The organism is Bacillus sp. UNC41MFS5 (assembly GCF_000686805.1).
In genome coordinates, this window is sequence record NZ_JMLP01000015.1 from 57,672 (window position 1) to 173,014 (window position 115,343).

The following is a 115,343-nucleotide window of genomic DNA, read 5'->3' on the forward strand; positions in this document are numbered from 1 at the left end:
AGTCCTTTTTCTGCTAAATAGCGCTTGAATGTCACCTCTCTTGGGTCTTCAATCATAGAGGATTTATCCTTAAACACTTCTCTGCCTCCGATATACCCAATCCTCTCATGACCCTTTTGAATAAAATGATCAAGCACTTTTTTAGCGGCTCGTTCAAAATCAATAACAATGGAATCAAACCGATCTTCATCTGGTGAGGTATCCACAAAGACAATATTTTTGGTAATCTTAAGCAACTCACTCACTTGCTTCCTGCTAAATTTCCCAATCGCAATCAGCCCTTGAATATTGTCTTCCTTCAAATCCCCATAGTTATCTTGAAAATACTTATCCACCTGAATCCCATGCTGCCGGCACTGGTTTTCCACACCCAGCCGGATGGACATGTAATATAAATCTTCGAGTTCTTCCTTTTCGGTATACCATTGCAAAAGGGCAATTTTACCCGACTCCTGCTTGCGCGCAGGCTTCTTCTTATAGGATAGCTCCTCTGCCACTTCGAAAATTCTTTTCTTCGTTTCATCACTGACAGAAAGAGTGGTGTCATAATTTAAAACACGGGATACCGTAGCAATCGATACCCCTGCAATTTGTGCAATATCTTTGATGGTAGCCATAAATCAGTCTCCTAATGTATTAGCAAAAAAACGATACACTGTTCTAGAATGGTATACTTCCTCTGGATTTAAAATGACAGAAGGAAACTCTGGATGGTGGATTGCATCAGGAAATCCTTGCGTTTCTAGGCAAACTCCCAAATAATTCTCCGCTCTGACACCTGCAATAGAATAAGGACCTTCTAGAAAATTCCCTGTATAAAGGACGACGCATGGCTGATCGGTCGTAACAAGGAGCGAACGGCCGCTTTCTTCATCGCTTAGGATAATCGTATTTTCTCCCTCTTGTCTAAAAACAAGTGGGTGGTCGTAACCCTTACCGACAAGCACGTTTTGAGGATAAGATGAATTAAGCCCAGAACTCAACCTTCTGCCATGCTTGAAATCAAAGGGAGTATTTTTAGAATCAATCAACTTACCAGTAGGGATAAGGTCGTCTCTCAACTCTAAAAATCGATCACTATCTAATTTAAGAATGTGCTCCGAACAATCTCTTTTTATATTCCCACTTAAGTTAAAATACGAGTGATTTGTTAAGTTGACTAACGTTTTTTGATCCGTTTCGCTTTTATAACTAATATCGATTTCATTTTTATTGTTTAGAATGTACGTAACAGTGGTGTCTAGATTACCTGGATAGCCTTCTTCTCCGTCTGGACTATGGTAAAAAAACTTCAACCCGACAGCATTTTCTTCCTCTATGATTTCAGTTTTCCAAATCACAGAGTTAAAGCCCTTCTTGCCTCCGTGCAGATGATTGGGGTAGTTATTGTCAGCAAGCTGATATTCTTTTCCGTCCAACTCAAAACCTGCACCGCCAATCCTACCGGCTACCCTCCCGCAAACTGCTCCAAAATACGGTGACCATTCTGTGTAATCTTCGAAGTTATCAAAACCAAGTACGACATTTTCAAAGTTTCCATGGCGGTCAGGGACGATGATTTTCGTAATAACACAACCAAAATTCAGACAAGAGACCTCCATGCCATAATCGTTGACTAAGGTATATTCTAAAACGGACTCTCCCTCATAACTGCCGAATATTCTATTTAATATTTTCATCGATATCACTCCATACTTTTACAAAGAATTGATAAAACGCTGGAACCCAGCTTGCCCAGCCTCGTCCCGCTTGAACACTCCTGCATCTTCCAAGACCCTTGAAAATTTCCTGCCTACTTCTTCTCTTACTAGATCTTCCACATTCACTTCGGTAGCGATATCTTGATAGCGTGCTTTTAACGATTCCGCCCAGTCTAAATGGTACTCGGCAATATCAGCCGTTTTTCCAAGGATGTACTGCTCCACTTCTCCAAGTTCAGCCTTTAATCGTGCAGGTAAAACAGCCAGTCCCATAACTTCAATTAGGCCGATATTTTCCTTCTTGATATGATGAACATCAGCGTGCGGGTGGAAAATACCCAGCGGATGTTTCTCGCTTGTTCGGTTGTTCCGGAGAACTAAGTCCAGTTCAAATAGATCCTTATTTTTCCGCGCAATTGGTGTAACGGTATTATGCGGCGTCTCTCCAGTTTTCGCTAAAATTTCAAGCGTCTCATCACTGTAATTTTTCCATTGGTCAAAAATATGAGAACCTGCTTCAACAAGCTCACTGATTTGAGAAGAGCGAAGTCGAATGACGGACATTGGCCATTTTACAACCGAACACTCAACATTTGGATGACCAGCCATTTTAAATGTCCAATCATCACCAGCCCTCGCCATCGCAAATTGATAATTCCCGCCTTGATAATGATCATGGGTTAAAATTGAACCGCCGACAATTGGCAGATCCGCATTAGAGCCCACAAAGTAATGAGGAAATTGTTTAACAAAGCTCAATATCCGTAAGAAAGACGTGGCACTAACGACCATATCGGTATGTTTTTCTGATAGGACAATACAATGTTCATTGTAATACACATACGGTGAATACTGAAGATACCATGACTGATCTAATAGATTGACGCGAATCATTCGGTGATTGGAGCGGGCAGGGTGTCCGACTCTGCCTTCGTAACCTTCATTTTCAACACAAAGCAGGCATTTTGGATAATCCGTTTTTTGTACCGACCGCTCGAGCGCGATACTTCTAGGATCCTTTTCGGGTTTAGATAGATTAATGGTAATGTCCAGTTCACCATATTCTGTGGCGGTTTTATACTCGATATTGTTACGAATCCGCTTCATTTGAATGTAATTGCTATTTTTACTTAACTCATAAAAATACTCAGTTGCTGCCTTTGGATCCTGTTTATATTTTTCATAAAAAAGCTGATTGATCGTCGATGGACGTGCGATAAAACAGTTCATTATTTTACTAGAAAAAATCTCTTTTTCATCGAATAATTCTTCAATGATTCCTTGATTGCAGGCATAGTCCACGATTAAGTCGAGTAAATCGGGGATTTCAAAGTGACTGCTCTCCGCTAAATCCACTTCCTTAAACTCGGCTAGCTTGAGCAATGCCAGAATTTGATTGCGCGCATAGATTTCATCTTCCCGCTCAATAAGTTGAGTGGCAATCGCTTGATTAATTAAATGTTGTATTAGTTGATAAATCATTATGATCCCCTCTATTTCTGATATCCATTAGGGTGATGCTGGTGCCAGTTCCAGGCATTGCTGATAATTTGATGAATCGATGTTCTCGTAGGATTCCATCCCAATACCTTTTTTGCTTTTTCCGAAGAAGCAATTAAGGTACTGGGGTCACCCGACCTGCGTTCACCGATTTTCACAGGGATATCAATACCTGTCACTTCTTTAGCCGTCTCAACAATTTCTTTTACCGAGAACCCTTGACTTGATCCTAAATTAAAAATATTACTTTCGCCGCCATTTTGCAGATAGCGGAGGGCTAATATGTGAGCATCAATTAAGTCCTCTACATGAATATAATCTCGGACACAAGTGCCATCAGCCGTATCATAATCCTCCCCAAATATCGTTACTGCCGGTCTTTTCCCTAATGCCGCTTCCAGGATAACTGGGATCAGGTGCGTTTCAGGGTTATGGTCCTCTCCAATTTGTCCGTCACTTCTTGCCGAAGCTACATTAAAATAGCGAAGTGATACAAAGTTGAGATCAAAAGCCTTTTCACACCAAGCCATCATTTTCTCCATCGCCAGTTTCGTTTCACCATACGTATTCGTTGGGATGGTTGCTGCATCTTCTGTAATTGGTATCACTTTTTGCTCTCCATAAACGGCTGCTGTTGAAGAAAAAACGATGTGCTTAACGGCAAATTCTTTCATCATTTCAAGGACAATTTGTGTTCCGTATACGTTGTTATCAAAGTATTTTAATGGTTCTACCATCGATTCTCCAACAAGGGAATTGGCGGCAAAATGCAAAATCGCTTCAATACTTTCTTTTTCAAAAACAGAACGCATAAACTCGCGGCTGCGGATATCACCTTGATAAAAGGCAGCCTTTGGATGAACTGCATCCGCGTGTCCTGTTTGTAAATTATCAATCACAACCACTGAAAACCCTTGATCAATCAACTGATAAACCGCGTGCGAACCGACATACCCCGCACCACCTAAGACAAGGATACTCATTTAGATCGCTTCCTCCATCCTAATTTCTTTTGCTCCGTCGCCGATACTTGCCACATAAAATTCTGCCTCATAGCCGATTTTCTCTAAGTAAGCTGCTCCAACATTGGCAATGAAGTTCTTAACCTCTTCATTTGCCACAATCGCAATCGCACAGCCGCCGAAACCTGCACCAGTCATTCGCGCCCCAAGAACGCCCGGCTGTTTCCATGCGGCCTCTACTAAACTGTCCAGCTCAATTCCGGTCACTTCATAATCATCTCGTAAGGAAACGTGTGATTGGTTAATTAATTGTCCAAATGCTTCTAGATTTCCTAATTTAAGTTCTTCGAGAGCCTTAATTGTTCTCATGTTTTCATAGACCGCATGCTTTGCCCGCTTGCGAACAGTTTCATTGGTAATGAGATATTGATTTTCATCGAACTCCGCTTCAGATAACTGGCCAAGTGCTTCAATTGGCAGCTTTTTCTGCAGTTGTGCCAATGCCTCTTCGCACTCTCCTCGTCTTTCATTGTATTTCGAGTCAGCTAATTCCCTGCGTTTGTTCGTATTCATGATTAATATTTTGTGATCTTCAAGGTGAATCGGTGCGTACTCATATTTCAACGTTTGGCAATCTAGTAAGATACCTACATCTTTCTTTCCCATGCCAATCGCAAACTGGTCCATGATGCCGCTGTTCACACCAATAAATTCATTCTCTACCCTCTTGCCTATCTTGATGAGATCAAGGCGCGGAATTTCTAAATTAAATAGGCCATTTACGAGCACTCCGGTTAAGAGTTCAATGGAAGCCGACGAAGAAAGCCCTGCACCATTGGGGATATTACCTTCAATTACACAATCAAATCCGGATGAAATTTCATATCCCGCCTCGAGAATATAACGGACCATGCCTTTTGGATAATTAGCCCAATTATGTTCCTTCTCATAGTCTAGTTCGTTTAAGTTAAATTCAATGATTCCTTTTTCAGGAAAGTTGGTGGAGTACAAGCGAATCACTTTGTCTTCCCGCGTCCTTGCTACAGCGTAGGTACCATAGGTGATTGCACATGGAAACACATGACCGCCATTGTAATCTGTATGTTCGCCAATTAAATTAATCCTTCCAGGCGCAAAAAAAGCTTGCTTAGGTAATACTTGAAACATATCTAAAAATACTTTATGAAGTGTGATTACGTTCATTTCAAATTCCTCCAGAAGATATATTGTCTTGTAGGTAATTTCAACTTTATTTTACCCTCTTTAGTAAAATTATTCAATTATTTTACTAAAAATTTAACTAAACAAAAAAAGAACGGATGCTTTTTACATCCGTCCATATTTCTAATCAATTTTCCTCAATACTTTTTAAATAAAAGACATATGATTGAAAGTCTCCACCACGTTCAAAACTGCCGCCATTAACACCATTAAACTCTGTTGGAAGCTGCAGCCCCACAGTCATTAGTTCATCACCATAAAAGTAGCGCTCACAGCCAGCCACCTTGTAGTTTTTTGACTCATCTAATCCACTGAGTCGCAGCATTTGCTGTTTTTTAGGATTCGGAGTTGCTAATACTTTATACCAGCCAACTAATGCCTCCGACTGATCTTGGCTTACCACCATCCAAGCCGTTTCGTTATTTGAAAATGGATTCAACAAGCGATAGAATTGACCATCACGAATCAACTCTCGATGCGCTTTATAAAAAGCAACCTGCTGTTTAATTTCCTTACGTTCTTCTTCGGTCATTTTGAGTGGGTCCAATTCATATCCAAATGTTCCAAAGTAAGCAGTGTTTGCCCTTGTTTGTAAGGGTGCCTGGCGTAATGTCTGGTGATTCGGAACAGCCGAAACATGAGACCCCATACTATAAACTGGATAAGCAAAGGATGTGCCATACTGGATTTTAAGTCTTTCAATCGCATCTGTATCATCACTCGTCCAAGCCTGCGGTGCATAATACAACATCCCGGGGTCAAACCGTCCGCCCCCGCCCGCACACGATTCAAACAACACATGTGGGAATTCACTTGTTAATCGTTCATAGAGATTATAAACTCCTAAAATATAGCGGTGGAAAAACTCGCCTTGCTGATGAACAGCTAGTTTATTCGAAAATGCTTCGGTGATGTTTCGATTCATGTCCCATTTAATATAGGCTAGGTTTGTTTGTTTAATAATAGTGGCCATTTTATCATACAAATAATCCACGATTTCCTGTCTTGAAAAATCTAAGACCAGCTGATTACGCCCCAAAGTATAGTGCTGACCTGGGATACCTACTGCCCAATCCGGATGCTCGTTAAATAATTCACTATTCGGACTGATCATTTCCGGCTCAAACCAAAGCCCAAATTTCATTCCAGTCTCGGTAATTTTCTTGGCCAAACTCTCCAAACCATTAGGAAGCTTATTTAAGTCAACATGCCAATCACCAAGTGAGGAGGTATCATCATTTCGTTTTCCAAACCAGCCATCATCAAGGACAAACAACTCAATTCCGAGTTCGCTTGCTGATTTTGCAATCTTTACAAGTTTTTCTTCATCGAAATCAAAATATGTTGCTTCCCAGTTATTAATTAGAATCGGACGCACGGCCTTCCTCCATTGACTTTGAATCAGATGCTCACGGTATAATGCATGAAAAGCATGACTCATCCCATTTACACCTTGTTCGGAATACACCATTACCACTTCCGGGGTTTGAAATGATGCTTGCGGCTCTAAATTCCACTTAAATCCGAATGGATGAATTCCAACCGTAAGTCTTGCCGTATCGTAATGGTCTACTTCTACTTGCATCAAGAAATTACTACTATAGATAAAATTAAAGCCATATACTTCGCCTGTATGCTCCGTCGCTTCTGGCCGCCTTAGTGCCAAGAACGGATTATGGTGATGAGAACTGGCCCCGCGCAGACTGAAAATAGACTGAATGCCTGTTTCGAGTCTTCTTTCCTTTACATGGCGCTCCCGTGACCATGTCCCCGCTAAATGAGTAAATACAAAATCTTTATCCGGAAGGTCGAGCGATGCTCCCATGAATCGATCAATAACCAGCTCGTCTGAACCCGCATTTCTTAACGAAGCACTTCTCGTGATGACAGGTTTGTCACGGAAAATTGTATAATTTAACTGCAATTCCGCTTGCAGGAACTCATCTTTTAAGAGGATTTGAAGTGTACTTGCATCATGATTGTCCTCTGTATAAGTTGCTGGGAGACCTTCAAGACGAGGTTTTCCTTCAAGGATCTGATACGATTCATATGTGAAATTTGGAATATGATTAGCTATGGTTTTACTAACGCCGATTGCTGGTTCGCGAAAATCTGAATTTCCGTAGGCAGGGAATTCCTGACGCAACGTCTCTAATCCAAATGCTGGGTCGTCAGCATATACATGCGTGGTTGCCCCTGTTGGGACATCATACACTTGCAAATGGGAAAAATCTTCTCTGTGGCGTAAGGCTTTTCCGTAATAAAGATGGCCGAGTTGCCCATTTTTCATGACGTGAAAAATATAACTTACTTGGCCATTTGTTAAATGAAACTGCTTGTCCTCTTGATTCACATGAATAAGCATAACCTTCTCCTTCTGTTAAACATAGTAGTTGATTTCCGCTCCAGGCACTTCGCTTTCCGCGGGCGGTCCGGGGAGCCTCCTCGGCCCCGTCCTCCCGCAGGAGTCTACGTGCCTTCCGCTACAATCAACTTGGCTATAGAATTTTCAATGCTTACTTATAAGGAAAGAGCCTGGCAATATCAGGCTCTTTTCTTTATTTGATTCAATTCATAATTAGATTCTATTGATGACAAACTCGAATTCCATGTCTTTGTCAGCATGGATCAGGTGTTCATCATGCACTGGTGCACCCCAGCTGTCGTCTCCGCCAACGCCCATCTGTTTGCCTGCGACCGTCACAACGGTGTAATGAACATTTGGCAACTCATAATGATGTTGTGCATTCTCGAGTTCAAAGGCTGTATATGGGGAAAAATTGCACTCCAATGGTTCAGCAGCCGCCGATATTTTTATTCCCTGTCCTTGTTTATTTGTTACGCTAACGCGACGTACTCCAGTCCGATTGCCAGACTCTTGCGGCATCACGTATCCTGACAAATTATCTGACACTTGGTTCTTAAAAATACCCAGTCTTGCACCCATTGCACGATCCGAATAATTTTCTTCTGGTCCCATCGCATACCATTCTAACTGATCATAATCGGCAGGAACCTTAAAGGAAACCGCAAAAATCGGCAGTTGCGGAAGATTTTCTGCTCCATGATAAACCGACTTCACTCTGACACTGCCATCGGCAAGAACGGTATAACTTACTTTCACATCCACTTCTGTACTAATCGCTAGTTTATAAGTAAACGCGATTGATACCTGACCTTTGCCTTCTTCAACCTCTATCCCGACGCATTTGCGTGTTAGGCTAGCCGCATACCAAACACCCGAATAAAAACCTTGTGAATAACCACGATCATTATCTGTGGTCGCTCGCCAGAATAACGGTGCTGGTGGAAGAGCAATCATTTCTTTCCCCGCATAGTTAAGTGAGACGAGACTGCCCACTTGCTTAGAGAATATGATGGTAAAGTCACGTCCATGGACGCCGATATTTACGTCGCCATTGACAACCCGTAATTCACCGTTTATCTGAACCGGTTCCTCCGATAACTCTACCTGAAACACAAATTGTCCAAACGTGATCTCATAGCCTGCCTCTGCCCAGAGCTTACTTTCCTTCAGCTTAATAGAGGTATGAATACAATACTCGCCAGCAGCGCTTACGATTTCAGCAGGTAAGTTAAATTCGACACGCCCTTCACTCTGCGGTGCCACAGCTACTTCTAGCTGATTCCGATACAATTCCTTACCTTCAAGGTAGAGAACATATTCCAAATTATAATCAGACGTATCTGCGAAAAGGCCTTCATTGTGTATAGTTACACCAGATTGATCCGGTACCAATTTGATGTCCTGATATAAATACTTTACTTCCTGCATCTTCGGTGAAAGTTCCCGATTGGCGTACACAATCCCATTGGTACAGAAACCGTAGTCAGTAGGCCGGTCATCAAAATCGCCGCCGTAAGCCAAAAATTCTTTTCCATAACGGTCCTTTTTGATAATGGATTGATCAATATAATCCCAAATAAAACCGCCTTGATACATCGGATACTTCTTCTCTAAATCTGTATATTTGTACATTCCGCCAAGTGAATTTCCCATGGCATGCATATACTCACAGCTAATGTATGGCTTCTCTGGATTTGCATTCAAATACTCCTCTATATCAGCCGGCTTTGCATACATGCGGCTTTCCATATCACTGGTATCATTATATTCGCGGGCATGAAATACACCTTCGTAATGAACCAAGCGGCTTGGGTCCACTCTCTTGAAATATTTAGACACGTTACGAATGACCTCACCTGCATAGGATTCATTCCCACAAGACCATATTAGTATGGACGGGTGATTTTTATCCCGTTCAACCATAGAAACAGCCCGATCCATTACAATATTCTCCCATTCCGGCTTATTCCCGGGAATGTTCCAGGACGGCTCGACTGCCCCCATCTTCTGCCATGATCCGTGCGTCTCCAGGTTCATTTCATCGATAACATAGACACCGTATTCATCACATAACTCGTACCAATAACTCTGATTCGGATAATGAGACGTCCTGACTGCGTTAATGTTATTTTGTTTCAGTGTTTTAATGTCCCAGAGCATGTCTTCCTTCGTAATCACACGACCTGTCCGGCAATTAAATTCATGGCGATTCACACCCTTGAATACAATCCGTTCACCGTTAAGGTGCATAATTTTATCGATAAGTTCAAATCTACGGAAGCCCACTCTCTGTGGAATAACTTCTACCAAATTGCCTTTTTCGTTATAAACTTGTATATAAAGCTTGTATAAATTCGGTCTTTCTGCGCTCCATAATTTTGGACCCTCAACGTCCATTGTTGCTGACCATTTTTCGTTCCCAGTGTCAATCGTACGGGTAGATACTAAACCGCCTTCTCTATCGTATAACTCCGTTACAATTTTTGAAGGTGAAGAGCTGCCAGACAATAGCTTGAGGTCTACTTTAAGCGTACCTTGCGTAAAAGCATCATTCAATTCTGCACGAACATCTGCATCATAGACATGAATCTCTGGTACGGTATAGAGATAAACATCACGGAATATTCCTGAAAAACGCCAGAAATCTTGATCTTCCAGCCAACTTCCTGTGCTTCGCTGGTAAACCTCGACCGCTAACTTGTTTTCACCTTCAGTTAAGAATGGGGTAAGCTCAAACTCAGCTGGCGTGAAGGAGTCCTCACTATAGCCGACAAACTTCCCGTTTAGCCAAACATAAAACGCTGATTCTACTCCTTGAAAAGAAATGTACACCGGCTTATTGTTCATGTTTTCCGGTACAGTAAACATCTTCACATAGCTGCCCACCGGATTATGGTCTTGTGGAATTTCTGGCGGACGAATCTCGTTTAGGCCGTCCCATGGATACATGGTATTCACATATTGTGGTTTTCCGTAACACTGAAGCTGGATATGCCCTGGAACGGTGATGTCCCCCCAGCCAGAACAATTAAAATCCAGCTCATAAAAACGCTCCGGACGATTGTCCGGATTAACGCTATAGTTAAATTTCCAGTTTCCATTTATGTCATACCGCATGGCCATTGGACCTGCCATTTTTGCTTGATCCAGCGTTTCGTAATACATGTGATCCGAATGTGCAGGCAGTCGATTAACGGCAAACACATTCACATCGGTAAGCCAATCTAGTTTTGGAATTGTTGTCATCATGATCACTCTTTCTATTACATTTTTCCAAAAATCTACTATTTAACAGACCCCATCATACCGGCAACGAAATGCTTTTGCATGATGAAGAAAATAAGAGCTGCTGGCAAGGTAGCAATTACAATTGCCGTCATAATCATTCCAAAATCAGGTGAATAGCTTGAACCTAAGTTTGAAATTAATAGTGGAATCGTCTGGTTCTCAGGTGACTGCAATACAACTAGCGGCCATAAATAACTGTTCCAGCTAGCCATAAAGGTAATGATGGCAGCAGCAGCGTAAGTTGTCTTCATGGTAGGAAGATAGATTCTAAAGAAACATCCTAATTCAGATAGACCATCAATTCTTCCGGCTTCAAGAATTTCCTTCGGAAACATCTTTGTGCTTTGTCTAAAGAAAAAGATCAGATAGGCGGTTGTAACCGTCGGTAATATGACGGCTGCAAATGTATCAATACCGATGAGCGGTAAGGATTGTGAAATGGTGGCAAACATTCTAAATAACGGTACCATCAAAGCCGCAAAGGGAATCATCATTGAAACCAACAAAATATTAAACACAAAATCCTTCGATTTACTTTTATAAATTTCAAATCCATACCCTGCCAAAGAGGCAACCAGCATGGCAAGGACGGTTGTAATAATCGAGATTTTTACTGAATTCATTAATGCAGGTACAAGATCAACCGTGTCTAGCAAATTGTGAAGGTTTTGCATAAAATGACTGCCAGGAAGCATCCTTCCTTGCGTTACGTCAACAGACTTGTTTGTCGAGCTTACAATCATCCATAAAAATGGAAAGATAGAGACAATTGCTGCGATGACTAGAACTGTATAACTGAATGTGTTTTTTAGCTTACTCATTATTATCACCTGCCGCTTTAAACTGAATAATCGAGAAGATAACAATCATAATTACGATTGCATAAGAGACAGTAGCTGCATACCCAAAGTCCGGGGTATATTTAAACGATAAATTATAGATATACTGAGAAATGGTCATTGTCGCATTCCCCGGTCCACCCTTGGTAATATTCATGACCTCATCAAATAACTGCAGTGTACCAATCGTTGAAGTGATTGATGTAAATAGAATAATCGGCTTCAACATTGGGATCGTTATTTTGAAAAATTGTTGAACTGGCGAAGCCCCATCGATTCTAGCTGCTTCATAGATTGACTCATCGACGTTTTGAAGAGCAGATAAATAGAAGATCATGTTGTAACCTGTCCAACGCCAAGTGATCGCCACAATGATGGCGATTTTCGCCCAAAAAGGATCAGTAAGCCATTGGATTGGTTCCGAAATGAGTGCAACTTTCATTAACATCATATTAATTATTCCATCTTGACCAAACAAATATTTGAAGATGACCGAATAAGCAACAAGAGAGGTTACGCACGGTAAGAAGATGGCTGTTCGGAAAAAGCCCTTAAACTTTAACGTTTTATTATTAAGTAGAACAGAAAGAAATAAAGCCAGTAAGATCATAACTGGTACTTGAATGATTAGATAGATGACTGTATTTTTTACCGTGGTTAGGAATGTTGGATCTTTAAATAAACGCGCATAATTATCGATACCTGTAAAGGTTAGATTTGCACCAACACCTGTTTGAAAAGATAAAATAAGAGCCTGAATCATTGGATAGAAGTAAAATAAAAAGATCATTACGGCAGCGATAATAACAAAGGACCAACCAATGATATTATTTTTCAGCCGAGTTTTGCGACCGGAATTTGATTTTGGAAGGGCTTGAGTGTGGTTTTCTTTCGCTGATATCAATTTTAGTCAACTCCTTACGTTATAAGTTCAAGAAAAGAAAACGCCTCAGAAAGTCGCCTGATACATCAGTTAGCTTCAATACATGAATGGTAGAAGCCGGCGAATTTCTAAGGCATAATCTCTTTAAAAAGAAGATTTGTTACTTTTTAGCTTGTTTTGTTATTTAATTTGTTCTTCTGCTTGCTTTTGAGCATCTTCTAATACTTTATCTAAATCTTTACCTTTAAGGTAATCCTGCATGCCAACAGCTAAAATGTCTTCAATAGCATATGTGTGCATACCATAGTTTACTTGAGGAATTTTCTCTGTCCAAGCAGCAAAGTCAGAAACGACTTTTTGTCCTCCGAAGAAATCATCAGCAGCTGTATAAGCTTCGCCTTTAGCAGCAGGCTTATAAGTTCCAATAGCTCCCATTTCTTTATTCAGAGTCTGATAAAAATCAGCATTAGAACCAAATGTTTTTCCTAAGAAGTCTGCAGCCTTTTCTTTACCATCGATGTTTAATACGTACCAAGAGCTTCCGCCTAAGTTAGAAGCGTTTACAGATTTTGCAATGCCAGATTGTTTTGGCATCGGAAGAACGGCCCATTTGCCGGCTTGTGATGCTTCTGCCTTAATTGATGGAGTAATCCAGTTACCCGTTGGAACAGTTGCAACGTCGCCGCTGTTAAATCCTGCTACGAATTGACCCCAGTCAGAGACAGGTTTTACTAAATCTGCATCTAAAATCGCTTTATATGTTTGGAACGCTTCTTTTAAAGCAGCGTTGCCTGCTAAGTCAGGTGTAACGCCGTCGTTCTTTAAGTACCAAGAACCGCTCGTTTGAATCATCATACGAATAAGACCTAGGTCTTTTGGATCCTGTGTAAGCATTGCTTTACCAGTTGCTTCTTTAACCTTTTTACCTACTTCAATGTACTTATTCCAGTCCATGTTTTGTAAGTCTGCAACTTTGTATCCTGCTTTTTCTAAGTAGTCAGTTCTAACGTATAGGCCCGTTACACCTGTGTCGAATGGAAGACCGTAGTTTTTACCATCTAAGCTGGTAGGGGCAATTTTATACTGTGCGAAATCGTCCGCTTTAAATGAACTTGTTAACTCATGGAACATATCTGGATACGCCTTTAGGAAGCTTTGCGCACGATAGTCTTCAATCAAGACAATATTCGGCAGCCCTTTTGTTGTCCCAGAACTTAAGCTGGTATTAAGCTTTTGAATAATGTCATCTTGTGCGTGTTCTACTACTTTAATGTTTACATCTGGGTTTTCAGATTTATAAGCATCTTTTGCTATATTCATCGCTTTGATGTTGAAATTTGGATCCCATGCCCAAACAGTTACTTCATTTGTTTCTTTGCCTTTGTCGGAAGTCTCATTTTTTGATCCCGAGGAACAGGCAGTTAGCATCAATATACTAACTAAAAAGAGTGCTAGTACTTTTTTCATTGATATTCCCCCAACATTCTATTTTGTAAGCGTTATCTAACCTACACATATTATGTTATCACCTATTTGAACCTATTCGTTAGGACGATATTTTCATTGGATGGTAATATCTTTGTAACATGAACACGCTTCCAATTGATTCATTTGGATTATTTTTAGATTTTATGACTATTTTTACTTTATTGAAATTGGAAGTTCCAGTCGAACCTTTGTCCCTTCGCCTAATTCACTGGTAATCGTTACCCCAAACTGTTCCCCGTAAATCAGTTGGATACGTTCATGAACATTCCGGACGCCAATTCCGGAAAACATTTGTTGTTTCCGCTTGGTATTTGGGAGTTTATTTTCAGAAGAAACCTCCATACCATCTCCATTATCAACAACTTCACAGATTAATGTATTTTCCTCCTGCCAGACAAGAACATTGATGTACCCGCCAGGCTTATGATTGAAGCCATGGAAGAATGAATTTTCCATAAAGGGCTGCAAAATCAGCTTTGGTACATGGTACTCTAAACAATCTGGCGCGATAAAATAGTTCACTTTAATCCGATTACCGTACCGTTTTTGATTTATGAGGACGTAGTTTTTTAGATTATCCACTTCTTGACCAATGGTATTCGTCTCACTGACATTGCCAATTGTATTTTGAAGCAAGGAGATCAACGCATTAATGGTTGCTTCAGTTTCTTCTTTACTACCTTGCTGCACCATGAATTTTATAGAAGTCAGCGTATTGTACAAAAAATGTGGGTTGATTTGCTGCTGTAGTGCTGCCAATTCCGCATTACGCTTCTGCTTTTGGGATTCCACCAGCTGGTCGACATACAAATGAAGTTCATCAAGCATGGAATTAAAGGCATTGCCAATTTTCATGGTTTCATAGGTTCCGGATGCAGAAACATATTGGTGGAATTCATGTTTTGAGGCATCTTCGATCTGCTTCACCAGACTCGATAATGAATTGGTCATCCTCCTTGTTGCGAGTAAGACAATGATAAGAGCCACAAAGACGATCCCCATGGAGATGAGCACGATATCTTTTTTATCAATTAGGTCTCCCACTGCTTTTTGCTTGTCAATGATATTAAACAAGTACATATCAAAAGATGGAAGGTACTCCATCGAGATAATTTGATCCTTTCCCATAAAGGTATCAATGATATAACGGTCTGAACTCTTTTCAATTTTAGCTGCATAGTTAAGAAAGCCCTTTGGTGCTTGTCCAATGAGCTTAGACTGGTTGCTAGATACGATAACCCCCTGCTTGTCTACGACAAACACATTATTGCCAGGACCAGTATAGCTTGTGAAGAACTTTCTAAATTCACGTTCATCAAACGCAAAAAACATTGAACCATAAACCGTACCGTTGATCCGTTCCATTAGTACCTTTGATGCGACAATAAACTGGCGATTCGTTCCATTATTTCGTTTGTCCAATTGGTAGATTAGTTTCTTCGGTTGCTTATACGTATTACTAGTAAGGGCACTAGTCCTTAACTCTTCATCCGTAATTGGCCAGTACGTACGATCCGTTGCAAAGCTGAACCCATTTCTGCCCATGACGAAAATGCTTTCTTCATAGGCATCTAAATTGGTTTCGATTCGCTTTAACTGCTGGCCCGTATTAAAATAGGCACTTAGTTTCTCTATATTGCTGAATTGCTCCGACATAAGAATCCTTTTAATCGTAGTGCTTTGAAGGAGATTGTTCGATGCAAGAACGACTGAATAGTTAAAGGATTCGAAGCTCTCCTTTACCTGACTCATTACTTTTGAGTTCGTCACGCTAAACTTTTTAATAAAAAATTGCTCCGACATCCGTATCGTTGTCCATGTAATCGTGATTGACACCGTAATAATCATTAAAACCGTAATGAAAAACATAACGATAAATAATCCGTTATGTTTAAAACGTTCGGGAATAAATCTCATAGTTCACCATCTCTTATCTTAGTTTTTGCTTTCTTTTGTATTGGCTTGGAGACAATCCCTTGATTTTCTTAAAAACTTTACAGAAGTAACTGTGATCCGAATACCCCACCATTCCACTAATTCCGGAGATCGATTCCGTCCCCTGCATAAGCAGTTTCGTCGCTTCCTCAATTCGAATTCTATTTAGATATTCGATGAATCCTTCCTTACTATGGGTTGAAAAATAGTTGGAAAGGTATGATGGATTAAAATGAAAATGCTTCGCCACGCCAGTTAGGGTAAGCGGCTCAGCATAATGTTCTCCAATATACTCCATTAATTTTTTCATATTTAAATCTTCTGGCTCGCTTTGCACCGAAAAGATGCATTTTTTCGCTTCTTCGATAAAACGGTTCATTAATTCAATTGTAGCCTTTGCTGAAGGCGCTTCATCAATCGATCTAAAATAGGAATACTTCGCATTTTCCAAATCTGTTACATCATATTTCATATTACTTAGGAGAATGGTGATGTTAAAAATAATGTTGCCAAAGAAAGCTTTATATTCAAAGACATCCATCGAATAATACGAAGACATGGCCTGAATATGCTCTTGTAAATATTGGAAGGAAGAGTCAAAATGTTTTCGCTTTAATTCTTCGGTAAACCAATCCAAATTAAATTCTTCAGGTTTGGAAGGCAACTTAGGGAGGTCCTGTTCCATTACCAATGTTTGATTGGAAAAATAAAATCGATAATCTAACAATTTTATAAGACTCTCCTTGAACATGTTCCCTACTATTGAGAGATCTGTAAACGTATCCGTCAAAGCAAGACTAATCCCCGGAATGGTCTGTGTCTGTGCAAGCAGGCGGGCAAATTTAATGACCTCCGGGAAATTCTCCATATTCATATTCATTAAGTATCCAATGATATTTTCTTCCACACGTAAGGGCTCGAGAACAGCTTGGCTTACGTTATTCTGACATGCCTCTTCGATTTCCCCCTGGATACTTGTTTGAAATTCTGCAGTTTTCCTAGATTGGTTTTGGTTTCTCAGATCTACGCCGATTAAACAAAAGTGGCTATACGGAAAAGCCTGAGATACTAAATCTGGATCATAATTTACCTCATATCCTGAAATGAGTTTATCGATAATCTGCCCAATTGGGAGATTCCCTGTTAATCCATGGTCCATTTTCTGAAAGGCAGGAATTCGGCTTGCGGCCGTTTTCAATGCCTTTAAAAGACCTTCTGCATTAAGCTTCGGCTTTAATATATAGTCAACAACACCGCTTTGAAAGGTGGAACGAACATAATCAAATTCTCCGAAACTGCTTAAGATAATGATTTCTTTATGAGGATATCTTTCCTTCACAATTCTTGTTAATTCCTCCCCATCCATGATGGGCATCACGATATCTGTAATGATAATATGCGGGTCGGTGGCTTCGATTAATTCCAGGGCTTCTTGACCGTTCGAAGCCTCTCCAACAATCATAAAACCCTCTTGTTCCCAATTGATATAGTGCTTAATCCCTTGTCTGATTAACATTTCATCGTCTACAATAAGTGTTCGGCATAGTTCCCCGACTGTCAACGTGATCCCCCCAGAAGATGACCTGTGCAATTAGAAATTTTATATATTAATTATACTATAATCCTATCAAATACTTTTTCAAAAATTGTTCCAACTAGGGCTTTCGGCCAAAATACCATGCATCGCAAATGAATTGAATAAACTTACATTGGGCTTTGGATACTATTTTTAAGAAGGGGTATGTATAAGTGAATATTAATTCATTATGCTATCTCGGATTAGGATTTTTAAGCATCATTCTGTTGATGTATGTATGTTATAAAAAAGGGGTAAGAAGGAGTCTGCTGCTATTTTTAGCAATGATCGGTTTGGGGTATATAATTGAGGCAGTTATTTATAATCTTTTAAGTAGTTATCAATATTATCCAAAAATCCTCCATCATGATCGAATATATGATAGCAATATGGGGGCCATTGCATCCAATGCCCTGGCCTTACCTGTGTCTGCGATTTTTATTGCCCTCTTCCGTAAAAGCTGGCTTTGGATTGTATTTTTTATCGGGCTATTTGCGGGGATTGAGTGGTTATTTCTCGAACTTCATATCTATTCGCATCATTGGTGGAAGATAATCTACACGTCACTTGGACTACCCTTTTATTTTCTTTCAGCTAAATTTCTACTCAAAAAAATGGATCTCCCCATAAAAGGAAATCTCCATTCCTTAATTTTATATTTGATTGTTGGCCCCTTTTCAGGTACTTTCCACATTCTCCCGATTATGCTTTTTTCGAGCAGATATTATCATGTTGGCTGGTGGGCTAATCAGTCCAAAGATACGACTGCTTTTGGGGCTGTTTTTTATTTATGTGCCAGCTTCTTCTATGTATGGATGGCGAAATTCCCCTTATTTCCAAGGTGGTTAAAATACGTAGTCACTCCCCTCTGCATGTTTGCCGTCACAATCATTCTTAGCAAAACAGGAATATTGCATATCCTAAAGTGGTGGGACCCTTGGTATTATGTCATCTTTTCGATTATCGCCTTATGGTTTACCGAATCAATGAGCAAACGTATTGCGAAAGGAATATAGGGTGTCAGGCACCGCTCGTGGACAAATGTCCACGAGTGGTGCCTGACACCTCTTCATTGTTCATTAAAAATTCAATTGGATTTTTTGTGCCTCTTCCAGTTTTTCTTGTTGCATATTATACACATCACTTGTTAAGATTTTTATCCATTTAACCTCTTTATCCTTTGTTTGGTCGACGATGAAACCGAGACTTCCCCGCTTTATTTGGCTTCCTTCGATTTCCCCATTTAAGTGTTCAAGATACATATCCTGTTTCCAATCCATTTTCACTCCTGTATTTGTTTCAAACAGGGCAACTGGGGCAAAGCTTCGTTTTTCTTTGGAGTGATTTTTAATATCGACACTTATTTTGACAAAATCAAATTCCTCGTCCTCTGTTAACGGGTGGAAATAGTCAATTAAGCTATAATCTGGCCGGTAGTGCAGCAGTTTCATTTCTTTGATTGTGTACTCGATATCTCCAAAATGATAGACCTTATTAATTTGTTTCATTGTTTTTAAAGTAGCCTCGCCTTTTTCATCCGTAACAGACTGGCCTGGTTTTTGTAACGATGAATCATCGGTAACCTGTGGGCTATTATAATAAGCGTCATGATCATCTGCAGAAATCTTTTGGGGTGCTGTGGAAGTGTTCTCTGATTTGGTATCAGCATTCTCATGAGTCGTCTGAGTTGAAACAAATGAACAGCCAGTTAGTAGGAAAACAAATAAAATAATTATCATTGCCTGTTTCACATCGATTCCTCCTATCAAATTAAAACTTCTTTTTAGCAAGCTATCCCGTTGCTAATAACGCAACGGGATAGCTTATTGTCAATTCCTAATCCTCTTTACCTTGAGAAACTTGCCTTACTTGTCTTCAATGACTGTTTTTCTACTGCCTTTTTCAAGCAGATCAAAGATGATTTTCGCATTGTCTGTATTATCGATTTGCCCGGCAAAACGCTCGCTGGCTGGGCCGAATGCATATACATTTACATCTTCACCCGTGTGTCCTCCAGTCGTCCATCCCGTGAATGAGCGAGTATCAATAATTTGCTCAATCGCGTTATCGATATCCACTACTTTCTTCGCAGCAGCGGCAACTTCAACGGACTGAATCTCTTTATCTGTTAAAGTAAGATTGATATATTTTTTCAAAGTTTCTTTCACACCTGCACCTTTTGCAATCTGCTCCGCCATATAATCAGGCGTACGTTGTGCAGCATTGATAGGGGCACTAAACCAGTTATACTCCCCGCGGGCACCAATTGAGTAGCCGCCAGTTGAATGGTCAGCTGTTGCTACAACCAGTGTATGTTTATCTTTTTTAGCAAAGTCAATTGCTGCTTTGAACGCTTTTTCGAAATCTTCCATTTCACTCATTGCACCAACAATATCATTATCATGGCCAGCCCAGTCGATTTGACTTCCTTCCACCATTAGAAAGAATCCCTTTTTATTTTGATTTAAGCGCTCAATCGCAGAAGTCGTCATGTCTGCAAGGGAGGGCATCTCTGAATCCCGGTCAATCATTTTTGGCATGCCGCGTTTTGCAAATAGACCGAGCACCTGATCATTTTTGTCCTTCTTCAATTCTTGGAGGTTTGAAACATAACTGTATCCGTCCTTTTTGAATTCATTCGTAAGGTTACGATCTTGACGGATAAATAAATCAGAGCCGCCTCCCAAAAGGACATCGATTTTGTGTTTTCCGTTGACCATCTCATTGTAATAATCATCAGCGATGGCATTCATATTATTTCGGTTTACATCGTGAGAACCAAACGATGCAGGGGTAGCATGTGTAATTTCTGACGTAGCAACCAGACCAGTTGATTTCCCCTGCTCTTTCGCAGATTCAAGGACGGTTTTGACTTCAGATTGGTCATTGTCTACGGCGATGGCAGCATTATAGGTTTTAACACCAGCAGCCATTGCCGTTGCTGCAGACGCTGAGTCTGTAACATTCTGTTTCGCATCCTCAGGATATGTAGTTTGTTGTCCAACTAGAAATTTATCAAACTCGGTTGGTTCTACTTTTTTGGTAGAAGGATCGTCCTTTAAATAACGATAGGCCGATGTATAGGAAACGCCCATACCATCGCCAATTAGAAAAATCACATTTTTAATTTCTGCATTGTTTTTAGTTGTTTTTTCGGTTTTCGCGCTTGCAGTACCAGCTCCAGGTCCGACAAGACTGCTAAATGCCAAAGTAGAAAGAACAGCGACTGGAAGAACTTTATTCATTAGTTTTTTCTTAAACAATTGGATTTCCCCCTCAATAAAAGTGATTATACGACTCTCATTATAGAAGGGGTTTGTTAAGCGAATGTAAACCATTGTAAAGACGAATAACTTTTTGAATTGTTAATACATAGGAATTTTGTACGAGATCCTATGGCACTGGCATAAAAAAACCTTATTCACCATCATCTTTTTGGACCAACCAATCCTGAAAAAGACCTATTTTTCTTTATATTTTCTTTACAAAACTTGAACAATAAGCTGCCATTAGTTCACTATTGGTGCCTGACACCTTTTTCTGTTACTATTTTTGATAGTATTATATTTTCAGATTGTACGATTTGAATAGAGGATTGAGGGAAACTGTGTATGTTGAGGAATAAGAATGTTTGGATTTTGTTAACAGGGGAATTTATCGCGGGTCTTGGATTGTGGCTCGGTGTTATTGGTAATTTGGAATTTATGCAAGAGAAGCTCCCATCAGACTTCTTAAAATCGCTTCTTCTTGCTGCAGGCTTGCTTGCTGGGATTGCGTTTGGCCCTTATTCTGGCAGACTTACCGACCAAGTAAGCAAGAAAACAGTTATGCTTCTAGCAGGATTTGTAAGGGCTGTCAGTGTTGTCTTCATGTTAATTGCGATTGCAACAGGCTCAATCTGGTGGATGGTTGTGTTTCTCGTCTTGCTGCAGATTTCTGCAGCGTTTTATTTTCCAGCACTACAAGCAGCCCTGCCACTCATCGTGTCTGAAAAGGATTTGCTTCAATTAAACGGTATGCATATGAATGTCTCAACCCTTTCTCGTATTATTGGGACAGCGGCGGCCGGGATTTTGTTGGTTGTCCTGCCTTTATCGATGCTTTATGTGGGTTCTCTGGCGGCTTATATTGTATTATTTATCCTCACCTTTTTCATAGATATCGATGAATCCAAAACTCTTCAGATTGCAAAAAATAGTCCAACTGAAAAAACAAGTTTTAAAGACGTTTTTCCAATTATTAAAGGTTTGCCGATTGTCTTGATGACGCTTATCATGACACTCGTCCCGGTCCTTTTTCTTGGTGGATTTAACCTTGTGGTTATTAACATTAGTGAACTCCAAGACAGTTCAGCCATAAAAGGCTGGATTTACACAACTGAGGGAATCTCTTTTATGCTTGGCGCTTTTCTCATTAAGTTGATCAGTGACCGGACATCCCCCTACATCATCTTATTTGCCTGTTCGTTTTTGATTGGGGGTTCCCAGCTGCTTCTTTATTTAGCTGATGTACCGGTATTAACTATCGTGGCTTTTGCCTTTTTTGGATTTTCTGTCGGCTGTTTTTTCCCGACAGCTGCGACCATTTTTCAAACAAAGATACCAAAAGAGTTCCATGGCCGCTTTTTTTCGTTTAGAAACATGCTAGACCGTGTTACCTATCAGATTGTCCTGCTCATTAGCGGCTTTCTCCTAGACCTAATCGGCCTACAGCTTATGTGCGTACTGTTCGGCGGCATATCTGTTATCATGACGACTCTCTTTTATACCAGACATAAATACCTCCAAACCCATCCAGTTAAACAAAACACATAACAACAAACAGGCACCATCCGTCATATAATTGGATGGTGCCTGCTTTATAGCGAGGTGTCCTCCCTTAGAGGACATATGTACACAAGTGGTGCCTGACACCACTTTAAAGAACTATTTATATCACCACCACTTTATATCACCCGTTTAAAAATGGGTGGTGGAATAGATGGGCTTTAGTTCTTTTTGGGGTTCTATGTAGGCTTTCGCGCTATTGACGGCGGTGGGTCCTTCGGAGAATCCGCCCGCTATCAGGTGTAGTTTATTCTGATAGTTTGCAACGTCCCCGGCTGCAAAGATTCCTTCGATATTGGTTTGCATCCTACTGTCCACCTTGATGTTTCCGTATTCGAACTCTAATCCCCATCCCTTGATGGGTCCAAGGTCAATACAGAAGCCATGATTGACGAGAACTTCGTCCACGTCAATAATCTGAGTGTCGTTTGTTTCAATATCCTTAACGGTAACACTCTCAATCCGTCCCTCATCCCCATGTAACGCATCCAAAACATGCGGAGTCAAAATGGTCGCATTTGATTTCCGCAAATTACTGATGTTTCGCTCGAGTCCTGAAAATTCATGCCTGCGATGCACCACGGTAATATGACGCGCAATCGGGAGCAGCTCGTTCGCCCAATCAAGGGCGGAATTACCTCCACCAGAAATAAGCACATGTTTATCTTTAAAGTCATTTAGCTTTTCCACCGCATACCGCAGGTTTCGTCCTTCATATTGATCTGCATATTCAACGTCAAGTTTGGCACTTTTTAATGTTCCGAATCCAGTCGCTAAGATAATAGACCTGGAATGGTGCTTTTCTCCATTGTGACTTGTTAATAGGAACGTCCCATCAGGTAACCTTTCTAGTCCGACAACCTGTTGATTCAAAACAATTGTTGGATGAAAGGTTTGCGCCTGTTCCATCAACTGTTTAATTAATTTTTCCCCTGAAATGGCCGGAATCCCGCCAATATCGCGAATCACCTTTTCTGGATAGAAGTAGGAAACTTTCCCTCCTAAGTATGGGAGAAATTCTATTATTTTCGTTTCCATCTCTCTCATTCCACAATAAAAAGCGGTAAATAAGCCAACTGGACCACCACCGATGATGGTAACATCGTATAATTTCATTTCATTCCCCATCCCATCTAATCCCATTTCACTAGAAATTTATGACTTTTCGATTGTCTAACGCCTGCTCTTTCTGAATTAAATCATAGCAAAGACAGACTGGCTTTTTCGTCCGGGGATCTTTGACAATCTCCGCATCGATTTGAAAGACCGTTTTTAATACGTCTGGGGTCATCACTTCGTCTGCACTTCCCTCTTTGACAATCGTCCCCTTACGTAGGGCAACCATATGGTGAGAAAACCGCGACGCATGGTTCAAATCGTGAATCACCATCACAATTGTCCGGCTTTGTTCCTTATTTAATTTTTCAAGCAGCTGCAAAATTTCTAGCTGGTGCGCCATATCAAGGTATGTGGTTGGCTCATCAAGCAGCAAGAGATCCGTTTCTTGAGCAATAGCCATTGCGATCCAAGCGCGTTGCCGCTGTCCGCCAGAAAGGGCATCAACCGGATGGTCAGCAAATTGACCAAGTCCAGTCACCTCTAGCGCCCATTCAATCACCTGACGATCATTATCCGTTAGTCTGCCAAATCCGCTTTGATGCGGAGAACGTCCAAATGAAATTAATTCATAGACAGTCAATCCATTGGGTGCCTCGGGGCTTTGTGGAAGAACAGCCATCTTCCTAGCGATTTCTTTTGTTGGGACCTTGTGAATCATCTTTCCATCTAAATAGACGATCCCAGACTTGGCTGTATGGACACGTGCTAATGTTTTTAATATAGTGGATTTCCCGCAGCCATTTGCGCCGATAATGGTGGTAATTTCCCCTTTATTGATGTGTAAATTCAAGTTTTCAACAATTGTCTTGTCTCCATAACCAATCTGAAGATTCTCGGTAGAAAGTGAAACCACAATCCGTTCCCCCTTATTTTTATTTGGCTTTCATTAGTAAAACTATAAAATATGGTGCACTAAATATTGCAACGACAATTCCAACCGGTATTTGGGTAGGGGCGAGCAGGTTTTTGCCAATCGTGTCTGCCAATAAAAGCACAAACGACCCTAAAATGGCTGTCAGTGGCAAAAATAACTGATGCTTTGGCCCAATTAATCGTTTCGCAATATGCGGAGCAACTAAACCTAGAAAAGCAATTCCTCCCCCAGCTGCGACACTGAATCCCGCTAGCGCCACTGCTGCTAGAAGCAAGATTCTTCTTTCTTTTTCTACATGAATGCCTAAGCCAGTCGCGACCTGGTCACCTAAATTCATAATATTTAGGATGTGTGCTTTGTATAAAGCAAAAGGAATAAGCAGCAAGATTAACGGAGCGAGAATGGCGACAAATTTCCAATTCGTCCCCCAAATATCACCAGAAAGCCAGACAGCTGCCTGCATGAAGTCTTGTGGATTCATTTTGAGCTGAAAAATAACAATCGCAGCACCAAACCCTGAATTCACACCAATCCCGACTAAAATTAACCGGACAGGATCAATTCCTTTTTTCCACGCTAATACGTAAATTAGAAAAGCTGCAAGTACCGCTCCTACTAAGGCGAACAATGGCATTAAGAAAATGCCGAGTGTGCTGACACTGTTCATGGAGCCTTGAAAAAAGTAGATAAATAAGATGACCATGAATCCGGCACCTGAATTTATCCCTAATATTCCAGGATCAGCTAGTTCATTTTTGGTCACACCTTGTAAAATAACGCCGGAGACTGCAAGTCCCGCACCAATTAGTAAGGCCAATACCATTCTTGGTAATCTAAAATCAACTAAAACGAGTTGGTCACGGGCCGTTCCCTGCCCCATTATTGTCTTGAAAACATCGATGGGTGCAATCCGTACGACACCAAGGTTTAAACTTATGATAAAAGTGATAATTGTTAAGATAAATAAAAGGCTAATTAGGACGATAAATTTTTTCTGTTTAGCTCTCGATTGATTCATTACAGCCCCCTCCTTTCCCCACGAGCCAGGTATAAGAAGAAGGGAACACCGATGATAGCCGTTATGGCTCCAACTGGCGTCTCAAACGGGGCATTCACCATTCTTGCGGCAATATCAGCAAGTACGAGTAACAGTCCTCCAAGGACAGCGGAAATCGGAATAATCCAACGGTAATCGGAACCAATAATAAATCGGGTAATGTGCGGAATGACCAATCCGATAAAACCAATGGCACCTGCTATCGATACAGCAGCGCCGGTTAGTATTAATACGACAATCACGCCAAGTGATTTTACTAAAAGTGTATTTTGTCCAAGCCCTTTTGAAACGTCTTCGCCTAGGCTTAGGATGGTGATAGACCTTGAGATGTAAAGGGCGAGTAATAACCCAAATCCACCAGTGATCAATAGAATCTTAATCGATTCCCAAGTTACGGTTGTTAATCCTCCTGCATACCAAAAGCTCATGTCCTTTGCCACTTGTGTATAAAGAGCAATGGCGCTTGAGAATGCACTTAGCATCGAACCCACTGCCACCCCGGCCAGGGCGAGTTTTACGGGAGTCAATCCTCCTTTTGAAAAAGCTCCAATCGTAAAAACGAGGATTACGCCAAGACCTGCCCCTACAAAGGATGAAAAGGTCAGCCCCATCATCGTCGCGGATGGAATAAAGGCAAGAGTGAGGACTAATGCAAAAGCTGCCCCATCCGTCACACCCATGATGGATGGAGAGGCGAGAGGATTCCGTGTTAAGCCTTGCATTACCGCACCCGAAACAGCAAGGAATGCACCAACTAATACAGCCCCAATCGCCCTTGGCATTCGAATTTCTTGAATAATTTGATGTGTGGTAATTTCAGGATTAAAATGGGAGACAGCCTCCCAAACAGTAGCCATTTTTATATCCGCTGCTCCGTAAGCAATAGATAATCCCATCGAGATTAGGATTAGTATCATTCCTGCGATTAATACGAACGTTCCTTTAATGGATGTTCTTATTCTTTTATGATGAAGAGCTAATGAATCTCCCTCATGATGCTTAGCATTTTCAGTCAAAAACTAACACCTCTTCTATAAGAAAGGCGCAAGCGCCCGTTTAGCGGCGTATGGACTGGAGCACTTTGACTGAGATAAAGGAAACACGGAGAGCGATAGCGTTCCGATGTTGACTTATCGTAGGGAAAAGGGCGAAGTACAGTAGCCGCTGGGTGCTGGAGCCAGACAGTAATCTTAGTTCAATGTCTTAAACTTTCTTATTTTAAAAAACAAAAAATTGGGTATATTATTAAATCGATAATGAAAATAGTAAAAGGATTGATAATCATTATCATTAAGTATAGATAGTAACCACTTATTTTTCAATACGTTTACAGTATAAAAGCGAATCCCAGAAATATCCTTCAATCTTTTTTCACAAAATAACCTGAATTGAAGGGTTTTGTTGATTGACACTATAAATGAAAATGATTATCATTACCATTATAACAGGTATTCATTATCTTAGGAGGTTTAATATGCTTAAAAAGCGCTTTTATTTATCTTTTACTCTATTACTGATGTTATTTTTGGTAAGTGCTTGCAGTAATTCTGATAATACAAAAACAGATAAGACAACAGAAAAGAAAAATGCCGAGGTGACATTAACGGATGCGAAGGGTGAAGTGACAATCCCTGCTAATCCAAAACGAATCATCGCTCCTTATTTAGAGGATTCACTAGTGGCATTAGGGGTAAAACCGGCTGCACAATGGTCGATCGGTGATACAGTTTTGGATTATTTGCAACCAGAGTTAAAGGGTGTTCCTAAAATTGGTTGGGACCTTCCACTTGAACAAGTAATCAACAACAACCCAGATTTAATTATCTTCAGCTCTCCTTCTGCCATCCAAAAAGGACAGTATGAAGAGTATAAAAAAATTGCTCCGACCTATGTCTATAAGGACGAGGTCAGTGCTGATTGGCGTAAACAACTGACGCAAATGGGTGAAATCTTAAATAAACAAAAAGAAGCAAAAGAGGCATTAGCAAATTACGATACGAAAGTGGCAGATGCGAAAACGAAAGTTCATGATGCCATTGGCGATGAAACAGCCGCTATTCTTTGGGTTATGGCCGATAAGTTTTATTTAATGGAAAACAATCGTTTCAGTGCCAATGTCCTGTATGGAGATTTAGGCATTAAACAGCCTGCTTTCGTTGAAGGTCTTGGCGGAGCTGCTATCCAGTGGGATCCGATTGCACTTGAAAAATTACCAGAAATAAAAGCAGATCACATCTTCCTTGTCAGCAAAAAAGGCGAAGCTGGTTTAGACATTTTGGCGAAGAGTTCCATCTGGAATGGTCTTGACGCAGTTAAAAATGGACATGTTTATGAAATGAACGACCCTACCAACTGGACTATCAACGGTCTAAAAGCAAGTGAAAAAACGATTGATGAAGTAGTAAATGCCCTTAAAAAATAATGGTCAAATTGCCAAAAAGGCGTCATCCACTGCTAGATGACGCCTTTTACTTTTATGACCTATCAAAGTAGCTTATTTTTCTTAGAAATAAAAACTTCTGGTCTTGGAACCATTAATGCTATTAGATATTAGTTCTTCTCTCATTTAAACGAATCTATTTTGATTTGGTTAGATCTTTCAAGTCGAACTATCTCAAATGAATGACCATCTCCTGCCCACTGAACCATTTTTTCCGCTAATTCGTTCGCATAGACCCGATCACTTACTGTTGGATATCCTCCAATACATTGAGCTTCATCAATTACAACGGAACGAAAATCCAAATCTAAAGCAGCCGAAATTTGCTCCTTGATTTCAACTTCAGTAATCGTTTCATTAAATAATAGAAGGGCATAGCTGCTTCCATCTTGATATCTTTGTGTAAGCCTATTAATTACCTGTTGCATTTCTTCGTTTGAGGCCTCTTCTACTATTTCACATTGTAGTGCTGCCCCAGACGTTTTCAGGAAAACTCCTGCCTTTTTTCCAGGGATATTAATCAGGAATAACCTTTTATTTGAGAATAGCAGGGAACCAGCTGTATCTTTGACTTTTAGAATATTATTAACTACCTCATTTACTGCACTGTCAAACCCGAGGTGATAGATGTCCGGGTTCTGTTCACTAAATATGTTAATGGGAATGAATAAGATTTGGCATCCATCATCCTTTTTACGATCAGTAAGGTTTATTCCTTCCTCCTCATTATAAAAGATATAAAGGATATCAAAATTCTTTACCAAATTGTCATATTGTTGTAACCAACTGGCAGTAGAAAAGGAGCATAGCCTTTTACCGCTTTCCGGCTCTTTAAAGAAAAGATATTCTAACTGGTTTTCCACTAATATATTGGTTTGAATCCCCGTAACATGATAATTGCTTTGCTTTTGCAGTCTATAGACCAATCGATTGATTACCGTACTAACAACTTGAGGAATGGTCCCTACTTTTACTATTCCAACCTTCTTTTCATTCATGCGGCTGTCAAGCCTCCTCTACACTATCTTCTAACTTTATAGGTAAAAGCAGACAATCAAATAATTATTATTTACCCAGAATACCCCTTTAAACATAATTTTCTTAATTTGATTATTAATTAATAAATGTGTTAAAGCGGTAGGTAATGTGGAGATATTATTAAATATGCTGTTGTGCAACCAAAAACGAGTGGCTAAGCATTCGAGGCATTCGGGAAACGAGCTGAACTTTTATGCTAAAAGCTAGACTATACGATATTTCAATATTTCTTGCTGCCCTGGTCATAGCTTTAAGTTCAGACCGTATTTTAATTAATCACATTGATTTTTTTAAAGCAATTGCTCTATTTTGGTTATTCTCCAGTCTGTATTATCACCTTCGAGTCCAATCTAAAAGTGGCAGTACGAGTTGGGAACATGGAATTAGTTACGATTTTTCCTTTGCACTGTTTGCAGGACCTTTGGGCTTATTCGTATTTGAATTTATTTATCGTTTTACTGTGTATTTTTATAAGAAGTGGACCAAGAACGCTGACCCAAATGAATTTTCAGATACCTTATACAATATTGGCTCTTTCGTAATTACTAACTCTATCGCTTATTTTTTGTTTCTCCGACTACACTCGAGTTTTGATGATTTCCCTTTTGGATTCTGGATTTTAATGTTGATATTAGTGAGTTTTTCTTTGATTCTTTCGAGCATCTTACTGGTCATTGCCTTTTATATCCTTGGAGATTTTAAAACTATAAAAGAGGGTATCAAATTTGTATTAAAAAGCAGAAGTTGGCTTGATTTTGGTACAGTTGCCTTTACAAATGGACTTTTATTTCTCTTTTTAAAAGAGGATAAATGGGAAATGTTGATCAGCCTTTTTATTCTGAATTACATTGTTAGCCGTTCCTACCATTCCAAATCACAAAGTATTCAACACAAATTGGAACGGGACAAGTTCGAACAAATGGCCTATACAGATTTTTTAACTGGTGTTTTCAATCGGACCTTTATGGATAAAAAAATGGCAGAGTTAAATCAAACCGGTGAAAGGATTGGGATAGTCGTTGCTGACATCGATAAATTTAAAAGTATTAATGATAATTACAATCACGCGGTTGGTGATAAAGTGATTCAGCACTTCGCCGGGACATTAAAGAATTATCTCAGCGAAAATGATTATTTGTTCCGAAGTGGCGGCGAGGAATTCACTCTTTGTCTTAGAGGAAGAAATTTCGAGGGGACTTTGGAACTTGTTCATAGGATGCTAAACGGGGTCAAAAACAATCATGTGGATGTAGAGTTTAATGGAGAGAATCTATCGATTTCTTACACCGCATCATTTGGACTCTATTTCTATACAGCCAAGGAACAAATCTCCATGGAAAAGGCATACATACAAGCGGATCAACTCCTTCTACAATCCAAACAACTTGGACGAAACAGAGTATCCTTCGAAAATGCCCTCACATCAGTTGAATAAATTGAATTAATGGTGTCATCAATAATGCCTTTAATGGTGTCAGGCACCACCAAAAGACAAATGCCCGCTCATGGCGGACATCGTCGATTAGGCAATGCATTTTAGGAAACACGCTTTAAATGTTTAAATTGCCCTTTGGATAGGACTGATTTTTCGAGCCTGTGAGCCATGATTCCTGCTAAGACTGCTAAGATCACGTCCTTTGGCAAAGGCACTACCATCCACAACCAGGCCATTTTGTAAGTAAATCCTTCAGGTGCAGCTGCCCACAGCTTGTAGGCAAAGTACATCCAATTTGTACCGAAGAAATAGTTAACAGCCATTCCGATTAGGGACGCAATGATAAAGGCTGGCACAGTTTTCTTCTTTTCAACGATTTTTCCAATAATAAACGCTGTGAAAATAAACGATAGAATAAAGCCAAAGGTGGGGCTGAAAATTGTGGAAGGTCCTGCTCCAAATCTAGAAAAAACAGGAACGCCCACAAGTCCTACTAGCATATAAACAATCATGGCTATTGAACCTAAACGACTTCCCAAAATAGCCCCAGCTAAAATAGCAAAGAAAGTTTGCAGCGTAATTGGAACTCCGCCCACCACCATAAAGGGTACAAATGAGGTGATGTTAGCCCCTATTGCCATAAGAGCCACAAACATTCCCACTAATGTTAAATCCAACGCTCTTAATTTACGATTCATTCTCCCACCCCGATTAATTGTGATAACTTTAAAATAAAGGGTTACACACTACATTGTCAACTGTTTTTTAATTTAAGTTAACAATAAAAAGTGTCAGGCACCAAAGAGGCTCACTGTCCTCTCCACGCGAACAAAACGGTAGATTTGTCCACGCACGGTGCCTGACACCCACTTTTAACACTCATTTACTTCGTTGTAATATCGGTTAGGATGGCGTAGCCGTTGTTTACTTTTAGTTTTGCTAGTATTTCTCCTTTTGCTGAGGCTTTTTCCCATTTTGTGCCTGTGTTGTCCTCAAGGTAGTAGTTATCCAGATTGTATCGAATAAAGGTGATTTCTTGGCCCTGGTTGTCTTTATCGATATAGCTGATCGTCCCATTGAGGAATTCTCCCTTATTCGGTTTAGTAAGGGTGACTTTAATAGGTGTGTGGACCCCATTCTTTTTCTTCATTAGAACGTATACCTCAAACTCTCCACCACGGTCCTGCAATCTTGTGACCACTGATTGTTCCACCAATTTTATCGGGACCTCCTCCGCTTCATACCTCAGGGTCACATAATCGCCTCTAAATACATCAGATGGATCCAACGGTTTCGTTTGAAGAATCATTTCTTCTCCCGTTAACAGGGTATAAAGGGGCTTGATGCACATGCCTAATAGAATGAGCACAGGCACGCAACAAGCTAATACTAACTGTTTTGCCCGCTTATTCATGCACATTCACCCCTTTTTTCCTTTGTTTTTCAAAATAAAAGCCGAAACCTAGCAACAGGATTCCTCCAATGATAAAGACGAACGATTTTGGTAAAAACTCAAAGGATAAATCAAGGTAAAATCGGAAAATCATTACGCAAAGTATAATGATACTGAGCAGGCTTCCTCTATTGATTAAATACAATACATAAATCAGGTAGAGGATAGAAAAAGGAATATACAGCCAATCGAGCGGCCAGCTATCTTCAAAAGATAACAACAGTGCGGCCGCACCATGGACGAGGTATCCTAATACAACGTAAATATCTTTGATTTTCCCTTTCGAAAGAACAAGTGCGACTCCGATAATCAAATAGATTAGACCGTACACGTAGGAAAAATCATCATAATGATCATACGGATTGATAAAGTAACTAATAATCGTCCCGATAAATGCTAGCGACAGTAAGCCATTGACAAAACCAGTCAACTTTGAAAAACCTAATTTTTCATTAAGAATATATATCGCTGCAATCCACAGCAATGCCCAATAAGGAATATTTATGCCTTGAAGATATTGCCCATCAAGCATGTATTTAAGGACAAAGAGGGAGGATGCTAGTAAAATCCATTTATCACGTAGTATCCATGCTAGCGGCAATATACCAAGCGACCACCATAAAAAGGCATTTTGAGAATTGGTTCCGAGATGAAACATTTGCTCGACAAGAAAAATTCCCGCTCCAAATACCAGACAGCCTAAATAATAAAGGCTTCTTGACGTCTTTGGAAAGTTCTTCTCCATCCTATAACCCGCAAGATTACAGGCAGCAAACAAAATGATGATTAAAAGGAATTTCACTGTCCTTCCAATTTCATCCCAATTGCTTGCGATAAAACTGAGCACACCAGCACCAATTAAAACCGTTCCAACATACAGAAGAGTTTTCGTAAACGAAAGTTTCTGCACTTCGTAAAGTGCCTCTATCTCATGGGACTTACCTGCTGGCAGAACCTCTGAATCTTCTAAGTACTTAAGCTCCCTCTTTAAAAAATTTAACTCAGTCTGTTTTAAGATACGCTTTGTCAACCATCCCACCCCTTTTCGCACCTATAGAAAATCCCACTCACATCCACTTCAAACCAGATGCTGTTCAGTTAAGTTTATTCGACAAATAGAGTGAATATCCTTTTAATTAAATAGTTCATAACACCCACATTCCTTCTAGGATTTGAAGGTAAAAAGTGATGCTGCCTTTAACGTTAGAAAAAGGTGTCAGGCACCCGAAAAAGACAAATGTCCACGAGCGGTGCCTGACACCTTTAGTTTGTTAATATTTTTTATCCCGGCAATATTTGCAAACTTTAATGGTTTGGTTTGTTTCTGTTTGATGTGGATATAGTAGCTTGATTCTTGTTCTTTCACATATCGGGCAGGTTCCACGCCCATTTGAAGGTAGGTAGCTGATTGTTTTCCCTCGGTTTCTCTTTGCCATCTCCATCCATCCCTATTCTTAATAGATTCTTTTCTTTATCTAATGATGGACTGGCACAAATATTGTTAGGCATATAATTGTTTTTAGAAAAAAGATTGTTCGAATTTTCGTTTTGGTATAAGTGAGGCTTTAGTCCACGAACGGTGCCTGACACCCTGACATCACTAAATGGAACCACCAAATTGAACCACTCTCTAACATTGCTCACTGACACCTTTGACAACCATTAGGCATTTTTGCTCGCCTTTCTACATACATTTCTAAGAAGATCATTTATTTCAATGGCTGCACGACTATATAACACTTTCCATAAGATAGAAATAAGAGGCGGGACTAAACTTTTTCAAATGGAAAGGAAAGATGTGGTGCTTCAATATGAAAAAAAACGGAGCTTATCACGATTCGTTTCAAAATCTCCAAGAAAATGGGATGTCATTCGAGCAGGTTTTTGAACGAATTGTATCATTCATGAAGGTAGATCCTAGTGGAAACTATAAACTAATGGTCGGCACAGATTCTCAAGTCCATAGATCTACGACTGTTTTTATTACCGGGCTTGTCATTCAGAATAAGGGAAAAGGCGTATGGGCGTGCATAAGGAAGGTGGTCATTCCAAGGAAAATGACACACTTGCATGAGCGGATATCTCTTGAACTATCGTTAACTGAGGAAATTGTTACGATGTTTACCGATGAAAGGAAAAATGAGTTAATCAATCTTGTCCTTCCCTATATCTATCAAGGAGCAACCTTCACCATGGAGGGGCATATTGATATTGGTGCAGGAAAACGGAACAAGACGAGTGAGTTTGTGAAAGAAATGGTCACCAGAATCGAATCTATGGGCGTTGAACCAAAAATCAAACCAAACGCCTTTGTTGCTTCCAGCTACGCAAATCGATACACCAAATAAGGGTATCAGACATCACAAACACCGTGGTGCCTGACACCCTTTTTTATCTTCAAAATTAAACACATTCCAGTTCAACTTTAACTGTGGTGCCTCTGCCAATTTTACTTTCAATGTTCATGGTGCCGTTGTGTTCCTGAATAATTTTATTGCTGACGGTTAGACCAAGTCCAATTCCTTTGTCCTTCGTCGTATAGAATGGTGTTCCCAAAAAGCGCATCAATTCGTTGTCAATTCCCATCCCTTCATCTGAAAAACGTATCTGCACATAATTACCTTCCATCCTTTGGACATGAATATTGACACTCCCGCCAAATGGCATCGATTCAATTGCATTTTTCAAAAAATTAACAAAAACCTGTTTCAATTGATTAGGATTGCAATTTAAAAAGATATCATTTTTTCGATAAAGATTTTTAATTTGAACATTATGCAACAATGCCTGTGGATGTAATATATTAACCGTACTTTCTAAGATTGTATGTAAACTTTCTTGTTCAAATTGAATCGCCTGTGGCTTTGCCAACGACATAAATTCATTGACTATGATATCAATACGATCTAGTTCGTTCATGATGATTGATAAATATTCATCTTGCTTTTTATTGTTCATCGTGTCTTTCAAAAGCTTTGAAAACCCTTTTAATGATGTCAAAGGGTTTCGTATCTCATGAGCAACCCCGGCAGCTAATTGACCGATAATTGAAAGCCGGTCTAAATTTCGGAGTGCATCATCATTTTTAATCCGGTCCGTGATATTTCTGCCTACTGTAACATAGGAATCAATCTCACCTTGTTCATTAAAGATGGGAGAAATAGTGGTCTCAGAATAGATTACTTCATTCCCACCCGTTTTGATCTGCGTTTGGAGCAGTTGAGGTTCCTTTGTTTCTATTAACCTTTGATAAACCTTTTTAAAATGGTCAATTTCCTCTGGTAAGATCAGATCATAGACAGTTTTACCTATTAATTGGTCAGGGGTATACCCAATCCCAGCTTCATGAGAGGGAGAAGCATAGATAATCTTTCCATCTTTTGAATACACCTTGATCATATCGTTGGCATTTTCAGTAATAAGCTTGTATTGCTCGCGGGTTCTTTTCAATTCCCTTTCAATATTTATATGGTAAGTAATATCACGAAAGATCGCAATGACAGCAATAATTTCCCCGCATGAATTACGAAACGGAGAATACGAAACCGCTATATCCAGTGTGCTTCCATCTTTATGGTATCTTTGGGTAACGAGATCTGGGAAGGCTTTACCACTTTTGACTGATTCAATAATATCGTTCACGACGTCAGGCTGAGAAAATTCTTCTACCCTTTTTCCAATTATATCGTCCTCTGTATAACCAAAGATTTTCGTATATGCATGGTTCACTCGAATAAACCGATTCTCCATATCAACCATACAAATCCCGTCCGCTGTACAGTCTAAAAATAAGTCAATTAAATCATCTGGATTATAAACCACTGAATCCTTCTCATTCGTAAAAATCGGGAAAAACTTTGACATAGAGATCTCTCCAAACCCATCAATTATACTCTTAATCTTCATTTTACAGAGTTTTTCAATAAAGAAAAGAAGAATTTTACAAATGCAGTATCAGTACAATGTCAGTGCAATATCAGTACGGTGTCACAGTACGGTGTCAGGCACCATAGAAAGACACTTTATTCATTTTGTCCTCCAGACACGGACAACTACAGGTAGGTGTTGATACAAAAAAGAACGCTTGGACCACTGGGTGGCCAAGTGTGTCTCTTTCTTTTTATGAAGGACTGTGTTGGAATTTGATTACTCGACTGGGCGGTCCTCAAAATTGTAGTCGATGGTTCCTGCTGCAGCTTTTTCATTTAGTAAACTAGAATCGTACTACAAAACCCTTGCCATTCGCCTATTTCCGGGGAAACTATACATATTTTGCATTACCCTTTCCCAAGAACGGATAAATCCTCTTTTTTTTACGTAAAGTGACAAAATCCTCACAAAGAAAAAGCACGTGTTTAGACAGATATATTTCTATCAAACGCGTGCTATATTCTATTTACCTTTTTTCAAAACTATTATAAGGAACTCTCAATTTCTTTAGCCATAGATTTGACAGATTTTAAGCCTCCACCGCTTAGGTACCAGGTGTCTGCATCAAGGTAGACAATCTTATCGTTCTTAAAGGCCGTTGTTTTTTTAACTAATTCATTTTCAATAATTTCCTTTGCACCGATTTCACCGCCAACTGCTGTCGCACGGTCGATTACAAACAATACGTCAGGATTTTTCTCCATAATGTACTCAAACGTAATGCTCTGTCCATGTGTGGATACCTCAATGTCTTGATCAGCTGCACCAAATCCAAATACATCATGGATTACGCCGAAACGGGAACTTGGTCCGTAGGCACTGACTTTGCCTTCATTTGCTAGCAGAATAAGACCTTTCTTATTAAGGGATGACGCCCTTGTATTTAGCTTTTCAATACTATCATCAATTTCTTTTAAATCACTTGCCACTTTGTCTTCCTTGCCAAAGATTTCCCCAATTAGGTTCATATTTTTTTCGAAGGATTCCATATAGTTTTTATAATCAAGGCCAATATAGACCGTTGGTGCAATCTCAGCAAATTGATCGTATAATTCCGCCTGACGCCCTGAAATAAAAATAACATCTGGCTGCAGCTCATGAATGGCTTCAAAGTCCGGTTCTTTTAAACTGCCAACATTCGTATATTTCTTATCCTCATATTTTTTCAAATAGGATGGGACCGCTGTTTGTGGTACCCCTGTGACATCAATACCTAACTCGTCTAGGGTATCAAGGACACCAAAATCAAATACAACTACCTTTTCAGGGTTCTTCTTCACTTTAACCTCCCCATATTGATGTTTAATCGTCATTTTCTCTGCTGATTCCTTACTAGCAGATGCCGTTTCAGTTTGCCCCTTTTCATTTGAACCACACGCGGCTAACACAAGAATCATCGCAAACACCAGCGTCAATAAACTCCATTTCTTCATCTTTAAAACTCCCCTTTATTATGAATTAAAATAAACACAGATTCTGCAGTTATTCATTTCCTGAATCGGAATTTCCATATCGTAAATCTCACTCAACGCCTTTGACTGAATAATCTCCTCGGTCGGCCCATCTTTCACGACCTTACCATCCTTCATGGCAACAATCCGGTCAGAATAGACCGATGCAAAGTTAATATCATGGAGAACGATGACGACAGTTTTGCCAAGCTCATCAACCAATCTCCGTAAGATTTTCATAATCTGAACAGAGTGCTTCATATCCAAATTATTTAACGGCTCATCAAGGAGAATATACTCTGTATCTTGCGCGATAACCATCGCAATAAAGGCACGCTGGCGCTGACCACCGGATAACTCATCTAAAAAGCTATCCTGCATGTCAGTTAAATGCATATACTCGAGCGATTGGTCGACAATCCGTTCATCGTCCTCCGTTAACCTCCCCTTTGAATATGGGAACCTCCCAAAGGAAACAAGTTCTCGGATTGTGAGGCGGACATTCATGTAATTCGACTGTTTTAAAATTGAAACCCGCTTGGCAAAATCATTAGATCTCATCCTTCGAACATCTGATTGATCAATCAGCACTTCACCTGTATCAGCATCGAGCAAACGGCTGACCATCGACAAGAGTGTGGATTTCCCCGCTCCGTTTGGGCCTATAAAGGATGTTATTTTTCCTGGTTGAATATTGATCGTAACATCTTTTACCACCGTTTTTTTTCCGTAAAACTTTGACAATGATCTCACTGTTATCATGCAGTTTTCCTCTCCTTTAGCAGTAAATAGATGAAATAGACACCGCCGATAAAGTTGATAATGACACTTAACGTCGTCGAAAAAGTAAAGACCCGTTCAACAAACCACTGCCCCCCGACAAGTGCGATGACACTCATAAGAACCGCACCGCTTATCAAAGTCTTGTGTTTGTATGTATGAAAAAATTGATAGGACAGGTTGGCAACAATTAATCCAAAAAATGTTATCGGTCCAACTAGTGCTGTTGAGATTGAAATAAAGATGGCAACAATCACAAGCATTTGCTTCACAATCGAATCATATGGAACCCCTAGATTAATCGCCATCTCCCGTCCTAGTGATAAAACATCGAGATACTTTATATACCGCCATGCATAAATCAGCACAAGCATTACGATAACAATCGCCACCCACACTAAGTCTGAGTTGATATTATTGAAACTAGCAAACATCCGATCTTGGACAATCAGAAACTCATTCGGATCAATCAGCACTTGTAAAAACGTCGAGATACTCGAAAAGAATGTTCCAACAATAATTCCAATCAATAATAAAAAGTAGATGGATTGACCGCTCTTTTTAAACAAGAATCGATATAAGAAAAGGGCAAACACAATCATCACCGCAACGGAAAGTAAAAAGTTTATTTGTTTATTGCTGACAATCAGATGGGAAGAACCTAAGAAGAAAATAATCACTGTCTGTAATAAAAGATAAAGGGCATCTAATCCCATGATACTTGGTGTTAAAATTCGATTATGCGTAATTGTCTGAAACACCACAGTGGCATAAGCGATGGTAAAGCCCGTCAGCACCATGGCAAGTACTTTTGTTACCCGCCTTGGCAACGCATAATCAAAGCTTCCATTTAAATCATGAATCAGGTATACGGCACAGCATCCCGCAGCAATCAAAACGAGACAGGCCATTCTCAACGGATTACGCATAGGCCTTCCTCCGAAATAGCAGATATAAGAACGTGCCACTGCCAATCACACCAACCATGAGACTGATTGAAATCTCATATGGATAAATGAGCATTCGGCCTAAAATATCACAAACCAACAGGAAAATAGCCCCCAGAATGGCTGTATGCGGCAACGTTTTTTGTAAATGGTCTCCTTTGTAAATAGAGATAATATTCGGAATAATTAAGCCGAGAAATGGGATAATTCCGACGGTCAGGACAACGGATGCCGTAATTAGAGCAACGAGTATCAACCCGATGTTAACCACACTGCGATAGGCAAGACCTAAATTTTTTGAAAAATCTTCACCCATCCCGGCCACAGTAAAGCGGTTGGCATAAAAATAGGCAATAACTAAAATTGGGATACTTATGTAGAGAAGTTCATAACGACCTTTCATAATCATTGAAAAATCCCCTTGGAGCCAGGCTGACATATTTTGAATGACGTCTTCTCGGTAAGCAAAAAATGTGGTAACCGAGGACAAAATATTACCGAACATTAAGCCAATCAGCGGAATGTAAATGGCATCCTTAAACTTGATTCGGTCGAGTATTTGCATAAATAAAAAGGTTCCCCCAAGAGCAAAGACAAAGGCTACCGCCATTTTTTCAAGCATGGTTGCATTTGCAAATAGCAACATGGAGACGAGAATTCCAAGCCGAGTTGCATCCAAGGTTCCAGCGGTTGTCGGTGAAACAAATTTGTTCCGACTCAACTGCTGCATAATCAATCCAGCTATACTCATCCCTGCCCCCGCGAGTAGGATCGCAACGAGTCTAGGTACTCTGCTCACCAAGAAAATTTGCGTCTTCTCTTTTTGGAAGTCCAGCAAGTCTAATGGCGATAGACTGCTTACACCAACAAATAGCGAGGTTGCAGATAATATTATTAACGCTAATAGTAAATATCGTTTCTTCATAACCGTCCCCATCATTTCTAGCATTCTATTAGTGATAATGAAAATCATTATCACTTATTCATGAATTTGATTATAACATTCAGAAATTTGGAGTCAACATCTAATTGAGAACTTTTTTCAATTAAACTTTCAAAATGAAACATTTTTCCCCAGATTTTAATTCCAAAACTGTATACCAACTGAGTAATAAAATAATCCGTTCCATACTCATATTGGACTTCCTAACCCTCATAAATTGGGCATTAGGAGGTGAATGTAGTGAAAAAATGGCTATTGACTATATTCTTACCCATATTGATTTTATTGGCCGGATGTTCCAATGATCCAGTTCAAGATGATTTACTTAATTATGTAAATAAAGAAATGAAGGAAGCTGCGAAATTAGAAAGGACTGCTGTTTCGGCCTATGAAGGGGTCTCGGGTACAAACTATCAGGATGATCAGACCATGTACGAGGTCTTAAATCGTGATGTCATTCCCAATTACAACGAATTTATTAAAGAATTAGATTCTGTAAAGATTGAAACCGATGAGGTAAGAGAAATTCACGAAATATATGTTGAAGGGGCAGAAATACAATTTAACGCCTTTGCTATCATTAAACAGGCGATAGAAAAACAGGATGCAGACTTGATTCAAAAAGCTAATGACATGTTGGCGGATGCACGAAAACATCTTCGAGAATATCAAACTAAATTGAATAAACTAGCTAAGGAACATGATGTAGAAATTGAAAAATAACCATCTTCTCCGACATAATCCATAAACAAAAATAAGGTCAGTCCTTTAGCATTTATTCAACACTAGAGGACTGACCTAATCTTTTCGAGTCACCTATCATGAGGATGGCGTTTTTCGCATTGGGGGGAATTCCAAATAAGTTAACAGTCGCCACACCCATTCCAGTGGCCCGAATCTAAAAAACCGAAGCCAGACTGTACTAAAAATAAGCTGGATGACATAAATCGCCACACACAGGTAAAGAGTTTGGATATACGTCAATTGATTGAATAAATCAAAAACATTACCTGCGAGCAACATTAATGCTGTTTGTGAAACATAGTTAGTCAGTGCCAACCGTCCGTAGCTTTTTAAAGGTGCGAGAATCCGCCGGATGACGGGAAAATTCAGAAGTACAAGCAGCATCCCCACATAAAAAGCAGAGACAATCGGGCCAATCATGATTCCAATCCTTAAGAATTGCTGCGTTTTCTGAGACACATCACTTAATCCAAATACAAACGGGGCATATTGATACTGATAAATAAGACCTGCTGAACTTAAAACAAACATAACACCTGTAAAAATGGTTGTCACTTTCCAGTGATTTGTCATCCGTTCAACTAATCGAAACTGTCCAGCAGCGATTCCTAGCATCATCAACGGGACTACCATAAATATTTTTTCAGCATACAAACTTATGACGAGCAACATGCCCATTCCAAAAACAAGATTCACAACCTTGTCAACTCTATAAAAAGGTAAGATGATCAGACCGCAAACGGCGTAAATCGATAATGCTTCCCCTGGTTGGAATTGTACATGGACGGACCCAAGTAAAAACAAAACGACAATCCTCCGCAAAAACAACACGTACCCATTTTTCCCTTTCGCCATTGACCTCGAGATAAATAGATAAAACCCTACACCAAACAAAAAAGTAAAAATTGTATAAAAGCGCCCTTCGACAAATAGGTATAGAAATCTCCAATACGTTGCATCGCTGGTACCGGAAAGTGGTGATTTTACTGAAAGTGATGGGATGACATTTACCAAAAGAATTCCCATGAGGGCAAGGCCTCGTAAATAATCAAGTGCATCAATCCGTTTACTGATTTCGTTCGATTCCATCTATATCAACTCCACCATCATTATAACCGTTTAGGGATTTTTCACCTATATTTCGTTACCCTTTAACCTTCAGGCAAAAAACAAGCACTGACCATATGCCAGTGCTTGTCGATTACTTATAGATTTTACTTGGTATTTTTACAGTAGGGTTTCCCGAAGAATAAGGTCCTACTTCATATTCTTGAAAAACTAAGATAATACCGGAATCTGTGTAATAGAATTGGGTTTTGTTATTAATGGCCACATCGCTAAGTTGCGATACGTAAAATGTCTCGTTGTGCCTTGTCATATAGTTATACGCATACCGCTGGACTTTACTGACTTTAGTCTTTGAATTTAGTACATCACTTAATTTTACTTTTTGACCATTACTAATTCTAAAATTAAACGAAGTAACTGTTCCTGTTCCATGTGCCCCACCATAGTAGCCATAGTCATTGATGAGGATGCTTAAAATCTTTCCATTGTTATATTTTACTTTGTATGTTGTTGTATAATCATAGTCGCATGCAAAGGAATATTCACCACAAAATTCCACATCTTTACGAATCTCTTTTTCATCTTTTAACATTTGTAAATATTCTTTATAAGCGGCTGAAGCATAAGTTAATAATGCTTGGTTGATTTTCTTTTCTGCTGCTTTACTTTTTAGTCCTTTTACTTGAGGATAAGACAGCTTACTTATATTCTTATACTTATATTTTACTACTGTAACACCTTTTGGGGCGAACTTCAGGTATTTTGTCATCACATACGCTTTCTTGCTCTTAAAACGAATTTCGGAATAACCACTCGCTTTTTTGGAATAGACGGTTACCTTTGTCCCCTTTTTTAACGTACCAACCTTCTTATACTTTGTTCCCGCACCACTTCTCACATTTAATTTATCAACTGTTACTGTGGCTGATTGTGTTGTCGCAGCTTCTACTTGTTTGTTAGGGCTTACTATTGTGCTGAATAAAAACAAGGCCACAGTTAGAAAAAGAGTAAGCCGTAAAGTTTTAGATAATTTCATAGTATCCTCCTTAAATATAATTCATCTGGTTTTGATAGTTATAGACCATTATGAATGGTGCCTGACACCCTTAATATCTTACTAATAGCATTCCCTATTCTGTTACTCTTCAGCGGTATTGTCAGTTTAATTCCCTTCTCAATTCTAAAGCTTAATTCTTAAATTTCGTCTATTGCTTCTCTCTCAGCATCTCCATGGGTCCAGGCCCCATGTTCAATAATCGGAATAATTACCTGCGTTTTCCTTAAAGCCCTTTGTAATATTTCAAACCTAACCTAACCCTGCCATAGCCTATCTATAGTAACTTCACCGTTCACAGACTTTAACAGAAACACATCCGGATTGCTAAGGTTTCTCCATTGCTCAAAACCAAAGTCCGGAAGATAATTTTTTAATAGTAAAGACATTAAATTCCCATGGGTAACGAGGAGCGTGTTTTCCGAATCACTCTTTAATATCTTCTCTACCACACTTACAATGCGGTGCATCGCTTCACGGCTGGACTCACCGTGGTCGAACGTTAAATCTAGGTCATCAAATGTTGCTTTTAGTTTATCAAGCCAATCAGGTAAATTTTCCGTACTTAAAATTCGCTCAGTTAACCTATTTTCGACCACAAAGTCAATTTCTTCTCGCTCAGCAACCCGCTCAATTGACTGGACTGCGCGTAAATAGGGACTTGAAATGATACGGTTAATTTTCATGTCTGCAAAGAACTCGGCTAAATCGGCCGCTTGCCTAACTCCTCTTTCAGTAAGTTGGGCCTCACTCGATTGACCTTTTGCTTCACAGTGCCTTATCACATAAATCTTTTTATCCAAGTAATCATCCCCAATAAATAAGTCAGCAACTGTAATTAAATTCGTTGTATTTATTAAATCTCCTTCCTTATTCTTCTAAAATTAATAAAAGAACAACAACACATAGAGTTGGAGTCCAATAATATCCACTATGTCGGTCATATCTTTCTTATTTTAGGAAAAAATAACAATATCTGAAATAAACTGGAGGTAATTAAATGGCTAATCAAAGCTTTTTTAATGGTATTAATAGTAGTGGTGTCTTTCCATTCGTTAATATTGACAATGATGCCAATACAAAATTAAATGAAGACCAATATGAAGTATATGTGAATGATAATTTAGTGGGACATAAAACGCTTAAGAATCCTGGCGAGAAATTATCCGATATTGACGGCTTTTTACACAATCAGGGACTTAGTGACTTTTCCACGTCTTTAGATGGTGACCACTATCAGATTCAAACAAATGAGCAAGATGATATTACGAATGCATTATCGGTTTATTTTAATAACCGTTAAGGCATTTACCGTTCTCCACAAATTTGTCTTTCATTTTTATCCAAAGGCTCAGTCAAAGTCTGAGCCTTATATTTATGAAACTTCCAAACCAATAAAATTAACAAATTCCCTCACCACCGATAATTCCAGCGAGGAGTTTCGGTAATTCATCCAACTCTCCAAGACAATTTCTTCTCCGTTATCTGCAGGTAAATTCAAAATATGTACCGGGTCATCTGGTTGCAAACAAAAGGATGGGACAAAGCCCACACCTAGTCCACTAATGACCATTTTCTTACAGGTTTCTACATAATCCGTTTCCATCATTATCATAGGAGGATGGGCAAACTGTTTTTGCCACCAAGTACCAAATACTCTTTTAATAGACGGAGTGGCAATATAAATAAAATTTTGGGTAGGCAAGTCTTCTAAACTTAGTTTTTCCTTAGAAATCAAACAAATGTTATTCCGATCAATTAACACTTTTTGGTCATCCCATTTATGCCCTGCACTTTCAATTCCTATATGGATTTCTCCGTCCTCCAAAAGTTTCATAATTTCTTTCCCTAACCCGGTCTTCAGTTGAATTTTGACCTTCGGAAACGCTTTGTTAAAGCTCGCCAATATAGGAGGTAATTTATAAATCGCAAAATTATTGGAAACACCGAGCCGAAGCGTACCTTGTACTTCACTTCCCATATTTTGAACTTTTTCAATAACTTTGCTTCTTTGAAGTAGGAGACTTTTGGCACTTTCAACCAGGTATTCTCCTTGCAGTGTAAATTGAACTCCTTTATTCCCTCTGATCAGAATCACGATATCCAGTTCTTTTTCTAATTGCTGTATTCGATAAGTGATTGCCGGTTGTGAAAGGTATAAGCGGTCAGCTGCTTTCTTAATATTCTTTTCTTCAAAGAGTACTTCTAAAATAGTAAAATCACGAAAGTCCACAATTTCCCCTCACTTACCTTGATATAAATTTCTTTTTGCATTTGCTATAAAAAACCAATATTTTCTTTGAAAACGAATTCATACTACAATCATACTATAACAAACCGCTTGTTTACCTAAGAGAAAAGTAGTCTTTTATGCATTGAATTATGACAATTTTTCAAACTATTAGAAGGGAAGAACTCGCATGATGAAAATATCAATAACATCCTATACAACAGACATGACTGATGGAGATTTACGGCAATTAAGCCAATTAGGGGTAGACTGCATTGATTTTGGGAAAGGTTCCGCCTTTGCCGGAGTAAAAGAACAAGGGTATCCAGATTTAGATCAATTGATAAAATTAAAGCGCCGCATTCGGTCATTTGGTATGGATATTAATCGAGTGACATTGCCAGATATCTCATCTAAATTTATGAACAACGAACCTGGCAGTGAAAGAGAACTAGAAAACTCTATTAACGCGATCAAAGTATTTGGGGAAGCTGGCGTACCGCTTGTTAGACAACGATTTGAAGGTGATACCTTCCCACATTTGACTACTCAATATCGCTCTATTCAAAGAGGCGGCGCGATTGCCCGCGGGGAAAGTCTTGGTTTTACAAAGGAAAACTTCCCTCATCCATCATTGGAAGAATATGAAAACCAATGGCTGCGATTCTGTGATGCCTATAAGGAAATGGTTCCAGTCGCTGAAGATTACAACGTCCTATTAGGTATGCATCCTTCAGATGCCCCGCATCCTGAAACCCTGTTTGGCGGACTTGGCTATCATCGCCTTACCGACGCTTTCCCTAGCAAAAATGTCGGTTATATATACTGCATTGGAACACGCGCAGAAGAAGGCGGAAGCCCTCTTGTCATCAATGAAATTAATAACTATGGACGAAAAGATAAAATTTTCCTTGTACATTTCCGTAATGTGAGAGGAAGTCTGCCTACAACAAAAGCGTTTGAAGAAGCTCTGTTAGATGACGGTGACATGAATATGTTTAAGATTTTACTAGAGTTAGATAAAGTTGGTTACAATGGCTGCTTGAATCCTGACCATGTTCCAATCCTTGAGGGAGTACAAATTGAACATAACCCTAGTTGGCCAAATACTTGCATCCAATGGAATTATAACAATATTGGCTATGTCTATTCGATTGGATACATTAAAGCGCTCCTCGCAGCCCTGGTTGAATTCAAACATTAACCTAACTTGGTTTTTTTCACTTTAATTATGCTCCACCTCTATTCACCTATACCAAACACCTTCCTTATTCATACATTAATAAAAAATCAGAAAATGTTAGAAAGGAAACTGGAGGTATACAGAGTTATGTTGGAGCTAAAGCAATCTCAACATGGGCGAGGGATTTTTGCTACACGTAATATCAAGAAGGATGAGCTATTAGAGGTGTCACCAGTTATCATCTTCCCTAAAGAAGAGTTTAAGTACTTGGAGAAAACGACTTTGATTGACTATGTCTTCTGGTGGGGAAAAGACTTCGATGAATGTGCATTAGCACTAGGTATTGGTTCGCTATTTAACCATTCCAGCAAACCGAACGCTATCTTTAAAAGGAAACTAAAAAAGAGCACTATTAACTTTTATGCCTATACCGACATAGAAGCTGGTGAGGAAATTCGCATTAATTACAATGGTGACCCTGAAGACAAAACACGATTATGGTTTGAGAAATAATAAAACACATAGTAAGCGTCCAAATCCCATTAGAAATAGGATTTGGACGCTTTTTTTAGGCTTTATTAAACCTTTTAAATTGACATTTATTTTAATGTATATTATTCTAGTAAAGTTATTTTATATAAAACCTATAAAAATACTAGGAGATGTAAGAAACATGAAGAAATTTGCACTAATTTTTTTAGCCCTCCTTCTTACCGTAGCTTTAGGCGCTTGTAGCAGTAAAGAAGAAAAGGTAAGTTCTGCTGCTAAGAGTAAAAGCCTTTATGACCAGATTAAGGCAAAAGGTGAAATTACAATTGGGACAGAAGGTACCTATGCTCCTTTTACTTATCATGATGACTCTCAAAAGCTAACAGGCTTTGATATAGAAATTGCTGAAGAAGTATTTAAAAGATTAGATATTAAACCCGTTTTCGTTGAAACAAAATGGGATGGCATGATCGCCGGTCTTGATGCTAAGCGTTATGACATGGTTGCAAATGAAGTTGCTGTTCGTCCTGACCGTTTAGAGAAATACGATATGTCAGAACCGTATATTGTCTCAAAAGCTGTTCTTGTTGTTCATGAGAACAATAACGATATTAAAACACTTGATGACTTAAAGGGTAAAAAAGTTGGACAATCATTAGACAGTAACTATCGCAAAATTGCTGAAGCACATGGGGCAACCAATACAGTTGTTGAAGGATTTAATCAATCCATCGACCTCATTACTTCAAAACGTATTGATGCAACAATTAACGATAGCCTTTCATACCTAGACTTAAAGAAACAGCGTCCTGATCTTCCGATTAAAAAGGTTTATGAAGAAGCAGACGCAACAAGCAATGCTTTTCTTTTCCGTAAAGGTAATAAAGAGCTAGTTGATGCGATAAATGGCGCTCTTGCAGATATGAAAAAAGATGGTACGTACCTAGCAATCTCTAAAAAATGGTTTAATGAGGACGTATCTAAGTAAAGGAATGGAACAATATGTTTGCAGACCAAGAACGAATAGATCGAATTATAGGAATCCTTAGTGATTCCTTTTTTCCTATTTTAAAAGCAGGAATTCAGTTTACGATACCATTAACAATTATCACCTTTATTCTAGGGCTAATTTTAGCCTTCTTTATTGCACTTGCACGGCTATCCAATCTAAAAGGCTTAAACGTTGTCGCCAAATTTTATGTTTGGATCTTTCGTGGTACTCCTTTACTCGTTCAAATCTTTATTCTATTTTACGGATTACCTAGTATGGGAATAACACTTGATCCATTTCCGGCTGCGGTCATTGCCTTTACGTTAAATAAAGGTGCTTACAGTTCGGAAATTATTCGAGCAGCAATTCTTTCCATTCCAAAGGGTCAATGGGAAGCAGCTTATTCAATAGGAATGACCAAATCTCAGGCAATGAGACGAATTATTATTCCTCAAGCCATCCGTGTATCATTGCCACCGCTCGGGAATTCTTTTATTAGTTTAGTAAAAGACACTTCCTTAGCAGCAACCATTACGGTTACGGAATTATTTCAAAAAGGTCAACAAATCGCAGCTGCTACCTATGAGCCTCTGTGGATTTACATTGAAGTCGCCTTTATCTATTTAATCTTCAGTACAGTTCTTTCATATATCCAGACAAAAATGGAGATTCGATTTGAGCGAAGTGTAGCTAAATAATGGAGGTGATACAATGATTCACATAGACAATTTGCATAAAAGTTTTGGTCAGCTTGAAGTATTAAAAGGGATTGACCTGACCATCCCAACAGGAAAGACAGCCGTGATTATCGGCCCTTCCGGCTCTGGAAAAACAACTTTACTACGTTGTCTCAACCTTTTAGAAATACCTAATCAAGGTTCCATTGAACTTGGGGGTCAATCCATCAATTTTGACCAAAATAATAAAATGAAGTCAAAAGAACTTGTTTCTTTTCGTAAAAATACGGGCATGGTCTTTCAAAATTACAACCTATTTCCACATTTGACTGCAATTGAAAATGTAATGGAAGGCCAGACCACTGTTCTTAAAAGGTCAAAGTCAGAAGCAGAAAATAAAGCACGAGCTCTTCTCGATAAAGTTGGTTTGAGAGAACGTGCCGAGATGTATCCTCATCAATTATCAGGGGGACAACAACAACGTGTTGGAATCGCCCGGGCTATGGCCATGGAACCTAAAGTTCTGCTGTTTGATGAACCTACTTCTGCATTAGACCCTGAGTTAGTTGGCGAAGTTTTAAAAGTCATGAAGGATTTATCAAAAGAGAATATGACGATGGTCATTGTAACCCATGAAATGAACTTTGCTAAAGATGTGGCCGACCAAGTCATTTTCATGGACCAAGGAGTTATCATAGAAAAAGGTACTCCAGAAGAGGTATTTGAGAACACCCAAAATCAACGGACTTTACAGTTCTTGAATAAGGTCGCTTCACGATCATAGCAGAAATACTGTTGCACACCCTTTACCCAAAAAGCTCTTCCTAATGAAAATTAGGAAGAGCTTTTTTATTTACATGTCCTTAGGATCCAAGCATAAAGGCCATCAATGATTTATCTTCTTTAAAATTCCAATCAATAAAGATATCTCGTATTGATTTTTTAAAAATATCCTCAAATCTACCTTCCCGGTGGAAATATACTTTTTCCAACTCATCCTTTGTAAATCTAAGTTCTTTTTCAAACCCTTTTTCAATTAATGCCTTTTCAATAGGGACAAGTATACCGCTTCTTTCAACTAAATAAATGGTTGGTGAAATGGGATAGATATGGATATGATCAGGTACTTTTTCAACCAAGTAACTGAGCCGCCCAACCTCCGATTCTAACCTTTGGGTATCAATATCCACTTGACTAACCTGACCTATTATCTCCTCTAATACAAAAATAAGAATGCCCGAATTATTTGGGAAGTTCCAATCATGATAGTATTCTTCTACATCGACTCCCAGAGTCACTTTTACTACCCCTGTTATTTCACTCAAGACGTGGTTAATAATAACGGCTCTTATATCGTCAACATACCTATTCTGTCCTTGCTGTAACAAGATTTCTTCCATTGGGGTTAAAAACCCGCGAATATACGTGACGAGATGATTTTTAGACAGGGTGGTCCTACATGTCTGCGGGCCTTTTCCAAAATTTTTTCTTAACAACTTACTAATATAACTACTAATAAATTCTTCCTTATTTTGATTAATCATCCATTTCTACTCCTTAAGCAGGTACAATAAATCCATCATTTTATTATGTACCAAAGACCAACTTGTTAAAAAAAAACATGTGGTAAGCAGGAAAATCCTTTTGCCACATGTTTTCGATTCATTGATATTCCTTATAAAAAACAAAAATTAGATAGTTTCGGTTCTTTTCATAATCCCAAACAATGAATATATCTTCGATGATGCGATTAAATAAATCCTCAAATAAACTCTTATTTTTCAAATAACCGCTTTTGATTTCCCTAGCTTGATGAAGCAGCAGGTCGAGATTTCCTTGTTCATACGCTAAACTTTCTAATTGTAAGAGGACATCTCTCGCTTCAATCGCACAAATATTTTGTGTAAACTTTACTACCTTTAAACCAACCGGTCGTTTATGATAACGGGTCCCTACAAAATCAATTAAGTTAAAAAGAGTTTTTTCAAAATCTTCTTCCATTTTTACTTCATCACTAGATGGAACATTTTCTAACAGAATAATTCCTTTATTCGAAACATAATTCCAATCATGGAAAAAATGATCAATTCCCCCCCCGAATACCTTCGAAACTTCCGGTTTAAACTCATTGATGACTGCATTGATTACGGCTGAACGAAAATTATGGACTAAAATCAACTGATTATTTTCCAACAAAACTTCCTCTGCTGGCGTAATAAAGTTTCGCATATATACATATAATCGGTTTCCTTTTGACATCATCGTACAAGTTTCTGGTCCCTTACCAAATCTGCGCTTGAGGAGCTTACTAAATGTACTGCTAAGATATAGCAAATTCTCTTGTGTAGATTTACTCATTAACTTCTCCTTTCAGGAAAATAAAAAGACCTAACTTCTAGGAAAAGAAGTTAGGTCACGGCTAAGACGACTATTATTATAGTTTCTTCCATTTACCATACAAGTTATTATTATAAGTTTTTGCTAAATATATGTTGACTGCCATAACTAATGACTGCAAGACATTAGACTTTAATAGTTTACCACGATATTTACCTTACTAGCAATCACTTAGTTTAAGTGAAGGATGGTAAACTTACTTCGATACAGGTTCCATTCGTACTGCTGGTAATATTAACTTTCCCCTTATGCTCTTCAATGATTTGAAAACTAACGGGCATCCCAAGTCCGGTCCCATATTCTTTTGTAGTATAAAACGGTTCATTTATTCGGTTAATCATTTCGGGAGGAATACCGCATCCTTGGTCGATGATTCGAATCTGAACACGTTTTCCCGCAGTAATGGACCCTTCAATTAAGATCCTGCCGCCATCTGGCATGGCCTCAATTGCATTTTTTATATAATTGATAAAAACTTGTTTTAATTGATTTTCATCCCCTAAAATTGCTTCTTTCAAGTAACTAAACTTTTTTTCAACCTGAATATTATTTAATAACATTTGTGACTCCATTAATGCTAGAACTTGATCTAATAAGGAAGTAATCGTCAATTTTTCATACTTTTTTTTGATTGGTGTTGCCAATACCATTAGTTCCTTGAGAATTACTTCAATACGTGCAACCTCTGACTCTACGATATCATAATACATAGGCTCCCCATGATAATCCCTAGCCATTAATTGTAAAAATCCTTTTATCGCTGTTATCGGATTTCGAATCTCGTGGGCAATTCCCGCCGCTAATTGACCTGCCACCGCTTGTTTTTCCGATAGTAATTGTCTTTCTTTTTTTATTAGAGTGATATCTTTTAAAACCACATAAGACCCCACCACTTCCTTATTAAAAAGGATTGGGAATGCAGTAACATTAACATCCATTAATGTTTCGGGTGCGGGTCTCATACTGATCTTTGCATCAAAATTTGTTAGTTTTTCCCGGCCTTTTTCGAAGAAGAACGTTTGTGATTCATTCAAACATGTGGAGAGGAATATATGACTCAACCTCATCTGTAATAATTCAGGTATGGAACAACCTAAGAGAGTTTCGCAAACATCATTCACATACACCAATTGCCCATCCAAATTCAGTATAAAGAATGGGTCTGCATTTTTTGATAAAACAGAGAAATCCTTATCCACATTGACATCGATATATATTTGAAGCAGAAAGTTTAGACGTTTTATCTCGTCCCTCTCCATTTTCCCCCACCTCTCTTTATTTGCGAAAATAGCCCTTATATAAAAAAGCCAAAATAAGCGTAGAGATCCTACGTCTTATTTTGGCTTAAATTCTAGCATCAATAGGTCTAGAGATTCATTGCCTTTAAAAATACGCACTAACTTTTTTCTAAATTCACAAGTAGACTAGAGCATATATCCCTATATCCACTTTTAATACTATACCTATTTGTAAAAATATTCAATTAATTTTTTTAATTTAGATAATTTGCTTTTTTATAGTCAACCATCTAGCGAAGAATATGGAAAGTTTAAGTATGACCACTGGATATTAATATAGGAAAATTTAGAGCCAGCCGTTGTTTCATTCTAATTAACCTAAGTATCTATGGTATAGCGCCTTCGCTTCGGATATATCCTTCGTTCCATGTACTAAAACCCTTCCGTCTCTAAAAACTACTAATCGGTGAGAATTCACAGTATACGATAGAAGGTAAGGATTTCGCTCCACGGCTCCTCCTTGATTCGCAAATATTTTTTCTAAAGCCTCCAAATCACGAACCATTGGAATCGAAGGACGTATCTGAACTGAATCTCTTCCACATAGGACAGCTGTTTTTGTTTGATTTTCGAATGATAAATAAGGGTAAGTACGTTCTTCCCCGCAAGAAGGACAATCCCTCTTTTTCAATTTATCTACTTGTATGGAACTATATTGGTTTTTCCATAGATCAAAAGAAACAAGTTTATTTCGCAATGAATCCAAGTCACCAACCAAAATTTTCAGTGCTTCACTTATTTGAAAAGAAACGACCATGTTAACAGCTGGACTAATAATTCCAGCTGTATCACAGGTTAATCCTCCAAGAGGAACGGTTTCTACTAAACAAGAAAGGCAAGGTGTTTGTTCAGGAATGATTGTGAAGGAGATTCCGTAGCTTCCAACGCAAGCACCGTAAATCCATGGGACACCATACATTTGGGATACATCGTTAATAATCATTCTTGTTTCGAAATTATCCGTTGCATCCATAATAAGATCAACTTTTTTGGCCCAGTCTTCCAGCTCTGACACAGAGGCATCCGCAATGATTGCCTCCATTTTCACAGAAGAGTTAATGGCTGTTAAGCGGTTTTTGGCCGCTATTACTTTAGGAACTCTATTTTTGGCATCTTCTTCTGTATATAACTGCTGCCGCTGTAAATTGGACCATTCTACATAATCACGATCAACAATGGTAAGTTTACCAATTCCAGCGCGGACAAGTGCTTCGGCACATGCTGATCCGAGTGCCCCCACTCCAATTATGAGGACATGTTTATCGGAAATTCGCCGCTGCCCGTCTTTTCCAATGGACGAAAAAAGTTCTTGTCGTGAGTACCGATTAATCACCCGATACTCATTCCTTCCTTTGGACTGCTTGCTGTAGCATATCTCTTTTTCTCGATTCGGCCGGCCTCATAGCCTAAACGTCCAGCTTCAATCGCTAATCTCATTGCTTTTGCCATTTTTACCGGATCCTTGGCCGCTGATACAGCCGTATTCAATAAGACGCCATCAGCTCCTAATTCCATTGCTAAAGCCGCATCGGCCGGTGAGCCAATTCCAGCATCAACAATAACAGGAACGACGGCTTGTTCGATAATAAAGCTAAGGTTTACGGGATTGATGATACCTTGACCAGATCCAATTGGCGAGGCCCCTGGCATCACAGCATGACAGCCAGCTTCTTGAAGTTTCCTAGCTAATACAACATCATCTGAGGTATAAGGGAGGACAATAAATCCTTCCTTCACTAATTCTTCTGTCGCCTTTAAGGTTTCAATCGGGTCAGGAAGTAATGTTTTATCACATCCAATCACTTCCACTTTAATCATATCGCATAGGCCAGAAGCTTTTGCTAATTTGGCAATACGGACGGCCTCAGCCGCTGTTTTCGCACCTGCTGTATTTGGCAGTAGCGTATATTTATTGGTGTCTAGCTGTTCTAAAAAATTCGGCTGACTTGATTCAAAAATATTCATTCGTCTTACCGCGAACGTGAGGATTTCTGCTTCGGAAACTTCCACTGCTTCCTTTTGAATTTCATAGCTTGGATACTTTCCCGTTCCTAGAAACAAACGAGATTGAAAGGATAATGAACCTATTTTTAACATGTCAACCGCCTCCTACAAAATGAACTATTTCAATTCGATCTTTATCTGATAATCTAGTACTTTGGTGATCTATTTTGGTTAATATTTCACCGTTTACTTCCACAACTACAACCTTATCGTGGATTTCATAGTGTTTGAGAACATCTGAAACAAATACGACATGCTCTGGTAATTGGATATACTCGCCATTTAATATTACTTCCATCTTTAACCTCCTAACCAACTGTCTCTTTGTGCCTTTCAAGGTGAAAAGCTGCGAGAAGAGCGTCATCTTGCTGTCTACCTGCTAATAGGTCAGCCACTATTTTCCCTGTAATTGGACTTAATAAAATCCCATTTCGAAAATGCCCTGCTGCAACGAACAATCTCTTCCATCTTGGATGCTCGCCAATATAAGGGATTCCATCGCCTGTCTGCGGTCTGAATCCTGACCACACTCGCTCCCATGCTGCTTCCTTAATCTGAGGAACTAATTGAGTCGCTCTTTCTATTAATGAAGCAATTCCTTCAGGGGTAACCTTGTTATCAAAGGTATTTTCAATCATGGTAGCACCAATATAAATTTCCCCATTCCGTTTTGGTACCAAATAACAGCGTTTGTCGGAAAAAATAGTCGTGTTAATAATCGGCTCCTCCGTTCGAACGGAAAAGCATTCTCCTTTAACAGGATACACGCTAATGTCCAGTCCCGATTCACGCATTAATTTCGCTGCCCAAGCTCCGGTGGCCACGACAACTTGTTCACTATTTATGACACCATTGGTCGTTTTAACCCCTTTAACCTGACCGTTTTCAAAAATAAAAGAAAGAACCTCCGTATTTTCAAGAATTTTCGCTCCAAAAATAACAGCCGCTTTTGCAAACGCTTGTGTTAACTTTGCTGGCTGCACATGTCCATCGTTGGGGAGATACATCCCTCCAACAACACTTGGTGCTAAAGACGGTTCCATTTCTCGTAATACCTTTCCATCCAGCCATTGTATAGTTGGATCCCAATTCCTTTGATAGTTGACCTGTTTTTTTACTTCTACTGCTATTTCTTCCGTTTCTGCAATTTTCAGCATTCCTTTATTCACGAACTCGATATCAATTCCAGTATATTCATTTAACTCGCTTGATAGAGTAGAAAACATTGCTTGACTCTTTAATGCCAACTGGAATAAAGGACCATCTTGTTCAATCTCAGCTTGTGCTGCCAGCATACCGGCAGCCGCACTGGAAGCTTGGCAAGCCAATCTATCCTTCTCAATTATGATTACTTTTCTACCCATTTTTGATAGTTGATAGGCAATAGAGGATCCGTTAATCCCTCCTCCGATAATGGCAACATCAAATGAATTTTCCACTTGTTCCATCTCCATCTCTTAATACATTTAAATAAGCCTTTACTGCTACTAATGGATCGCGAGCTTCTAATACTCCTGACATGACCGCGATTCCTTTTGCCCCAGCAGCTAGTACCCGCCCCGTATTCTCGGGGGTTATGCCTCCAATGGCAATTACCGGAACCTCTAATTGTGCGATCCTTGATAATTCCTCAAGACCTTTAGGGGTCATTCCTGGTTTTGATTGCGAAGGGAAGACATGGCCGAAAAGCACGTAATTAACACCATTTTCTTTTGCTTTTTGTCCTTCTTCGTAGGAGTGGATGGAACTTCCTACCCTAAGCTGAGGAAAATTCCCTTTGACAATGGCAGCATCTAAACTATGAAAGGCTAATTGAACCCCACCAGACTTTGTAACTAAGGCAACATCCACTCGATCATTGATTATAATCTTTGATAGTGGCACGTTTGTCGTTGTTAGAAGTTCAACTGCTTGAAAAAGTTCCCTCGCTGTTTTTTGTTTTTCTCGTAAGTGAATCGCGGTTACATATGGATGAATATCCATGACAATTTCACATAGCTGCTCGATTGGCATTTTACCATTGGATATAATATGTAACTCTTTAACACTAGTTAAAATACAAGTCACCCCCTATAATCAAGATTCCGAATCTCAATGAAATAAAGTGAAAAACAAAAAACCACTTCCTTTTGATAAGAAAGTGGTTGATAATTTGAAATATAAACATGATTCTTCAAATATCCATGTTTCCACTTCCCTACGCTGGTATAACCCAGATCAGGTTCATAGAGTCCCGAAGTATCACTTCAATCTCAGCCCTTTAAAAAGGCACCTCTAGCGGATTGTTATCTATTCATTTATAAAAATTCCCTTGCATGGTTAATGTTAACACTTCGATTAGAAATGTCAAATAAATTCTTATACATCCCTTTCAAATATACTCTGCCTTTACATGAAAAAAGATTATTTCACTATGGTCAGTTTTTGGCCAATATAGATTGGTTGATTGGGATCAAGATTGTTGGCTTTGACGATGGAGTCAATCGTTACACCATTCTTCTGGGCAATCTTCCAGAGAGAGTCGCCCGCAACAACGGTGTAAACAACAGTTGATACCGTTGGAAGGGTGACAGTAAATTTTGCTACATACCCAGAATCCGCAGTACTGCTGTCTTTCTGGTATTCTATTGAATACCAGTCTCCGATTGCGGAATAAATTTTTATATCTGTATTCATCGGGAGCACAATCTTTGTATCATACTGAGTTCCTGGATTGGTTCTAACATTGACGTTTGTCCTTGTCTTAGCATTCTCGATTGCTTGAATCTCCTGATTGGATGGAACTTTAATTAATGGCTTGGAGACATATCCTTTCAGAACCGCACTGACAATTCTGTACTCAATCTGATACCAATCACCTGTTTCTCCTGTTATGACCACTTCTGAACCAGCAGGGATTGTTCTTAGTATGGTACTTTGTGTGGTAGCTGCCGAGCGCAAGTTGGAATTTTTCAAGGTTAAACCGAAGCCTTCTGTAATCAGAATGGATTTGTCACGTGCTGTATATTCATTCTTATTCCCAGCAAGATCTGTGAGTTTTACAATTGGATAGTAATTTCCGCGGATTACGTTAAAGCCACGGCTGTTTTTTCCATCCCAATAAAAATTGGATGTACCCTTCAAGTGTCTTCCCCACCCAATGGTTTGAACTACCTGGCCGCTTTCATCAACAATGGTTACATCCATATCTGCCGTTTCACTTATGGTAATGGGAATTTTAATTTGGTTCTTCCCATCCTGCATAGAAAGCTGGCTGACTGCTGGCAAATCGATCGTTGCCGTTGGTTTTTCTGTATCTAACTGGGATGTTTTTGGCACGGCGTACGTATATAGAAATTGATTCGTCTCTGTTACAAAAATCGTGTCTTTGATGACGCCGATTGGCCGCAAGCCAGATGCGCCTGTAGTAGGTGTCAGCTGAAGAGTTGAATAAATAAGCTGACCATTAGCGATATTAAAGAATTTTATTTTGTTGTAATTTCCCAAAATAATTTTATCAGAGGCTACGACCATTCCACTTGACCCTTTAATGGTCTGAAGTCCACCAGCAACAAACTGTTCTGCATACAAGGTCTTCCATTTCTGAACTCCGGTATTTTTGTCTACCGCGATGATATTGGTCTCATCTAGGACAATTAAAGAATCACTCGTTACAGAAAGAGGTTGTGTAAACATTCCCGAAGGGCTAAACTTCCATAATGTTCTTCCGCTCGCTGCATCCAATGCCCAAATGTTCCTTGTTGTCGCCGGTTTCGTTTCGAAGTAAAGCTTCCCATCTTTATAGACAGGAGCCCCATAAATAGGCAAACTTGAATCCAGATCAAATGTCCAAAGCACCGTGCCTGTAGACGTGTCGAATGCATACATTTTGGATGTCATTTGAACTGGATTCCGTATATTTGCAAACAGTCGATTATCACCGGCAGCGAAAACTCCTTCCAACCGCTCTTGGAATTTAAGGGGATAATTCCATCTCTTTTGACCCGTATTTACATCTACCGTACCAATTGCATCCAAACCTTCGGTGGTTCTCGTTAAATAATATAAGGTATTCTGGTCAATTAAAAGGCGATTCGCAAAGCTATCAACGGTCCAAAGTGTCTGTGAAGAGGTACCGTTATCCTGAATCGCATAAATTTTAGTCATCGTTGAAGCGTAAATCACTCCGTCTCTTGCTATTAAGTCAAGAAACCCATTCTGTTCTTCTATTGAAAAATTCCATCTCTCTTTGTAAGTATCTAAGTCGGTGGCAGAGAGTATTTTTTTAGAAATCCGTTCAGCCGAATACAGTTGATTGCGATTTACACTAAACAACGCAGAAGCATTATTAAATGGATCTTTCTTTAAAGTCAATAACGTCAAATCCGCAGGCATGGTGGCACTTGAATAATTAGTATTTGCCTGATCGGCTAAATGCATTTCCCAGTTTTGGTCATCTGCCCTTAGGTTCTGATTCGCTGCCAGTCTCTCGAATTCCGTTATTCTTTGTCTTAAGTGTTCGTTCTGAGCCTTTAATTGATGATAATCACTTGTTACTCTGTAAGCCATTTGTTTTTGATCAAAAGAAACCCTTGTAACCAACCTGACCAACTCCGTAATCGGTACATATATGAATGGGTGCTGGGGGTGTTTAGGTTGGAAATTTAAGAAAGGGTTATTTCTATTAAAATGATTGAAACCTGCCATATTTGAACATCACACCTCCATTTTTGTGCTTGCATCATTTTATGCACATTAGCCTAGGAGGTGATGTTCATTTAACTTTCATAACAAAAGCAACCTCAATCCTTTACCTGTTTAGGAATAAGGATGAGGCTGTTTTTTTAGCAGGCTATTCAGTTTTACACTGGTAGCCAATGCAATTAGATAGAATCTAATTAATACTTATCAATTGTAGCCCCAAGGACGGATGCTCTGATGAAATCAAGATTTTGGAAACGTTTAAGTTCCGCTGGCGTACCAGTTACAACGGCACCGTTTAATCTGATATTTCCATTTGTTGTTTGGATATTTTCTTTAATCCCCTTCAGAGCCTCATTAATAGCACTTTTATGAATGCCTTTATTCCTCAACTGTTCCAGCATCGTGATGAACCCTTTTCCATTTTCTTCAGAATAAGGAATTTCAGATCTAACCTCAAACCCAAAGGCACCTCCACCTCCCTTAGTCTTTACACTATCCTGATCAAGAGTCGTTTCCATATATTCCATTTGAGCAGTTGACGTTGTATCGACCCATAGCCAATTAACATTTTCCTGCCCTAACTTCTCAGCCAATTCTATTATTGTCATTGGTTTCTTAAAGGACAAAGCAACTTCTATTAACATATTCTCATCTAATTTTACAGCAGTATCAAGTTCATGTGGCAAATAGTCGTAAGATAAACCAGGATAATAAAAATCTATTTTTCTTTCATTGTTGAAATCATTATAACGAACATATCTTTTGGCTTCTTCATTTAAAGTATTGACTTCCATCATTCCGCTTCCCCTTTCAATCGTTTCTATCCTTCCGAATAGAGGGATATTTTCTGTCTTTTTATCCCAAAGTATTGAGCGGTCACCGATGGTTTTACGGTATGTTGTCTCTGCTGTAATGCTAAAAAGATTGTAGTTATAGGAAGTACCGCCAACTGAAATATTTGCTCCGTGAATGCTATTGTAAAAATAATCTTGATCCTGTATTCGATTAGTTAGGATATATTGACTGCCCATAAAAACAATGGTCAACAAGATGGTAGTGGTAAGAACCGTAATGATGATGTATTTAATTGTTTGCTTCATTTTCGATTTTTTGACGGCCTTCTGCAAAGAAGGACTACTCAAAAAATCGATGTTCTCCCCTTTTTTTGGTTCGTGATTATCACTCATGATTTACCTCCTTATAAATCTTCTCTAACTTTTTCCTGGCCCTAAATAAATTCGTCTTGACAGAACTTACATTCATTTCCAATAGATTTGAAATTTCTTCGTATTTTAAACTTGAATGATACTTTAATAACAATAGCTCTTGATAATGCGGTTTTAACTGAGAGAGCGCATATCCAAGTTCACTATTTCTTTCCTTTTTGAGAAATATTTCTTCAGGATGCTCACTTATATCTATTTCTAGAAGCCCCTCGTTTAAATTCAACTCATACCGCCCATATTTTCGGCATTTATCATAATAGAAATTTAACGCTACTCGTATCAACCAACTCCGTATTTTTGATGTCTGGATTGAATCGTAATATAGTAGAAATCTATAAGCAGATTCCTGAACTGCATCCTCTGCATCCGACTGAGGAATGCCCAGTTTACGTAAGTACCTATACACAATATTAAGTTCTATATTGAGCTCGTTTTTATTATTTATGGCATTCATCATCGTCCTCCTGCCTACTAGACGTATTGCCTAAAGAAAAGTTTACATTATATTTTAAAAAATAATTGAATTTATAAAAGAAGTGGCAAAAAGAAATACAATACGATAGCTTGATAGATCAACTCAACGCCTTGAAATAACATACCTAAACAAACAAAAGAGCCCTTCCAAAAATAGAAAGGGCTCTGAGTATTTTGTTAAGATTAGATTTAAACCGTTTGATGCTGCTGTTGGCGGAGTTTCTGGGCAGCAGTCACCATATTTTTAAGCGATGCAATGGTTTCTTCTTCATGACGTGTTTTTAAACCACAATCTGGATTCACCCAGAACTGTTCTTTTGGAATAACCTCTACACTATCTTTTAATATCGCACTGATTTCTTCTACATTGGGCACTCGTGGACTATGAATATCGTACACTCCTAAACCAATCCCAAGTTCGTATGGATCTTGTTTAAGAGATTGAATCAACTCTCCATGACTCCTAGACGTTTCAATGGAAATAACATCTGCATCAAGAGCACGAATAGGCTCAATAAAGTCATTAAACTCGCAATAGCACATATGGGTATGAATTTGTGTTTCATTTTTCACACTGGAAGTGGCTAATTTAAAGGCATTGACCGCCCATGCCAAATATTCCGCCCATTTTTCTTTACGTAATGGCAATCCTTCGCGTAATGCCGGTTCATCTACTTGAATAATGGCAATACCTGCATCTTCTAACGCTTGTATCTCTTCTCTCAGCGCTAAGGCGAGTTGGTTGGCTACTTGTTCACGTGAAATATCATCACGGACAAAAGACCAATTTAAGATGGTGACAGGACCCGTTAACATCCCTTTCACATACTTAGACGTTAATTGCTGGGCCACCTCTACCTCCTTCACAGTCATGGGAGCGACCCACTCGACATCACCATAAATAATTGGTGGTTTAACACAGCGTGAACCATAGGATACCACCCATGCTTTTTCTGTAAAGGCAAAACCTTCTAGTTTTTCTCCAAAATACTCAACCATATCCGTTCGCTCAAATTCACCATGAACGAAAACATCCAGTCCAATCTCTTCTTGAATTTGAATCCAACGAGCTGTTTCACCCTTCAAGAACGCTGCATATTCAGCGTCGGTGAGTTCCTTTTTCCGCCAGGCCGTACGAGTACGTTTTACTTGATCCGACTGAGGGAAACTGCCAATCGTTGTGGTTGGAAAATCTGGTAAATTCAGTGCCTCTTTCTGCAAAGGCTGGCGTTCGTTAAATGTCAATGGACGGGCAAAATGTTCAGGTTTTATTTGTAATTCAAGCCCCTCCACCCGTGCATTTTTCCTCGCCTCATCCTGTGCTAATGCTTGGGTTGCTTTCATACTTTGTGACACACTCTTATTTCCTGCCCATGCCTCGTCACCCACATAGGCTGTTAACTGTGTTAGCTCCACAATTTTCTCATCAGCAAATGATAGAGCATTTTTTAATGTGGCATCTAGACGTGTTTCTGCCTTCGTTGTCACAGGTACATGCTGTAAACTACATGAAGACTGAACCCAAGCTTCTTTTACACCGCTTAATAATAAAACAGCTTTTATATTGAATGCTTTTTCAGCCAAATTTGCCCGCCAAATATCCCGTCCATTTACAATGCCAATTCCTAATACTTTGTCTTGTGGGAAGCCGTGTTTTCGAAGTGAGGCCATATTCTCTTCGGAACCATGGATGAAATCAAGCCCAATCCCTGCAACCGGTAATTGGGATAGCTCTTCATACGCTGATAATCCTTCAAAATAGGTTTGTAACATGATACGGGCCGCTGGTACTTGTTCTGCTAACTGTTTGTAAATCTCTTGGATTAGTTTTACATCCTCCGCTGTTAGTGATAGGGCTAGTGCCGGTTCTTCCACTTGAATCCACTGTGCCCCTGCATTTACAAGTTGCTGCAATACTTGTGCATAGAGAGGTAGAAGTTTTAATATAAACAATGCTTTGGATTTTGCATCGTATCCTTTCGCTAATTTCACAAAAGTAAAGGGACCGATTAAGGTAGGCTTGGTAATTAGACCTAATTCCTGTTTGGCTTCTAGAAAATAATCTAATATGTAATTCTTCGTTAATCTTAATGACTGGCCTTCATACTCAGGGACGATGTAGTGATAATTAGTGTTAAACCACTTAGTCATTTCACAAGCCACAACATCGTTTGCCCCACGTGCCATTGCGTAATAGGTTGATAGATTTACTTCATCACCGGTCCATTTATAACGATTTGGAACCATTCCGAACATTGCCGCATGGTCTAGCATACGGTCATAAAAGGTAAAATCTCCAGCTGTCAGTAAATCCAAGCCTAATGATTGCTGGCGCTTCAAATTATTTAAGCGAATCGTTTTCATCTCTATACTAAATTGCTCCTCTGATATCGCTGTCTTCCAAAAAGATTCTACACACCGTTTCCACTCCCGGTTATCACCAATATACGGGTAACCAATCGCTGTACTTACTAAATTCATTTTTCATTCCTCCTTTTTATAGTTACAAAATTCCCAAATACAAAAAAGCCATCTCCACAAAATGGAAATGGCTCTACAATCAAGTTAAAGTTATGTTTAAAAGACATGCAAAAACATTGATGCTCATAACTCGCTTGTCGTACAAATGAATGTCACCACCTATTTCCACGTAGGTATTTGGTGTGTACTGGAATTTGGCAGGTCTCCTGGCTTATCATCATAGTTCCTCACACCTTCCCGTCGTATAGACAGTGGTATTTGTGATTCACTCCGATTTACAGTTGCGGGACAGCGACGGAATTACACCGTTCTTCCCTTTTAAGCCAAGCCTTAGCTTGGCACCAATTCTTACACGATATGGAATTTTCACTAACTATATCATATTTGTAATTTGAAGTACATAATTTTCTGAAAAAGAGATAATATGCTTCTTTTTAAAAAAGGCTAGATGCAATTCGGATAGTTTCCCATTCTGCATCTAGCCATACATTTTATATCAATTTAAGAAAACTCTATATCTTCCTTTAATAGAGCTCGGTCCTATAATCTTCTTGAAGTACTTTATCCAAATCCTTTTCTGACATATCGGGAATTTTGGTATGGTCTAAGAGGATTTTGGCTGCATTTGGCAGAGAATCCTTTTCACTCCATGTTTCTGGTTCCCAAAGACCTGAACGTTTCATCGCTTTTGCACAATGAATAAAGCATTCCTCCACTTCAATGCAGATTCCTACTAAAGGTTTCTTCCCATGATGTGTCATTCGTTCAAGGAGGATGTCATCTTTCACCAAATATGCTTTTCCATTCACTCTTAACGTCTCTCCTAATCCAGGAATTAGAAAAAGAAGACCTGCCCTTGGATTGGATAAAATATTACGCATTGTATCTATTCTTTTATTCCCTGGTCTTTCTGGAATAACGATATGCTTTTCATCAAGTACAAGTGCAAACCCAGGCATGTCTCCACGAGGAGAAACATCACAATATCCGGAAGCATCAGAAGTAGAAATGACTAGAAAAGGTGAACGTGAAATAAAATCCTTACAATGATCGTCTACATAGGAAATCACCTTTTTTCTAACTAGTTCACTAGGTTCCCCCATAATCGAACGTAGCTCATCCTCTGTTTCAATTTTATCTTTACATGTAAAATTAGGTACTGGCATTCCTACGCTCCCCCTCCTTATTCTGGGTATCTTTAGAGATCACGTAACAAGGTCCTCACTGATTTATCGATTTTCTCGTATGTAATTAGCCACTATTAGCCCACTCTCTACTTGAATACGCACAAGCTTTTGAATCGGAATCGCTGTATAATCAAGCTCACTTTCAAGGTTTTCACAATATTCTTTTAAGAATTGTTCACCTTTCTCGAAGGTTTCCATAAGTTTGCTCATAGCGATCTTATCATTATTTTTTTGCCGGCCAAGCTGCTCGATTTCATATTCACAAGTCCGAACTGTCAACCCTAAGTACAAGCCATTGTAAAACTTGGCAACTTGTAAATTATCAAAAATCTCTGCAATGGAAGCCATTTTTTCAAATTCAGGATTACTTTCAGCCCAATTGATCTTGGCTTCACTGCCTTCTCTAATATACTGAATCACTTCTTCTACAAATTTTACAAATGGATTCTGTTCACTAATATAAGGGCGAACTTCGATTAACAACTTATCTAAGTAAGTAAAATGAGCTTGTGATTGTTTTACACTCTGGAAAATGGCCTCTTTCCGAGTGATATCCCCCTCACTCAAATCCTCAATCCGCGAATCAAAGAAATAAGGGAGTTCAGTAAGAAGAGTCACACAGTCTGTTACACCCGATGCATAGTCTGAACTCGAAGTGCCGTTTTTTATATTTGGCTTCTCACCACTAAATTTTTCGATGAAATCATATGCTTCAGCAATAGTCATATTTTTAAAGATTGCCGGAGAAAATTTTGTAATGAAAGGCTCCTCTGGCTCGCCTAAGTTCAATGGAATGCCTTGTTTTAAAGCTGAATTCCTCAAACCTTCATACAGCTCCGGCAGATCATGTGTGATGTACCAATAAGCTCCCCCAAACCCTGCATTATGGAGTGAATACATAAACTCTGGCTTGATCTCTTGTATTAATGTCATTAAAGCTTGGGTTTCAGGTAGCGGATTATGAAAATGCAGTTCTTTGTAGTCAATCGGAAAAGTCCATTCCACTTGTTCATAGCCGATTGGCCGATAATAATTTTTCGTGTAGGTATAAACATTAAACGGTCCTTTGAACCAGTTTTCATTTAGACGAACACCATCTGGATCGATACATTTAATCATGTACCATGTAAAGCCTAATCCTTCTCGTAAATCTTCACTCTCAGCCAAAGCACGAGAAAAGTACTCTAGTGTCATGGCTCCAATCGGTTCATTAGGGTGAGGACAGGCAAAGCATAAAGCATTCTTTGGTCCATCCCCAATTTTCATGCATAGAATGGGATGTCCCTTTCGTGATTTTCCAATTTCAAAAACAGTAACGATATCAGGAAACTCAATAGCAAGCTTCCTGCAGCTGTCATCCATTTCATCAACCGTCAGAAAAGCTTTGTAATCAGGAACATTTGCAATAACAGATTGAAAATTCATGGAAACGTTTCCTCTCAGTAAAGTTTTGTGGAGATCTTTATTTATTTATAAGCTGTGCTACCAATAATTTTCTTTATATTATATCATTTTTATAATGCTAAAAATTTAGATAATTTCCGCAAAAAAACATCTACAATTTTATGTAGATGCCATAAATTTTACGTTTCATTTCAGAGCGCAATTAAAGAATATAGCAAACAGTTTTAAAACATTAGCCAAAATACACTTTTACTCTTCCTTCTATTTTTGCTGTTGTTAAACAATTTTGTATAAAATTCAAGATTTGTTTTTGGTCCCAAGGTAAGGAATCACTTTCTGACATGGACTCACCATTGTTAAAAAATTGCTTGTAGGCATTCACAGCCTTTTCTATTTGTTGTTTTGAGAAGGTAGAACTGCCGCCTGACCCACTAACTCCTGCATAGTACTTATTTGCATCAAGTAAATCATACAGTATGATAGCATTATAATTCCCCATGCTAAAACGAGCATAAGCAATTTCTTGCCCTGCTTTATTGTATCCTGATATATCGTGACCCATTAAATTATTCTCCTTCAGATAAAATTTACGAACCAGAAATCATAGTCTAGGAAACTTTTAAATGATAATAAGTTTTCAAAACAGACCCATCCCTTTAGGTCTACTTTTATAAAAAAATTTATCCGAAAAAAATATGAAAAAAATGAATGTTAAAGCAGAAAAAAGTGTGGATTCAATAAGGTGGTTATTAGAAAACGTTTGCAAATATACTAGTTGGATTTATTCTTCGAGGTTTAAAAAAAATCATTATTGGATGGGGAAAATGATAGAGGACAGAAATGCCCAAATATGAAAAAGTAATTATTTTTTTCATGCTTCCATTTTGCTACCTCCTACAGATAAAATAATATCACATTAGAATTCTCCTAAATTTAGTCTTTTCAAAAGCTTTTCTACAATTATGTGAACAAATTTTTCAATCATTAAACAGTTGCTATACTTCCTAGAGAGACAAGACAATTTAGAGGAAATTGAACATCAAAAAAAACGGCACTCCATTAATTGAGTACCGTTTCCTAACACGGCAGGTTTCGCCTATTCAATTGATTTAATATATTCGGCAATGGCATTCACTTCCCATGTTGATAACATCGGAATGCTGTTATTTCTATGACGCTCAATTGCAGATTCTATGGTCTTTGCGCTGCCATCATGAAAATACGGTGCAGTTGCCCATACACCCCTTAAAGTTGGAGTATCAAACTTTTTGCCGTCACGCGGGTTCTGATATTGACCGCGTGCATCTCCTTTTGAAGGCACGTCGAGTTTGCTACCTGTTCCGATGTCATGGAGAAAGTTCGTGTTTCGTTCCGTCAGCTCCCCTTCTTCATTCAAAGCCTTGCTGCTGTCTGTAAAGAACTCACCTCCATGGCAGCTGAGACAGTTTCCTTTTCCGTTGAACAACCGCTCTCCTTCTTTGGCTGTATGTGTTAAACTGCCATCTTTTTTTCGATAAGGACTTTGAGGGGGAGGATACGAGTTTGGATCTTGCAAAAATGCTAGGAGTGCATCATACATGTGCTGTACATCTTCTGGGATCGGTTTGGCAGGATCAAGTTCCATCATGCCTCCCATTTCGCCTTGAACAGTAAGAATGTAATCTGCAAACTCATTGCGTGACCCGTCCCACAAAAACAGCCCTGTTTCCGTCGTCACCACGTTGCTTGGAATATTACGTGGACCTTTTGCCGTCGTTAACGTTAAGCGATTCATGTCCCCATCGGCATGACATGAGGCACAGCTCATCCAGTTGTTCCCCGTTATGCTTGTGGCGAATTCATCACTGTTGGCACTGTAAAATATTGTTTTACCTTCTCGCACCTCTTTTGACAGTGAGTCTTTTTTAATCAGTTTTACAGGTTCCCCTGACATAGATGCCCGTGCATAAGGGCTGTCTCCCCCTGTTTGAATCGTCGCTAAATCATGACTCATCGCATTATGGATATAAAGTGTCTTTCCATCATTTGAAATGGCAATCCCCCGTGGGTTATCTCCTTTAATGCGTCGCAAAATTTGGGTCGCATTTCCGCCACGTGTTAAATCAAAAACGACAAGGTCTTCGCTGCCCGACATCACCACATAGGCTTTACTGCCATCCGGCTGAAAGGCTACATCAAATGGGTTCGCTACGATGATGGTTTCATTTTTCACATCCCGTATATTCATTTCGTCAAAGAGCTCTTTTCGTTCATCTACGATTTCTTCGTCCTTTTCTAAATCGATAACGGACACCGCAGGAAAAATCGTCTCTTGAAAATGAATTGGGGTATCGATATTCGTTAACAAGTGTGGAACAAAAGCCTTTTTCCCGTCAGGCGATATCACAAACTGCTCAAACGTATTCGGAATCCCCTGGCTTTTCTTACGGTTAGTCTGATCCGGTGAATTAGCTAAGGTAATAGTCTTTGTCACTTTGTCTTCCCCTGTGTCGATGACAGAAATATTGCCATCTAAATAATGAGGAACATATAGCTTTTTCCCATCCTTTGTCATGGCAACCGTTCGAGGACGGTCGCCAATTTTTAATTCCTTCTTTACTTCCCTCTCATTTGTATCAATGATTGATAGGGTACCAGACTGATAATTTGCTACATAAAGTGTATCACCGTTTGGGCTTGTGACAAGCCCAAACGGTTGAATGCCAACCTCAATGGAGTCTATCACTTTTCTCTTTTTTGTTGAAATGACGTCTACTTGGTTGTCAAATAAACACGATACATAAACGTATTGGCCATCAGGACTTAATGTTAGTTGCTGAGGCTCTTTTCCGACCGAAACTTCCGCTTGTATTTTTTTCGATTTTGCATCCAGAATCGATACGGTGTCCACATCTATATTGGCAACAAATAGTGTGTCACCTTTGTCATTTAGCACCATATTATCACTGTGAACAGCTTGGTCACGTATTACCTCTTTGGTCGTGACCGTTTGATCCTGCATACAGCTCACAGCGATAATGGTCGTTACAGATAAAATTGTCAATTGCAAAAGTCGCTTCCACATAATGTTTCCTTCTTTACCGTTTCTTCACTTCTACATTCACTAAAACAGGTGCAATCCCAAATTTCCCGTGTCCTGCCTGCACTTGTGGAACATTGTCTTTGTCGGTGTTCCCAAGCTTTTTACCGTCAATATAAGCATCTCCTGTATCCCAGAACTCGCTTGCTTGCATTCCTTCTTGTAACGACGGACCGTCAATAACCGTATCGTAAAATGCAACATAGCGGGAGATAATCGTTTCACGGTCCAGAGCTGACAATGCATCTTGATCTCCGTCCGTATTGTATAAGTTATTTAAGGCAACGCGGTAAACAGCTGATAAAGCCCCTGCTGTCATGGGGTTATATTTCATTTCATCTTTACTTGTGTAAAATAAATTTGTTACTTTATCGAGCATTTTCTCATCCATCGCTTGGTATAATTCACGGGCTGCATCGCGATACTTCGTTTCTTTCGTTGCTAAGAATGCTCCAGTCAAGCCTCTAATCGCTCCTAGTTGTGCATCTAAAGTTGGCTCTGTATCATCCTGGCCTTTTCCGATCGTATAGCCGTTTGCAACTAGGCCATCTTCACGTTTTAACTCATTGATGATAAAGTCGGCTTGCTTTTTAATCATTTCCAGAGCACGCTTTCCTTCTCCTGTCTCTAATCCTTTTGCATCCTCACCATTGGCGTATCCGACAGGAAGACCGTCAATCGCGCGTTGGAACATTCTCAGTGCCTCTGTCGTGTATCCGGCCTGGAATGTATCTACATGCGCTCCCTGTCTCTTTCCGTCATGTTGATCGATAAAAGCTCCAGCTTCATTGTTAAAGTGCATGGCATCGATATTTTTAAAGACTTGCAACAACACATCGCGGTTGATGGAATAAGGATCAGATGCCTTTACATCGTTGGCAGCAGAACCATCTACATTTTCCTTAGCTGCACTCGGAAACGGTTTACCGTCAAATGCGGCTAAAAACGCCGGGTTTTGCGCTTTGTTTTCCGGGCGCTGATCTGTCATGCCGTAAAATTCGGATGCCGGCCACAGCATCAGCCATTGATCTTGCAGAATGCTGCGTGCATCTTTTACTGTCAATTGTTTGGCGTTTGGCATCTCATCATTGCCGTCTTCCACGACTTCGACTTGGTGCGGCAAATAAACAAAGCCATTAGCCGGATTATATTTGCTTCCAGTCCCAGCCGTCAGCTGCTTTTTAGCTGTATCATAAAATAATCCGTCGCGAATGTAGGCCAGCTTGTTCCAAATTTGTTCCGTCAGAATGGCTCCCTGCATCCCATCAGCTGAACTAACCCCTAACGCGATGTTTGCGTCATCATCATCTTTTGGTGATGTCGCTTCAAGTTCTTCATCGCTGTCTACTTTATGTAAGCCTCCCATAAAGTCTCCAGCCCAAAGAGCTTGCTTCAAGAAGGTTGCTCCATATGCTGACGGATTTAACGTTTTGTCCATCTTTGCCCGACCCCAGCGCAACGTTTCAAAATTGACCTGATAACTTGGGACATAGGAATCATCGTCATTTTCTGCATAAACATTTGTATCCACTTTTTGTATGTAGTGCGGGTCACCAGAGGAATATTCAATTAATGTTGGAAACATATTCCTAAACAGTTCATCTTTTGGATAACCGACACTGTCTGCCAGATCATAAAAACGTTCACCTAGCATAGTCGGTGCATCTTTTCCTGTTTTCTTTGCTAATTCTGCAACTGCCGGGCCGTGGACTAAATGTAAGCCCATACCGGACTTCTCCGTCACTTCATACATCGCTTCCTCTGAATATTCATATGATTCTACACCCGCTGTGTAGTCAAATTTGGAAGGCTGATCAAGCTTTCTTACATCAAGAACATCTAAATCTAAGCCGAGGCCTTCTACTAATGGCTCTCCGGAGAGTTCAAATTCTGCATAAGCAAACATATTCGCGGCTGTATCAAACGTATAATCTGTCACTGGAACAGATACGCTGCTTTTTTTTGTATTTGTTACCGTTTTCATATCTGCTTTTGTATCTTCCTTGGCGGTTGATTTCTCGTTTGAGCAGGCACTTATTAATAAAAGTGATGAAGCCAATGCAACTGTTGTCATCACTTTCCATGGTTGTTTTTTCATTATCGTTCCTCTCACCCTTCATTTATGCCTCTATATTTACAATTTATTATTATTTCTATATCTTATTTTAAATGAGAATAAATATCATTATCAATAAAAATTTGATTCATTTATGCAATTAAGTCCTTTATCCTATACATAACTCCCCTCTAACATGTTTAAAGGGTTGTAAAAATGATGTTATGCTTAATAAATTAATGATTTACATGCTTTTCTTTTTAACATGACTATTTTCACTAAAGTAAGTTTCTTGAATATAAGTGATAAATTGTTCGATCCGCTCATTTTGGGACACCTGGGCTTTTTCAACAGAACTTGCAATCTCGTTCATACTGTCTTGCATGAGTTTTTTAAGATCGTCTTGAGGATACATTTCTTTAAATTTAGGAATCGTTAAATCTCTGGATTTATTAATAGTAAAGTTCAATAACTGATCTAACTTGAAATATTTATCCAAGCTTAAACGATACATTTGTCTTCCACTAAGTAACAATCCAAATGCGCTAGTATAAAGGGTAAGGCTCATTATATTGATGTTTCCTGAAAGAAGAAAGTTAATATGCATAAAGAGACACGTCAGAATAGATGGAAGTGTCATAAACCCTGCGATAAGAAACAAACCAACCATCACCTGAACGATGGGAATGGTATAATTTAAAGCCATCACTTGGTTAAGTGCTGCCTCTTCTATAAAAAATTTATAAAAATCTGGTACATTCGGTTTATCTAATGTATTCATCAGATAATCACTTAGAAATACTCCTGGTTGAGTAAACCATGAATGTCCTGAAGAACCCCCTTCACCTAAAATCTTCGTTACTCCTGCTGAAAGCCAGCCTATTCCAAATAGAATGCGCATTAAAACAACTAAATGATGAAAAAAGTGTTTTCCTGAATTATTTTGATTTTGCATCATAAGCCCCCTCCAAAATATTTACTGATCGAAGCTAAAATGAAAATGATAATCATTATCATTTTTTGACCATTGGCGATATATTATAAGAAAATTCTTAAAAACTATTTAAAATAAAATTAAAAAAATTTAATATTTTACTCTATTTTAATGTTGAACTTACCTTATGAATGTTAAGTTAATATGGATATTATCAATTAAGTGTTTAAAGGTAGCTATCAGTTTTGATAATAAATCTCAATGAGGAAACTATCATGTTGCTTAATGAAGAGGAGTTGTTTTAGCTGAATCCCCAATGGAAACTATTACCTGATTGACCAAAAAAGAGTGATAATTTAAGATATTATTATAAAATAATTGATAATGATTATCACTATCGACATATAAAATGAGTGAATTTGATAGGGGAAATGGACATGAGGTTGTTATTGGTTGAAGACGAGTCAAAGGTAGCCCGTTTTATATCGCAAGGATTAAGAGAACACCAATATGTTGTAGATGTGGCGAACGATGGTGAAATGGCTTCTGAACTCGCCTTTGCAGAAGAATATGATCTTATGATTGTCGACCTTATGATTCCGAAGAAAAATGGAATGCGATTGATTAAGGAGCTACGGTTGAATGGAAAAAATATTCCTATTCTCATTCTCAGTGCTAAAGATTCCGTGGCAGATAAAGTAGATGGACTCGATTTAGGAGCGGACGATTATATGACAAAGCCGTTTGCTTTTACGGAGTTATTAGCACGTATACGGTGTCTATTAAGACGAGACCAAGAAAAGGCATCACCTCTTTTACAAGTAGCGGATCTGAGGTTGAATCCTTCTACGAGAGAGGTGACTCGAGGGGGGCTCCATATATTCCTTTCAAATAAGGAATATGCTATTTTGGAATTTATGATGAGAAATGCCGGTAAGATTTTATCTAGAACGTTAATTCTAGAACGCGTTTGGACGGATGCTTATAACATAGGAACGAATGTAGTTGATGTTTATATCAATCACTTAAGAAATAAAATCGATAAAAACTTTGATTTAAAACTAATACAAACGGTTTATAGTATTGGTTATAAAATCAAAAGTGAAGAATAAACCATCATGAGGTTTTTAAAAAGTATCGTATGGAGAATTACGATTTGGCATTCGATTATGTTTATATTCATTTTATTCCTATTTAGCGGATTCTTATATTTTACATTTTCTGAAATGGTAACCAAAGAAGTCGATTCGATCCTAACCCGAGAACTTGGTTTGATTGCCTATTGTTTGGAGGAAGGGGACTCGTATTCTAAAATCGAACAACACATCAGCCGATTGCGAAGTTTTGAAAGCGTAAATCAAGAAGAGATCTATTGGATCATTGAAACTGATCGAGGGCAAATCATTGCAGAATCTCGAAATTTGTACGGTCAACTCATCTACGATTCAGAAACTTTAAAGAAGATGGACGACAATACCTTCAGCTGGGATCCCGAGCTAAATGGGATACCGCTTCGAGCGATGTCCATGCAACTGATATCACAAAATAAATTGACATACAGAATTACGGTTGCTACAAACGACACGATACGGCATTTCGCCATTGATCAGTTGCGGAACATTATTATCATCTCTAATTTTGTATTCCTAGGAATATCAATCGTGTTGGGATGGTTGATTTCGAAAAAAACTCTGAAGCCGATTCATCAAATTATCAGTACGACAAATACCATTACTGCAACCAGTTTACACGAACGGCTGCCTATTGAAGGGCCGGAAGATGAATTGTATAGTTTATCAAAAACTCTCAATCATATGATTGACAGACTAGAAAGCTCTTTCACTCAAATTCAGCAGTTTACTTCCGATGTTTCTCATGAACTTCGTACTTCCTTAACAATTATGCGAGGAGAATTGGATGTTGCTTTAAATAGAAATAGATCTGAAGAGGAATATAAAGACGTCCTGCATGCTGTTTTGGAAGAGGTCATCTATTTATCTGATATGGTAGAAAAATTCTTATATTTATCGAGAAATACCTCTAATTCAAATCTGATAGAGCGAAAAACTGTTGACGGAGTGCTCTTATTCCAAAATGTTAGGAATCATTTACTATCATTGGAAATGAAAAAACAGATTGAATTACATATTCAAATACCCGATCCATTCATTTTATTCGGGGATGAAGATCTCTTACGAAGATTATTTATTAACTTGATTGAAAATGCGCTTAAGTACACTCCAGAAGGTGGCACAGTGGCAATCAAGGCAAACAGGACGGAAAAATTCATTTATATTAATGTAATTGATAATGGGATCGGGATTTCAGAGGAACACTTGCCTTTTATTTTTCAGCGATTTTATCGCGCGGACGATTCCAGATCAAGAAGTCAAGGAGGAACCGGGCTTGGATTGTCTTTATGTAAATGGATTGTAGATGTTCATGAAGGAACGATGGAGGTTCGTAGTGTGCCGGATGAAGGGACGAGTATAACTGTAAAGTTGCCTGTTTATTAATGAATATTGAAAGAGGTTCTAGTACAAAAACGAAATGGAAACAACATACCAAAAGGTGCTTCAGTAATTGCATGCGATATTAATGAGCATTCCTTAAATGATTTAAAATTTTATCCGAAGAAGAGACAATGGTGCATTTTGCCGATAATAAACGTATAACAAGTAGTTCAGAGGAAATACTTAAAATGCTTATTACGGAAAGGAGGTCGTGACATGGACGTACAACGAGCACAAGAAATTACTAATTCACCGACTATGGCTAATGTAACGTATAACGGAACACGGATCTATATTGAGCATGTAGATCAACAAAACGGAACAACTACAATCCATCCTCTCGATGAACCAAATAATAAACAAAGTGTTTCTGCATCAAGCCTGGTAGAACATTGATTAGGTAAATCTTCTCCGAGTGAAAGCATAGTTTCTATGAAAACATCACTTCAGAGTGGTGTTTTCTAGTTCGCGAAGACTGTTTATCGCTTTCTCACCGAACTAGTTCTATTAATTTAAGGAGAAAATCACCAATACTATTTAACAGAGCCTTCTAAAAAACATTCTGTATGATAAACCTCATCATATTCACAATAGTCATAGTCATGCCCTGTTTCTCGAATGTGATATTAAAATCCTAATAATTGCGTATTACCTTCTCCTACATTTGTAATAATAAAAAGTGATTAATAGTTTTTACTATGGAATTTTATAGAGAAAAATAAAAAACCTTACCCGATTATTAATTAAGGTAAGGTTCATGGCTATCTTTTTATTACCCTCTTGTTGAGAGTGTTTTTTTTTTCGAGTTTTTTGTTTAATAATATAATACGTTTACCTTATAACACTTCAAACATTTTTCATAATATTGATCGCCATCAAAACGATGATCACAATTTTGCTGAATCCCCTTTAAACGCTCCTCTAAAAAAGCAAGGCTAGTTTTCATTTGGGTAATTTCCTCTTTAATCTTTTGAACATTCATCCGTATAACCTCCCAAGAAAGTTACTGATATATGCTGCCCCCAGATACCTTAAACTCTTTAGCTTTTTCCTTCATACCTGTTTCTATAGCTTCCTTCGTATCAAGTTTATTTTCTTTCGCATAATTACGAATATCTTGAGAGATTCTCATGCTACAAAATTTTGGTCCACACATTGAACAGAAATGAGCTGTTTTTGCACCTTCCGCAGGTAAAGTTTCATCATGATATTCTATCGCTCGTTCAGGATCTAAAGATAAATTAAACTGATCTCTCCAACGGAATTCAAAACGAGCTTTTGATAAGGCATCATCTCTTTTTTGTGCTCCTGGATGTCCTTTTGCCAAATCAGCAGCATGGGCGGCAATTTTATATGTAATAACCCCTACACGAACATCCTCTCTATTCGGTAATCCTAAATGTTCTTTAGGCGTTACATAACAAAGCATAGCTGTACCATACCAACCAATCATGGCAGCCCCAATAGCAGATGTAATGTGATCATAACCAGGTGCTATATCAGTTGTAAGAGGTCCAAGTGTGTAGAATGGTGCTTCCTGACACACTTCTAGTTGTTTATCCATATTTTCTTTAATTAGGTGCATTGGTACGTGACCAGGTCCTTCAATCATCACCTGTACATCATGTTCCCAAGCAATTTTTGTTAACTCTCCAAGAGTCTCTAATTCTGCAAACTGCGCTTCATCATTCGCATCTGCAATAGACCCAGGACGTAAACCATCCCCTAAAGAGAATGCAACATCATAAGATTTCATTATTTCGCAGATTTCTTCAAAGTGAGTATATAAAAAGCTTTCTTTATGGTGGTGTAAACACCATTGTGCCATGATTGAACCACCGCGGGATACAATACCTGTTAACCGTTTTGCCGTTAGTGGAACATATCGTAAAAGAACACCAGCATGAATTGTGAAGTAATCAACACCTTGCTCCGCTTGTTCAATCAAGGTATCACGGTAAACCTCCCATGTAAGATCTTCAGCAACACCATTTACTTTTTCAAGTGCTTGATAAATGGGGACGGTGCCGACAGGAACGGCTGAGTTTCGAATAATCCATTCTCTTGTTTTATGAATGTTTTTACCTGTTGATAGATCCATAATATTATCAGCACCCCAGCGTGTCGCCCATGTCATTTTTTCAACCTCTTGTTCGATGGATGATGAAACAGCAGAGTTACCGATATTCGCGTTAATTTTAACATGAAAATTACGTCCTATTATCATAGGTTCTGACTCTGGATGATTGATATTAGAAGGAATAATCGCTCGACCTTTTGCAACTTCATCACGCACAAATTCAGGTTTCATATTTTCCCTTATTGCGATGAACTCCATTTCAGGAGTAATAATTCCCTTTTTTGCATAATGAAGCTGTGTAACATTTTTTCCTTTTTTTGCACGTAATGGTTTGCGCTTCAAACCCGGAAACACGTTATGATTGGCACGAGGATCTTTTTCATCCTTATACCCATTATCTACAGGCTTAATTTCTCGACCTTCATATTCTTCAACATCTGCTCGTTCATGAATCCATGTGCTTCGAATGGCAGGAAGACCTTTTGAAATATCAACAGAATAATTTAGATCCGTATAAGGACCGCTTGTATCATACACGCGTACAGGAAGGTTTTCCTCTTCACCAAACGTACCAGTAGTAGGGCTTAACTCAATTTCACGCATTGGTACTTTAATGTCGGATCTCGAACCTGTTACATATACTTTTTTACTTCCTGGAAAACTAGACATGATGGAAATATTTTGTTCGTTTAATGAAGTCGTTGACATAATAAATCTCTCCTTTTTTTGAATATAAAGGACGAGATACAGAACATAACAAGTGAATAAGCGTATAAAAGTACATCAAAAAGCCGGGACCATAAATGGTTGGACCCGGCTAAAATGTATGCAGAAGTATAGTTGCATTGAAGATTGTCTATTCTAACTTCCCCACGCTGGTATGATCCAGATCAGGTCCCAAGAGTCAAGAAACTTCATCGTGTTTCTTTCTCAGTCCAACTTATTGGACACCCCTAGTTATTTATATTCAATTAAGCTACATTATATATGAGTATCGGTTAAAATGAAATACATATTATTATTTAAAGTACTATAGTCGTGTTTAGATATTATGTTTAGGATGAAGAGAGAAGGGAATATTATATTAAACAAATCAACAACTATAGCTATTTAATATAGAAAAGTAGAATTCCGCTTCCTAATATACTTCAATACCTTAGCATTTCTTAGCAGGCAGCTGGCGTTACTTCGGCTGCATTTCCTTCGGCTTCATATCCAGCTTTCAAATAAATGGCTGTGACATTTCCAGATTCAATATAAAAATCGGCAAAACTTCTTTACTTAATATTTAAATTTGTCAATCAAACCACCACCAGTTTCATAAAATAAATACCAAAGCCCTTTCCCGGTAGGGAAAGGAACATGTGGTGAAGCTCTAATCCAAAAAGCCCCTACATTATCATAAGTTAGGAGCTTTTTTAATTTAACATCGTTTAGTGTTTATACTCATTTTGCAGTAGCCTCTTATTTAAGAGAGACTTTTTTACACACGGCTACATTAATTTATTCTACTTTCAATACAAGTAGTGAACAGCACTCCACATGTCCAGAGTGTATGTGGCAACACATGGGGTGCTGGTGAGTTTTACAGGAATATGTTCCTATTTGGTTAATTCCCATTAAGTACGCTTTATCGTATATTATATAATTCCTGTTAATTTGTTTGATTGATTTTCGATTGATTTAATGAACATCTTTAGAGATGTTGATTAAAGGAAAAACCAATTGTAATTTAATGATAAAAGCCGAGAGTTTCTCTCGGCTAATTTATTTTGAAGTATTCCTCTATTTTCCAAACAATTAACTATCCAATCAAGTGTGTACGTTTATAATTCCCTGTTTATTATTACAAAGTGTCAGGAGTGGTAAATTTGTTGATCTTAATCCCCGTATTTTGATTCTTGTCTAATTGCAATAATTTCGGGTTCTAGACGAAGAATTCCTTTATTTAAATAGCTCATGATTATAACTACTAAAGGTGGTATATAGAGTAAAAATGCGTAAGGGGCATATTGCAGAACCGGGATGCCCAGCATTCCAACCATTGTAATACCACAAGTGTTCCAAGGTATCAAAGGCGAAGTAATGGCATTACTCTCAGCTAGGCATCTAGATAAGTTCAGTGAGTCAAGTCCCTTTTCACTAAATTTACTTTTAAATATATCTCTAGTCATGACCGCTGAAACATAGTTATCAGTAGCTATGATATTTAGCACAAATCCGCTGATCACTGTGGAAGTCATCAGACCGGCAGCGCTTTCAATTTTTCTAAGTATCTTCTCCACTGATACATATAGAATTTTCGTTACATCCAGAACGCCGCTATATGCACAAACACATAAAATCAAACTCGCTATATACATCATGGAGGCCATTCCGCCTCTTGTCAGTAACGAATCTACAATCGGACTATCTGTATCGCTAATATAGCCATAATGAAGTGCAGTCAAGGCATTTTTAAAATCCGCCCCTTGGACGAAAATTGCACACAATGATCCAACCAGTGCCATAAAGAATATCCCGGGAATTGCAGGGATTTTCATTAATACCATAAAGAACACCATTAGTACGGGTAAAATTAGCCACGGGCTAATTACAAAAGTCGATTTAAGTGTTTCGGTGATGTTAACAATGGAAGCAATCCCCTCTGTACTTTGCGGAGCAAAAATCCTTCCGAAAATATAAACCAAAATGAGTGAGATTACGTAGGATGGAATTGTGTATTTTAATACATTTTTAAAATGATCAAACAGACTTACACCTGTTAAGGCACTGTGTAGATTTGTTGCGTCAGAAAGAGGAGATAACTTGTCTCCGAAATAACTGGCACCAATTACAGTACCTGCCGTAAGCGCGAGAGGAATGCCCATCCCCTCGCTTATTCCCATAGCTGCAACACCGAGAGTTCCTATGATAGTCCATGCAGTGCCCGTTGCCACGGAACATATGCTGCACACTAAAAAAATCGCAACAAGGAATAACTGCGGATGAATAAGTTCCAATCCATAGTATATCAGCGAAGGAACTATGCCCCCCTGAATCCATGAACCAACCACCATTCCCACCATAATTAAAATCAATACCGCTTGCATAACAGATGAAATCGAGGCAAGAATTGATTTTTCCAAGTCCTCCCATTTGTGCCCCATGCGAATCGCTAATGCCGCAGTAAGACCCGTAAGAATAACAAAGGGGATATGAATATCAAGGCCCAGAACAGCAATGCTGAATACCAAGATTCCGATTAACAAGGCAAATGCAACGATTATTTCCCATGTATAAGGCAAACGAGCCCCTTGCCCCTTAGCATCTTTTTTCTGGGCATTATTTAGCATACTGCTCCTCCTTTTTTACTGTTCGATCCAACATATTCAGTGAAAATGGCGTATACTCCATTTTATGATTCCGTGCTACTTCATCATGAACGATTTTACCATTTAGAGTGCATATTGATTTGACAAGAGCCGCATTATCAGCACATGCTTTTTTAAGGCCTTTATCAGCAATTGCTTGAATATAGGGACCAGACGCCATCAATAGTGCCTTTGTAGATGTCTTTGGACAAAGCGCAGGCATGTTTGCAACGTTGTAATGGAGAATCCCTTCTTCAAAATAAATAGGATCATCAAGTGTTGTGTAGTGCATTGTTTCGATTACCCCAGTGCCAACAATATCAATAATAACAGCATCCTTTTTCATGGTTTTGATAATATCTCTGGAAATCAGGCAAGGTTGATCGGGCATTGGGTAAATTGTATTTAATAAAACGTCCGTTTTTGCAATATAATCGAAAACAGTTGCGTCTTCCCAACAAATAACATCCGCGCCTGGCAACATATAACGAAGTTCTGCAATGCGTTTCCAGTAATTTTCTATGATTGTGACTTCGAGACCAAGGCCTAAGGCAATTTCTGCAGCATTCACCCCAGCATGACCGCCACCAATGATCAGTACTTTCGGAGCCGGCAATCCAGAAAGCTTTCTGAAAAGCACACCGCTGCCACCGTTATCGACTAGACCGTATTTGATGGCCTCCAGCATTGCCAGAGATCCTGCTATTTCACTCATCGGTTTAATTGTGGGACGTGTACCATCGGGTAATACGATCAATTCCATTCCAATTCCAATGGTTCCTGCTTTTAGCATGGCATTGAGCATATCATAATCAACATCTTCTGCTAAATGGAACCAAGACATTACAATCTGATCTTTCTGAAGCAACCCGAATTCTTTCGGATATAGCTCCTTCACCTTTACCAAGAATTCCGCTTGATGATAGACAGCTTCAATGCTGTTTTCAATCTTTGCACCAGCTGCGCGATAATCGTCATCAAAGAATCCTGCCTTTTCTCCTGCGCCTTTCTGAATTAGAACGGTATTTCCACCTTCTACCAACGTTTTTGTCCAAGCTGGTGTCAATGCTACTCGTGTTTCACCTGGCTTAATTTCTTGCGGGCATCCAATAATCATAATTTCATACCTCCGATGTAATTTATGATTCGAAACTAAAATTCTGATCAAATCTAAACAATATGACCATAGTTTCTATCTATGAATAATTATAAAAAATTCGGACATTATCGTATATGACCCGCCCTAACCATTTAAAGGCCAAAAAGGTAGTATAGGAAAACCAAAATGTGAACTATTTTTGGTACTAATATACACCTATGTATAACACCTTTGGTTACGTCTGAGTTTGGACTTGATGGTTTGGTTTGGTTTGATATAATTTTGAATAATTACTAAAATAATATTTTCTTCGAAGTCTTTGCTTATTTTAGTATTTGATGACTTTTTGAACATAAATAGTTAAAAATAAAAGGTATTCAGAGTAAACAAATAGAAGTAGGAGCAAATCCATGGTCAACAACCTTTTTATGCAGTATAACAGCATTCTCTACACAATTTATGCAATTGATGATTTTAATCAGATGAAAAGTCAATTATTGAAAGAATTGACTTCTCTCATTCCTTGTACATTTGCCAGCGTAATGATAAGTGTACAATCCGAAAAGGATACATACTTAGCAAATCCAGTATGCTATCCCTTTGAATACTTAGCTGTTGAAAATAGATATCTGGAATTGGCAGAGAGTGATCACAGTCAGTGGATTACAATTGAACCGGTAACGACAGTGGTTAGAATAACTGATTTGTTTTCTGATAAAGAAAGAGAAAATCAGATTATTTATCAAGAGTGCTATGTGCCATATCAGCTTAAATATTCTGTATACGCCAGCCTAGCTCATAAAGGAATGCCGCTTGGCCTCTTATCCCTGTACAGGAAAAAAGAACAGGGAGATTTTTCAAATGAAAACCTCATTGTACTAAAAGCACTCGTGCGACATCTTAGCTTACGTTTCTTTAACGAGAAGGAACAATGCTCTCCTATAAAAGAAGCTCCAAAGCCGGATTCCGGCATAATCACATATGTCGCCGAATACGGATTGACCCGTCGAGAACTCGAAGTGTTTTTAGCAATAACACCGAATTTGAGCAATGAAGAGCTCGCTGAAAAACTCCATATCAGCATTTATACTTTAAAAAGACATTTACAAAGTTTATATCAAAAAACAGGTGTCAAAAAGAGATTTGAATTGCTTTGTTTAAAAAGCAGCATAGAATAGCTGGCGTTGCTTTCTCGAAGTTGCCGATGTCTCTGACTTTTTGATTGATAGAATGAGAAAAAGCCTTAGAACCCGTAAAGTTCTAAGGCTTTTTTATGGAGATGGAAATGAGACGGCAAATCCATGGCTGATGTTTTGAAATTGAATATCATCTCTTATTTAGCAGTACAACCGTCTCAACATGTGTTGTCATTGGAAACATGTCTACCGGCTGGACTTCCACCGTTTTGTATCCCCCGTCCTCCAAAATCCGCAAATCCCTTGCCAGGGTAGCTGGATTACAGGATACATAAACGACTTTTTTCGGCTTCATCTCGATGATCGTGTGCAGCAAAGCCTCATCGCAGCCTTTACGTGGCGGATCAACGACCAAGACATCGGCGACATTTCCTTCCTTATACCACTTTGGAATCACAACCTCAGCTTCCCCAGCCGCAAAATCGGTATTTTCCATTCCGTTTAATGCTGCATTTCGCTTAGCGTCCTCAATCGCCTCAGGAACTACTTCTACACCAAATACCTTCCGTGCTTTTTGTGCTAAAAATAAAGAAATCGTTCCGATCCCACAGTAAGCATCAATCACGCTTTCTTCTCCGTTAAGGTCCGCGTATTCAAGAGCCTTATCATATAGAACCTTTGTTTGCACAGGATTTACCTGATAGAAGGACAGGGCGGAAATCGCGAATTTCACATCGCCGATATAGTCATAAATGACTTCGTTCCCCCATAAAACGTTGGTTGTCGCACCCATTATCACGTTTGTCCGCTTTGAATTCACATTATGGATAATCGACTTTATCTTTGGGAGCCGTGCTACTATTTGCTCCACTAGCTTGTCTTTATGAGGAAGGTCAGCCGTCCTTGTGATAATGACCACCATGAGTTCACCTGTTTGCTGACCATAACGGGCCATAATATGTCTGAGTACACCTTTATGTGATTCCTCATGATAGGCAGGAATCCCTAAATCATTGCAAATTTCCTTCACCGTCTGTACTGCTTCATTTATTTCAGGCAGTTGAATGACACTTTCGTTCGTATCAACAATTTCATGGCTCCTTGGTTTAAAAAAGCCCGCAATCAATTTACCGTCCTTTTCCCCCACCGGCACCTGTGCCTTGTTGCGGTAATGAAAGGGCTGGTCCATTCCTAAAATAGGATGTACAACGACATCCTCTAGTTTACCGATCCGTGTAAGTACCTGACGAACTTGGTTTTCCTTATACTTCAGCTGACCTTCATAGCTAATGTGCTCGAGCTGGCAGCCGCCATATTTATGGATATCTCGGCTCTCAATCTCGACTCGATCAGGGCTTTTTTCATAAAACTCCACCAACCGCCCAAAGCCATACCCTTTGCCCGTCTTAATAACCTTCACTTTTGCCTTTTCGCCCGGCAGTCCGTTGGGAACAAATAACGGGTACCCATCCACCTTGGCCACACCCGCCCCATCATGGGTTAAATCTTCAAACACTACATCTATAAAATCATTTTTATTAACTGGTAAGATTCTGCTCATTCGTTTCTTCCTTTGCACGTTTTGACTGCTAAGATTGTAACACAAAGCATGGTTGATTGCGAAACTTGACCGGGGCAAGCGCCTTTTTTTTCGAAAAAACCAAGAAAATTGTCAGAATATTTTTATTTTCAAATATAATAAAAGTGTATATGATTAATACAATCTCATTATTGGAAGGAGTGGATAATGATGAAAATGAAAAATAACCTTACCATTCCGTTGCTCCTTGCCTTCCTTGCTTTCACCTTTCTTCACTTTTCATATTCACTTTCCCACTCTCATACCAATATCAAGGCCATCATCAACATAGATGATGCCAAGGTGAAAGGGCAATGGGACGATGACAAGAAGCTGCCCATGGACTTACCCATTCTTTTTGTCCTGCCTGTCATCCTAGCAGCAGTTGCCGCTCCGCTTGTTTATTTATCCATCATTTTTATCAGAAGCTTTATTTTTCTGATACCGAAATTTCATCAATCCAACTATGTGATCTACTCTCCTGAATCATTCTGATAACAATCAATGATAAGGGAGGAATTTATAATGTGGATACGCTTTGTTATTATAGGCTTTTTTTCCATATCAGCCGCAAGCATGCTTACCTACCAGGGAATTGAAATCTTCCATGCCTTTACTGATTTCTTTAGGCAAAAATAACCGAAGGGCAGACTCCGGCGGGGATTAAATTATCCCCTTTTGGAGTCTGCCCTTCTTAATTTTAATTAAAAGCTCTCTTCTTGATCGCCTTTCATGGCCGCAACTTTATCTTTTACCTCTTCAATATTTCTCATCTTGTTATCCCAGCATTTTTGGCTCAAGTCGACTGGGTATTCTGCAGGATTGGTAATCCGCTTATACTCATCCCAAAGGGCAACGAGGTTTTGCTTCAAATAATCACGGGATTCTTCCAAGCAAGGCACTTCATAAACAAGTTCCCCATCAGAAAAAATTCTCACATGTAATTCTTTTGCGGTGAAGTTGGTCACCACTTTGTTCATGAACGTATGCGTTGGATGGAACATCCGCAGCCGCTTTTCTGGGAGCTTTTCGTCCGCTAAGGCAATATAATCACCTTCGGCATGGTGGTTCGTATTATTGATGATTCGATAAATCCTCTTTAATCCAGGTGTCGTCACCTTTTCGGGATTGGATGAGATCTTAATCGTATCTTCCATTTTTCCGTTATTGTCCTCAATGGATACAATTTTATAAACGGCCCCAAGCGCAGCTTGATCGTAAGCTGTAATCAGCTTCGTTCCTACTCCCCAGCTGTCAATTTTGGCACCCTGTGATTTCAAACTCATAATCGTATATTCATCTAAATCACTGGAAGCCACAATCTTTGCATCGGTGAATCCAGCCTCATCCAGCAATTTGCGTGCTTCCTTCGAAAGGTAGGCGAGGTCTCCGCTATCAAGACGAATTCCGATAAAATTAATACTATCCCCGAGCTCCTTAGCCACTTTGATCGCATTTGGAACACCGAGACGAAGGGTATCATATGTATCTACCAAAAAGACACAATCCTTGTGTGTTTGGGCATATTTAATGAAGGCCGTATATTCGTCTTTATATGCTTGGACCATCGAATGAGCATGTGTTCCAGATACAGGAATGCCAAACAGCTTTCCCGCTCTTACATTACTTGTCGATTCAAAACCAGCAAGATAGGCTGCTCTCGTTCCCCAAATCGCCGCGTCCATTTCCTGTGCACGTCTAGTCCCAAATTCCATCGCCACTTCATCGCTCACGACTTGCTTGATACGCGATGCCTTGGTCGCAATTAATGTTTGGTAATTCACAATATTAAGCAAGGCTGTTTCAATCAATTGCGCTTCTGCAAGAGGAGCTTCAACCCGGATAATGGGTTCATTGCCAAAAACAAGCTCGCCTTCCTCCATGGCACAGATGGTTCCAGTAAATCGAATATCTTTAAGATATTGAATGAAATCCTCCTGATAACCTACTTCATTTTTCAAATATTCAAGATCTTCCTCGCTAAAGCGGAAACCTTGAATAAATTGAATCACTTTCTCCAATCCAGCAAATACAGCATAACCGTTCCCGAACGGAAGCTTACGGAAGAATAGTTCGAAGACCGCTCGTTTATTATGTATCCCATCTCTCCAATACGTTTCTACCATATTGATCTGATATAGATCCGTATGCAGAGTTAAACTATCATCTTGGTAAAAGTGTTTCATCATCTGACCTCCGAAGTACTATTTCAGCTTTTTCATCATTATAACCAATAATACACCCGGAAGTCTATTTAACTTGGGCTCCTAGCGATTGTTCAAAATGTCCAAGCGCCCATTCATGACCTGCCTGATTAAAAGAGGCTACGGCATTCTTGTAAACAACAATCTTTAAGCCTTTATTATAGGCATCTACTGCGGTATGAAGCACACAAATATCGGTACAAACCCCAACCAAATGAACCTCTGTAATCCCGCGTTCACGCAATTTCAACTCAAGGTCTGTACCCGCAAAAGCTGAGTAGCGAGTTTTATCCATATAAACCACATTTTCATGCTGACTATTCCTATCATATACTTCTTTCAGAGCGCCAAATAAGTCTCTACCTGCCGTCCCACGCAAATTATGCGGAGGAAACAGCTTCGTTTCCGGATGGAACTCATCCTCGCGGTCATGGACATCTATGGCAAAGACAACATAATCTCCATTTGCGATAAACTCTTTTGTCAGTTCAGCAATCTTTCCTTCAATTCTTTGCCCTGGCTCACCGCATGTTAACGCTCCATTCTCTGCCACAAAATCATAGGTATAATCGATATTTATTAATGCCTTCATTGCACTGCTACACCCCTTCAACTGTATTTCAACCATCATACAAAATATTCTAGAGCTTTTAAACATATCCCTTTTTTCAAATAGAAAAAGCCCGTCCCAGTGGAACGAACTTTCTTAACTATATCTTTTCCCCGCTTCCCAATCTGTTGGACGGTCATTCGGGCGAATATCCTCAAGTGGCACAAACACCTCTAAGTGGCGATAGAGGTTTTCAAACTCCGCTGGTAACAATCCGCCAAACTCACCATCTAAGTTTAACTGAACCTTTTCCGTTGCATGAACCTTAATCCTGTTCGCCTGTGTGTAGATAACATTCGGATCATGTATATGCTCACCGCGAAGAGCTAGTGTCGCTATCCGAATAAATTCAGCAAGATTGGTCTTCTTCAAGATCAGAAGCGAAAATAGTCCATCGTTAATGGAGGCATCGGGTGCTAGCTTTTCAAAGCCCCCAATTGAATTGGTCAAGCCGACAAGAAACAGCATGGCCTCACCTTCGAACAGCTTCCCATCATACTCAATCGACACTTCCGATGGTTTAATGGAAGGAAGCATTTCCATTCCTTTTAAATAGTAAGCCAATTGACCGAGCATCGTTTTCAATTTACTTGGTACTTCGTATGTAATCTCGGTGATTCTACCGCCGCCAGCAATATTAATAAAATACCGATCATTAATGCGTCCAATATCGACAGGAATCATATCCCCTTTGGTGATAATATCTACTGCCGCTCCAATATCTCTTGGAATTTGAAGGGCACGGGCAAAATCATTTGTCGTACCAGCTGGAATAATCCCTAATCTCGGGCGATATTCCTGTTCTGCGAGGCCATTGACCACTTCATGAATGGTTCCATCCCCGCCAGCTGCAATAACAATATCATACTTACGCTCAACCGCTATCCGTGCTGCTTCCGTCGCATCCCCTGCACCTGTTGTCGCGTGACAAGATGCTTCATATCCAGCCATTTCTAGTTTTTGAAGAATTTCTGGAAGATTCCGCTTTAGAATTTCACGTCCTGAGGTAGGATTGTAAATCAGTCTTGCTCTTTTCATCGTTTCATCATCCTATTTTTGAAATCAACATTGGTAATAGCTATCCGCTCACTTCAATATTCTACCAATTATTATTCTTGCTTACAAATATATCGCTATGCGTATATACTAAATTACCTTCAAACATCCATCTCTTATCATAACGCTTTTTTATTTTTTTGCAAAAAAACAAAAGCGGAAGCGCCCGTTTAGCGGCGTATGGACTGAAGCACTCCAACCGAGATAAAGGAAACACGAAGAGCGTTAGCGATTCGATGTTGACTTATCGTAGGGCGGAGAGCGAAGTCCACTAGACGCTGGGCGCTGGAGCTGGACTCAACAAATTCAGAGTTAGTTAGCTCAATATGTCTACATATTTTACTGATTCGTTTGAAGGCTAATATCATAGGCATCCGCAATGCTGATGTGATACTTTCCTTCGCCAGACTGATAAACAGCATTTTTCCTGCCATTATCTATTCCATCAGCCGTCTTCACCTTAGATACCTTCCAGTCGCCATCTTTCCCCCTTACCTCTCCTACACTCACTGCATCAATCTTCAAATTACTATTTGCGTTTACATCGATCGCAATGGATGAGACTCTCTCGATATTCCAGTCGTTCACAAGAGAGCGCGGCTTTAAGATAAGTGAATTATCACTGCCAATCACTTCAAGCTTCACATCATTTGGAACCAACAGCGTCGCCGCAACCTCCCCATTTGCATGAAATGGACCAATTTCGTTAGGAAGTGATTTCATGTTTAAATAAAGTGTATCCCCCTTTTGATTTGCTGAAACCATATCCTCTGCATTTTTTAATAGTTCTCCCTTTTTGGAGGTTTGCACTCGATAGGTGCCGAACATCGAAACCTCTTTTTCATTGGTAGATTCGATTGTCATCTGATGGTCCACCGTCCTAACCACCACTCGTTTGATACTGTCATTCATTTGGTAGGAAAAAGCAGGCAATTCAAACGAGCGCTCTTCCCTTGCCATCACTTCTTCCGCTTTATCCAAGATGCCCGTCGTACTTACGATTGCAAATGCAATCCCCGCCATTCCGATGACACCTACAAAGAAGATACTAAGGAAATCATATTTTAACACCGGCTTTTCCTGTCGTGACAAAAATAGATAAAGGAGAATCTCTATCCCGAGCACGACCAATAATAGCGGCCACCAAGCTGTCATAACTTGGACAAGTTCTAACCCCAAAAACTTTGAAAAGAAGAGAAAGAGTCCTAGGAATACAAGCGAGGCCCCCATTGAAAATGTCCCAACACGCCAAGTCCTCATGCTCCATCCCCACCCTTTCTTTTTCTAAAAAGGAACCCAATCCCCAATCCGATGATTGCTGCGCCAGCAATGGTTTTTCCCCACCTACTCATGCTTTTTTGCCTCCCGTTTTTGTTTGCTTCCAGATAAAAGCTTAATTCCCCCGCCAATCAACAAGATACAAACAAGTCCTGTTTGAAGATAACTTTGGACCCAATACATCACATCGATATTAACCAGCCTGTTAAGGAATGGTGAAAAGGCAGGAAGCAAGACGTTCATCACGAGATAGTAAAGCCCCATTAAGACTAGACCAATCCCAACCCATTTTTGATGATTAATGAAATACGCAATAATCGGAACATCCTCAATCGTTTCTTCGCCGTACCTTGAAACCTTTTGCATTGCATCAAAAAAGCTATAAAACCAGATAATCGGAATTAAGAATAAGAAGATCCCGAGTCGTAACGTATCTAAAATATAAATGGAAAACAAAAATGCGGCCATTAATTGGATTCCGCGGCGCTGTAAGCCAAGATACAGATGTCCTGCTCCCGGAAAGATGGCGAGAAACGTGGCAATCGATTTGCTCTTTTTTCCATCTTCACGGCGCATCTCAAAGTCTTCAAATATTGTGCGGTCAACAAGTTCCTCTCCGCGTTGTTTTTTGTTTACCTGCTGGACGGCATCAAAAAATCCATACACCCAGATAATTGGCAAAGCAGCCAGAAAGACCATAAATTCGCCGCGGTTGGAAAGGGCTGTCACAAATATGACCATGACCCCGAGTCCTAGAAAGGTTGCCAAAAGCGTTAATCCCCTGGTCATCAATCCAATTTGGAAGTGGCCTAAGCCTGGGATAAACGATAAAACAATCGTATAAAATCGTTCTGAATCTTGGGAAGCCTGTGTCTGCTGTCCCTCTTGGTTAGCAGCCCTCAGCGCCTTCTTATGTTTGGAAACCTGCACCCCCATGTCGATAAAACTAATGAGATAAAGAAACACTCCTAACATAAAGGTAATGATAGCAACTTCCTGGTTATTCGTTACTAACCCAATAACAGTGACAAACGCCAATCCCATTACGGTCAGTAGATAAAGTACGCCGCGAAACATATTGCCGAAATAAATATGGCCAAGACCTGGAAATAAGGACAAGGTCAATGCTTTTGTCGGATTTTTCATTTCTTATTTGCCTCCTTTTTTTCTAGTGAATCTATCCATGCAAAAGTCTTATTAATAACGCCCTCTGTCACCGAAGGCTTCTTTTCCTGAATTTGCGGCTTTTCAAAAGAGCTTGCATACGCAGCAAGCGACTGAAAAACACCTGAGAAAGTCAACAAAAGAGTCGCCGCCGCCGCAAGCAGATAATGAAACACCGCTTGCTGATAAAAAGGTTTTTTCTTCATTTTGCTGATTTCGGTGTCAATTTCGGTGTCAGGCACCACAGTTTTCTGCTTCGAAACCTTTGCCATGACCAAGTCGGTAAAGTCACTGCTGTCTGAAAGAATTGGAAGGGATGGTTCACCGGCTTCTACAGCTTGTAAATATTGGGTAAGGCATTGATCACACATGTATAAATGGTTTTCTAATTCCTCTTTGGTCTTCTCATTGACTTCGTCATTAACGTATTGCAACCACTCTTCAAAACTGTAATGCTTCATGAAAAATCGTCCTCCTTCCAATTCTTTTTCATCCAATGGCGGGCCCGGTACAGCTTTGTTTCAATTGTTTTCACCTGCACATTTTGCTCCTCAGCCATTTGCTGATAGCTTTTTTCCGCAATGTAAAATCCGTAAATCACATCACGATAATTTTCGGGCAGTTCATCAAGCTTTTTCCTGACAAGCCTTCTCCGGTCTAGTTCTATAATCTCTTTCTCAACACTGTCTTTCGGGGACCCTGCTGACTGCTGTTCGAGGTCTTCTGCCACTTCCTCTCGTCTTCTCACCTGTTTTCGTTTTACATCTATCGCATGATTAACCGCAATTCGCGTTATCCACGTTTTAAATCCTTGATTTTGGTATTGGGGGAGAGAAGTATAGATTTTCATAAATACTTCCTGTGCGGCGTCTTCTGCTTCTTTTTGGTCGCGAAGCACAGCAAAGATGGTCCGGAACACATCATTGCGGTATTTCTCAACCAAAAGTCGAAAGGCATGATCATTGCCGTCCAGCACATTTTCTATTAAGGCTGCATCACTAATCGTTCTCTCCCCCTTTCTTTTTTTGTTACTACATAATAGACGACAGGATAGAAACCTACCCCTACACTTTTTTTCAAAAAAATTTTTTCAATTCTCTTCATCATACCATGAGGTTGAACCTAAAAACCGTGCGGGTATCGCCCGCACGGTTTTACTAAATATAAAAGGAGATTACTCCTTTATTTCCAATCCTAATAACTTCGCAAATCCAATCGCCTGATCGGCAGAAACCATGCACCCAGCAACACTATCAAGTGATAGATTTAAGCGGTTAAACTTACAAGTGCTCAAGTCCACTCCTTTTAGTGTAGTACCAGTAAAGTTCACATCATCAAGATCGGAATGCTTAAAATCAAGTTTATTAAACTTGGCTTCGTAGAAATCTGCACTGCGCAGGGAACAATTCTCAAACCTCAATTCCTTCAAATCAGCATAGCCAAACGAACCCATATTTAGATTACAGTTCTCAAATAGGACATTCCTTAGGGTAGCATCAGCAAGATTTAGCCCTAATAGTTTGCAATCACGGAACTCGACCCGGTGGATAATTCCATCCGTAAAATCCACATTGGATAGATCGCATCGTTCAAAAATCACATCGGTTAATTGAATAAAGCGAAACGATCCATCGAGGAAGGTAACATTTCTAAACACCACCTCTTCGAATCTCACTTTTTCAACCTCCTCTTGTGAGATCGAACAATCGCTTATGATCGCCATATTAATATAAGAATCTTCTCTATCATTATAATCAAATGGAGTTAAACTGGAGGGTATTTTCGGTTTTTGAATTTTTAGCTTCTGACTCAAATCAATCATCCTTTTCATGGGTATTAGGAGTATATCATTTCATATAAAAGAACCAGGCTGACCCCTTAAGGCAACCGGAATATCTTCTCAAGAACTTGCATAGTTATTAGCAACTTGGCCCAAAATTAATTTATCTCATCTCAAAAGCTCCCTTTTCTTTACGAAGACTGAGAATTCAATAAAATATTACCATTGATATATGATAGAATCTATTAGTGATGGGAATTTATTACTAAAATAATAGTTAAGGGACTGATGCGAATGTTTTGGTTGTTGCTATTTGCCTCCTACTTAATTGGAAGCATTCCCACAGCCTTGATTGTGGGCAAGTTGATCTTTGGTGTTGATATCCGCGAACATGGCAGCAAAAATCCAGGGGCCACCAATACCCTAAGGGTTCTTGGTAAAAAATCTGCCATCTTTGTCCTTATTATTGATCTCGCTAAGGGCGCTGTTGCAGCGTACCTGCCGATATACTTCCATCTTGACGTGGAACCCCTTTACTTTGGTTTAACAGCTGTTGTTGGTCATTGCTTTCCAATTTTTGCAGGCTTCAAAGGCGGAAAAGCAATCGCAACCACCGCCGGGGCTTTGTTAATCGCCAATGTCTATCTGCTGGTCATCGCGTATGTTGCTTTCTTTTTAGTTATCTTTTTAACTAAGTATGTATTTTTTGGCTCCATCACGGTTGGCATTAGTCTACTCATCTATTCCTTAGTATCTTCTAAGCTAGAATTGGAACTTATCTTTATATTTTTCTCGCTATTCTTGATTTATTTGCATCGCTCCAACATCCGCAATTTTATGTTGGGCATCGAGCCCAAAATAAATGATAAAAATTTGATCAATGATCGCATCCCGCCAAAGGGCGGCGGTTTTAAAATGTAATTAAAAAGATCCCCTCGAGTCAAGATACAATGACCAGGGGATCCTCTTTTTTATTTTAAAAGTGTCGCCAGGATACTATTGGCAACGGTTTGCCAAATGGAGGCATCTGTTTGATAGGTTGCTCTAAGGCTCTTAAACATTTCAGTTTGTTTCGCTTGAAAATCCTCTGCATCCTTATCTGGCAAAGCAGCACGCTTTTCCATCACAAAAGCCTGCAATTCAGGTGCTCTTGGCCCCCAGACACCGACTTCATTCCCTTTTTCATTAATAAAAATAAAGATAGGTATGGCTCTGGATGTACCATTGGTTAAATATTGGTCCATTAGCTCCAAATTAGAGTCACGGAGCACAAAACGGACTTCCATCCCAGCCGCTTCAGCTATTTTCAGCAAAATAGGGTTATTCAGCATTGCATCGCCGCACCAATCCTCTGATAGGACAATCGCACGTAAGTTTTGCGTCCCTAATGCCTCGAGCCGATTCTTATCTTCGTCCGTTAAGGTGAAGCCCTCATAGATCGTAAGCATTTCCTCTTTATTGGTGGTCATAGCATTTATGTACCCATCAACAGTCAATCCTTTTTGAAACCATTGGTTCAAATCCATTTTCACTGCACCTCTTTCATTTTCTCCTATGATAGTCTTTTTAAAAACTTGTTACAATAGAACTGCTTAGGGAGACTCACCGATATTATACTACAAGTATTTTTTCCTATTTCAAAAAAACTATATTTTTACACTAGTAATAGAATTTTATAGTTGATAGAATATTTTATAAATAGAAAATATTATTAAAAATATTTTCTAGGATAAGAAAATCAGGGAGGAAACCTATGTCTAATGAATCACTACAACTACTTTCAATCGGAATCTATATAGCCGCTATGCTCTTTATCGGCTGGTATTCCTATCGAAAGACTAGCAATCTTACAGATTACATGCTTGGAGGAAGGTCTCTAGGACCAGCTGTAACCGCATTAAGTGCAGGGGCAGCTGATATGAGCGGCTGGCTTCTAATGGGCTTGCCTGGCGGAATTTATGTAACAGGTTTAGCAGACGCCTGGATTGCCATCGGTTTAACAATTGGCGCGTATCTAAACTGGTTATTGGTGGCACCCCGGTTGCGTTCTTACACTCAAGTGGCCAATGATTCAATCACGATTCCAAGCTACCTTGAGAACCGTTTTAAAGACAACACAAAATTACTCCGTATTGTTTCGGGTATTGTTATTCTTATTTTCTTTACTTTCTATGTTTCATCAGGAATGGTTTCTGGAGCTGTCTTTTTTGAAAGTTCGTTTGGCACAAGTTATCATACCGGACTTCTTATTGTTGGCGGCGTTACGGTTGCCTACACCTTATTTGGTGGATTCTTAGCGGTAAGCTATACAGACTTTATTCAAGGCTTAATGATGTTGATTGCCCTTGCTCTTGTTCCAGCAATTGGCATCTTCCACACAGGGGGTCCTGCTGAAACGTTCGAAACGATTCGGGCGATTGATCCTACAAGGCTGGATTTACTAAAAGGGACAACCTTTATAGGCATTATTTCAGCAATGGCCTGGGGCCTAGGCTATTTTGGACAGCCCCATATCATTGTCCGCTTTATGGCAATTAAGACAATTAAAGAAACGAAAAGCGCTCGTCGCATTGGTATGGGCTGGATGATTATCTCCCTTCTTGGTACGATTGCTACCGGGTTTATTGGTATTGCCTTTTTCCATAATAATCCTGAACATGTTTTAAAGAATCCAGAAGCGGTATTTATTGAATTAAGCCAAATTTTATTCCACCCTCTTTTCGCAGGATTTGCTTTAGCAGCCATTCTCGCAGCGATTATGAGTACGATTTCTTCTCAATTAATCGTCACATCCAGCGCACTTGTAGAAGATTTATACAAAATGGTGATGAACAAAAATGCGAAAGACAAACAGCTTGTCTTCTTAGGAAGAATGGCGGTTCTTCTCGTTTCTGTCATTGCCGCGGCTCTTGCCCTCAAGCAAGATAGCACCATTTTGGATCTTGTCGCATATGCATGGGCAGGCTTCGGCGCTTCTTTCGGGCCAGTGATTCTGTTAAGTTTATTCTGGAAAAAGTTTACGAATTGGGGCGCCCTTTTCGGGATGATCGTCGGGGCGGTTACCGTAATCGTTTGGAAAAATGTCGGCCTTGGTGACACGCTTTATGAAATTGTCCCTGGCTTTGTTTTCAACCTTATTGTCGGTGTCGTCATCAGCATGCTCACCTATCGAAAAAATGACGAGATTGAAAAGGAATTTACTGAAACTGTTCGCTTGTTAAAAAACGATAAATAATAAATACGCTCGGATCCCATTGATCCGAGCGTATTTAATTTTCTATCATGGTCGATAGTTTTATGACAGTTTTCCAATTACGCACTGTCGCCGGAACCTCTAGTTTTGGGAGCTGAGCTGCTAGTTTTGAATCGAGAATACTTTGCCTTAGATACAGATAAACTTCCTTTCCATTAATAAAACATTCGTCCGGTTCACTTTTGAAACTACGTAAATATTCTATTTTCTCTTGGGAAGGTTCGTCTGCCAAAAAGGCTAGTTGGATACTCTCGCCTTCTTTCAATGATTCCATAGAGTAGGGGCAATTACGGATAATCTGCTCGTATTCCTCAGCTGTTCTTAGAATAACAGGGACGGGGAAACCAAATGTCTTACTTATTTCCTCCTCTAATCGTTGGCTAAGCCGAGCGGAATCATCACTTGCTTCAAACAAAACATTGCCACTTTGAATATATGTTTTTACTTTTTCTAATCCGATCGTTTCTAATAGATTTTTTAAATCAGCCATTTTGATCCGATTATTCTTGCCAACATTAATACCTCTCAGCAGCGCAATATAAATAGTCATTTATGAACCTCGCTTCTTTTGATATACATCATACTAAAATCTTACCATTTATTTGTGGATTTAAACGATCCGCAGGTTTGGGAGGATAATATGATTCATTCAGAGAAAATTAGAATCATAAATATTTTTATGGAGGGATTTGCTCATGGTTCCACAAAGAGTTAGTTTGCTTACAATTGGCGCATATGATTTGCCTGTACTTAGGAAATTTTATCAAACATTGGGATGGGAGGAAACGGAAATAAGCTCGGACCAATTCGCTGTATTTAAAACGGCGGGCGTCCTGCTTTCGTTATACCCGATTGCCGAGTTAGCAAAGGATGCCGGCATTGAATTTACACACTCTCCTGAGAGCTTTCATGGTGTGACCTTTTCTATTAACGTAGATCAACAGGAACAAGTTGATACAACGGTAGAAAAGATTCGCAGCGCAGGGGCAAAAATACTGCGAGAGCCAAGTGATGTCTTCTGGGGCGGACGCATAGCCTATTTTGCTGACCCTGAAAATAACCTCTGGGAAGTTGCTTGGAACCCTTCAGCCATTTTTGATGAGCGCGGTGCGATGGTATCCTTCTAAGAAAGAGCTTAATTCTTACACGACTCGACTATTTTCAGCTAATAATAATACTAACTAAACGTTTGATTAGTAATTGATTCAGCCCTTTTAAATAAAGGGTTTTTCTATGTAATCAGGCAAAAAGCTTGTCGCTAAATGGGGCAACATAACTACCCAAATGCCTTTTTTCTTACTACTTTTACATTTTTCGACCATCAGCAAACTAATTAAACGTTTAATTAAAAAGGCTAAATACCCTGCTGTATTAAGCTTTTAATGCAAAAACCACTAAAAATATTGTTGAATTTACACACTTTAGAAAAACTAACCAAACGTTTGATTAGTTAGCCATGAAGCCATATAACTAAATGGTTTCAGCCCTATATTGTGAAAACTCTTTGTCGACCCAGTTATCATTTTCCACGAGAAAAAATAAAAAACGTGTCGATTCTAAAATTTCCTTAGGGAAATCCTTATGCTTCGACACCATTCCTGATTATTCCTTACTAACCAAACGTTTGATTAGATACAGGATAAACCCTTTTAACATATAGGTTTTTTCCCGGGAAATGGCGAAAACAATGTCGAACTCCGCTCGACATAAAAAAAGCTGGCAGACTGCATTCTGCCAGCTTTCGTATTAACGCTTTTGTAGTTCTTGCTGTAACAACTGATTAACCATTTGTGGATTGGCCTGACCCTTCGTTGCTTTCATTAATTGTCCTACTAAGAAACCAACTGCTTTGTTTTTCCCATTCTTAAAGTCTTCAATCGATTGTGGATTCGCATCCAACACCTCTGAAATAATTTTAAGAAGTGTGCCTTCATCAGAAATTTGAACAAGTCCCTTGTCCTTCACAATTTGCTCGGCATCGCCGCCATTTTCAATCAAGTCTTTAAAAACGGTTTTAGCAATTTTCGAAGAAATCGTGCCATTTCCGATCAACTTAATCATGCTTGCTAGACCTTCTGGAGTTAAGGCTACTTGGTGAAGTTCCTTTTGCTCAGCATTCAAGTAGGCAGAAACATCCCCCATGATCCAGTTCGAGGCAAGCTTTGCATCCGCTCCGCCATTAACAGTTGCTTCAAAGAAATCTGACATTTCTTTCGTAACCGTTAGCACCTTTGCATCGTAAACAGGCAGTCCAAGTTCATCAATATAACGCTTTTGACGCTGATCAGGAAGCTCTGGAATTTCAGCACGTATCCGTGCTTTCCAGTCTTCATCAATGTACAAATCCATTAAATCTGGCTCAGGGAAGTAACGGTAATCATCCGAACCTTCTTTGACCCTCATCAACAGAGTAGCCCCTGTTGCTTCATCAAAACGGCGTGTTTCCTGGTCGATTGTACCTCCCGCAGAAACCACTTCTCGTTGACGCTTCTCTTCATATTCAAGACCTTTACGGACGAAATTGAACGAGTTGAGGTTTTTCAGTTCTGTTTTTGTTCCGAATTCTTTTTGTCCAACAGGACGAATCGAAATATTCGCATCACAACGGAGTGAACCCTCTTCCATTTTACAATCGGAAACGCCTGTATATTGAATAATGGATTTTAATTTTTCAAGATACGCATAAGCCTCATCAGGTGTACGGATATCTGGTTCAGAAACAATCTCAACAAGCGGAGTACCCTGACGGTTGTAATCACATAGTGAATATCCTTTGCCATGGTTCAGCTTTCCTGCATCTTCTTCCAAGTGGATGCGCGTAATGCCAATTCGTTTGGTATAGCCATTTACCTCAATATCAATATAGCCATGCTCTCCGATTGGCTTATCAAATTGGGAAATCTGGTAGGCCTTAGGATTATCCGGGTAAAAGTAATTCTTGCGGTCAAACTTGGTATGAGTAGCAACCTCACAATTAATCGCCATCGCTGCTTTTATCCCGAATTCTACCGCTTTTTTATTAAGGACAGGTAATACACCAGGGTAGCCAAGGTCGATAACGCTTGTATTTGTATTCGGTTCAGCCCCAAAATGATTTGGGCTCGCCGAGAAAATCTTAGATTCTGTTTTTAACTCTACATGGACCTCAAGTCCAATCACTGTTTCAAATTCCATTATCTTCACCCCCTATAATTCCGGCTTTTCTTTATGAAAGTCTGTTGCCTGTTCAAATGCATGTGCTACACGATAGATCGTTGTTTCATCAAAATACTTGCCGATGATTTGTAATCCTAACGGTAACCCGCTATCAAAGCCGCATGGAACCGATATTCCTGGTAAACCCGCAAGATTAAGAGGAATGGTTAAAATATCATTGGCGTACATCGTTAATGGGTCCTCAATATTTTCACCTATTTTAAAAGCAGGTGTTGGGGTGGTAGGTCCAATGATTACATCATATTTTGCAAAGATATTTTCAAAGTCTTGCTTGATTAAAGTCCGTACCTGCTGTGCTTTTTTGTAATAAGCATCATAGTACCCTGAACTTAGCGCAAACGTACCAAGCATAATCCGGCGTTTTACTTCATCACCAAAGCCTTCTGCACGGGATTTTTTATATAAATCGATTAATGTTTCAGCATCTTTTGAGCGATAGCCGTAACGGACTCCGTCGAAACGGGCAAGGTTGGCTGATGCTTCAGATGAAGACAGCAAATAGTATGCTGCTAGCGCATACTTGGAATGCGGCAGGGAAACTTCTTCCCATGTTGCACCAAGACCCTCGAGTACTTTTAAGGCATTTAAGACGGACTGTTTTACTGATTCGCTGACACCTTCACCAAGATACTCTTTTGGTACAGCGATTTTGAGGCCCTTCACATCACCAGTTAAACCACTCGCAAAGTTTGGTACATCCACATTCGCAGAGGTCGAATCCATAGGATCGAGGCCGGAAATTGCTTGAAGCAGGTAGGCATTGTCCTCCACTGTTCTAGTAATTGGTCCAATTTGATCAAGGGATGAAGCGAAGGCAACGAGACCAAACCGGGAAACACGTCCATAGGTTGGTTTCATTCCTACGACACCACAAAAAGAAGCTGGCTGACGGATGGAACCGCCCGTATCAGAACCAAGCGAAAACAGGACCTCTCCTGCTGCTACAGATGCGGCTGAACCGCCTGAAGAGCCACCTGGAACTGTCTCAAGATTCCATGGATTACGTGTCGTTTGGTAATGGGAATTTTCGTTGGAAGACCCCATTGCAAACTCATCCATATTTAGCTTTCCAATCGTTACCGTTTCTGCTTGCTGCAGTTTCTGAACAACGGTCGCATCATAAATCGGATCAAAGTTTTCAAGGATTTTACTCGCACAAGTTGTCCTAAGTCCTTTTGTAACTAAGTTATCTTTTAAGCCAATCGGCATCCCAAATAGCAAACCTTTGGCAGTCTCACTATTGATTTTCTCATCTAAAACTTTCGCTGAAAGACGTGCCCGCTCTTCATCTAACGTTAAAAACGCCTGAACTTTATCTTCAACTTGTCCAATTCTCTTATAGGATTCATCGACAAGATCGGATACTTTTAGTTCCTTCTTTGTAAAAAGTTCATGTAGGTCTGAAACTTTATAATCAAATAAACTCACCTTTTAATCCTCCTTTCCCATAATCGATGGTACTTTAATCTGTCCGTCCTGATGCAGAGGTGCATTTTTTAGTACCTCTTCACGCGATAAACCAGGTTTGGATTTATCTTCACGCAAGACATTTTTCATATCCAGCACATGGTATGTAGGTTCCACATTTTCCGTATCCAATTCATTTAACTGTTCAGCAAAGGTAATAATCGCATCCAGTTGCTTCGTAAACATGTCTGTTTCTTCTTCGGTTATGGCCAATCGTGCCAGATTGGCTACATGCTTTACCTGATCCTTTGAAATTCGTGACATAGTATAACCCCCTATCCCTTCAATCTTGTCATATCAATACTAATGATGATACCAAACTTTTCCGCTTTACCGCAATGATTCCATCATCAGTATGGGCAAGGGAATTGATTTTTGTTCATAATTCTTAAAATTTCAGTCTATTTTTCTCTTATTAATACAATTTTTTCCTAATAAGTTTATCACAGACATTCTCGGCAACTTCCCTTATAATGGTCATGGATGGGAGGGCTTCTGAATGAAAAAACGAAGACGAAAGAAATTCAAAACCTTTTTTGTGCTGTTCATCCTTTTTTGCGCCTTAGCTTTGTTCCAAAATTATTTTCAACAACAAGGCTCCCTTGATATAGTGAAAAACGATCCATTTGCTGATGTTAAAAAATACCGTTCCCTCATACATGATGAATTAGCGAAATATCATTTGGAAAGTCATACTACAGTAGTTATCGCTTTAATGCAGCAGGAAAGCCGCGGCAAAGGCGGAGACCCTATGCAGGCGTCGGAATCGGCAGGGTTGGCAAGAAATACAATAACAGATCCGCAAAAAAGTATTCAGGTTGGTGTGAAACATTTTCAGCGCGTCCTCAGTTATGGGAATAAGAAAAAAGTAGATTTCCAGGCCGTTATCCAGTCTTACAACATGGGAATTGGTTATATCGACTATGTTGCAGAGCATGGCGGGAAGCATAGTGAGGCGTTGGCGAAGGAATTTTCTCTCCAGCAGGTAAAAGAAAAGCCGACTATTTATACATGTGGCGGCAATAAAAATAATTTTCGCTACCCATATTGCTATGGTGATTTCACCTATAGTACAAAGGTAACGAAAAATATTCAATTATTAGCGGACAGCGTTCCTGTTACGGGTGAAGAAGAAACCACCGGTGAATCGTTTTGAGGATTCATCGGTGGTTTTTGAATTAATTGATATTTTCGGTCATATTCTTCTTTTTAAAACGGCTGAACAGAAGAACAAGTTTAATCGGCAAAAGCCCTAGGATTCCACCCAGCGTATTTAATATTAAATCGTCCACATCGAAGCTGCCAAACTCAAATACCAGTTGCAGCAGTTCAAATGTCAGACTTAAGGTAAAGGTGGCAAGGGTGACGGCGCTAAGTTTTTGAAACTTCTTCGCCAGCAATGGTAAGATGAATCCGAACGGCATAAAACCGATGATATTCCCTGCTAGGTTTTCAATCCGAATAATTAAATTGATATCAGCTAAAAACAGGTAAAAATTAATCGTTTTAAAAGGGACAAAATTATTCGACCGCCAGTGGTATTCATCATACGTAAAGTTGAAATGATTAATAATCTCAGATAACGGAATGTATTTAAACAAAATTAATTTTGAAAGAATCGCTAAATATAAACAAAGAATTAGGAAAAGAGTCATTTTATAAATAATTTTCATTCATCACTGCTCCATTTATTACATATCAAAAATAACCTTACCATATTTTTTAACCGTCGTGGGAGCAAAACTGGAATTGGAGGAATTTAGAATGTCTGAACATGTTTTTCATTTAAAGGCAAACTGGCCGGGTTTACGGAATGATGTTGGAGAGATTGAGGCAGGGAATTTAGTCACGAAGGTCTCCATACCGCCAGAAATGGATGGCCCTGGTATTGGCACGAATCCAGATGAGATGCTGCTGGGGGCTGCCGCGACCTGCTATATTATTACTCTTGCGGCAATGCTGGAACGGAGCAGTTTAGAGAAGGAAAGCCTAACGATGGAGTCGGAAGGCATTGTCGATGTTACCAAGGGGGTTTTTACCTATAAAAAGATTATTCATCGACCATATCTTGTCCTGAAATCAGGTGCACCGAAAAAAGATGTTGAGATGGCTGTGAGGCTTGCCAAAAAAGCGGAGACATCATGCATGATCAGCCGCGCGATTCAGGGGAATGTGGAGATAGAACTGCAGGCTACGGTGGAAGTAGCAGTTGAGTGAAAAAGAAAAGTACTAGAAACAGTGTGTTCTCTGGGATGACGCTTTTGGTCCTCATGACTATCTCATGAGGACCATTGTTTTAGCGGTTAAATAATTTTGAAAAGAATCCCTTGCTCTTTTTACCTTCATCCTTGACCATTTTTGGTTCCTTGTTAGTAATATATATATCTTCCTTATCAATCGCGTGGTCCATGGCTAATACTAAGCCGATTTCCGAGTCGTGGTCTTTATTGGTCACAAGGGTGTGTTCAATTTTATATTTTGTGGCCAGTTTTACATATTTTGAAAGGGTTTCATAACTCATATTTCCATTTAAGAAAAGGTGGGACTGCGGCTTTTCCTTCATCTGCTTCTCAACTTGGGGATATACGTTTGCTTCTGCCACTTGGCTTTTTGTCAGAGCTACGACAATCCGCTCTCGGAGCGTACCTAAGAATTTCCGGCGCTCATCTGGTTTTGTTTGTAGCGGTCCATAGATTCCCTGCTGTAAAACCTCGTCAACGGTTGTCTTTTTCAAATAAATCAACTCCATATAAAGGCTATTATTATCTATGATGATACCCTAAAAAACGTTCCATACCAAAAAGTGGGTTTCCGAGGTGGGCAAATTAATCTAATCGAGAGTAAATTTGGCTTATCCGCTAGTAAATTCAAACCATCCGCCAGTAAGCTTGGCCTATCCGCCAGTAAACCGCCCCCTTCCACCAGTAAACCACCCTATTCCGCCAGTAAACCGCCCCCTTCCGCCAGTAAACCGCCCCCTTCCGCCAGTAAACCACCCTATTCCCCCAGCAAAAAATCCTTCCCCCATAAATCGAGAGAAGGATCGACTCTTAGTTTTTACCCGTGAACTGTTCGGCTTCAGTTGAGCCTTTTAATGCGGTTGTTGATGAGGTTCCACCTGTAATGACCATGGAAACTTGGTCAAAGTAACCTGTACCTACCTCACGTTGATGGCGTGTGGCCGTGTAGCCGTATTTTTCGCTGTCGAATTCAGCTTGCTGCAATTCGGAGTAAGCTGCCATTCCTCGTTCTTTATAGCCGCGAGCCAACTCAAACATGCCGTGGTTAAGGGCATGGAAGCCAGCAAGAGTAACAAACTGGAATTTGTAGCCCATTTTGCCAAGCTCGACTTGGAATTTCGCAATCGTTTCTTGATCTAATTTCTTTTTCCAGTTGAAAGATGGTGAGCAGTTATAAGCCAGCAGCTTACCTGGGAACTGCTCATGAACAGCCTCTGCAAATTGTCTTGCTTCCTCAAGATTCGGTTCAGAAGTTTCACACCAAACAAGGTCGGCATATGGTGCATAAGCGAGCCCACGGGAGATTGCTTGGTCAATCCCCGCTTTGACACGGAAGAAGCCTTCTCCTGTACGTTCACCCGTAATAAACGGTGCATCATTCATATCAATATCACTTGTGATCAAGTCAGCTGCGTTAGCATCTGTCCGGGCAACAAGTAGGGTTGGAACTCCCATAACATCAGCAGCGAGCCGGGCAGCAATCAGGTTACGAACTGCCGTTTGCGTTGGCAGTAATACCTTCCCGCCTAAGTGCCCACATTTTTTCTCAGAGGAAAGTTGGTCTTCAAAGTGGACGCCTGATGCACCTGCTTCAATCATGCCTTTCATTAGCTCGAAACAGTTTAATTGACCGCCAAAGCCTGCTTCAGCATCAGCGACAATCGGAGCGAACCAATCGATGGAGTGATCGCCTTCTGCATGGGTGATTTGATCTGCGCGCTGTAAGGCTTGGTTAATCTTTTTGACCACATTTGGTACGCTATTAGCTGGATATAAGCTTTGGTCAGGGTACATGTGTCCAGACAGATTGGCATCAGCTGCTACCTGCCAGCCGCTTAAGTAGATGGCTTTTAGCCCTGCTTTTACTTGCTGGACTGCCTGATTTCCTGTTAATGCACCAAGGGCATTTACATAGTCTTCTTCATTTAATAGTTTCCAAAGCTTTTCGGATCCCTTCCGAGCCAATGTGTGCTCAATATCAATCGACCCGCGGAGTTTGATAACATCCTCGGCAGTGTACGGTCTGGTAATCCCTTTCCAACGGCTATCCATTTCCCAGCTTTCTTGTAATTGCGCTACTCTTGAATTTGTCATTTTCTATTCCTCCTATTAATCTATTAAGTATTTTTTATTAAAATTGCTCTGTTCAACATATCTGTTGATTGCTACGAAAGGCGCTACCCATTTAGATCAGCTCATACCCTGGGAGAGTTAAAAATTCAGCAAACTCCTCATTCAAAATCAACCGATCAAACAGCTCAACAGCCTCATTGAATCGGCCGCCATCAAATGCCCGTTCACCCATTTCCTGTTTGATTTTTTCCAATTCTTCCGCCTTATATTGCTCATACATTTCCACCGTGACTTTCCGTCCGTCGTTTAGAATCCCTTTTGGGTGGCGAATCCACTGCCACAGTTGGGCCCGTGAAATTTCAGCGGTTGCAGCATCCTCCATCAAGTTGTGAATCGGAGCGGCGCCAATGCCTCTAAGCCACGAAGCAACATATTGAATCCCGACATTGATGTTCAAACGAACGCCCTCTTCCGTAATCATCCCACCTGGTGACTCAAGCAAATCTTGAGCGGTCACACTAATCTTCAGTTGTTTACTCGTATGAATTTGGTTGGCCATCGGCATCTCGCGGTTAAATACCTCCAGAGCAACCGGGACAAGACCTGGATGTGCCACCCATGTTCCATCATGACCGTCACGGGCTTCGCGCTCTTTATCGGCACGAACCTTAGCAAAGGCTTCTTCATTAGCAGTCGGGTTATTGCGAATTGGAATTTGGGCAGCCATCCCGCCAATCGCTGGTGCCTTGCGGCGGTGACAGGTTTGAATCGTTAGTAACGAATACGAACGCATAAACGGAACGGTCATCGTTACCTGTGAGCGATCGGGTAAAATAACATCCTTGTGTTGACATAGCTTTTTCAAGTAACTGAAGATATAATCCCATCTTCCGCAATTCAATCCTGCAGAGTGGTCTTTTAGCTCAAATAAAATCTCATTCATTTCAAAGGCGCCCATGATGGTTTCAAGTAAAACGGTCGCTTTAATGGTTCCACTCGGAATCCCCAGTTTCTCTTGCGCAAATACAAATACATCATTCCACAGGCGGGCTTCCAAGTGACTTTCCAGCTTTGGCAGGTAAAAATACGGACCTGTGCCCCTCGCAAGCAGTTGGTTCACATTATGGAAAAAGTACATGCCAAAATCAAAGAAACTTCCTGAAATGGGTTTGCTATCTAGCAAAATATGCTTTTCTTCTAAATGCAGGCCACGTGGTCTCACAAACAGCACCGCTGTTTCGTCCTTTAGTTCATACCTCTTTCCAGTGGCATTTTCAAAAGATATCGTCCGATTTACTGCATCTCTTAAGTTGATTTGTCCTTCGACGATGTTTTCCCAGGTCGGTGAAGTGGCATCTTCGCAATCGGCCATAAATACTTTTGCACCCGAGTTCAAAGCGTTAATCACCATTTTCCGATCGGTCGGTCCGGTAATTTCGACCCGGCGATCTTGGAGGTCATCTGGCAGCGGAGCAATCGTCCAGTCCCCGTTCCGAATATGCTTCGTCTCCGGGAGAAAATCTGGCAATGTTCCATTATTTATTTCCACTTGGCGTTTTTGCCTGTACTGTAACAGTTCTACTCTTCGCCCGCCAAACTTTCGCTCCAGCTCTTCAATAAAATTCAATGCCTCAGTGGTTAAGATCTCTTCGTACTGGGCTTTCATTGCCCCTACCACTTCAATACCTGTTGTTTGCGTCGACATGAACTACATCACCTCTTTGTTATAATACAGTAACAATCTACGTTTTGTATTATATAACACAATTTTTAAAAATGGAACTACTTTTCTGAAAATTTTATAAAAATAGGTAAAAAATCCCTGTCCAATTTCTTAGAAGAATAAATGCCCATAAAAAAAGAATGTCCGCAGACATCCTTTTAGTTGCTATTATGCGTTTCTTTACCAATCGTTTCATACAATTGGATAAAATCCTCTTCCCGATGATCGCTAGTTAAGAACTTCGGGCTCACAATAGATTTTAATAGTTTTCTCTTCAAAGTTGGATTTGCTACTTCCTTCAGAATCCATTTTCGTTTCGAAGCGAGGAAGTCAAGATAGCCCTCATAGGAATCATCAAACTGCTGCTCTAATTGCTCGCGAATTTGGCTCGCCAGGGTTGGACTCGCCCCGCCTGTTGAGATAGCAATGCTCAAAGACCCGCGCTGAACGTGTGCGGGGACATGAAAATTGGAGCCATCTGGGTCATCAGCAATCGTTACCAGTTGGTGGACACCCGCTGATTCTTGGATCGACTGGTTGATCTCTCGACTATTTGTCGCTGCAAAAATCAGGAAGGCATCGGAAATATCGCTGCCCGAGAAGGGCTTTTGTTTCCATATGATTCTTCTCTCACGACTAAGACTTTGGATTTCATCTGTTGCTTTCGGACTGACAACGACGACATTCGCACCAGTTCCTAACAGTCCAGCCACTTTCCGTTCAGCTACTTTCCCGCCTCCTACCACAACCGCGATTTTCCCATCTAACCTTAGAATCACTGGATAGCCTGATTTCACCATCTACACTTCCTCAACAGGTCGTGCCGCTAAATATTCAACCAAAGCTTCCTTTGTTGCAAATGCAGGCCGTCCATGTGGAGGAAGACCAGCACTAACAACGGCATCTTCCGTTTGTCTTCCCATACTGACCACCTGGAGCCCTTTCAACAGTTCAAAGGCATTCAAATCACACTTACTTAACGCGTTTACAAACAATTCGACGGAGGCACTGCTTGGGAATATCACCGTATTCAACTCTGCTTCATCTAACATTCTTTTAAAAAGAGGAAAGAACTGTTCATCTAGTTCTGTTATGCTGGTCACCATGATGTCTGCTCCATCCATCTCTTTTTTCAACATGCTATCATTTCCGACAATAAGCAGAGAGGCGGACTCTTGTATCTCATTTGCATGGGCAGCCATAAAGCCACGCTTCTTAAGTGTATTTATCGATTTAAGAGAAGCTCCATAGAAGTCAGCACGAATCGTTCGGATATCGACTCCATGATTGACTACCGCTGTAAAAAATTCATCGGCACTTTCTGGTGAGGTGAAGAGAATTTTTTCATAAGAAGACACCTTGGTTAAATCAACCGGCAGCACGGTCTTCTTCCATTTTGGAAACTCTACTACATCAGCTCCGCCATCGATTAATGCTTTTGCTAATTCACTAGAACCCTCACTCGTACGAGCCAGCAGAATTTGCCGACCATACAAGGGCATTTTTTCAAACCAACTGATTTTCTCACGAAGGGATATGACCTTACCTACCAGAATAATCGACGGATTGCTAAACTTAGCCTCTACGACCTTTTCAGAAATATCAGCCAGTGTCCCTTGCAATGTTTTTTGGCGGCCAAACGTACCCCATTGAATTAAAATTACAGGGGTCGAGGCTGGCTTCCCATATGTGATGAGATTTTCGCAAATAAACGGTAAATTGCCGACGCCCATATAAAAAGCGATGGTATCGACACCGCGGGCCAGTCCTTCCCAATCGAGTACTGGTTTTCCCTCTTTCGATTTATCATGGGCGGTGACGACTGCAAATGATTCTGCATACTCGCGGTGGGTAACAGGAATGCCTGCATAAAGCGGGGCCGCAATCCCCGATGAAATACCAGGAACGATTTCAAAAGGAATTTGATGCTCGGCCAAGGATGCTGCTTCTTCGCCGACTCTGCCAAACACGCCAGGGTCTCCGCCTTTTAAGCGGACAACCCGCTTGCCTTCCAGCGCCTTCTCCACCAATAGTTCATTGATATTCCCTTGGCGTATAATATGGCGATTCGGTAATTTACCGCAGTAAATCAGTTCGCAATCCGCTGGAGCAAACTCCAATAGTTTGGGATTGGCAAGCCGGTCGTATAAAATAACTTCTGCTTGTTTAATGGCCTCCAAACCTTTTACGGTAATTAATCGAACGTCCCCTGGTCCTGCTCCCACTAAAAATACTCTTCCTGTCTTCATCCAGCAGCAATCCTTCCCATTCCTTCTTATCTGACAATAAACACGATATCGTCCTCTAATTCTACCTTAAATGTCCGCACTTGACCTTCATCCGGTGCCTGTACTTTACCATCTTTTAAAGAAATTTTCCAATCATACACGGGGCAATATACATATTTGCCACTAACAAGCCCTTCTGAAAGAACACCGCCTTTCGGATGTGGACTGCGATTTTCGATCGCATATACTTCTCCGCTCGTTACTTTAAAAAGTGCGATATTAGTGTCATCGATTTTAAGTGAATAGCCTGACCGAACTTTTATATTTGAATAGTTTGCTACTGGAATCCGAGTTATTGTTTGTAGCATTTGGATTCACTCCCCTACCTTAATTGTATGATTTGCATAATATTTATCTTTGATTTCTTCACTTTGAATCGCTTCATTCCAAGGCTCAATATACTTTTTCAATGTCTTATCCATGCGCTCGTTTAAGGCCTTTCGCGTTTTCTCGTTCGCAAGCACGTCTTTCACATGGTCCAAGCCGACGCGTTCTACCCATTTAGACGTACGCTCCAAATAATTGGCTGTTTCACGGTAGTATTGCAGGTAGGCACCGGTCATCTCCATCACTTCGTCCTGTGTTTTGACCGTACATAAGAGGTCACCGGCACGGAGATCAACCCCGCCGTTACCAGCCACATAAATCTCCCAGCCGCCATCAATGCCGACAAAGCCAATGTCTTTAATGCCTGCTTCAGAGCAGTTTCGCGGACAGGCAGATACACCCATTTTTACTTTATGCGGGGTATCAAGGCGTTCAAATTTCTTTTCTAATTCAATTCCAAGGGCCATTGAATCTTGTGTGCCATAGCGGCAAAATTGTGCGCCGACACAGGTTTTCACCGTACGAAGGGTTTTTCCATAGGCATAACCAGACGGCATATCCAGCTCTTCCCACATAGCTGGCAGGTCTTCTTTTTTCACCCCGAACAAGCCAATTCTCTGCCCGCCTGTCAATTTAACGAGCGGTACCTCATACTTTTCGGCAATCTCAGCGATTTTTTTCAAATCAGCTGCTGTTGTTACCCCGCCATACATCCTTGGAACAACAGAGTAAGTTCCATCTTTTTGGATATTGGCATGCATTTTTTCATTGACCAGACGAGAGTCACGATCATCTTTGTATTCATCCATGTGAATCATACCAAGGTAGTAGTTAATGGCTGGACGGCATTTGGTACAGCCTTCCTCATTGTTCCATTCCAGTACGTTCATAACTTCTTTCACACTTGTTAAGCCTTTTTCTTTGATTTCGGCCACTACTTCATCACGGCTTAAGGTTGTACAACCGCAAAGGCTTGTTTTTTGAGCTGCCGCTTCATCAAATTGGTCTCCAAGTGTGTGTGCGAGAATACTGCTAACCATTGGTTTACAACGACCGCAAGAACGGCCAGCGTTCGTACAATGGCTCACTTGGTCTAAAGTGGTTAATCCCTGTGTTTTAATCGCTTCAACAATGGCACCTTTTGTGACTCCATTACACCCACAGACTAATTCATCATTCGGCATAGAAGCCACATCGTCAGTGCCACCTTCACCGGTGCATTCTGTATGGAAAATTGACACTCCGCTGAGGTCTTCTTTTTTAGTCAGCATCCGATATAATCTAGTACTATCTTTTGTGTCACCATAAAGGACGATCCCTACGATAAAGTTGTTTCTAGTTAATACTCGTTTATAGAGACCTTCGTACTCATTGTAGATCATGATAGATTTAGTCGTGCTATCTTCAAAGATTTCTCCTGCAGAGAATAAGTCGACACCAGCCACTTTTAATTGTGTTCCAGTCACAGAGCCTTGATAAGGTTCTCCTACATTTCCGCAAATACGGTTGGCAAGCACTTTCCCTTGTTCATATAAAGGTGCAACCAAACCATAAACAAGTTCACGATGCTCCGCACATTCTCCGACTGCATACACATGTGGGACACTCGTTTCCATAAAGTCATTGACGACAATGCCACGATTCACATAGATGCCGCTGTTCTTAGCCACTACCGTATTCGACTTAATTCCAATGGCCATGACAACTAGGTCTGCTTCTACTTGTGAGCCATCTTTAAAACGGAGACCAGTAACGCGTTCGTCACCGAGAATTTCCACCGTTTCTTTTTCCATTAAGAAATTCATGCCTTGTCCTTCGAGTTCCGCCTTAAGGAGTGAGGATGCAACTGGGTCCAACTGGCGCTCCAATAGATGCGGCATAAGATGAACCACATCAACGGTCATCCCCAAGTTCAGCAAGCCTCTTGCAGCTTCTAGCCCGAGGAGTCCGCCGCCGATGACGACAGCCTTTTTAAATTGCTGTGCTGATTTGATCATCATTTCACAATCATGGATATCACGAAACCCTGTCACACCTTTTTTTTCTGCTCCTGGGATTGGCAAAATGAAAGAATTTGAGCCAGTTGCAATAATCAAATCATCATACTCGACTTCCCGGCCAAGATTACTAACTACTCGTTTTGCCTCCACATCAATGTTCACAATAGATTCGCCAGTAAATAATTGAATATTATTTTCTTTATACCAATCTAGAGGGTTAATAATGATATCTTCAAAGTTTGTATCCCCTTGAAGGATATTTGATAGTTTGATTCGATTGTAGTTTGGATACGGCTCTTGGCCAAAAATAGTTACCTCCAATGGCTCAGTTGCTACTTTTAGAATTTCTTCAATTGTTCTAACTCCTGCCATCCCGTTCCCGATCATTACTAGTTTTTTCATCACTGGATCGCTCCTTATATGTTACATCAATATTTTTGAAGATTATTATTAAGGTTTTCTATATATTTATATTGTAAATGCTAGTGTTGATAAAATTTGTGAAGTTCATCACATTCAAATTATTTTTGTGAATGAATTCACATATTTGTCATAGTTATTGCAAAAAAAATAGCACACAAATGTATGCTATCTCGACTAGACTATCTTTTTTTCCGTTTTTTGTAATAGAAATGGTTGGACCCATAAATTAATGGCTGGGACTAGCACACCTATGACTGTAACCGGTAGAAGCTCCCATAATTCCAACGGCGGTGTGATGAGGATACCTGAAATATGAATAAAGTACAAAGAAAGAAAGTAAGCGACACTGCCTACAAGACCTGCCACTCGAGTGTCTTTTCTAATCAATAAATAGCTTAATGGGATCAATAAAAGTGTGATTGGTACATAGGAGGTTGGATAACCCACAGTGGCAAAAATGGCTTTTCCGACAAATCGGAATAAGATATATAGTGCTGTTGCCATGACTGGGATGGTATTATCGCGAGAATAGCGAATGATTAAAATAGTAAGGAGAGCAACCATTAGGATGGAATAAATCGGATATACCCACTCAGGAATGCCGCCAAAAATCTGTGAGGCGGGGTCTGAGATTAATTCAAGGATTTCTTTTGAGGCAATCGACTTTCCATGAATGTACTGATCATAGGAAATCGCACCATTTTCCTGCTGCATATTCGGAAACATTAAGCATTCAAGGAGATACATCGCAAACCACGTATGAAGGGACTTCCATGATGGTTGAATTTCTCTCATATGGATAAAGTACCCTCGCCAAACGCCAATAATCATCATATCTGTTCCGATATAATAAATAAAATGGGTCGGACTCCAGGTTGTTAAATCAATACCATAGGCAATATGGTAAGTAAAATCTAAGGGAATGCCAATTAGGAATATGACATATCCAATTGTAATTAGATTTCTCGAAAGACGGTCCATATATTGTGGACGCCGCCACTCTTGTAGTAACAAAAGGGCTCCTAAGATAAATCCGATCGTATTCACAATATGGGGAATCGAATATTCCTCAAATAAATATTTAAAATGGTAAGAAGCATCCCACGCGGACCCAATGAATTTTAACAGGAAGGCAAGTACCCACAAACGGTAATATTTCAACGATAACATCTCCCCTCTTTCCCTCATCCAAGCAGGTCGAAAATATCCCCAAAGATGGCGATTAGGATATAATTGATGGCTAAAGCAATCGCAAACGTTATTCCCGCGGTTCGAACAGGTTTCTGACGAAATAGTTTATAGATAAACACAATCCCTGCTGTGACAACAAAAATATTACAGAGTAAAAATGTCCAAAGTAAACTTTCACTATGTTCCACCGTTGTGACGTGTAGTAGATATAATGGAATCAATTTTACAATCCCCCACTTTTACTTCCTTACTGCCTTTTCTCTATATTATCATTATTTTTAGTATATGGGACTTATTAATTACATAAAATCCTTGCATTGGTTGAATTAGGTAATGTATTTTATAGAAAGTAAGTTTGCGAATGATTGGAGGAATTCCCGCTGAAAAAGTCCATTGTCGTTATGCCCCTTTTGTGCATGGCGCTTTTATCTGCTTGTAATCCGATTAGAGTCCCAAAGTCGGGGATGGACCATGGGATGAGTGCCACTCCAACTGATGTCATCCCTACAAAGTCTGAATGGAAGATCGAGGATCATCCAAATGCAAAAAAGGAAATACCCATTTCACTGTATATTAAGGATGAATCAAATCAACCGATCCAATCATTTGACACGGTTCACGAGAAAAAAATGCATCTATTTATTTTTAGTAAGGATCTAGCTTATTTTTCTCACATCCATCCAAAATATAAGGGGAAGGGAGAATTTGCTTTTACCACAAAGTTCCCTTCCGGCGGAGATTACTTGTTTATCTCTGAATTTACACCTAAGGGCGGTGGGGACCCAAGTATGGAAAGTCATTGGGTCGAGATTGAGGGCAAGACCGCAGAAGAAAAGCCTCTCGTCCCAGATCGGAAACTAATCAAAGTAGTAGATGATAAAAAAGTGACGCTCTCATTTGACCATTTGATGGCAGGAATGACCGTTCACATGAATTTTACGATTAGTGACGCTGCCAGCAACCAACCGATTAAAAATCTACAGCCTTATTTAGGAGCCATGGGGCATGCCGTTGCCATAAGCGATGATGCGGGGAAGTATTTGCACATCCATCCAATGACAACCAAAGGAAATGGTCCAAAGGTAACCTTTATGACTATTTTTCCTGAAAAAGGGATCTATAAGGTGTGGGGCCAATTTCAGCAGGATGGCAAAGTATTTACGGTTCCTTTTGTAATAAATGTACCTGAGTAAGTAAAAACCCCCTTCTCGTCTTCGAAAAGGGGGTTCACTTTTATTATTAATACATTTCAGACGTAGTTTTTGCCTGCATATGAAGCAGCAAGTAGTCAGGACCGCCTGCTTTGGAGTCAGTACCGGACATATTAAAGCCGCCAAATGGCTGGTAGCCAACGATAGCTCCAGTACATGAACGGTTGAAATACAGGTTCCCAACATGGAAGTCTTCACGAGCTTGCTCTAGGTGTTCACGGTTCGTCGTGATTACAGCACCAGTTAAGCCATACTCTGTGTTGTTGGCAATTTCAATAGCATGAGTGAAATCTTTCGCTTTTGTAAATCCAACAACTGGACCAAAGATTTCTTCCTGCATGATGCGCGCATCTGGAGCAAGGTCCGCAATAACAGTTGGTTTGATAAAGTAGCCTTTAGAGTTGTCGCCTTCGCCACCAGCCATTAACTTACCTTCTTGCTTACCGATTTCAACGTATTCCATGATTTTTTTGAACGCATTATTGTCGTTCACTGGCCCCATGAAGGTTCCTTGGTCTGTAGGATCACCAACTGTTAATTGGTTCGTTAATTCAACCACACGGTTCAAGACAGTATCATAAACATCCTCAACGATGACTGCACGAGAACATGCTGAACATTTTTGACCAGAGAAGCCAAATGCACCAGCAACGATTGATTGGGCTGCAAGCTCAAGGTCTGCTTCACTGTCAACGACGATCGTATCTTTACCGCCCATTTCAGCGATTAAACGCTTCATCCATACTTGTCCAGGGTTTACTTTAGAAGAACGGTCAAAAATGCGAAGTCCAACATCACGTGAACCAGTAAAGCTGATAAAGCGAGTATCTTTGTGGTCAACTAAATAATCGCCCACTTCAGCACCACTACCTGGTACAAAGTTTAAGACACCCTTAGGAAGACCTGCCTCTTCCATAACTTCCACAAACTTTGCTGCAACTACTGGTGTAGTAGAGGCTGGTTTTAATAGAACGGTGTTCCCTGCTACAATTGCAGCAACTGTTGTACCTGCCATAATCGCTAATGGGAAGTTCCAAGGTGAAATGATAATTCCAACGCCTAGTGGAATATAATTGTATCGGTTAAATTCGTTTGGACGGCTATTTACTGGCACACCATCTTTAAGGGTCAGCATTTGGCGTCCATAATATTCAAGGAAGTCAATCGCTTCTGCTGTATCTGCATCCGCTTCTCTCCACGGCTTACCTGCCTCTTTTGTTAAAAGAGCAGAAAACTCATGCTTACGGCGGCGAATAATCGTTGCTGCTTTAAAAAGTACATCGGCGCGAACTTCTGCTTTTGTTTTTTTCCAAGTTTTAAATGCTTCAACTGCTGCTTGCATAGCTTTTTCAGCTAGATCTTGGCTGGCTTTTGAGACGCGGCCAATGATTTCTTTCGTATTAGAAGGGTTATAAGAAACAATTTTATCCTCAGTTTTTATTCTTTCTCCACCAATAACTAGGTCGTAGTCCTGACCTAAATAACTTTCAACTGTTTCTAATCCTTTTAGATAGGCCTGGCGGTTTTCCTCAGTTGTAAAATCTGTAAATGGTTCGTGTTTGTAAGGTTGTACCATCTTATTTAAACCTCCTATGTATTAAAAACGTTTTCACTCCATTGTACATTCTAACACGTTTCATTTCAGTGCCGCAATGATAGTTGATTCACACAAAAAAGACGGTTTCCCCGCCACGAAAGGTTGCGGAATCCTCTTTTTTAGTGATTTATTCTCAAATTTTGTTGTTTTTCAATGTAACTCCCCTTCTAACAACGCTTTAATCATAGAAAAAAATTTCTATCGGCGAATTATTAGGTTCTATCGGCGAATTTTTGTATTCTATCAGCGAATTTTCATATCCAATCAGCGAATTTCCATGTTCTATCAGCGAATCGAAATAAGTCTACATTCAAAAATAAATGGGGGCTGGACCTGAACAAATCAGATGTAGTGAACCCAAGCTGTTACATAATCCATTCCTTCTATTAAGAATTAATCAAACGATTGGTTAGTTTATTTAACTTTTTTTAAATTACCCAGATTTATCATATCCTCAACACGATTTAATCAATCGTTTGATTAGTTTTCCCATTTTCCTAAAAAAATCAGATGTACCATAGCCTCATGTACATTTAATCAATCGTTTGATTAGTTTTTTGTCCATGCTTGGACATAAAAAAAATCCAGCTTTTCGCCGGATTTTATTGATAAATATGGACAAATGGTTCGGTTTCATTCGCCTTGCGGACAATCAAGGCTTCTGGTCCGTCTACAGAAGTAACACTTACCGAAACGGATAAATACTTAGGAAAATGTTCCATGACAAGTCCAGTTACATATTGGGCAAACCCAATCCCTTCCGTTTTTCC

General features: G+C 39.7%; 106 protein-coding genes and 3 riboswitches (2 of these 109 cut by a window edge). Of the genes, 23 read left to right on the top strand and 83 right to left on the bottom strand.

Going from position 1 to position 115,343, the window contains the following annotated elements; genetic code table 11:
- The 12 genes from BR30_RS0108245 to BR30_RS0108300 all read right to left on the bottom strand — a co-directional run.
- Positions 1–617, bottom strand: the 5' portion of a protein-coding gene (locus BR30_RS0108245) for a LacI family DNA-binding transcriptional regulator (RefSeq protein ID WP_026564613.1). It extends 373 nt beyond the left edge of the window; 617 of the gene's 990 nt are visible here — the first part of the coding sequence; it begins with the start codon at positions 615–617; the stop codon falls past the left edge of the window.
- Between the two features lie 3 nt (positions 618–620).
- The gene (locus tag BR30_RS0108250) at positions 621–1,679 is read right to left on the bottom strand and encodes an aldose epimerase family protein (protein ID WP_026564614.1); all 1,059 of its coding nucleotides are present in this window, start codon (positions 1,677–1,679) and stop codon (positions 621–623) included.
- 18 nt (positions 1,680–1,697) lie between these two features.
- Positions 1,698–3,182, bottom strand: a complete 1,485-nt coding sequence (gene galT / locus BR30_RS0108255) for a UDP-glucose--hexose-1-phosphate uridylyltransferase (protein WP_026564615.1) — start codon at positions 3,180–3,182, stop codon at positions 1,698–1,700.
- 11 nt (positions 3,183–3,193) lie between these two features.
- The gene (galE, locus tag BR30_RS0108260) at positions 3,194–4,183 is read right to left on the bottom strand and encodes a UDP-glucose 4-epimerase GalE (RefSeq protein ID WP_026564616.1); all 990 of its coding nucleotides are present in this window, start codon (positions 4,181–4,183) and stop codon (positions 3,194–3,196) included.
- Positions 4,184–5,365 carry a galactokinase gene (locus tag BR30_RS0108265; protein ID WP_026564617.1) on the bottom strand — a complete coding sequence of 394 codons (1,182 nt, stop codon included), beginning with the start codon at positions 5,363–5,365 and terminating at the stop codon, positions 4,184–4,186. It lies immediately after the preceding gene.
- Between the two features lie 145 nt (positions 5,366–5,510).
- Positions 5,511–7,748: an alpha-galactosidase gene (locus BR30_RS0108270; RefSeq protein WP_026564618.1), complete on the bottom strand. Its 2,238-nt coding sequence runs from the start codon at positions 7,746–7,748 to the stop codon at positions 5,511–5,513.
- Between the two features lie 213 nt (positions 7,749–7,961).
- Entirely contained in the window at positions 7,962–10,997 is a 3,036-nt protein-coding gene (locus BR30_RS0108275; protein WP_155928492.1) for a beta-galactosidase, LacZ type, read from the bottom strand.
- 38 nt (positions 10,998–11,035) lie between these two features.
- Positions 11,036–11,860, bottom strand: a complete 825-nt coding sequence (locus BR30_RS0108280) for a carbohydrate ABC transporter permease (RefSeq protein ID WP_026564620.1) — start codon at positions 11,858–11,860, stop codon at positions 11,036–11,038.
- Positions 11,853–12,782 (bottom strand): carbohydrate ABC transporter permease, encoded by a 930-nt coding sequence (locus tag BR30_RS0108285; RefSeq protein WP_026564621.1) that lies wholly within the window; start codon positions 12,780–12,782, stop codon positions 11,853–11,855. The genes BR30_RS0108280 and BR30_RS0108285 overlap by 8 nt, the downstream gene beginning before the upstream one ends.
- A gap of 159 nt (positions 12,783–12,941) precedes the next feature.
- Positions 12,942–14,228: an ABC transporter substrate-binding protein gene (locus BR30_RS0108290; protein ID WP_026564622.1), complete on the bottom strand. Its 1,287-nt coding sequence runs from the start codon at positions 14,226–14,228 to the stop codon at positions 12,942–12,944.
- A 174-nt stretch (positions 14,229–14,402) separates the two neighbouring features.
- Positions 14,403–16,166 carry a sensor histidine kinase gene (locus BR30_RS0108295; protein WP_026564623.1) on the bottom strand — a complete coding sequence of 588 codons (1,764 nt, stop codon included), beginning with the start codon at positions 16,164–16,166 and terminating at the stop codon, positions 14,403–14,405.
- A 13-nt stretch (positions 16,167–16,179) separates the two neighbouring features.
- Entirely contained in the window at positions 16,180–17,745 is a 1,566-nt protein-coding gene (locus tag BR30_RS0108300; protein WP_035445236.1) for a response regulator transcription factor, read from the bottom strand.
- A 188-nt stretch (positions 17,746–17,933) separates the two neighbouring features.
- Here BR30_RS0108300 and BR30_RS0108305 point away from each other — a divergent pair, with 188 nt between their 5' ends.
- The gene (locus tag BR30_RS0108305) at positions 17,934–18,776 is read left to right on the top strand and encodes a hypothetical protein (protein WP_026564625.1); all 843 of its coding nucleotides are present in this window, start codon (positions 17,934–17,936) and stop codon (positions 18,774–18,776) included.
- 63 nt (positions 18,777–18,839) lie between these two features.
- Here BR30_RS0108305 and BR30_RS0108310 read toward each other — a convergent pair whose 3' ends face one another.
- Both BR30_RS0108310 and BR30_RS0108315 read right to left on the bottom strand, forming a co-directional pair.
- Positions 18,840–19,511 (bottom strand): DUF4352 domain-containing protein, encoded by a 672-nt coding sequence (locus tag BR30_RS0108310; RefSeq protein WP_026564626.1) that lies wholly within the window; start codon positions 19,509–19,511, stop codon positions 18,840–18,842.
- A gap of 114 nt (positions 19,512–19,625) precedes the next feature.
- On the bottom strand, positions 19,626–21,005 hold the full coding sequence (locus BR30_RS0108315; protein WP_035445255.1) for an alkaline phosphatase: 1,380 nt from the start codon (positions 21,003–21,005) through the stop codon (positions 19,626–19,628).
- 366 nt (positions 21,006–21,371) lie between these two features.
- Here BR30_RS0108315 and BR30_RS0108320 point away from each other — a divergent pair, with 366 nt between their 5' ends.
- The gene (locus BR30_RS0108320; protein ID WP_026564628.1) at positions 21,372–22,574 is read left to right on the top strand and encodes an MFS transporter; all 1,203 of its coding nucleotides are present in this window, start codon (positions 21,372–21,374) and stop codon (positions 22,572–22,574) included.
- A gap of 144 nt (positions 22,575–22,718) precedes the next feature.
- Here the strand turns inward: BR30_RS0108320 and BR30_RS0108325 are convergent, their stop codons facing one another.
- Genes BR30_RS0108325 through BR30_RS0108340 form a run of 4 tightly spaced genes read right to left on the bottom strand, consistent with a single transcriptional unit; the run spans position 22,719 to position 26,553 of the window.
- Complete coding sequence (locus BR30_RS0108325) at positions 22,719–23,714, bottom strand: NAD(P)/FAD-dependent oxidoreductase (protein WP_026564629.1); 996 nt, start codon at positions 23,712–23,714, stop codon at positions 22,719–22,721.
- Positions 23,715–23,733: 19 nt separating this feature from the next.
- A complete protein-coding gene (locus BR30_RS0108330; RefSeq protein ID WP_026564630.1) occupies positions 23,734–24,558 on the bottom strand; it encodes an ABC transporter ATP-binding protein in 825 nt (274 codons plus the stop codon).
- 19 nt (positions 24,559–24,577) lie between these two features.
- Complete coding sequence (locus BR30_RS0108335; protein ID WP_026564631.1) at positions 24,578–25,597, bottom strand: FecCD family ABC transporter permease; 1,020 nt, start codon at positions 25,595–25,597, stop codon at positions 24,578–24,580.
- Positions 25,597–26,553 carry a FecCD family ABC transporter permease gene (locus BR30_RS0108340; RefSeq protein WP_051633529.1) on the bottom strand — a complete coding sequence of 319 codons (957 nt, stop codon included), beginning with the start codon at positions 26,551–26,553 and terminating at the stop codon, positions 25,597–25,599. Before BR30_RS0108340 ends, BR30_RS0108335 begins: the two co-directional genes overlap by 1 nt.
- 557 nt (positions 26,554–27,110) lie before the next feature.
- Between BR30_RS0108340 and BR30_RS0108345 the strand changes: the two genes are divergently transcribed.
- Entirely contained in the window at positions 27,111–28,058 is a 948-nt protein-coding gene (locus BR30_RS0108345) for an iron-hydroxamate ABC transporter substrate-binding protein (RefSeq protein WP_026564633.1), read from the top strand.
- A 140-nt stretch (positions 28,059–28,198) separates the two neighbouring features.
- Here the strand turns inward: BR30_RS0108345 and BR30_RS0108350 are convergent, their stop codons facing one another.
- On the bottom strand, positions 28,199–29,074 hold the full coding sequence (locus tag BR30_RS0108350) for a 6-phosphofructokinase (RefSeq protein ID WP_026564634.1): 876 nt from the start codon (positions 29,072–29,074) through the stop codon (positions 28,199–28,201).
- A gap of 233 nt (positions 29,075–29,307) precedes the next feature.
- Here BR30_RS0108350 and BR30_RS0108355 point away from each other — a divergent pair, with 233 nt between their 5' ends.
- Entirely contained in the window at positions 29,308–30,549 is a 1,242-nt protein-coding gene (locus tag BR30_RS0108355; protein WP_026564635.1) for a GGDEF domain-containing protein, read from the top strand.
- Between the two features lie 101 nt (positions 30,550–30,650).
- Here the strand turns inward: BR30_RS0108355 and BR30_RS0108360 are convergent, their stop codons facing one another.
- The 5 genes from BR30_RS0108360 to BR30_RS36555 all read right to left on the bottom strand — a co-directional run bounded on the left by BR30_RS0108360 (position 30,651) and on the right by BR30_RS36555 (position 33,646).
- Positions 30,651–31,247 carry a biotin transporter BioY gene (locus BR30_RS0108360; protein ID WP_026564636.1) on the bottom strand — a complete coding sequence of 199 codons (597 nt, stop codon included), beginning with the start codon at positions 31,245–31,247 and terminating at the stop codon, positions 30,651–30,653.
- Between the two features lie 185 nt (positions 31,248–31,432).
- Positions 31,433–31,963, bottom strand: a complete 531-nt coding sequence (locus BR30_RS32860; protein ID WP_051633518.1) for a GDYXXLXY domain-containing protein — start codon at positions 31,961–31,963, stop codon at positions 31,433–31,435.
- Positions 31,956–33,032, bottom strand: a complete 1,077-nt coding sequence (locus tag BR30_RS0108370) for a DUF2157 domain-containing protein (RefSeq protein ID WP_035445238.1) — start codon at positions 33,030–33,032, stop codon at positions 31,956–31,958. Before BR30_RS0108370 ends, BR30_RS32860 begins: the two co-directional genes overlap by 8 nt.
- A 186-nt stretch (positions 33,033–33,218) precedes the next feature.
- Positions 33,219–33,392 (bottom strand): hypothetical protein, encoded by a 174-nt coding sequence (locus BR30_RS37725; protein WP_155928482.1) that lies wholly within the window; start codon positions 33,390–33,392, stop codon positions 33,219–33,221.
- Positions 33,365–33,646 carry a hypothetical protein gene (locus BR30_RS36555; protein ID WP_197032307.1) on the bottom strand — a complete coding sequence of 94 codons (282 nt, stop codon included), beginning with the start codon at positions 33,644–33,646 and terminating at the stop codon, positions 33,365–33,367. The genes BR30_RS37725 and BR30_RS36555 overlap by 28 nt, the downstream gene beginning before the upstream one ends.
- A 167-nt stretch (positions 33,647–33,813) precedes the next feature.
- On the opposite strand from BR30_RS36555, the gene BR30_RS0108380 reads away from it, so the two are divergent.
- Positions 33,814–34,350: a ribonuclease H-like YkuK family protein gene (locus BR30_RS0108380; protein ID WP_026564638.1), complete on the top strand. Its 537-nt coding sequence runs from the start codon at positions 33,814–33,816 to the stop codon at positions 34,348–34,350.
- A gap of 55 nt (positions 34,351–34,405) precedes the next feature.
- Here BR30_RS0108380 and BR30_RS0108385 read toward each other — a convergent pair whose 3' ends face one another.
- From BR30_RS0108385 to BR30_RS0108405, 5 genes are all read right to left on the bottom strand, one after another.
- Positions 34,406–35,866, bottom strand: coding sequence for a PAS domain-containing sensor histidine kinase (locus BR30_RS0108385; protein ID WP_026564639.1), 1,461 nt, complete (start codon positions 35,864–35,866; stop codon positions 34,406–34,408).
- A 551-nt stretch (positions 35,867–36,417) separates the two neighbouring features.
- On the bottom strand, positions 36,418–37,365 hold the full coding sequence (locus tag BR30_RS0108390; protein ID WP_026564640.1) for a siderophore ABC transporter substrate-binding protein: 948 nt from the start codon (positions 37,363–37,365) through the stop codon (positions 36,418–36,420).
- A gap of 18 nt (positions 37,366–37,383) precedes the next feature.
- Positions 37,384–38,145 (bottom strand): iron ABC transporter ATP-binding protein, encoded by a 762-nt coding sequence (locus BR30_RS0108395; RefSeq protein ID WP_026564641.1) that lies wholly within the window; start codon positions 38,143–38,145, stop codon positions 37,384–37,386.
- Positions 38,142–39,092 carry an iron chelate uptake ABC transporter family permease subunit gene (locus BR30_RS0108400; RefSeq protein ID WP_026564642.1) on the bottom strand — a complete coding sequence of 317 codons (951 nt, stop codon included), beginning with the start codon at positions 39,090–39,092 and terminating at the stop codon, positions 38,142–38,144. Before BR30_RS0108400 ends, BR30_RS0108395 begins: the two co-directional genes overlap by 4 nt.
- Positions 39,085–40,035: an ABC transporter permease gene (locus BR30_RS0108405; protein ID WP_026564643.1), complete on the bottom strand. Its 951-nt coding sequence runs from the start codon at positions 40,033–40,035 to the stop codon at positions 39,085–39,087. Before BR30_RS0108405 ends, BR30_RS0108400 begins: the two co-directional genes overlap by 8 nt.
- Before the next feature lie 258 nt (positions 40,036–40,293).
- Between BR30_RS0108405 and BR30_RS0108415 the strand changes: the two genes are divergently transcribed.
- Positions 40,294–40,776 carry a hypothetical protein gene (locus tag BR30_RS0108415; RefSeq protein ID WP_026564644.1) on the top strand — a complete coding sequence of 161 codons (483 nt, stop codon included), beginning with the start codon at positions 40,294–40,296 and terminating at the stop codon, positions 40,774–40,776.
- Between the two features lie 96 nt (positions 40,777–40,872).
- Here BR30_RS0108415 and BR30_RS0108420 read toward each other — a convergent pair whose 3' ends face one another.
- The 3 genes from BR30_RS0108420 to BR30_RS0108430 form a co-directional block, all read right to left on the bottom strand.
- Positions 40,873–41,886, bottom strand: a complete 1,014-nt coding sequence (locus BR30_RS0108420) for a DUF418 domain-containing protein (protein ID WP_026564645.1) — start codon at positions 41,884–41,886, stop codon at positions 40,873–40,875.
- Positions 41,887–41,998: 112 nt separating this feature from the next.
- Positions 41,999–42,901, bottom strand: a complete 903-nt coding sequence (locus BR30_RS35160) for a PdaC/SigV domain-containing protein (RefSeq protein ID WP_051633519.1) — start codon at positions 42,899–42,901, stop codon at positions 41,999–42,001.
- A 275-nt stretch (positions 42,902–43,176) separates the two neighbouring features.
- Positions 43,177–43,722, bottom strand: a complete 546-nt coding sequence (locus BR30_RS0108430) for a histidine phosphatase family protein (RefSeq protein WP_026564646.1) — start codon at positions 43,720–43,722, stop codon at positions 43,177–43,179.
- Positions 43,723–43,919: 197 nt separating this feature from the next.
- Between BR30_RS0108430 and BR30_RS0108435 the strand changes: the two genes are divergently transcribed.
- Complete coding sequence (locus BR30_RS0108435) at positions 43,920–44,222, top strand: hypothetical protein (RefSeq protein WP_051633520.1); 303 nt, start codon at positions 43,920–43,922, stop codon at positions 44,220–44,222.
- 72 nt (positions 44,223–44,294) lie between these two features.
- On the opposite strand, the gene BR30_RS0108440 is transcribed toward BR30_RS0108435, so the two are convergent.
- The gene (locus BR30_RS0108440; RefSeq protein WP_026564648.1) at positions 44,295–45,152 is read right to left on the bottom strand and encodes a LysR family transcriptional regulator; all 858 of its coding nucleotides are present in this window, start codon (positions 45,150–45,152) and stop codon (positions 44,295–44,297) included.
- A gap of 190 nt (positions 45,153–45,342) precedes the next feature.
- On the opposite strand from BR30_RS0108440, the gene BR30_RS0108445 reads away from it, so the two are divergent.
- The 5 genes from BR30_RS0108445 (at position 45,343) to BR30_RS0108465 (ending at position 49,273) form a co-directional block, all read left to right on the top strand.
- Positions 45,343–46,353 carry a mannonate dehydratase gene (locus BR30_RS0108445; protein ID WP_231507648.1) on the top strand — a complete coding sequence of 337 codons (1,011 nt, stop codon included), beginning with the start codon at positions 45,343–45,345 and terminating at the stop codon, positions 46,351–46,353.
- A 126-nt stretch (positions 46,354–46,479) separates the two neighbouring features.
- Entirely contained in the window at positions 46,480–46,845 is a 366-nt protein-coding gene (locus BR30_RS0108450) for an SET domain-containing protein (RefSeq protein ID WP_026564650.1), read from the top strand.
- 160 nt (positions 46,846–47,005) lie between these two features.
- Entirely contained in the window at positions 47,006–47,809 is an 804-nt protein-coding gene (locus BR30_RS0108455; protein ID WP_026564651.1) for an amino acid ABC transporter substrate-binding protein, read from the top strand.
- Positions 47,810–47,823: 14 nt separating this feature from the next.
- Positions 47,824–48,510, top strand: a complete 687-nt coding sequence (locus tag BR30_RS0108460) for an amino acid ABC transporter permease (protein WP_026564652.1) — start codon at positions 47,824–47,826, stop codon at positions 48,508–48,510.
- Between the two features lie 13 nt (positions 48,511–48,523).
- Entirely contained in the window at positions 48,524–49,273 is a 750-nt protein-coding gene (locus BR30_RS0108465) for an amino acid ABC transporter ATP-binding protein (protein ID WP_026564653.1), read from the top strand.
- Positions 49,274–49,352: 79 nt separating this feature from the next.
- Here the strand turns inward: BR30_RS0108465 and BR30_RS0108470 are convergent, their stop codons facing one another.
- The 18 genes from BR30_RS0108470 to BR30_RS32875 form a co-directional block, all read right to left on the bottom strand.
- On the bottom strand, positions 49,353–50,033 hold the full coding sequence (locus BR30_RS0108470; RefSeq protein ID WP_026564654.1) for a Na-translocating system protein MpsC family protein: 681 nt from the start codon (positions 50,031–50,033) through the stop codon (positions 49,353–49,355).
- A gap of 118 nt (positions 50,034–50,151) precedes the next feature.
- Positions 50,152–50,847: a Na-translocating system protein MpsC family protein gene (locus BR30_RS0108475; protein WP_026564655.1), complete on the bottom strand. Its 696-nt coding sequence runs from the start codon at positions 50,845–50,847 to the stop codon at positions 50,152–50,154.
- Positions 50,848–51,062: 215 nt separating this feature from the next.
- Positions 51,063–52,145 (bottom strand): ATP-binding protein, encoded by a 1,083-nt coding sequence (locus tag BR30_RS32870; protein ID WP_051633521.1) that lies wholly within the window; start codon positions 52,143–52,145, stop codon positions 51,063–51,065.
- Positions 52,146–52,497: 352 nt separating this feature from the next.
- Positions 52,498–53,517: a thiazole biosynthesis adenylyltransferase ThiF gene (locus BR30_RS0108485; protein WP_026564656.1), complete on the bottom strand. Its 1,020-nt coding sequence runs from the start codon at positions 53,515–53,517 to the stop codon at positions 52,498–52,500.
- On the bottom strand, positions 53,514–54,281 hold the full coding sequence (locus BR30_RS0108490; RefSeq protein WP_026564657.1) for a thiazole synthase: 768 nt from the start codon (positions 54,279–54,281) through the stop codon (positions 53,514–53,516). Before BR30_RS0108490 ends, BR30_RS0108485 begins: the two co-directional genes overlap by 4 nt.
- A gap of 1 nt (position 54,282) precedes the next feature.
- On the bottom strand, positions 54,283–54,486 hold the full coding sequence (gene thiS, locus BR30_RS0108495; protein WP_026564658.1) for a sulfur carrier protein ThiS: 204 nt from the start codon (positions 54,484–54,486) through the stop codon (positions 54,283–54,285).
- Positions 54,487–54,496: 10 nt separating this feature from the next.
- On the bottom strand, positions 54,497–55,636 hold the full coding sequence (gene thiO / locus BR30_RS0108500; protein WP_035445241.1) for a glycine oxidase ThiO: 1,140 nt from the start codon (positions 55,634–55,636) through the stop codon (positions 54,497–54,499).
- Positions 55,611–56,255: a thiazole tautomerase TenI gene (gene tenI, locus BR30_RS0108505; RefSeq protein WP_026564660.1), complete on the bottom strand. Its 645-nt coding sequence runs from the start codon at positions 56,253–56,255 to the stop codon at positions 55,611–55,613. Before tenI ends, thiO begins: the two co-directional genes overlap by 26 nt.
- A gap of 110 nt (positions 56,256–56,365) precedes the next feature.
- A riboswitch (TPP riboswitch) is annotated at positions 56,366–56,474 on the bottom strand.
- A gap of 117 nt (positions 56,475–56,591) precedes the next feature.
- On the bottom strand, positions 56,592–58,736 hold the full coding sequence (locus BR30_RS0108510) for an outer membrane protein assembly factor BamB family protein (protein WP_231507649.1): 2,145 nt from the start codon (positions 58,734–58,736) through the stop codon (positions 56,592–56,594).
- 329 nt (positions 58,737–59,065) lie between these two features.
- A complete protein-coding gene (locus BR30_RS0108515; protein ID WP_026564662.1) occupies positions 59,066–60,058 on the bottom strand; it encodes an anti sigma factor C-terminal domain-containing protein in 993 nt (330 codons plus the stop codon).
- The gene (locus BR30_RS0108520; protein ID WP_035445242.1) at positions 60,051–60,551 is read right to left on the bottom strand and encodes an RNA polymerase sigma factor; all 501 of its coding nucleotides are present in this window, start codon (positions 60,549–60,551) and stop codon (positions 60,051–60,053) included. The genes BR30_RS0108515 and BR30_RS0108520 overlap by 8 nt, the downstream gene beginning before the upstream one ends.
- A 209-nt stretch (positions 60,552–60,760) precedes the next feature.
- Positions 60,761–63,052 carry a 5-methyltetrahydropteroyltriglutamate--homocysteine S-methyltransferase gene (gene metE, locus BR30_RS0108525; RefSeq protein ID WP_026564664.1) on the bottom strand — a complete coding sequence of 764 codons (2,292 nt, stop codon included), beginning with the start codon at positions 63,050–63,052 and terminating at the stop codon, positions 60,761–60,763.
- Between the two features lie 179 nt (positions 63,053–63,231).
- A riboswitch (cobalamin riboswitch) is annotated at positions 63,232–63,413 on the bottom strand.
- A gap of 163 nt (positions 63,414–63,576) precedes the next feature.
- Positions 63,577–64,218: a pyridoxamine 5'-phosphate oxidase family protein gene (locus tag BR30_RS0108530; RefSeq protein WP_026564665.1), complete on the bottom strand. Its 642-nt coding sequence runs from the start codon at positions 64,216–64,218 to the stop codon at positions 63,577–63,579.
- Positions 64,219–64,281: 63 nt separating this feature from the next.
- On the bottom strand, positions 64,282–65,664 hold the full coding sequence (locus BR30_RS0108535; protein ID WP_026564666.1) for a M14 family zinc carboxypeptidase: 1,383 nt from the start codon (positions 65,662–65,664) through the stop codon (positions 64,282–64,284).
- Between the two features lie 211 nt (positions 65,665–65,875).
- A complete protein-coding gene (locus tag BR30_RS0108540) occupies positions 65,876–66,205 on the bottom strand; it encodes a hypothetical protein (RefSeq protein ID WP_035445243.1) in 330 nt (109 codons plus the stop codon).
- A 534-nt stretch (positions 66,206–66,739) separates the two neighbouring features.
- A complete protein-coding gene (locus BR30_RS0108545) occupies positions 66,740–68,644 on the bottom strand; it encodes a beta-propeller fold lactonase family protein (RefSeq protein WP_231507655.1) in 1,905 nt (634 codons plus the stop codon).
- A gap of 76 nt (positions 68,645–68,720) precedes the next feature.
- Positions 68,721–70,820, bottom strand: a complete 2,100-nt coding sequence (locus tag BR30_RS0108550; RefSeq protein WP_026564669.1) for a hypothetical protein — start codon at positions 70,818–70,820, stop codon at positions 68,721–68,723.
- Positions 70,821–71,022: 202 nt separating this feature from the next.
- On the bottom strand, positions 71,023–71,736 hold the full coding sequence (locus BR30_RS32875; protein ID WP_231507650.1) for a hypothetical protein: 714 nt from the start codon (positions 71,734–71,736) through the stop codon (positions 71,023–71,025).
- A 413-nt stretch (positions 71,737–72,149) separates the two neighbouring features.
- On the opposite strand from BR30_RS32875, the gene BR30_RS0108560 reads away from it, so the two are divergent.
- From BR30_RS0108560 to BR30_RS0108570, 3 genes are all read left to right on the top strand, one after another.
- Positions 72,150–72,824 (top strand): response regulator, encoded by a 675-nt coding sequence (locus BR30_RS0108560; RefSeq protein WP_026564670.1) that lies wholly within the window; start codon positions 72,150–72,152, stop codon positions 72,822–72,824.
- 6 nt (positions 72,825–72,830) lie between these two features.
- On the top strand, positions 72,831–74,228 hold the full coding sequence (locus BR30_RS0108565; RefSeq protein ID WP_026564671.1) for a sensor histidine kinase: 1,398 nt from the start codon (positions 72,831–72,833) through the stop codon (positions 74,226–74,228).
- 213 nt (positions 74,229–74,441) lie between these two features.
- The gene (locus tag BR30_RS0108570; RefSeq protein WP_026564672.1) at positions 74,442–74,621 is read left to right on the top strand and encodes a small acid-soluble spore protein H; all 180 of its coding nucleotides are present in this window, start codon (positions 74,442–74,444) and stop codon (positions 74,619–74,621) included.
- A gap of 418 nt (positions 74,622–75,039) precedes the next feature.
- Here BR30_RS0108570 and BR30_RS0108575 read toward each other — a convergent pair whose 3' ends face one another.
- The 4 genes from BR30_RS0108575 to BR30_RS32885 all read right to left on the bottom strand — a co-directional run bounded on the left by BR30_RS0108575 (position 75,040) and on the right by BR30_RS32885 (position 80,775).
- Complete coding sequence (locus BR30_RS0108575) at positions 75,040–75,207, bottom strand: hypothetical protein (RefSeq protein WP_026564673.1); 168 nt, start codon at positions 75,205–75,207, stop codon at positions 75,040–75,042.
- A gap of 21 nt (positions 75,208–75,228) precedes the next feature.
- A complete protein-coding gene (gene thiC, locus BR30_RS0108580) occupies positions 75,229–77,013 on the bottom strand; it encodes a phosphomethylpyrimidine synthase ThiC (RefSeq protein ID WP_026564674.1) in 1,785 nt (594 codons plus the stop codon).
- Between the two features lie 142 nt (positions 77,014–77,155).
- Positions 77,156–77,270, bottom strand: a riboswitch (TPP riboswitch).
- 915 nt (positions 77,271–78,185) lie between these two features.
- Positions 78,186–79,640, bottom strand: coding sequence for a Na+/H+ antiporter NhaC (nhaC, locus tag BR30_RS32880; protein ID WP_051633523.1), 1,455 nt, complete (start codon positions 79,638–79,640; stop codon positions 78,186–78,188).
- On the bottom strand, positions 79,630–80,775 hold the full coding sequence (locus BR30_RS32885) for an alanine dehydrogenase (RefSeq protein WP_051633524.1): 1,146 nt from the start codon (positions 80,773–80,775) through the stop codon (positions 79,630–79,632). Before BR30_RS32885 ends, nhaC begins: the two co-directional genes overlap by 11 nt.
- A gap of 392 nt (positions 80,776–81,167) precedes the next feature.
- Here BR30_RS32885 and BR30_RS0108595 point away from each other — a divergent pair, with 392 nt between their 5' ends.
- A complete protein-coding gene (locus BR30_RS0108595; protein WP_026564675.1) occupies positions 81,168–81,935 on the top strand; it encodes a helix-turn-helix transcriptional regulator in 768 nt (255 codons plus the stop codon).
- 148 nt (positions 81,936–82,083) lie between these two features.
- Here the strand turns inward: BR30_RS0108595 and rlmD are convergent, their stop codons facing one another.
- A complete protein-coding gene (rlmD, locus tag BR30_RS0108600; RefSeq protein ID WP_026564676.1) occupies positions 82,084–83,454 on the bottom strand; it encodes a 23S rRNA (uracil(1939)-C(5))-methyltransferase RlmD in 1,371 nt (456 codons plus the stop codon).
- 189 nt (positions 83,455–83,643) lie between these two features.
- On the opposite strand from rlmD, the gene BR30_RS0108610 reads away from it, so the two are divergent.
- Positions 83,644–83,967, top strand: a complete 324-nt coding sequence (locus BR30_RS0108610; RefSeq protein WP_026564677.1) for a hypothetical protein — start codon at positions 83,644–83,646, stop codon at positions 83,965–83,967.
- A gap of 209 nt (positions 83,968–84,176) precedes the next feature.
- Here the strand turns inward: BR30_RS0108610 and BR30_RS0108620 are convergent, their stop codons facing one another.
- From BR30_RS0108620 to BR30_RS0108660, 9 genes are all read right to left on the bottom strand, one after another.
- The gene (locus BR30_RS0108620) at positions 84,177–85,658 is read right to left on the bottom strand and encodes a nicotinate phosphoribosyltransferase (RefSeq protein ID WP_026564678.1); all 1,482 of its coding nucleotides are present in this window, start codon (positions 85,656–85,658) and stop codon (positions 84,177–84,179) included.
- Between the two features lie 64 nt (positions 85,659–85,722).
- Positions 85,723–86,268 carry a cysteine hydrolase family protein gene (locus BR30_RS0108625; RefSeq protein WP_026564679.1) on the bottom strand — a complete coding sequence of 182 codons (546 nt, stop codon included), beginning with the start codon at positions 86,266–86,268 and terminating at the stop codon, positions 85,723–85,725.
- A gap of 114 nt (positions 86,269–86,382) precedes the next feature.
- Positions 86,383–87,324, bottom strand: coding sequence for a diacylglycerol kinase (locus tag BR30_RS0108630; protein ID WP_026564680.1), 942 nt, complete (start codon positions 87,322–87,324; stop codon positions 86,383–86,385).
- 357 nt (positions 87,325–87,681) lie between these two features.
- Entirely contained in the window at positions 87,682–88,602 is a 921-nt protein-coding gene (locus BR30_RS0108635) for a hypothetical protein (RefSeq protein ID WP_026564681.1), read from the bottom strand.
- A complete protein-coding gene (locus BR30_RS36560) occupies positions 88,599–88,694 on the bottom strand; it encodes an LPXTG cell wall anchor domain-containing protein (protein ID WP_155928486.1) in 96 nt (31 codons plus the stop codon). Before BR30_RS36560 ends, BR30_RS0108635 begins: the two co-directional genes overlap by 4 nt.
- Positions 88,687–89,766, bottom strand: coding sequence for a DUF6677 family protein (locus BR30_RS0108645; protein ID WP_026564682.1), 1,080 nt, complete (start codon positions 89,764–89,766; stop codon positions 88,687–88,689). Before BR30_RS0108645 ends, BR30_RS36560 begins: the two co-directional genes overlap by 8 nt.
- Positions 89,763–90,245: an anti-sigma factor family protein gene (locus BR30_RS0108650; RefSeq protein WP_026564683.1), complete on the bottom strand. Its 483-nt coding sequence runs from the start codon at positions 90,243–90,245 to the stop codon at positions 89,763–89,765. Before BR30_RS0108650 ends, BR30_RS0108645 begins: the two co-directional genes overlap by 4 nt.
- Positions 90,242–90,760 carry a sigma-70 family RNA polymerase sigma factor gene (locus BR30_RS0108655; RefSeq protein WP_231507651.1) on the bottom strand — a complete coding sequence of 173 codons (519 nt, stop codon included), beginning with the start codon at positions 90,758–90,760 and terminating at the stop codon, positions 90,242–90,244. Before BR30_RS0108655 ends, BR30_RS0108650 begins: the two co-directional genes overlap by 4 nt.
- A 198-nt stretch (positions 90,761–90,958) precedes the next feature.
- Positions 90,959–91,459, bottom strand: coding sequence for a pentapeptide repeat-containing protein (locus BR30_RS0108660; RefSeq protein ID WP_231507652.1), 501 nt, complete (start codon positions 91,457–91,459; stop codon positions 90,959–90,961).
- A 399-nt stretch (positions 91,460–91,858) separates the two neighbouring features.
- Here BR30_RS0108660 and plsY point away from each other — a divergent pair, with 399 nt between their 5' ends.
- On the top strand, positions 91,859–92,485 hold the full coding sequence (plsY, locus tag BR30_RS0108665; RefSeq protein WP_026564686.1) for a glycerol-3-phosphate 1-O-acyltransferase PlsY: 627 nt from the start codon (positions 91,859–91,861) through the stop codon (positions 92,483–92,485).
- 50 nt (positions 92,486–92,535) lie between these two features.
- Here plsY and BR30_RS0108670 read toward each other — a convergent pair whose 3' ends face one another.
- Positions 92,536–93,090, bottom strand: a complete 555-nt coding sequence (locus BR30_RS0108670) for a thioredoxin family protein (RefSeq protein ID WP_026564687.1) — start codon at positions 93,088–93,090, stop codon at positions 92,536–92,538.
- A gap of 227 nt (positions 93,091–93,317) precedes the next feature.
- Between BR30_RS0108670 and putP the strand changes: the two genes are divergently transcribed.
- Complete coding sequence (gene putP / locus BR30_RS0108675) at positions 93,318–94,799, top strand: sodium/proline symporter PutP (RefSeq protein ID WP_026564688.1); 1,482 nt, start codon at positions 93,318–93,320, stop codon at positions 94,797–94,799.
- 34 nt (positions 94,800–94,833) lie between these two features.
- Here putP and BR30_RS0108680 read toward each other — a convergent pair whose 3' ends face one another.
- Positions 94,834–95,367 carry a DUF1697 domain-containing protein gene (locus BR30_RS0108680; protein WP_026564689.1) on the bottom strand — a complete coding sequence of 178 codons (534 nt, stop codon included), beginning with the start codon at positions 95,365–95,367 and terminating at the stop codon, positions 94,834–94,836.
- 145 nt (positions 95,368–95,512) lie between these two features.
- Here BR30_RS0108680 and BR30_RS0108685 point away from each other — a divergent pair, with 145 nt between their 5' ends.
- Positions 95,513–95,944 carry a VOC family protein gene (locus tag BR30_RS0108685; RefSeq protein ID WP_026564690.1) on the top strand — a complete coding sequence of 144 codons (432 nt, stop codon included), beginning with the start codon at positions 95,513–95,515 and terminating at the stop codon, positions 95,942–95,944.
- Positions 95,945–96,563: 619 nt separating this feature from the next.
- On the opposite strand, the gene gatB is transcribed toward BR30_RS0108685, so the two are convergent.
- From gatB to gatC, 3 genes are read right to left on the bottom strand one after another with little or no spacing between them, the layout of a single operon-like run.
- The gene (gene gatB / locus BR30_RS0108695; protein WP_026564691.1) at positions 96,564–97,991 is read right to left on the bottom strand and encodes an Asp-tRNA(Asn)/Glu-tRNA(Gln) amidotransferase subunit GatB; all 1,428 of its coding nucleotides are present in this window, start codon (positions 97,989–97,991) and stop codon (positions 96,564–96,566) included.
- Positions 97,992–98,003: 12 nt separating this feature from the next.
- Entirely contained in the window at positions 98,004–99,461 is a 1,458-nt protein-coding gene (gene gatA / locus BR30_RS0108700; protein ID WP_026564692.1) for an Asp-tRNA(Asn)/Glu-tRNA(Gln) amidotransferase subunit GatA, read from the bottom strand.
- Positions 99,462–99,464: 3 nt separating this feature from the next.
- Positions 99,465–99,764, bottom strand: a complete 300-nt coding sequence (gene gatC, locus BR30_RS0108705; RefSeq protein WP_026564693.1) for an Asp-tRNA(Asn)/Glu-tRNA(Gln) amidotransferase subunit GatC — start codon at positions 99,762–99,764, stop codon at positions 99,465–99,467.
- Between the two features lie 235 nt (positions 99,765–99,999).
- On the opposite strand from gatC, the gene BR30_RS0108710 reads away from it, so the two are divergent.
- Positions 100,000–100,656 carry a lysozyme family protein gene (locus BR30_RS0108710; protein WP_026564694.1) on the top strand — a complete coding sequence of 219 codons (657 nt, stop codon included), beginning with the start codon at positions 100,000–100,002 and terminating at the stop codon, positions 100,654–100,656.
- 22 nt (positions 100,657–100,678) lie between these two features.
- Here the strand turns inward: BR30_RS0108710 and BR30_RS0108715 are convergent, their stop codons facing one another.
- Positions 100,679–101,173, bottom strand: a complete 495-nt coding sequence (locus BR30_RS0108715; protein WP_026564695.1) for a VanZ family protein — start codon at positions 101,171–101,173, stop codon at positions 100,679–100,681.
- A 91-nt stretch (positions 101,174–101,264) separates the two neighbouring features.
- Here BR30_RS0108715 and BR30_RS0108720 point away from each other — a divergent pair, with 91 nt between their 5' ends.
- Positions 101,265–101,717, top strand: coding sequence for an OsmC family protein (locus tag BR30_RS0108720; RefSeq protein WP_026564696.1), 453 nt, complete (start codon positions 101,265–101,267; stop codon positions 101,715–101,717).
- A 79-nt stretch (positions 101,718–101,796) separates the two neighbouring features.
- On the opposite strand, the gene BR30_RS0108725 is transcribed toward BR30_RS0108720, so the two are convergent.
- The 10 genes from BR30_RS0108725 to BR30_RS0108770 form a co-directional block, all read right to left on the bottom strand.
- Positions 101,797–102,234 carry a YueI family protein gene (locus BR30_RS0108725; RefSeq protein WP_026564697.1) on the bottom strand — a complete coding sequence of 146 codons (438 nt, stop codon included), beginning with the start codon at positions 102,232–102,234 and terminating at the stop codon, positions 101,797–101,799.
- Between the two features lie 159 nt (positions 102,235–102,393).
- Positions 102,394–102,528 (bottom strand): hypothetical protein, encoded by a 135-nt coding sequence (locus BR30_RS38385; RefSeq protein WP_269320603.1) that lies wholly within the window; start codon positions 102,526–102,528, stop codon positions 102,394–102,396.
- Between the two features lie 22 nt (positions 102,529–102,550).
- A complete protein-coding gene (gene aceA, locus BR30_RS0108735) occupies positions 102,551–103,834 on the bottom strand; it encodes an isocitrate lyase (RefSeq protein ID WP_026564698.1) in 1,284 nt (427 codons plus the stop codon).
- A 91-nt stretch (positions 103,835–103,925) separates the two neighbouring features.
- Positions 103,926–105,518, bottom strand: coding sequence for a malate synthase A (gene aceB / locus BR30_RS0108740; RefSeq protein WP_026564699.1), 1,593 nt, complete (start codon positions 105,516–105,518; stop codon positions 103,926–103,928).
- A 176-nt stretch (positions 105,519–105,694) separates the two neighbouring features.
- On the bottom strand, positions 105,695–106,333 hold the full coding sequence (locus BR30_RS0108745) for a precorrin-2 dehydrogenase/sirohydrochlorin ferrochelatase family protein (protein WP_026564700.1): 639 nt from the start codon (positions 106,331–106,333) through the stop codon (positions 105,695–105,697).
- A 3-nt stretch (positions 106,334–106,336) separates the two neighbouring features.
- Positions 106,337–107,785, bottom strand: a complete 1,449-nt coding sequence (cobA, locus tag BR30_RS0108750; protein WP_026564701.1) for a uroporphyrinogen-III C-methyltransferase — start codon at positions 107,783–107,785, stop codon at positions 106,337–106,339.
- A 26-nt stretch (positions 107,786–107,811) separates the two neighbouring features.
- Complete coding sequence (gene nirD / locus BR30_RS0108755; RefSeq protein WP_026564702.1) at positions 107,812–108,132, bottom strand: nitrite reductase small subunit NirD; 321 nt, start codon at positions 108,130–108,132, stop codon at positions 107,812–107,814.
- A 6-nt stretch (positions 108,133–108,138) separates the two neighbouring features.
- Positions 108,139–110,553 carry a nitrite reductase large subunit NirB gene (nirB, locus tag BR30_RS0108760; protein ID WP_026564703.1) on the bottom strand — a complete coding sequence of 805 codons (2,415 nt, stop codon included), beginning with the start codon at positions 110,551–110,553 and terminating at the stop codon, positions 108,139–108,141.
- Positions 110,554–110,748: 195 nt separating this feature from the next.
- The gene (locus BR30_RS0108765) at positions 110,749–111,735 is read right to left on the bottom strand and encodes a hypothetical protein (RefSeq protein WP_026564704.1); all 987 of its coding nucleotides are present in this window, start codon (positions 111,733–111,735) and stop codon (positions 110,749–110,751) included.
- A 23-nt stretch (positions 111,736–111,758) separates the two neighbouring features.
- Positions 111,759–111,986 (bottom strand): hypothetical protein, encoded by a 228-nt coding sequence (locus tag BR30_RS0108770; RefSeq protein ID WP_026564705.1) that lies wholly within the window; start codon positions 111,984–111,986, stop codon positions 111,759–111,761.
- 195 nt (positions 111,987–112,181) lie between these two features.
- On the opposite strand from BR30_RS0108770, the gene BR30_RS0108775 reads away from it, so the two are divergent.
- Complete coding sequence (locus BR30_RS0108775) at positions 112,182–112,958, top strand: hypothetical protein (RefSeq protein WP_231507653.1); 777 nt, start codon at positions 112,182–112,184, stop codon at positions 112,956–112,958.
- A 46-nt stretch (positions 112,959–113,004) separates the two neighbouring features.
- Here the strand turns inward: BR30_RS0108775 and pruA are convergent, their stop codons facing one another.
- Positions 113,005–114,552 carry an L-glutamate gamma-semialdehyde dehydrogenase gene (gene pruA / locus BR30_RS0108780; protein WP_026564707.1) on the bottom strand — a complete coding sequence of 516 codons (1,548 nt, stop codon included), beginning with the start codon at positions 114,550–114,552 and terminating at the stop codon, positions 113,005–113,007.
- Between the two features lie 623 nt (positions 114,553–115,175).
- A protein-coding gene (locus BR30_RS0108785; protein ID WP_026564708.1) for a CamS family sex pheromone protein crosses the window boundary here: on the bottom strand, positions 115,176–115,343 show its 3' portion. The gene runs 990 nt beyond the window's last position; only the last 168 of its 1,158 coding nucleotides appear in the window; its start codon lies beyond the right edge, outside the window; the stop codon is at positions 115,176–115,178.

What these genes read in the sequence shown, in the direction of transcription:
- BR30_RS0108565 (WP_026564671.1), top strand. Translation starts at nt 72,831, where the DNA reads ATGAGGTTTTTAAAAAGTATCGTATGGAGAATTACGATTTGGCATTCG.
- BR30_RS0108355 (WP_026564635.1), top strand. Translation starts at nt 29,308, where the DNA reads ATGCTAAAAGCTAGACTATACGATATTTCAATATTTCTTGCTGCCCTG.
- aceA (WP_026564698.1), bottom strand. Translation starts at nt 103,834, where the DNA reads ATGACAAATTCAAGAGTAGCGCAATTACAAGAAAGCTGGGAAATGGAT.
- BR30_RS0108385 (WP_026564639.1), bottom strand. Translation starts at nt 35,866, where the DNA reads ATGTCAAAGTTTTTCCCGATTTTTACGAATGAGAAGGATTCAGTGGTT.
- BR30_RS32875 (WP_231507650.1), bottom strand. Translation starts at nt 71,736, where the DNA reads ATGATGCAAAATCAAAATAATTCAGGAAAACACTTTTTTCATCATTTA.
- nhaC (WP_051633523.1), bottom strand. Translation starts at nt 79,640, where the DNA reads ATGCTAAATAATGCCCAGAAAAAAGATGCTAAGGGGCAAGGGGCTCGT.
- BR30_RS0108520 (WP_035445242.1), bottom strand. Translation starts at nt 60,551, where the DNA reads ATGAATGCCATAAATAATAAAAACGAGCTCAATATAGAACTTAATATT.
- BR30_RS0108400 (WP_026564642.1), bottom strand. Translation starts at nt 39,092, where the DNA reads ATGCGTAATCCGTTGAGAATGGCCTGTCTCGTTTTGATTGCTGCGGGA.
- BR30_RS38385 (WP_269320603.1), bottom strand. Translation starts at nt 102,528, where the DNA reads ATGGGGGAAGGATTTTTTGCTGGGGGAATAGGGTGGTTTACTGGCGGA.
- BR30_RS0108345 (WP_026564633.1), top strand. Translation starts at nt 27,111, where the DNA reads ATGCTTAAAAAGCGCTTTTATTTATCTTTTACTCTATTACTGATGTTA.
- BR30_RS0108560 (WP_026564670.1), top strand. Translation starts at nt 72,150, where the DNA reads ATGAGGTTGTTATTGGTTGAAGACGAGTCAAAGGTAGCCCGTTTTATA.
- BR30_RS0108630 (WP_026564680.1), bottom strand. Translation starts at nt 87,324, where the DNA reads ATGAAAAGAGCAAGACTGATTTACAATCCTACCTCAGGACGTGAAATT.
- rlmD (WP_026564676.1), bottom strand. Translation starts at nt 83,454, where the DNA reads ATGAGCAGAATCTTACCAGTTAATAAAAATGATTTTATAGATGTAGTG.
- nirB (WP_026564703.1), bottom strand. Translation starts at nt 110,553, where the DNA reads ATGAAAAAACTAGTAATGATCGGGAACGGGATGGCAGGAGTTAGAACA.
- thiC (WP_026564674.1), bottom strand. Translation starts at nt 77,013, where the DNA reads ATGTCAACGACTTCATTAAACGAACAAAATATTTCCATCATGTCTAGT.
- BR30_RS0108650 (WP_026564683.1), bottom strand. Translation starts at nt 90,245, where the DNA reads ATGAAGCATTACAGTTTTGAAGAGTGGTTGCAATACGTTAATGACGAA.
- BR30_RS0108340 (WP_051633529.1), bottom strand. Translation starts at nt 26,553, where the DNA reads ATGATACTAATCCTAATCTCGATGGGATTATCTATTGCTTACGGAGCA.
- BR30_RS35160 (WP_051633519.1), bottom strand. Translation starts at nt 42,901, where the DNA reads ATGAAATTATCTAAAACTTTACGGCTTACTCTTTTTCTAACTGTGGCC.
- BR30_RS0108670 (WP_026564687.1), bottom strand. Translation starts at nt 93,090, where the DNA reads ATGGATTTGAACCAATGGTTTCAAAAAGGATTGACTGTTGATGGGTAC.
- BR30_RS0108530 (WP_026564665.1), bottom strand. Translation starts at nt 64,218, where the DNA reads ATGCCAGTACCTAATTTTACATGTAAAGATAAAATTGAAACAGAGGAT.
- BR30_RS0108360 (WP_026564636.1), bottom strand. Translation starts at nt 31,247, where the DNA reads ATGAATCGTAAATTAAGAGCGTTGGATTTAACATTAGTGGGAATGTTT.
- aceB (WP_026564699.1), bottom strand. Translation starts at nt 105,518, where the DNA reads ATGTCGACGCAAACAACAGGTATTGAAGTGGTAGGGGCAATGAAAGCC.
- galT (WP_026564615.1), bottom strand. Translation starts at nt 3,182, where the DNA reads ATGATTTATCAACTAATACAACATTTAATTAATCAAGCGATTGCCACT.
- BR30_RS0108335 (WP_026564631.1), bottom strand. Translation starts at nt 25,597, where the DNA reads ATGAATCAATCGAGAGCTAAACAGAAAAAATTTATCGTCCTAATTAGC.
- BR30_RS0108550 (WP_026564669.1), bottom strand. Translation starts at nt 70,820, where the DNA reads ATGAAAAAACAACCATGGAAAGTGATGACAACAGTTGCATTGGCTTCA.
- BR30_RS0108545 (WP_231507655.1), bottom strand. Translation starts at nt 68,644, where the DNA reads ATGCAGGATCAAACGGTCACGACCAAAGAGGTAATACGTGACCAAGCT.
- BR30_RS0108685 (WP_026564690.1), top strand. Translation starts at nt 95,513, where the DNA reads ATGGTTCCACAAAGAGTTAGTTTGCTTACAATTGGCGCATATGATTTG.
- BR30_RS0108395 (WP_026564641.1), bottom strand. Translation starts at nt 38,145, where the DNA reads ATGATAACAGTGAGATCATTGTCAAAGTTTTACGGAAAAAAAACGGTG.
- gatB (WP_026564691.1), bottom strand. Translation starts at nt 97,991, where the DNA reads ATGGAATTTGAAACAGTGATTGGACTTGAGGTCCATGTAGAGTTAAAA.
- BR30_RS37725 (WP_155928482.1), bottom strand. Translation starts at nt 33,392, where the DNA reads ATGGGCGTGGAACCTGCCCGATATGTGAAAGAACAAGAATCAAGCTAC.
- metE (WP_026564664.1), bottom strand. Translation starts at nt 63,052, where the DNA reads ATGAATTTAGTAAGTACAGCGATTGGTTACCCGTATATTGGTGATAAC.
- BR30_RS0108405 (WP_026564643.1), bottom strand. Translation starts at nt 40,035, where the DNA reads ATGAAGAAACGATATTTACTATTAGCGTTAATAATATTATCTGCAACC.
- gatC (WP_026564693.1), bottom strand. Translation starts at nt 99,764, where the DNA reads ATGTCACGAATTTCAAAGGATCAGGTAAAGCATGTAGCCAATCTGGCA.
- BR30_RS0108420 (WP_026564645.1), bottom strand. Translation starts at nt 41,886, where the DNA reads ATGGAATCGAACGAAATCAGTAAACGGATTGATGCACTTGATTATTTA.
- BR30_RS0108380 (WP_026564638.1), top strand. Translation starts at nt 33,814, where the DNA reads ATGAAAAAAAACGGAGCTTATCACGATTCGTTTCAAAATCTCCAAGAA.
- BR30_RS0108710 (WP_026564694.1), top strand. Translation starts at nt 100,000, where the DNA reads ATGAAAAAACGAAGACGAAAGAAATTCAAAACCTTTTTTGTGCTGTTC.
- BR30_RS0108510 (WP_231507649.1), bottom strand. Translation starts at nt 58,736, where the DNA reads ATGGCTTACAGAGTAACAAGTGATTATCATCAATTAAAGGCTCAGAAC.
- BR30_RS0108680 (WP_026564689.1), bottom strand. Translation starts at nt 95,367, where the DNA reads ATGACTATTTATATTGCGCTGCTGAGAGGTATTAATGTTGGCAAGAAT.
- BR30_RS0108265 (WP_026564617.1), bottom strand. Translation starts at nt 5,365, where the DNA reads ATGAACGTAATCACACTTCATAAAGTATTTTTAGATATGTTTCAAGTA.
- BR30_RS36560 (WP_155928486.1), bottom strand. Translation starts at nt 88,694, where the DNA reads ATGAGTAGGTGGGGAAAAACCATTGCTGGCGCAGCAATCATCGGATTG.
- BR30_RS0108515 (WP_026564662.1), bottom strand. Translation starts at nt 60,058, where the DNA reads ATGAGTGATAATCACGAACCAAAAAAAGGGGAGAACATCGATTTTTTG.
- BR30_RS0108445 (WP_231507648.1), top strand. Translation starts at nt 45,343, where the DNA reads ATGAAAATATCAATAACATCCTATACAACAGACATGACTGATGGAGAT.
- thiS (WP_026564658.1), bottom strand. Translation starts at nt 54,486, where the DNA reads ATGGAAGTAATATTAAATGGCGAGTATATCCAATTACCAGAGCATGTC.
- BR30_RS0108620 (WP_026564678.1), bottom strand. Translation starts at nt 85,658, where the DNA reads ATGAAACACTTTTACCAAGATGATAGTTTAACTCTGCATACGGATCTA.
- BR30_RS0108645 (WP_026564682.1), bottom strand. Translation starts at nt 89,766, where the DNA reads ATGAAAAATCCGACAAAAGCATTGACCTTGTCCTTATTTCCAGGTCTT.
- BR30_RS0108320 (WP_026564628.1), top strand. Translation starts at nt 21,372, where the DNA reads ATGTTGAGGAATAAGAATGTTTGGATTTTGTTAACAGGGGAATTTATC.
- BR30_RS0108465 (WP_026564653.1), top strand. Translation starts at nt 48,524, where the DNA reads ATGATTCACATAGACAATTTGCATAAAAGTTTTGGTCAGCTTGAAGTA.
- BR30_RS0108475 (WP_026564655.1), bottom strand. Translation starts at nt 50,847, where the DNA reads ATGAGTAAATCTACACAAGAGAATTTGCTATATCTTAGCAGTACATTT.
- BR30_RS0108540 (WP_035445243.1), bottom strand. Translation starts at nt 66,205, where the DNA reads ATGGGTCACGATATATCAGGATACAATAAAGCAGGGCAAGAAATTGCT.
- BR30_RS0108270 (WP_026564618.1), bottom strand. Translation starts at nt 7,748, where the DNA reads ATGCTTATTCATGTGAATCAAGAGGACAAGCAGTTTCATTTAACAAAT.
- BR30_RS0108460 (WP_026564652.1), top strand. Translation starts at nt 47,824, where the DNA reads ATGTTTGCAGACCAAGAACGAATAGATCGAATTATAGGAATCCTTAGT.
- BR30_RS0108715 (WP_026564695.1), bottom strand. Translation starts at nt 101,173, where the DNA reads ATGAAAATTATTTATAAAATGACTCTTTTCCTAATTCTTTGTTTATAT.
- BR30_RS0108635 (WP_026564681.1), bottom strand. Translation starts at nt 88,602, where the DNA reads ATGAGGACTTGGCGTGTTGGGACATTTTCAATGGGGGCCTCGCTTGTA.
- BR30_RS0108250 (WP_026564614.1), bottom strand. Translation starts at nt 1,679, where the DNA reads ATGAAAATATTAAATAGAATATTCGGCAGTTATGAGGGAGAGTCCGTT.
- putP (WP_026564688.1), top strand. Translation starts at nt 93,318, where the DNA reads ATGTCTAATGAATCACTACAACTACTTTCAATCGGAATCTATATAGCC.
- BR30_RS0108490 (WP_026564657.1), bottom strand. Translation starts at nt 54,281, where the DNA reads ATGTTAAAAATAGGTTCATTATCCTTTCAATCTCGTTTGTTTCTAGGA.
- BR30_RS0108775 (WP_231507653.1), top strand. Translation starts at nt 112,182, where the DNA reads ATGGCGCTTTTATCTGCTTGTAATCCGATTAGAGTCCCAAAGTCGGGG.
- BR30_RS0108280 (WP_026564620.1), bottom strand. Translation starts at nt 11,860, where the DNA reads ATGAGTAAGCTAAAAAACACATTCAGTTATACAGTTCTAGTCATCGCA.
- plsY (WP_026564686.1), top strand. Translation starts at nt 91,859, where the DNA reads ATGTTTTGGTTGTTGCTATTTGCCTCCTACTTAATTGGAAGCATTCCC.
- BR30_RS0108325 (WP_026564629.1), bottom strand. Translation starts at nt 23,714, where the DNA reads ATGGGGAATGAAATGAAATTATACGATGTTACCATCATCGGTGGTGGT.
- BR30_RS32885 (WP_051633524.1), bottom strand. Translation starts at nt 80,775, where the DNA reads ATGATTATTGGATGCCCGCAAGAAATTAAGCCAGGTGAAACACGAGTA.
- BR30_RS0108575 (WP_026564673.1), bottom strand. Translation starts at nt 75,207, where the DNA reads ATGAATGTTCAAAAGATTAAAGAGGAAATTACCCAAATGAAAACTAGC.
- nirD (WP_026564702.1), bottom strand. Translation starts at nt 108,132, where the DNA reads ATGCTACAAACAATAACTCGGATTCCAGTAGCAAACTATTCAAATATA.
- BR30_RS0108290 (WP_026564622.1), bottom strand. Translation starts at nt 14,228, where the DNA reads ATGAAAAAAGTACTAGCACTCTTTTTAGTTAGTATATTGATGCTAACT.
- pruA (WP_026564707.1), bottom strand. Translation starts at nt 114,552, where the DNA reads ATGGTACAACCTTACAAACACGAACCATTTACAGATTTTACAACTGAG.
- galE (WP_026564616.1), bottom strand. Translation starts at nt 4,183, where the DNA reads ATGAGTATCCTTGTCTTAGGTGGTGCGGGGTATGTCGGTTCGCACGCG.
- BR30_RS0108350 (WP_026564634.1), bottom strand. Translation starts at nt 29,074, where the DNA reads ATGAATGAAAAGAAGGTTGGAATAGTAAAAGTAGGGACCATTCCTCAA.
- BR30_RS0108570 (WP_026564672.1), top strand. Translation starts at nt 74,442, where the DNA reads ATGGACGTACAACGAGCACAAGAAATTACTAATTCACCGACTATGGCT.
- BR30_RS32860 (WP_051633518.1), bottom strand. Translation starts at nt 31,963, where the DNA reads ATGAATAAGCGGGCAAAACAGTTAGTATTAGCTTGTTGCGTGCCTGTG.
- BR30_RS0108390 (WP_026564640.1), bottom strand. Translation starts at nt 37,365, where the DNA reads ATGAAGAAATGGAGTTTATTGACGCTGGTGTTTGCGATGATTCTTGTG.
- cobA (WP_026564701.1), bottom strand. Translation starts at nt 107,785, where the DNA reads ATGAAGACAGGAAGAGTATTTTTAGTGGGAGCAGGACCAGGGGACGTT.
- BR30_RS0108295 (WP_026564623.1), bottom strand. Translation starts at nt 16,166, where the DNA reads ATGAGATTTATTCCCGAACGTTTTAAACATAACGGATTATTTATCGTT.
- BR30_RS0108625 (WP_026564679.1), bottom strand. Translation starts at nt 86,268, where the DNA reads ATGAAGGCATTAATAAATATCGATTATACCTATGATTTTGTGGCAGAG.
- BR30_RS0108435 (WP_051633520.1), top strand. Translation starts at nt 43,920, where the DNA reads ATGGCTAATCAAAGCTTTTTTAATGGTATTAATAGTAGTGGTGTCTTT.
- BR30_RS32870 (WP_051633521.1), bottom strand. Translation starts at nt 52,145, where the DNA reads ATGGAGAGGGACGAGATAAAACGTCTAAACTTTCTGCTTCAAATATAT.
- BR30_RS0108720 (WP_026564696.1), top strand. Translation starts at nt 101,265, where the DNA reads ATGTCTGAACATGTTTTTCATTTAAAGGCAAACTGGCCGGGTTTACGG.
- BR30_RS0108455 (WP_026564651.1), top strand. Translation starts at nt 47,006, where the DNA reads ATGAAGAAATTTGCACTAATTTTTTTAGCCCTCCTTCTTACCGTAGCT.
- BR30_RS0108470 (WP_026564654.1), bottom strand. Translation starts at nt 50,033, where the DNA reads ATGATTAATCAAAATAAGGAAGAATTTATTAGTAGTTATATTAGTAAG.
- BR30_RS0108450 (WP_026564650.1), top strand. Translation starts at nt 46,480, where the DNA reads ATGTTGGAGCTAAAGCAATCTCAACATGGGCGAGGGATTTTTGCTACA.
- BR30_RS0108610 (WP_026564677.1), top strand. Translation starts at nt 83,644, where the DNA reads ATGAAAATGAAAAATAACCTTACCATTCCGTTGCTCCTTGCCTTCCTT.
- BR30_RS0108275 (WP_155928492.1), bottom strand. Translation starts at nt 10,997, where the DNA reads ATGACAACAATTCCAAAACTAGATTGGCTTACCGATGTGAATGTGTTT.
- thiO (WP_035445241.1), bottom strand. Translation starts at nt 55,636, where the DNA reads ATGGAACAAGTGGAAAATTCATTTGATGTTGCCATTATCGGAGGAGGG.
- BR30_RS0108315 (WP_035445255.1), bottom strand. Translation starts at nt 21,005, where the DNA reads ATGAATAAAGTTCTTCCAGTCGCTGTTCTTTCTACTTTGGCATTTAGC.
- BR30_RS0108535 (WP_026564666.1), bottom strand. Translation starts at nt 65,664, where the DNA reads ATGAATTTTCAATCTGTTATTGCAAATGTTCCTGATTACAAAGCTTTT.
- BR30_RS0108595 (WP_026564675.1), top strand. Translation starts at nt 81,168, where the DNA reads ATGGTCAACAACCTTTTTATGCAGTATAACAGCATTCTCTACACAATT.